Origin of the sequence: Bradyrhizobium sp. WSM471, from assembly GCF_000244915.1 — a bacterium.
Classification (GTDB): domain Bacteria; phylum Pseudomonadota; class Alphaproteobacteria; order Rhizobiales; family Xanthobacteraceae; genus Bradyrhizobium.
Genome location: NZ_CM001442.1, coordinates 1 through 112,257, shown reverse-complemented (window position 1 = coordinate 112,257; position 112,257 = coordinate 1). Strand labels below are relative to the sequence as shown.

100 protein-coding genes, 1 pseudogene and 2 riboswitches (1 of these 103 only partly in view) are annotated in these 112,257 nt (G+C 62.6%); of the genes and pseudogenes, 27 read left to right on the top strand and 74 right to left on the bottom strand.

Going from position 1 to position 112,257, the window contains the following annotated elements:
* Together fabB and fabI are read left to right on the top strand one after the other, a co-directional pair.
* Positions 1-1,024: the 3' portion of a beta-ketoacyl-ACP synthase I gene (gene fabB / locus BRA471DRAFT_RS00495; RefSeq protein ID WP_007603913.1), read on the top strand. The gene continues 200 nt to the left of window position 1, outside the view; 1,024 of the gene's 1,224 nt are visible here — the last part of the coding sequence; its start codon lies beyond the left edge, outside the window; its stop codon occupies positions 1,022-1,024.
* A 138-nt stretch (positions 1,025-1,162) separates the two neighbouring features.
* Positions 1,163-1,963 (top strand): enoyl-ACP reductase FabI, encoded by an 801-nt coding sequence (gene fabI, locus BRA471DRAFT_RS00490; RefSeq protein WP_035973468.1) that lies wholly within the window; start codon positions 1,163-1,165, stop codon positions 1,961-1,963.
* A gap of 53 nt (positions 1,964-2,016) precedes the next feature.
* Here fabI and BRA471DRAFT_RS00485 read toward each other — a convergent pair whose 3' ends face one another.
* Genes BRA471DRAFT_RS00485 through BRA471DRAFT_RS00475 form a run of 3 tightly spaced genes read right to left on the bottom strand, consistent with a single transcriptional unit; the run spans position 2,017 to position 4,008 of the window.
* Entirely contained in the window at positions 2,017-2,613 is a 597-nt protein-coding gene (locus BRA471DRAFT_RS00485) for a glutathione S-transferase family protein (RefSeq protein ID WP_007603911.1), read from the bottom strand.
* Positions 2,610-3,074, bottom strand: a complete 465-nt coding sequence (locus tag BRA471DRAFT_RS00480) for a GNAT family N-acetyltransferase (RefSeq protein WP_007603910.1) — start codon at positions 3,072-3,074, stop codon at positions 2,610-2,612. The genes BRA471DRAFT_RS00485 and BRA471DRAFT_RS00480 overlap by 4 nt, the downstream gene beginning before the upstream one ends.
* Positions 3,075-3,081: 7 nt before the next feature.
* Positions 3,082-4,008 (bottom strand): hydrogen peroxide-inducible genes activator, encoded by a 927-nt coding sequence (locus tag BRA471DRAFT_RS00475; RefSeq protein WP_007603909.1) that lies wholly within the window; start codon positions 4,006-4,008, stop codon positions 3,082-3,084.
* Between the two features lie 114 nt (positions 4,009-4,122).
* On the opposite strand from BRA471DRAFT_RS00475, the gene katG reads away from it, so the two are divergent.
* Positions 4,123-6,291 carry a catalase/peroxidase HPI gene (gene katG, locus BRA471DRAFT_RS00470; RefSeq protein WP_007603908.1) on the top strand — a complete coding sequence of 723 codons (2,169 nt, stop codon included), beginning with the start codon at positions 4,123-4,125 and terminating at the stop codon, positions 6,289-6,291.
* 76 nt (positions 6,292-6,367) lie between these two features.
* On the opposite strand, the gene pnp is transcribed toward katG, so the two are convergent.
* The 8 genes from pnp to rimP form a co-directional block, all read right to left on the bottom strand.
* A complete protein-coding gene (gene pnp, locus BRA471DRAFT_RS00465; protein ID WP_007603907.1) occupies positions 6,368-8,521 on the bottom strand; it encodes a polyribonucleotide nucleotidyltransferase in 2,154 nt (717 codons plus the stop codon).
* 376 nt (positions 8,522-8,897) lie between these two features.
* Entirely contained in the window at positions 8,898-9,167 is a 270-nt protein-coding gene (rpsO, locus tag BRA471DRAFT_RS00460) for a 30S ribosomal protein S15 (protein ID WP_007598346.1), read from the bottom strand.
* A gap of 3 nt (positions 9,168-9,170) precedes the next feature.
* Positions 9,171-10,289 carry a tRNA pseudouridine(55) synthase TruB gene (truB, locus tag BRA471DRAFT_RS00455; protein ID WP_007603906.1) on the bottom strand — a complete coding sequence of 373 codons (1,119 nt, stop codon included), beginning with the start codon at positions 10,287-10,289 and terminating at the stop codon, positions 9,171-9,173.
* Positions 10,286-10,729, bottom strand: coding sequence for a 30S ribosome-binding factor RbfA (rbfA, locus tag BRA471DRAFT_RS00450; RefSeq protein ID WP_007603905.1), 444 nt, complete (start codon positions 10,727-10,729; stop codon positions 10,286-10,288). Before rbfA ends, truB begins: the two co-directional genes overlap by 4 nt.
* Positions 10,730-10,884: 155 nt before the next feature.
* On the bottom strand, positions 10,885-13,590 hold the full coding sequence (gene infB / locus BRA471DRAFT_RS00445) for a translation initiation factor IF-2 (RefSeq protein ID WP_007603902.1): 2,706 nt from the start codon (positions 13,588-13,590) through the stop codon (positions 10,885-10,887).
* A gap of 70 nt (positions 13,591-13,660) precedes the next feature.
* The gene (locus tag BRA471DRAFT_RS00440; RefSeq protein ID WP_007603901.1) at positions 13,661-14,344 is read right to left on the bottom strand and encodes an RNA-binding protein; all 684 of its coding nucleotides are present in this window, start codon (positions 14,342-14,344) and stop codon (positions 13,661-13,663) included.
* Positions 14,345-14,366: 22 nt separating this feature from the next.
* Complete coding sequence (gene nusA / locus BRA471DRAFT_RS00435) at positions 14,367-15,977, bottom strand: transcription termination factor NusA (RefSeq protein ID WP_007603900.1); 1,611 nt, start codon at positions 15,975-15,977, stop codon at positions 14,367-14,369.
* A gap of 2 nt (positions 15,978-15,979) precedes the next feature.
* Entirely contained in the window at positions 15,980-16,759 is a 780-nt protein-coding gene (rimP, locus tag BRA471DRAFT_RS00430; RefSeq protein ID WP_035973467.1) for a ribosome maturation factor RimP, read from the bottom strand.
* A 358-nt stretch (positions 16,760-17,117) separates the two neighbouring features.
* Between rimP and BRA471DRAFT_RS00425 the strand changes: the two genes are divergently transcribed.
* Entirely contained in the window at positions 17,118-18,200 is a 1,083-nt protein-coding gene (locus BRA471DRAFT_RS00425) for a DUF2336 domain-containing protein (RefSeq protein ID WP_007603898.1), read from the top strand.
* Here BRA471DRAFT_RS00425 and BRA471DRAFT_RS00420 read toward each other — a convergent pair.
* The 16 genes from BRA471DRAFT_RS00420 to murJ form a co-directional block, all read right to left on the bottom strand.
* A complete protein-coding gene (locus BRA471DRAFT_RS00420) occupies positions 18,197-18,907 on the bottom strand; it encodes a tRNA (guanine(46)-N(7))-methyltransferase TrmB (RefSeq protein ID WP_007603897.1) in 711 nt (236 codons plus the stop codon). The genes BRA471DRAFT_RS00425 and BRA471DRAFT_RS00420 overlap by 4 nt on opposite strands.
* Entirely contained in the window at positions 18,904-20,061 is a 1,158-nt protein-coding gene (locus tag BRA471DRAFT_RS00415; RefSeq protein ID WP_007603896.1) for a M20 family metallopeptidase, read from the bottom strand. The genes BRA471DRAFT_RS00420 and BRA471DRAFT_RS00415 overlap by 4 nt, the downstream gene beginning before the upstream one ends.
* An 85-nt stretch (positions 20,062-20,146) precedes the next feature.
* Positions 20,147-20,560 carry a helix-turn-helix domain-containing protein gene (locus BRA471DRAFT_RS00410; RefSeq protein WP_007603895.1) on the bottom strand — a complete coding sequence of 138 codons (414 nt, stop codon included), beginning with the start codon at positions 20,558-20,560 and terminating at the stop codon, positions 20,147-20,149.
* A gap of 209 nt (positions 20,561-20,769) precedes the next feature.
* Positions 20,770-22,383 (bottom strand): apolipoprotein N-acyltransferase, encoded by a 1,614-nt coding sequence (gene lnt / locus BRA471DRAFT_RS00405; protein ID WP_007603893.1) that lies wholly within the window; start codon positions 22,381-22,383, stop codon positions 20,770-20,772.
* Complete coding sequence (locus BRA471DRAFT_RS00400) at positions 22,380-23,498, bottom strand: hemolysin family protein (protein ID WP_007603892.1); 1,119 nt, start codon at positions 23,496-23,498, stop codon at positions 22,380-22,382. Before BRA471DRAFT_RS00400 ends, lnt begins: the two co-directional genes overlap by 4 nt.
* 1 nt (position 23,499) lies before the next feature.
* Positions 23,500-24,009, bottom strand: a complete 510-nt coding sequence (gene ybeY, locus BRA471DRAFT_RS00395) for an rRNA maturation RNase YbeY (RefSeq protein WP_007603891.1) — start codon at positions 24,007-24,009, stop codon at positions 23,500-23,502.
* A gap of 61 nt (positions 24,010-24,070) precedes the next feature.
* Positions 24,071-25,129, bottom strand: a complete 1,059-nt coding sequence (locus tag BRA471DRAFT_RS00390) for a PhoH family protein (RefSeq protein ID WP_083843113.1) — start codon at positions 25,127-25,129, stop codon at positions 24,071-24,073.
* A gap of 4 nt (positions 25,130-25,133) precedes the next feature.
* Complete coding sequence (gene miaB, locus BRA471DRAFT_RS00385; RefSeq protein ID WP_007603889.1) at positions 25,134-26,522, bottom strand: tRNA (N6-isopentenyl adenosine(37)-C2)-methylthiotransferase MiaB; 1,389 nt, start codon at positions 26,520-26,522, stop codon at positions 25,134-25,136.
* A gap of 191 nt (positions 26,523-26,713) precedes the next feature.
* Entirely contained in the window at positions 26,714-27,394 is a 681-nt protein-coding gene (locus BRA471DRAFT_RS00380) for an HAD family hydrolase (RefSeq protein ID WP_007603888.1), read from the bottom strand.
* Positions 27,395-27,850, bottom strand: a complete 456-nt coding sequence (locus tag BRA471DRAFT_RS00375) for a Fur family transcriptional regulator (protein ID WP_007598312.1) — start codon at positions 27,848-27,850, stop codon at positions 27,395-27,397.
* 38 nt (positions 27,851-27,888) lie between these two features.
* Positions 27,889-28,374, bottom strand: coding sequence for a ribosomal protein S18-alanine N-acetyltransferase (rimI, locus tag BRA471DRAFT_RS00370; protein ID WP_007603887.1), 486 nt, complete (start codon positions 28,372-28,374; stop codon positions 27,889-27,891).
* Positions 28,371-29,066, bottom strand: coding sequence for a tRNA (adenosine(37)-N6)-threonylcarbamoyltransferase complex dimerization subunit type 1 TsaB (tsaB, locus tag BRA471DRAFT_RS00365; protein ID WP_007603886.1), 696 nt, complete (start codon positions 29,064-29,066; stop codon positions 28,371-28,373). Before tsaB ends, rimI begins: the two co-directional genes overlap by 4 nt.
* Positions 29,067-29,151: 85 nt before the next feature.
* Positions 29,152-29,721, bottom strand: coding sequence for a NifU family protein (locus BRA471DRAFT_RS00360; RefSeq protein ID WP_007603885.1), 570 nt, complete (start codon positions 29,719-29,721; stop codon positions 29,152-29,154).
* Between the two features lie 172 nt (positions 29,722-29,893).
* On the bottom strand, positions 29,894-30,388 hold the full coding sequence (locus BRA471DRAFT_RS00355; RefSeq protein ID WP_007603884.1) for a universal stress protein: 495 nt from the start codon (positions 30,386-30,388) through the stop codon (positions 29,894-29,896).
* 106 nt (positions 30,389-30,494) lie between these two features.
* A complete protein-coding gene (trpS, locus tag BRA471DRAFT_RS00350) occupies positions 30,495-31,547 on the bottom strand; it encodes a tryptophan--tRNA ligase (RefSeq protein ID WP_007603883.1) in 1,053 nt (350 codons plus the stop codon).
* Positions 31,548-31,620: 73 nt separating this feature from the next.
* The gene (gene murJ / locus BRA471DRAFT_RS00345) at positions 31,621-33,171 is read right to left on the bottom strand and encodes a murein biosynthesis integral membrane protein MurJ (RefSeq protein WP_007603882.1); all 1,551 of its coding nucleotides are present in this window, start codon (positions 33,169-33,171) and stop codon (positions 31,621-31,623) included.
* 125 nt (positions 33,172-33,296) lie between these two features.
* On the opposite strand from murJ, the gene BRA471DRAFT_RS00340 reads away from it, so the two are divergent.
* Complete coding sequence (locus BRA471DRAFT_RS00340; protein WP_007603881.1) at positions 33,297-34,298, top strand: adenosine kinase; 1,002 nt, start codon at positions 33,297-33,299, stop codon at positions 34,296-34,298.
* A gap of 115 nt (positions 34,299-34,413) precedes the next feature.
* Here the strand turns inward: BRA471DRAFT_RS00340 and BRA471DRAFT_RS00335 are convergent, their stop codons facing one another.
* Positions 34,414-36,108 carry an AMP-binding protein gene (locus BRA471DRAFT_RS00335; protein WP_007603880.1) on the bottom strand — a complete coding sequence of 565 codons (1,695 nt, stop codon included), beginning with the start codon at positions 36,106-36,108 and terminating at the stop codon, positions 34,414-34,416.
* A 78-nt stretch (positions 36,109-36,186) separates the two neighbouring features.
* Positions 36,187-37,380, bottom strand: a complete 1,194-nt coding sequence (locus BRA471DRAFT_RS00330; RefSeq protein WP_007603878.1) for a serine hydrolase — start codon at positions 37,378-37,380, stop codon at positions 36,187-36,189.
* A 347-nt stretch (positions 37,381-37,727) separates the two neighbouring features.
* Here BRA471DRAFT_RS00330 and BRA471DRAFT_RS00325 point away from each other — a divergent pair, with 347 nt between their 5' ends.
* A complete protein-coding gene (locus BRA471DRAFT_RS00325; protein ID WP_007603877.1) occupies positions 37,728-38,048 on the top strand; it encodes a hypothetical protein in 321 nt (106 codons plus the stop codon).
* A gap of 123 nt (positions 38,049-38,171) precedes the next feature.
* Entirely contained in the window at positions 38,172-39,665 is a 1,494-nt protein-coding gene (locus BRA471DRAFT_RS00320) for an NAD-dependent succinate-semialdehyde dehydrogenase (protein WP_007603876.1), read from the top strand.
* Positions 39,666-39,878: 213 nt separating this feature from the next.
* Here the strand turns inward: BRA471DRAFT_RS00320 and BRA471DRAFT_RS00315 are convergent, their stop codons facing one another.
* The 3 genes from BRA471DRAFT_RS00315 to BRA471DRAFT_RS00305 all read right to left on the bottom strand — a co-directional run bounded on the left by BRA471DRAFT_RS00315 (position 39,879) and on the right by BRA471DRAFT_RS00305 (position 44,402).
* On the bottom strand, positions 39,879-42,095 hold the full coding sequence (locus tag BRA471DRAFT_RS00315) for an SLC26A/SulP transporter family protein (RefSeq protein WP_035974561.1): 2,217 nt from the start codon (positions 42,093-42,095) through the stop codon (positions 39,879-39,881).
* 397 nt (positions 42,096-42,492) lie between these two features.
* Positions 42,493-43,407, bottom strand: a complete 915-nt coding sequence (locus BRA471DRAFT_RS00310) for a phosphoribosylaminoimidazolesuccinocarboxamide synthase (RefSeq protein WP_007603874.1) — start codon at positions 43,405-43,407, stop codon at positions 42,493-42,495.
* 77 nt (positions 43,408-43,484) lie between these two features.
* A complete protein-coding gene (locus BRA471DRAFT_RS00305) occupies positions 43,485-44,402 on the bottom strand; it encodes a pirin family protein (RefSeq protein ID WP_007603873.1) in 918 nt (305 codons plus the stop codon).
* 274 nt (positions 44,403-44,676) lie between these two features.
* Here BRA471DRAFT_RS00305 and BRA471DRAFT_RS00300 point away from each other — a divergent pair, with 274 nt between their 5' ends.
* From BRA471DRAFT_RS00300 to BRA471DRAFT_RS00275, 5 genes are all read left to right on the top strand, one after another.
* Positions 44,677-45,738: a helix-turn-helix domain-containing protein gene (locus BRA471DRAFT_RS00300; protein WP_007603872.1), complete on the top strand. Its 1,062-nt coding sequence runs from the start codon at positions 44,677-44,679 to the stop codon at positions 45,736-45,738.
* A gap of 145 nt (positions 45,739-45,883) precedes the next feature.
* Complete coding sequence (locus BRA471DRAFT_RS00295; protein ID WP_007603871.1) at positions 45,884-47,311, top strand: serine hydrolase; 1,428 nt, start codon at positions 45,884-45,886, stop codon at positions 47,309-47,311.
* A gap of 255 nt (positions 47,312-47,566) precedes the next feature.
* Positions 47,567-48,232, top strand: a complete 666-nt coding sequence (locus BRA471DRAFT_RS35995) for a DUF4145 domain-containing protein (protein WP_007603870.1) — start codon at positions 47,567-47,569, stop codon at positions 48,230-48,232.
* Between the two features lie 337 nt (positions 48,233-48,569).
* On the top strand, positions 48,570-48,851 hold the full coding sequence (locus BRA471DRAFT_RS00280; RefSeq protein WP_007603869.1) for a hypothetical protein: 282 nt from the start codon (positions 48,570-48,572) through the stop codon (positions 48,849-48,851).
* A 204-nt stretch (positions 48,852-49,055) separates the two neighbouring features.
* Positions 49,056-50,072 (top strand): PIN domain-containing protein, encoded by a 1,017-nt coding sequence (locus BRA471DRAFT_RS00275; RefSeq protein ID WP_035973463.1) that lies wholly within the window; start codon positions 49,056-49,058, stop codon positions 50,070-50,072.
* Between the two features lie 95 nt (positions 50,073-50,167).
* Here BRA471DRAFT_RS00275 and BRA471DRAFT_RS38625 read toward each other — a convergent pair whose 3' ends face one another.
* Positions 50,168-50,383, bottom strand: a complete 216-nt coding sequence (locus tag BRA471DRAFT_RS38625) for a hypothetical protein (protein ID WP_198287850.1) — start codon at positions 50,381-50,383, stop codon at positions 50,168-50,170.
* Between the two features lie 668 nt (positions 50,384-51,051).
* Between BRA471DRAFT_RS38625 and BRA471DRAFT_RS38620 the strand changes: the two genes are divergently transcribed.
* The gene (locus BRA471DRAFT_RS38620) at positions 51,052-51,210 is read left to right on the top strand and encodes a hypothetical protein (protein ID WP_007603866.1); all 159 of its coding nucleotides are present in this window, start codon (positions 51,052-51,054) and stop codon (positions 51,208-51,210) included.
* Between the two features lie 88 nt (positions 51,211-51,298).
* Positions 51,299-52,516: an MBL fold metallo-hydrolase gene (locus tag BRA471DRAFT_RS00265; RefSeq protein ID WP_007603865.1), complete on the top strand. Its 1,218-nt coding sequence runs from the start codon at positions 51,299-51,301 to the stop codon at positions 52,514-52,516.
* A 309-nt stretch (positions 52,517-52,825) separates the two neighbouring features.
* Here the strand turns inward: BRA471DRAFT_RS00265 and BRA471DRAFT_RS39255 are convergent, their stop codons facing one another.
* The 4 genes from BRA471DRAFT_RS39255 to BRA471DRAFT_RS00250 all read right to left on the bottom strand — a co-directional run bounded on the left by BRA471DRAFT_RS39255 (position 52,826) and on the right by BRA471DRAFT_RS00250 (position 55,273).
* A complete protein-coding gene (locus tag BRA471DRAFT_RS39255) occupies positions 52,826-53,089 on the bottom strand; it encodes a hypothetical protein (protein ID WP_007603864.1) in 264 nt (87 codons plus the stop codon).
* A gap of 186 nt (positions 53,090-53,275) precedes the next feature.
* On the bottom strand, positions 53,276-53,986 hold the full coding sequence (locus BRA471DRAFT_RS00260) for an ion channel (RefSeq protein ID WP_007603863.1): 711 nt from the start codon (positions 53,984-53,986) through the stop codon (positions 53,276-53,278).
* A 110-nt stretch (positions 53,987-54,096) separates the two neighbouring features.
* Entirely contained in the window at positions 54,097-54,477 is a 381-nt protein-coding gene (locus BRA471DRAFT_RS00255) for a response regulator transcription factor (protein WP_007603862.1), read from the bottom strand.
* A 157-nt stretch (positions 54,478-54,634) separates the two neighbouring features.
* Positions 54,635-55,273 (bottom strand): response regulator transcription factor, encoded by a 639-nt coding sequence (locus BRA471DRAFT_RS00250; protein WP_007603861.1) that lies wholly within the window; start codon positions 55,271-55,273, stop codon positions 54,635-54,637.
* Between the two features lie 532 nt (positions 55,274-55,805).
* On the opposite strand from BRA471DRAFT_RS00250, the gene BRA471DRAFT_RS00245 reads away from it, so the two are divergent.
* A complete protein-coding gene (locus tag BRA471DRAFT_RS00245) occupies positions 55,806-57,683 on the top strand; it encodes a HAMP domain-containing sensor histidine kinase (RefSeq protein ID WP_007603860.1) in 1,878 nt (625 codons plus the stop codon).
* A gap of 143 nt (positions 57,684-57,826) precedes the next feature.
* Here the strand turns inward: BRA471DRAFT_RS00245 and BRA471DRAFT_RS39250 are convergent.
* Together BRA471DRAFT_RS39250 and BRA471DRAFT_RS39245 are read right to left on the bottom strand one after the other, a co-directional pair.
* Positions 57,827-57,916, bottom strand: a pseudogene (locus tag BRA471DRAFT_RS39250) (DUF3606 domain-containing protein); the annotation flags it as partial.
* A gap of 125 nt (positions 57,917-58,041) precedes the next feature.
* Positions 58,042-58,296: a hypothetical protein gene (locus BRA471DRAFT_RS39245; protein WP_007603859.1), complete on the bottom strand. Its 255-nt coding sequence runs from the start codon at positions 58,294-58,296 to the stop codon at positions 58,042-58,044.
* A 198-nt stretch (positions 58,297-58,494) separates the two neighbouring features.
* On the opposite strand from BRA471DRAFT_RS39245, the gene BRA471DRAFT_RS00240 reads away from it, so the two are divergent.
* Both BRA471DRAFT_RS00240 and BRA471DRAFT_RS38615 read left to right on the top strand, forming a co-directional pair.
* Positions 58,495-58,683 (top strand): hypothetical protein, encoded by a 189-nt coding sequence (locus BRA471DRAFT_RS00240; RefSeq protein ID WP_007603858.1) that lies wholly within the window; start codon positions 58,495-58,497, stop codon positions 58,681-58,683.
* A 698-nt stretch (positions 58,684-59,381) separates the two neighbouring features.
* On the top strand, positions 59,382-59,543 hold the full coding sequence (locus BRA471DRAFT_RS38615; RefSeq protein ID WP_007603857.1) for a hypothetical protein: 162 nt from the start codon (positions 59,382-59,384) through the stop codon (positions 59,541-59,543).
* 631 nt (positions 59,544-60,174) lie between these two features.
* Here BRA471DRAFT_RS38615 and BRA471DRAFT_RS00230 read toward each other — a convergent pair.
* Positions 60,175-60,357 carry a hypothetical protein gene (locus BRA471DRAFT_RS00230; RefSeq protein ID WP_035973459.1) on the bottom strand — a complete coding sequence of 61 codons (183 nt, stop codon included), beginning with the start codon at positions 60,355-60,357 and terminating at the stop codon, positions 60,175-60,177.
* Between the two features lie 244 nt (positions 60,358-60,601).
* Here BRA471DRAFT_RS00230 and BRA471DRAFT_RS39240 point away from each other — a divergent pair, with 244 nt between their 5' ends.
* Entirely contained in the window at positions 60,602-61,042 is a 441-nt protein-coding gene (locus BRA471DRAFT_RS39240) for a hypothetical protein (protein WP_083843110.1), read from the top strand.
* Between the two features lie 200 nt (positions 61,043-61,242).
* Here BRA471DRAFT_RS39240 and ligD read toward each other — a convergent pair whose 3' ends face one another.
* A complete protein-coding gene (ligD, locus tag BRA471DRAFT_RS00225) occupies positions 61,243-62,121 on the bottom strand; it encodes a non-homologous end-joining DNA ligase (RefSeq protein ID WP_063826333.1) in 879 nt (292 codons plus the stop codon).
* A gap of 492 nt (positions 62,122-62,613) precedes the next feature.
* Complete coding sequence (locus BRA471DRAFT_RS00215; protein WP_007603852.1) at positions 62,614-62,865, bottom strand: hypothetical protein; 252 nt, start codon at positions 62,863-62,865, stop codon at positions 62,614-62,616.
* Positions 62,866-63,021: 156 nt separating this feature from the next.
* Between BRA471DRAFT_RS00215 and BRA471DRAFT_RS00210 the strand changes: the two genes are divergently transcribed.
* Positions 63,022-63,366: a response regulator gene (locus BRA471DRAFT_RS00210; RefSeq protein ID WP_035973458.1), complete on the top strand. Its 345-nt coding sequence runs from the start codon at positions 63,022-63,024 to the stop codon at positions 63,364-63,366.
* Here BRA471DRAFT_RS00210 and BRA471DRAFT_RS00205 read toward each other — a convergent pair.
* Positions 63,363-63,707 (bottom strand): response regulator, encoded by a 345-nt coding sequence (locus tag BRA471DRAFT_RS00205; protein WP_007603851.1) that lies wholly within the window; start codon positions 63,705-63,707, stop codon positions 63,363-63,365. The two genes, BRA471DRAFT_RS00210 and BRA471DRAFT_RS00205, sit on opposite strands and share 4 nt — an antisense overlap.
* Positions 63,708-63,856: 149 nt before the next feature.
* Between BRA471DRAFT_RS00205 and BRA471DRAFT_RS00200 the strand changes: the two genes are divergently transcribed.
* Positions 63,857-64,138, top strand: coding sequence for a hypothetical protein (locus BRA471DRAFT_RS00200; protein WP_007603850.1), 282 nt, complete (start codon positions 63,857-63,859; stop codon positions 64,136-64,138).
* A gap of 126 nt (positions 64,139-64,264) precedes the next feature.
* Here BRA471DRAFT_RS00200 and BRA471DRAFT_RS38605 read toward each other — a convergent pair whose 3' ends face one another.
* Positions 64,265-64,390, bottom strand: coding sequence for a hypothetical protein (locus tag BRA471DRAFT_RS38605; RefSeq protein WP_231171125.1), 126 nt, complete (start codon positions 64,388-64,390; stop codon positions 64,265-64,267).
* A gap of 237 nt (positions 64,391-64,627) precedes the next feature.
* On the opposite strand from BRA471DRAFT_RS38605, the gene BRA471DRAFT_RS00190 reads away from it, so the two are divergent.
* Positions 64,628-64,852: a hypothetical protein gene (locus BRA471DRAFT_RS00190; RefSeq protein ID WP_007603848.1), complete on the top strand. Its 225-nt coding sequence runs from the start codon at positions 64,628-64,630 to the stop codon at positions 64,850-64,852.
* A 1,085-nt stretch (positions 64,853-65,937) separates the two neighbouring features.
* Here BRA471DRAFT_RS00190 and BRA471DRAFT_RS35960 read toward each other — a convergent pair.
* The 5 genes from BRA471DRAFT_RS35960 to BRA471DRAFT_RS00165 form a co-directional block, all read right to left on the bottom strand.
* Positions 65,938-66,333: a hypothetical protein gene (locus BRA471DRAFT_RS35960; RefSeq protein WP_007603847.1), complete on the bottom strand. Its 396-nt coding sequence runs from the start codon at positions 66,331-66,333 to the stop codon at positions 65,938-65,940.
* Between the two features lie 378 nt (positions 66,334-66,711).
* Positions 66,712-69,048, bottom strand: coding sequence for a TonB-dependent siderophore receptor (locus BRA471DRAFT_RS00180; protein WP_231171011.1), 2,337 nt, complete (start codon positions 69,046-69,048; stop codon positions 66,712-66,714).
* Between the two features lie 266 nt (positions 69,049-69,314).
* Positions 69,315-69,520, bottom strand: a riboswitch (cobalamin riboswitch).
* A gap of 281 nt (positions 69,521-69,801) precedes the next feature.
* A complete protein-coding gene (locus tag BRA471DRAFT_RS00175) occupies positions 69,802-71,763 on the bottom strand; it encodes a PAS domain-containing sensor histidine kinase (protein ID WP_007603845.1) in 1,962 nt (653 codons plus the stop codon).
* A 364-nt stretch (positions 71,764-72,127) separates the two neighbouring features.
* Positions 72,128-73,798 carry a PAS domain-containing methyl-accepting chemotaxis protein gene (locus BRA471DRAFT_RS00170; RefSeq protein WP_007603843.1) on the bottom strand — a complete coding sequence of 557 codons (1,671 nt, stop codon included), beginning with the start codon at positions 73,796-73,798 and terminating at the stop codon, positions 72,128-72,130.
* 168 nt (positions 73,799-73,966) lie between these two features.
* Complete coding sequence (locus tag BRA471DRAFT_RS00165; protein WP_007603841.1) at positions 73,967-75,865, bottom strand: diguanylate cyclase; 1,899 nt, start codon at positions 75,863-75,865, stop codon at positions 73,967-73,969.
* Between the two features lie 841 nt (positions 75,866-76,706).
* On the opposite strand from BRA471DRAFT_RS00165, the gene BRA471DRAFT_RS00160 reads away from it, so the two are divergent.
* On the top strand, positions 76,707-77,672 hold the full coding sequence (locus BRA471DRAFT_RS00160; RefSeq protein ID WP_007603840.1) for a LysR family transcriptional regulator: 966 nt from the start codon (positions 76,707-76,709) through the stop codon (positions 77,670-77,672).
* 194 nt (positions 77,673-77,866) lie between these two features.
* On the opposite strand, the gene BRA471DRAFT_RS00155 is transcribed toward BRA471DRAFT_RS00160, so the two are convergent.
* Positions 77,867-78,841 (bottom strand): MBL fold metallo-hydrolase, encoded by a 975-nt coding sequence (locus BRA471DRAFT_RS00155; protein WP_007603838.1) that lies wholly within the window; start codon positions 78,839-78,841, stop codon positions 77,867-77,869.
* A gap of 354 nt (positions 78,842-79,195) precedes the next feature.
* Here BRA471DRAFT_RS00155 and BRA471DRAFT_RS00150 point away from each other — a divergent pair, with 354 nt between their 5' ends.
* Positions 79,196-79,933, top strand: a complete 738-nt coding sequence (locus tag BRA471DRAFT_RS00150) for an aminoglycoside phosphotransferase family protein (RefSeq protein ID WP_231171124.1) — start codon at positions 79,196-79,198, stop codon at positions 79,931-79,933.
* A gap of 455 nt (positions 79,934-80,388) precedes the next feature.
* Positions 80,389-80,535 carry a hypothetical protein gene (locus tag BRA471DRAFT_RS39235; protein ID WP_231171010.1) on the top strand — a complete coding sequence of 49 codons (147 nt, stop codon included), beginning with the start codon at positions 80,389-80,391 and terminating at the stop codon, positions 80,533-80,535.
* A gap of 397 nt (positions 80,536-80,932) precedes the next feature.
* On the opposite strand, the gene BRA471DRAFT_RS00140 is transcribed toward BRA471DRAFT_RS39235, so the two are convergent.
* Positions 80,933-81,757, bottom strand: a complete 825-nt coding sequence (locus tag BRA471DRAFT_RS00140; protein ID WP_007603833.1) for an alpha/beta fold hydrolase — start codon at positions 81,755-81,757, stop codon at positions 80,933-80,935.
* A 254-nt stretch (positions 81,758-82,011) separates the two neighbouring features.
* Positions 82,012-82,521, bottom strand: a complete 510-nt coding sequence (locus BRA471DRAFT_RS40090; protein WP_007603831.1) for a septal ring lytic transglycosylase RlpA family protein — start codon at positions 82,519-82,521, stop codon at positions 82,012-82,014.
* A gap of 221 nt (positions 82,522-82,742) precedes the next feature.
* Positions 82,743-82,840, top strand: a riboswitch (SAM-I-IV-variant riboswitch).
* Positions 82,841-82,872: 32 nt separating this feature from the next.
* Here BRA471DRAFT_RS40090 and BRA471DRAFT_RS00130 point away from each other — a divergent pair.
* Positions 82,873-83,460 carry a hypothetical protein gene (locus tag BRA471DRAFT_RS00130; protein ID WP_007603829.1) on the top strand — a complete coding sequence of 196 codons (588 nt, stop codon included), beginning with the start codon at positions 82,873-82,875 and terminating at the stop codon, positions 83,458-83,460.
* Positions 83,461-83,538: 78 nt separating this feature from the next.
* Here the strand turns inward: BRA471DRAFT_RS00130 and BRA471DRAFT_RS00125 are convergent, their stop codons facing one another.
* On the bottom strand, positions 83,539-84,135 hold the full coding sequence (locus BRA471DRAFT_RS00125; protein ID WP_007603827.1) for a hypothetical protein: 597 nt from the start codon (positions 84,133-84,135) through the stop codon (positions 83,539-83,541).
* Between the two features lie 575 nt (positions 84,136-84,710).
* Here BRA471DRAFT_RS00125 and BRA471DRAFT_RS00120 point away from each other — a divergent pair.
* On the top strand, positions 84,711-85,259 hold the full coding sequence (locus BRA471DRAFT_RS00120; protein WP_007603825.1) for a recombinase family protein: 549 nt from the start codon (positions 84,711-84,713) through the stop codon (positions 85,257-85,259).
* Positions 85,260-86,608: 1,349 nt separating this feature from the next.
* Here the strand turns inward: BRA471DRAFT_RS00120 and BRA471DRAFT_RS00105 are convergent.
* From BRA471DRAFT_RS00105 to BRA471DRAFT_RS00070, 9 genes are all read right to left on the bottom strand, one after another.
* Positions 86,609-87,031, bottom strand: coding sequence for a hypothetical protein (locus tag BRA471DRAFT_RS00105; protein ID WP_007603821.1), 423 nt, complete (start codon positions 87,029-87,031; stop codon positions 86,609-86,611).
* Positions 87,028-88,533, bottom strand: a complete 1,506-nt coding sequence (locus BRA471DRAFT_RS00100) for a DEAD/DEAH box helicase family protein (protein ID WP_007603819.1) — start codon at positions 88,531-88,533, stop codon at positions 87,028-87,030. The genes BRA471DRAFT_RS00105 and BRA471DRAFT_RS00100 overlap by 4 nt, the downstream gene beginning before the upstream one ends.
* Entirely contained in the window at positions 88,530-89,366 is an 837-nt protein-coding gene (locus BRA471DRAFT_RS35575) for a bifunctional DNA primase/polymerase (protein WP_007603817.1), read from the bottom strand. The genes BRA471DRAFT_RS00100 and BRA471DRAFT_RS35575 overlap by 4 nt, the downstream gene beginning before the upstream one ends.
* The gene (locus tag BRA471DRAFT_RS00090; RefSeq protein WP_007603815.1) at positions 89,363-90,481 is read right to left on the bottom strand and encodes a DNA polymerase sliding clamp subunit; all 1,119 of its coding nucleotides are present in this window, start codon (positions 90,479-90,481) and stop codon (positions 89,363-89,365) included. The genes BRA471DRAFT_RS35575 and BRA471DRAFT_RS00090 overlap by 4 nt, the downstream gene beginning before the upstream one ends.
* Entirely contained in the window at positions 90,481-90,669 is a 189-nt protein-coding gene (locus BRA471DRAFT_RS00085) for a hypothetical protein (protein WP_007603814.1), read from the bottom strand. Before BRA471DRAFT_RS00085 ends, BRA471DRAFT_RS00090 begins: the two co-directional genes overlap by 1 nt.
* 57 nt (positions 90,670-90,726) lie before the next feature.
* The gene (locus BRA471DRAFT_RS39915; RefSeq protein ID WP_256379921.1) at positions 90,727-90,861 is read right to left on the bottom strand and encodes a hypothetical protein; all 135 of its coding nucleotides are present in this window, start codon (positions 90,859-90,861) and stop codon (positions 90,727-90,729) included.
* A gap of 318 nt (positions 90,862-91,179) precedes the next feature.
* A complete protein-coding gene (locus BRA471DRAFT_RS00080) occupies positions 91,180-91,440 on the bottom strand; it encodes a hypothetical protein (protein ID WP_007603812.1) in 261 nt (86 codons plus the stop codon).
* 182 nt (positions 91,441-91,622) lie between these two features.
* Positions 91,623-92,885 (bottom strand): hypothetical protein, encoded by a 1,263-nt coding sequence (locus tag BRA471DRAFT_RS00075; RefSeq protein ID WP_007603811.1) that lies wholly within the window; start codon positions 92,883-92,885, stop codon positions 91,623-91,625.
* 320 nt (positions 92,886-93,205) lie between these two features.
* Positions 93,206-94,573, bottom strand: a complete 1,368-nt coding sequence (locus BRA471DRAFT_RS00070; protein WP_007603810.1) for an MmgE/PrpD family protein — start codon at positions 94,571-94,573, stop codon at positions 93,206-93,208.
* A 122-nt stretch (positions 94,574-94,695) separates the two neighbouring features.
* Between BRA471DRAFT_RS00070 and BRA471DRAFT_RS00065 the strand changes: the two genes are divergently transcribed.
* Entirely contained in the window at positions 94,696-95,811 is a 1,116-nt protein-coding gene (locus BRA471DRAFT_RS00065; RefSeq protein WP_007603809.1) for an aromatic acid exporter family protein, read from the top strand.
* Position 95,812: 1 nt separating this feature from the next.
* Here the strand turns inward: BRA471DRAFT_RS00065 and BRA471DRAFT_RS00060 are convergent, their stop codons facing one another.
* From BRA471DRAFT_RS00060 to dnaA, 12 genes are all read right to left on the bottom strand, one after another.
* A complete protein-coding gene (locus tag BRA471DRAFT_RS00060; protein ID WP_007603807.1) occupies positions 95,813-96,463 on the bottom strand; it encodes a 2-hydroxychromene-2-carboxylate isomerase in 651 nt (216 codons plus the stop codon).
* The gene (locus tag BRA471DRAFT_RS00055) at positions 96,460-96,948 is read right to left on the bottom strand and encodes a DUF2867 domain-containing protein (RefSeq protein ID WP_007603806.1); all 489 of its coding nucleotides are present in this window, start codon (positions 96,946-96,948) and stop codon (positions 96,460-96,462) included. The genes BRA471DRAFT_RS00060 and BRA471DRAFT_RS00055 overlap by 4 nt, the downstream gene beginning before the upstream one ends.
* Complete coding sequence (locus tag BRA471DRAFT_RS00050; protein WP_007603805.1) at positions 96,945-98,339, bottom strand: MATE family efflux transporter; 1,395 nt, start codon at positions 98,337-98,339, stop codon at positions 96,945-96,947. The genes BRA471DRAFT_RS00055 and BRA471DRAFT_RS00050 overlap by 4 nt, the downstream gene beginning before the upstream one ends.
* 190 nt (positions 98,340-98,529) lie before the next feature.
* A complete protein-coding gene (gene murA, locus BRA471DRAFT_RS00045; RefSeq protein ID WP_007603804.1) occupies positions 98,530-99,825 on the bottom strand; it encodes a UDP-N-acetylglucosamine 1-carboxyvinyltransferase in 1,296 nt (431 codons plus the stop codon).
* Positions 99,826-99,938: 113 nt separating this feature from the next.
* Complete coding sequence (locus BRA471DRAFT_RS00040) at positions 99,939-100,406, bottom strand: hypothetical protein (RefSeq protein WP_007603803.1); 468 nt, start codon at positions 100,404-100,406, stop codon at positions 99,939-99,941.
* 257 nt (positions 100,407-100,663) lie between these two features.
* Positions 100,664-103,099, bottom strand: coding sequence for a DNA topoisomerase (ATP-hydrolyzing) subunit B (gene gyrB / locus BRA471DRAFT_RS00035; protein WP_007603802.1), 2,436 nt, complete (start codon positions 103,097-103,099; stop codon positions 100,664-100,666).
* A gap of 280 nt (positions 103,100-103,379) precedes the next feature.
* Entirely contained in the window at positions 103,380-105,548 is a 2,169-nt protein-coding gene (locus BRA471DRAFT_RS00030) for a hypothetical protein (protein ID WP_007603801.1), read from the bottom strand.
* 124 nt (positions 105,549-105,672) lie between these two features.
* Positions 105,673-106,416, bottom strand: a complete 744-nt coding sequence (locus BRA471DRAFT_RS00025) for a hypothetical protein (RefSeq protein ID WP_007603799.1) — start codon at positions 106,414-106,416, stop codon at positions 105,673-105,675.
* Positions 106,417-106,535: 119 nt separating this feature from the next.
* Positions 106,536-107,672: a DNA replication/repair protein RecF gene (gene recF / locus BRA471DRAFT_RS00020; protein ID WP_007603797.1), complete on the bottom strand. Its 1,137-nt coding sequence runs from the start codon at positions 107,670-107,672 to the stop codon at positions 106,536-106,538.
* Positions 107,673-107,762: 90 nt separating this feature from the next.
* Positions 107,763-108,128: an endonuclease domain-containing protein gene (locus tag BRA471DRAFT_RS00015; protein ID WP_007603795.1), complete on the bottom strand. Its 366-nt coding sequence runs from the start codon at positions 108,126-108,128 to the stop codon at positions 107,763-107,765.
* Positions 108,129-108,379: 251 nt separating this feature from the next.
* Entirely contained in the window at positions 108,380-109,498 is a 1,119-nt protein-coding gene (dnaN, locus tag BRA471DRAFT_RS00010; RefSeq protein ID WP_007603794.1) for a DNA polymerase III subunit beta, read from the bottom strand.
* A 299-nt stretch (positions 109,499-109,797) separates the two neighbouring features.
* Complete coding sequence (dnaA, locus tag BRA471DRAFT_RS00005; protein ID WP_035974542.1) at positions 109,798-111,210, bottom strand: chromosomal replication initiator protein DnaA; 1,413 nt, start codon at positions 111,208-111,210, stop codon at positions 109,798-109,800.
* Positions 111,211-112,257 lie beyond the last annotated feature (1,047 nt).

The window sequence follows — 112,257 nt, the reverse complement described above, 5'->3', positions numbered from 1 at the left end:
CCTCGGTCAGGGCGCGGCGTGGAATCACATCGCGATGGAACAGGCGATCCAGGATTCCGGTCTTTCGCCTGACGAAATTTCCAATATTCGCACCGGCATCATCATGGGCTCCGGCGGTCCGTCGGCGCGCACCATCGTCGAGGCCGCCGACATCACCCGCACCAAGGGACCAAAGCGCGTCGGCCCGTTTGCAGTGCCGAAGGCGATGTCCTCCACGGCCTCCGCAACGCTTGCGACCTGGTTCAAGATCAAAGGCGTGAACTATTCGATCTCATCGGCCTGCGCCACGTCGAACCATTGCGTCGGCAACGCCTATGAGACGATCCAGATCGGCAAGCAGGACGTCATCTTCGCCGGCGGCTGCGAGGAGCTGGACTGGTCGCTGTCGGTGCTGTTCGACGCCATGGGCGCGATGTCCTCGAAGTACAACGACACGCCTGCCACGGCCTCGCGTCCCTACGACGTCAACCGCGACGGCTTCGTGATTGCCGGCGGCGCCGGCGTGCTGGTGCTGGAAGAGCTCGAGCATGCCAAGGCGCGCGGCGCGCGGATTTATGGTGAGATCGTCGGCTATGGCGCGACGTCCGACGGCTACGACATGGTCGCACCATCAGGCGAGGGCGCCGAGCGCTGCATGCGCATGGCGATGTCGACCGTGAAGACCAAGGTCGACTACATCAATCCGCACGCGACATCGACGCCGGCCGGCGATCCGCCGGAGATCGACGCACTGCGCAGGGTGTTCGGAAGCGGCGAGAAGTGCCCGCCGATCTCGGCGACCAAGGCGTTGACCGGTCACTCACTCGGCGCAACCGGCGTGCAGGAAGCGATCTATTCGCTGCTGATGATGAACAATGGCTTCATCTGCGAGAGCGCCCACATCCAGGAACTCGACCCCGTGTTCGCGGACATGCCGATCGTGCGCAAGCGCATCGACAACGTCAAAATCGGCACCGTGCTGTCGAACTCCTTCGGCTTCGGCGGCACCAACGCCACGCTGGTGTTCAGCCGGCTGGACGCGTGACGTCCTTGCGGACGCGCTGGTAATTTTCTCGTCATGGCCGGGCTTGTCCCGGCCATCCACGTCTTGGCCTCCGGCTTCGAAGGGCGTGGATGCCCGGGACAAGCCCGGGCATGACGAAAGCGGAAAGCGATCGAAACGATGCAGGAATTAATGAAAGGCAAGCGCGGTCTGATCATGGGCATCGCCAATGATCATTCGATCGCCTGGGGCATGGCGAAGACGCTGCATGCCCACGGCGCCGAGCTCGCCTTCACCTTCCAGGGCGAGGCCCTGGGCAAGCGCGTCAAGCCGCTGGCCGAGCAGCTTGGCGTCGATATGGTGCTGCCCTGCGACGTCGAGGACATCGCCAGCGTCGACGCCACATTCACGGCCTTGCGCGAAGAGTGGGGCCGGCTGGACTTCGTGATCCACGCGATCGGCTTCGCCGACAAAAACGAGCTCAAGGGCCGTTACGCCGACACCAGCCGCGAGAATTTTTCGCGCACCATGGTGATCTCCTGCTTCTCCTTCACGGAAGTGGCAAAACGCGCTGCCGAACTGATGACGGAGGGCGGCAGCATGATCACGCTGACCTTCGGCGCCTCGGAACGCGCGATGCCGAACTACAATGTGATGGGCGTGGCCAAGGCGGCGCTGGAAGCCTCGGTGCGCTATCTTGCATCCGATTTCGGACCGCGCGGCATCCGCGTCAACGCGATCTCCGCCGGCCCCATCCGCACGCTCGCCGGCTCCGGCATCGGCGAGGCGCGCGCGATGTTCGCCTTCATGCAAAAGCATTCCCCGCTCCGCCGCGGCGTCACGCTCGACGAACTCGGCGGCTCGGCGCTGTATTTGTTGTCGGATCTCTCCGGCGGCGTGACCGGCGAGATCCACTATGTCGATTCCGGCTACAACATCGTCCTGATGCCGCGGCCGGACGATATGAAGACGGAAGACTGAAGTGTGAGCACGATCTGTTCGGAAAACCGCTTCGCACTTTTCCGGATCATGCTCTAACCGGCCGCGATCTTCTCCGCGCGCTGGAACGCCGGCCTCGCCATGCAGCGCGCGAGATAGGCATCGAAGGCCGGGCGCGACGGCACCATCTTGAACAGGCGCACCGCGAAGTTCAGGCCCGATCCGATCGTGATGTCGGCGGCCGAAAATTCCTCCCCGAGAATCCACGGCCCCTTCGCAAGCACGGCTTCCAGCACGTCGAAGACCTGCGTCGCGCTGCCCCAGGCCGCGGTCGATGTCGGGATCTCGATCTTGGTGAAGATCTGGATGATGGCGGGTTCGATGCAGCCCGGCGAGAAGAACAACCATTGCAGGTAACGCGCGCGGCGCGGATCGGCCACGGCTGGCGCCAGCCCGGTCTCGGGATAGCGATCGGCAATGTAGGCGCAGATGGCGGCGGCCTCGCCCAGCGCGGCATCGCCGTCGGTCAGCGCCGGAACCTTGCCCATCGGATTGACCTTGAGAAAATCCGGCGCCTTCTGTGCGCCGGTCGAGATGTCGGTCAGCACGCGCTCATAGGGCAGACCGCTTTCTTCCATCAGCCAGAGCGTCGTGAACGAGCGCGAGCGGGGCGACCAGTAGAGCTTGATCATCGAGATTTTCCGTCTTTCTTCCACCGATAATACTTCATCATGAACCCGTTCGACGGCTCGATCTCTTGCTTCTCGAACACAAAGCCCTCGCGCTCGTACCAGCGCCAGGCTTTTTCGTTCTCGCGGACGCAGCGCAGATACATCTCGTCCGGCATTTGCGTGCGCGTGAAGGCGAGCAATTGGCGGCCCAGCGATTGGCCCTGATAGGCGGGCGCGACGAACAGCATGTCGAGATAGAGTTTTGGCAAATGCAGCGCCAGCATTGCGGCGATAGTGCCGTTGTCGTCGGCGACGAACAGGCTCCAGCCGTCCCCGATCTCGCGCCGGATGCGCGCACGCAAGTTTGCCAGCAGGAAGTCGCTCGCCTCGCCGAGCCCGGTCGAGATCCAGCTCTCCATCCAGACACGGCCGATCTCGTCGTATTCGTCCGCGCGGGCCGGGCGGATGATGGGATGGGACATCGAGGCCTCAGGTCCGCGGGCTGCGCACGGATGGCCGTGCGCGCACCTTGCCCGCCGACAGGCACACCACCTCGGAGATTTGCAGGAGTTGCCGCGCCAGCGGACTGGTCTTGCGCCAGACCATGCCGATGGTGCGCGACGGCTGCGGGTCGCGGAAGCGCGCCAGCGAGACCGAGGCCGATCGCGTCTCCACCTGCACGGCCATCTCCGGGATCAAGGTGACGCCGATGCCGGCGCTGACCATCTGGACCAGCGTCGACAGCGAATTGGCATCCAGCATCTCGCGCGGCGGCGCCGATTGCATGTTGCAGAATGACAGCGCCTGATCGCGGAAGCAGTGCCCCTCTTCGAGCAACAGCAGCCGCATCTCGCGCATCATCTCCCGGGATGGTGCCGGCGTTCCCTCATCCGCGCTCGGCCGCACCAGCAGGAATTTTTCCTCGAACAGGGCGACCTCGGTGAGCGAGGGCTCGGACACCGGCAACGCAACGATGGCGGTATCGAGCCGGCCTTCCACCAGTTCCTGGATCAGCCGCGGCGTCATCGTCTCGCGCACGCGGATGTCGAGCTCCGGATGCATGCGCATCAGGTTCTTGGTGATCGTCGGCAGCAGATAGGGCGCGATCGTCGGAATCATGCCGATGCGCAGCCGTCCGGAGAACCGGTCCTGCGAGGCGCGGGCGAAATCGCCGAGCTCGTCGACCGAGCGCAAAATGTCGCGGACGCGCTGCGCGAGCTCCTCGCCAAATCGGGTCAGCGCCACCTGCCGGGCGCTGCGCTCCAGCAGCAGGCCGCCGAGCGCCTCCTCCAGTTCCTTGATCTGCATCGACAGGGCTGGCTGCGAGATCGAGCAAGACTCAGCCGCGCGCCCGAAATGACTGTGACGCGCCAGGGCGTCGAAATACCGGAGCTGGCGCAGAGTGAGGTTTAGCATCAGAAAATCTTATCGCTGCGATCATTAAAGTCAACTTCCCCTGATCGAACGCGAAGCTTAGAGTGCTTCTACCTGGTCAAAGGCGCGAGTTCGACGCCACCAGAGGAGGTATTCATGGACGACACTTCAAAGTGCCCGTTTTCGGGTGGAAAACGTGTGCCGGCGAACCGCGATTGGTGGCCGACCCAGCTCAGCATCGAGATGCTGCACAAGAATTCGGCCAAGTCCGACCCGATGGACAAGGACTTCGACTACGCCAAGGAGTTCAAGTCGCTCGACCTGAACGCGGTCATCAAGGACCTGACCGCTCTGATGACTGAATCGCAGGAATGGTGGCCCGCCGACTTCGGTCATTACGGCGGCCTCATGATCCGCATGGCCTGGCACAGCGCGGGGACCTACCGCACCACCGACGGTCGCGGTGGCGCCGGCGCCGGACAGCAGCGTTTCGCGCCGCTCAACAGCTGGCCCGACAACGCCAATCTCGACAAGGCACGCCGTCTGCTCTGGCCGATCAAGCAGAAATACGGCCGCAAGATTTCCTGGGCCGATCTGATGGTGCTGGCCGGCAACGTCGCTTTGGAGTCGATGGGCTTCAAGACGTTTGGCTTTGCCGGCGGCCGCGTCGACGTCTGGGAGCCGGAAGAGCTGTATTGGGGTCCGGAAGGCACGTGGCTGGGCGATGAGCGCTACAGCGGCGAACGCCAGCTCGCCGAGCCGCTCGGCGCGGTGCAGATGGGCCTGATCTACGTCAATCCGGAAGGCCCAAACGGCAAGCCGGATCCGGTCGCCGCGGCCAAGGACATCCGCGAGACCTTCGCCCGCATGGCGATGAACGACGAAGAGACCGTCGCGCTGATCGCCGGCGGCCACACCTTCGGCAAGACCCATGGCGCTGGCGATCCGTCGCTGGTCGGACCGGAGCCGGAAGCGGGCGCGCTCGAGGATCAGGGCCTCGGCTGGAAGAGCAAGCACGCTTCGGGCATTGGCGGCGATTCCATCACCAGCGGTCTCGAGGTGACCTGGACGACGACGCCGACGAAGTGGAGCAACAACTTCTTCGAGAACCTGTTCAAGTACGAATGGGAGCTGACGAAGAGCCCGGGCGGTGCGCAGCAGTGGACGGCCAAGGGCGCCGAGGCCATCATTCCCGATGCCTTCGACAAGTCGAAGAAGCATCGGCCGACGATGCTCACGACGGATCTCTCGCTGCGTATGGATCCGGCCTATGAGAAGATCTCGCGCCGCTTCCTCGAGAATCCCGATCAGTTCGCGGACGCCTTTGCCCGCGCCTGGTTCAAGCTCACCCATCGCGACATGGGTCCAATCCAGCGCTATCTCGGCCCGCTGGTGCCGAAGGAAACGCTGATCTGGCAGGATCCGATCCCGGCCGTGAATCACGAGCTGGCCAGCGAGCAGGATATCGCCTCTCTGAAGACCAAGATCCTGGCTTCGGGTCTGTCGGTCTCGGAGCTGGTCTCGACCGCATGGGCGTCGGCCTCGACGTTCCGCGGCTCGGACAAGCGTGGCGGCGCCAACGGCGCGCGCATCCGCCTCGCCCCGCAGAAGGATTGGGAGGTGAACGAGCCGGCTCAGCTCTCGAAGGTCCTGGGCAAGCTCGAAGCGATCCAGAAGGACTTCAACGCGTCATCCGGTGCGAAGAAGGTCTCGCTGGCGGACCTCATCGTGCTCGGCGGCACCGCCGCGGTCGAGAAGGCCGCGAAGGATGCCGGCGTCGACGTCAACGTCGGCTTTACGCCGGGCCGCATGGATGCCTCGCAGGAGCAGACCGACGCCGCTTCGTTTGCTCCGCTGGAGCCGCGGGCCGATGGCTTCCGCAACTTCATCGGCAAGCGGCAGCAGTTCATGATGCCCGAGGAGGCTCTGGTCGATCGTGCGCAGCTGCTCCGGCTTACCGGCCCGGAGATGACGGCGCTCATCGGCGGTCTGCGCGTGCTCGGTGCCAATGCGAACGGTTCGAAGAACGGCGTCCTCACCTCGAAGGTGGGAACGCTGAGCAACGACTTCTTCGTCAACCTGCTCGACATGAGCACGCAGTGGACGCCGGCCGGCACCGACGGCACCTATGAGGCCCGCGACCGCAAGACCAATGCGGTCAAGTGGACCGGCACGCGTGTCGACCTGATCTTCGGCGCGCACTCGCAGCTTCGCGCCTACGCCGAGGTCTATGCCACGTCGGATTCCAAGGAGCAGTTCGTCAAGGACTTCGCCAAGGCCTGGGCCAAGGTGATGAACCTCGACCGGTACGACATCGCGGCCTGATTCCAAGGCCCAGCAAGCGACAAATAAAAAGGGCGGCCGCGAGGCCGCCCTTCGTGTTTCTGGCGGGTAGCGAGATTTACTCGCCGGCCGCTTCGCGCGCGGGCTGCTGGCTCTCGCCCTTGCCCTCGAGGTCTTCGCCGGTCTCCTGGTCGACCACCTTCATCGACAGGCGGGTCTTGCCGCGGTCGTCGAAGCCGAGCAGCTTGACCTTGACCTTGTCGCCTTCCTTGACGACGTCGGAGGTCTTCTGCACGCGCGCCGAGGCGAGCTGGCTGATGTGCACGAGGCCGTCCTTGGAGCCGAAGAAGTTCACGAAAGCGCCGAACTCCATCACCTTGACGACGGTGCCGTCATAGATCTGGCCGACCTCCGGATCGGAGGCGATCGACTTGATCCACTTGATCGCGGCCTTCATCGCCTCGCCATCGCTGGAAGCAACCTTCACGGTGCCGTCGTCCTCGATGTTGACCTTGGCGCCGGTCTTCTCGACGATCTCGCGGATCACCTTGCCGCCGGTGCCGATCACTTCGCGGATCTTGTCGGTGGCGATCTTGAAGGTCTCGATGCGCGGCGCGTATTCGCCGAGCTCGGCACGGGCGTTGGTGAGCGCCTTCGACATCTCGCCGAGGATGTAGATACGCCCATCCTTGGCCTGGCCGAGCGCGACCTTCATGATCTCCTCGGTGATGCCCTCGATCTTGATGTCCATCTGGAGCGAGGTGATGCCCTGCTCGGTACCGGCGACCTTGAAGTCCATGTCGCCGAGATGGTCCTCGTCACCGAGAATGTCCGAGAGAACCGCGAAGCGCTTGTCTTCGAGGATCAGGCCCATCGCGATGCCCGCGGTCGGCCGCTTCAACGGCACGCCGGCGTCCATCAGCGCGAGCGAGGCGCCGCAGACCGATGCCATCGACGAGGAGCCGTTGGATTCGGTGATCTCCGACACCACGCGCGTGGTGTAGGGGAATTCGTGGTGCGGCGGCAGCACCGGGTGGATCGCGCGCCAGGCGAGCTTGCCGTGGCCGATCTCGCGGCGCTTGGTGCCGCCGAGGCGGCCGGTCTCACCGACCGAGTAGGGAGGGAAGTTGTAGTGCAGCAGGAACGTCTCTTTGTACGTTCCCGACAGCGCGTCGATGTACTGCTCGTCCTCGCCGGTGCCGAGCGTGGTCACGACCAGAGCCTGGGTCTCGCCGCGGGTGAACAGCGCCGAGCCGTGGGCGCGGGGCAGCACGCCGACTTCCGCGACGATGTTGCGCACGGTCTTGGAATCGCGGCCGTCGATGCGCTTGCCGGTGTCGAGAATGTTCCAGCGAACGATCTTGGCTTCGAGCTCCTTGAACACGCCGCCGATGCGCAGCTTGTCGTATTTCGGCTCCTGGCCTTCCGGGAAGTAGTGCGCGATCACCTTTTCCTTGACCTTGCCGACCGCGGCGTAGCGATCCTGCTTGACCGGAATGGCGTAGGCGGCGCGCAGTTCCTGCTCGACCATGCCGAGCATTTCCTTTTCGAGCGCCGAATTGTCGATCGTGGTGACCTCGCGCGGCTCCTTCGCGGCCTTTTCGGCCAGCTCGATGATTGCGTTGATCACCGGCTGGAAGTGGCGGTGACCGAACATCACGGCGCCGAGCATGATCTCTTCGTTCAGCTCCTTGGCTTCCGATTCCACCATCAGCACGGCGTCCGCGGTGCCGGCTACGACGAGGTCGAGCTGGGTGTCGACCATCTCGTCGAGCGTCGGGTTGAGGATGAACTCGTCATTGGCGAAGCCGACGCGCGCGGCGCCGATCGGGCCCTTGAAGGGAGCGCCCGACAGGGTCAGCGCAGCCGACGAGGCCACCAGCGCGACGATATCCGGATCGTTCTCCATGTCGTGCGAGAGCACGGTCACGATCACCTGGGTCTCGTTGCGCCAGCCGTCGACGAACAGCGGACGGATCGGACGGTCGATCAGGCGGGAGACCAGCGTTTCCTTCTCGGTCGGACGACCCTCGCGCTTGAAATAGCCGCCGGGAATGCGGCCGGCTGCGTAGGTCTTCTCCTGGTAGTCGACGGTCAGCGGCAGGAAGTCGACGCCTTCGCGGGGCGACTTCGCGGCAACGACGGTGGCGAGCACCACGGTCTCGCCGTAGGTCGCGACGACGGCGCCGTCAGCCTGGCGGGCGATCTTGCCGGTTTCGAGCTTGAGAGGGCGTCCACCCCAGTCGATCTCGACTGAATGCTTATTGAACATAGAGGTCTTCTTTCATGGGTTCTCGAAAGAAGGACGGGTCGAAAAACAAAAACCATGCGCAAGATTGCGGGACGTTGATCGAAGCGGGCGATCAGCGTCCTGCGATCCTGCCATGGTTTTTGGATTTCGGATGGCGTCCATCCCTTCGGGTCATACGGGCGCCTTGCCCGTTGTGCCCAGCCGCCGGATTGCTGCTGGACTGTCAGTCGGCACGAACGCGAACACCGAAGCGCGGTGTTCGCCCATCATGCCCGGATGCTCGCCGTCAACGGCTCGCATCCGACGCGCACGCAGCCTCGACGAAAAACCTTTAAACAAACGCTTTCGTTCGAAATCACGCGCGAAAACGCGCGCCGGTTGGCGCGCGCAAGAACTCTTAACGACGAATGTTGTGCTTCTCGAGCAGCGCCTTGTAGCGCGCCTCGTCCTTCTTCTTCACATAGTCGAGGAGCGAGCGGCGGGTCGAGACCAGCTTCAAGAGGCCGCGACGCGAATGGTTGTCCTTCACGTGGGTCTTGAAATGGTTCGTGAGGTTGGCGATGCGTTCCGACAGGATCGCGACCTGAACCTCTGGCGAACCGGTATCGCCGGCCTTGTTGGCATTCGTCTTGATGACTTCCGCTTTGCGTTCTGCGGCAATCGACATCGGTCAATTTCTCTCGTTGCGATCGGCGCTGGCAGTCAGGCCGGTCAGGTTGAACACACGCTTGGGGATGATTTCGCCATTGCCGACTTCGGCAAGCGCGAGAAGCCGGCCTGCCACCGTGACATAGACTGTGCCGCTACAAGTGGGCGCATCCCGTCCGCGCAACAAAACGGCTTGGCCCCGATGGAGCCTTGCCGCATCAGCCCGAGTGACGGCCAGTGCCGGGATGTCGTCCAGCGCGGTCTCAACGGGCATAAGCGCGTCGGCGAGGCTACCCTCGCCGGACGCGGCTCTATCGCACAAAGCCTCCAGTTGATCCAGCGGAATCATGTCGTTCTCGCCAAATGGGCCGACCAGGGTCCGCCGGAGCGCGCAGATATGGCCGTAAGTGCCGAGAATCCGGCCCATATCGCGGGCCAGCGCGCGGACATAGGTGCCCTTGCCGCACTCGGCCTCGAATACGGCATGGCCGCTATCCGGTTGATCTACAAGGCTTAAACGGTGAATTTCGACCGGACGGGGGGCCAGTTCCACGATCTCGCCGTCGCGGGCGAGGTCGTAGGCGCGCTCGCCCTGGACCTTGATGGCGGAGTAGCGCGGCGGGATCTGCTGGATCACCCCGGTGAAACGGGGCAGCAGGGCCTCGATGGCCTCCCGGGTCGGGCGCCGGTCCGAGGTCGCGGTCGCGCGGCCCTCGATGTCGTCGGTGTCGCGCTCCTCGCCCCAGCATACCGTGAACCGGTAGCGTTTGCGGCCGTCCATGACGAAGGGGACGGTCTTGGTGGCCTCGCCAAGCGCGATCGGCAGGCCGCCGGAGGCCAGCGGATCGAGCGTGCCGGCATGGCCGGCGCGTTTGGCGTTGAACAGGCGCTTGAGCACGGCAACGGCCTGCGTCGAGGTCATGCCGATCGGCTTGTCGAGCACGACCCAGCCGTGGACGTCGCGGCGGTCGCGGCGCGGCTGGTTGCCCTTCTGCTTGTTGGCGCGCGGATCGTTGTTGACGCGGCGCGGCTCCTGATGCGGCTGAGAATTGCCGCTCATGTCCGCAGAATTATTTTTCTGCACGTCGAGCTGATCGGCCTCTTCGCCGCCGATCGTGCCGTGAGCCGGGTCCATCGTCATCGTTCTTCTTCCCGATCCGTATCCGGATCCTGTTCCAAGTCCTGTTCGAGGTCCTTCTGCACCGCGGGTGTTCGCAAAAGCTTCTCGATCCGTTCCGCTTCATCGAATCGTTCGTCGACGCGGAAGCGAAGGTCAGGTGCAAATTTCAGGTTAACGCGCCGCGCGACCTCGCCGCGCAGGAATTTCTTGTTACGCTCGAGCGCAGCGAGGACGATCTCGGTGTCGCGGCCACCGAGCGGCATCACATAGACTGTTGCGAGCTTCAGGTCGGGCGACATCCGCACCTCCGGCACGGTGATGATGTGGCCTTCGAGGTCAGCATCATGCACGCTGCCTTGCGCCAGAATCTCGGCTATCGCATGGCGAACCTGCTCGCCGACCCGCAACTGACGTTGCGAGCCGCCGGACGCGGAACTCTTTTTCTGATGATGGCGGGGCATGGTCTGAAAATCACCTCGTCATGCCCGCTTTTGGGACACGGGCATTGTCATTTGTCTTGCTGAAACGAAGAGGGGTGGATGGCCGGAAAAATCCGGCCATCGCACTCCCGCAATTCAGTTCAAAAAAGATCCAGGCGCTTCGGTAAGATTTGGACTTACAGGGAGCGCTGGATCGTCTCCACGCGGTAACACTCGATGACGTCACCGGCGCGCATGTCGTGATAGTTCTCGAAAGCCATGCCGCATTCCTGACCGGACTGGACTTCCTTCACTTCGTCCTTGAAGCGCTTCAGCGTCGACAGCTTGCCTTCGTGCACGACGACGTTGTCGCGGATCAGGCGCACGTTGGCGCCGCGTTCCACGGTGCCGTCGGTGACGCGGCAGCCGGCGACCTTGCCGACCTTGGAGATGTTGAAGATCTCCAGGATCGCGGCATTGCCGAGCATGGTTTCCCGCAGGGTCGGCGCGAGCAGGCCGCTCATGGCCTTCTTCACGTCGTCCACGAGGTCGTAGATGATGTTGTAGTAACGGATCTCGATGCCGTTGCGCTTGGCGGCCGCAGCGGCCTCCTTGTTCGCACGAACCGAGAAGCCGATGATCGCGGCGTTGAAGCCTTCCGCGAGCGTCACGTCCGATTCCGAGATGCCGCCGACACCCGCATGCAGGATACGCGCGGCGACTTCGTCGGTGCCGAGCTTCTCCAGCGAGCCGAGGATCGCTTCCAGCGAGCCCTGCACGTCGGCCTTGATGATCAGCGGGAATTCCTTGCGGCCCGCCGTCTTCAATTGCGACATCATCTGCTCGAGCGAGCCGCGCATGCCGGAGATCGAGGCAGCCGCGTTCTCGCGCTTCTGGTGCGCGCGGTAGCTGGTGACCTGACGGGCGCGGGCTTCGTTCTCGACCACGGCGAGACGATCGCCGGCTTCCGGCGGACCGTTGAAGCCGAGCACCTCGACCGGCACTGACGGACCTGCCTCCTGCACCGTCTCGCCCTGATCCGAGATCAGTGCGCGGACGCGGCCCATTTCGGCGCCGGCGACGATGATGTCACCGACACGGAGCGTGCCGCGCTGGACCAGAACGGTCGCGACCGGACCGCGGCCACGATCGAGCTTGGCTTCGATCACGGTGCCTTCGGCCGGACGATCGGAATTGGTCTTGAGGTCGAGGATGTCGGCCTGGAGCGCGATCATCTCGAGCAGCTTGTCGAGATTGGTCTTGTTCTTGGCCGACACTTCGACGTCGACGACTTCGCCGCCGAAAGATTCCACCTGCACCTCGTGCTGGAGCAGCTCGGTGCGCACGCGCTCGGGCTTGGCGTCGGGCTTGTCGATCTTGTTGATGGCAACAATGATCGGCACTCGCGCCGCCTTGGCGTGGTTGATGGCTTCGATCGTCTGCGGCATCACGCCGTCGTCGGCTGCAACCACCAGCACGACGATGTCGGTCACCTTGGCGCCGCGGGCGCGCATCGCGGTGAACGCGGCGTGGCCGGGCGTGTCGATGAAGGTGATCTTCTTGCCGCTTTCGGGCGACAGCACCTGATAGGCGCCGATATGCTGGGTGATGCCGCCGGCTTCGCCGGAGACCACGTTGGCATGACGGAGCGCGTCGAGCAGCGAGGTCTTGCCGTGGTCGACGTGACCCATCACGGTCACCACCGGCGAGCGCGGCTCGGTATCGGTGGAATCGTCGATGGCGTCGAACAGGCCTTCTTCAACGTCGGACGCGGCAACGCGCTTGACGGTGTGACCAAGCTCCTCGGCGATCAGCTGCGCGGTGTCGGCATCGATCACGTCGGTGATCTTGTGGATCGCGCCCTGCTTCATCAGCATGCGGATGATCTCCACCGCGCGCTCCGACATGCGGTTGGCGAGCTCCTGGATGGTGATCGCTTCCGGAATGACCACCTCGCGGATGAGCTTTTCCTTCGGCTCGTTCGCGGCATGGCCCTTCAGGCGCTGGGTGCGGCGGCGGAACGAGGCGATCGAGCGCTCGCGGACGTCGTCGGCATTGAAGGCGGTGACGACCGTCAGGCGGCCGCGCTCCTTCTGCGGGCCGGGCTTGTGGGTGGGCTTGGGAGCGACCACAGGCCGCGCAGCGCCGCCGGGGCCGCGACGGATCTGGCGCGGACCCTCGTCCTCGTCCGGTCCGGCTGCGACAGCAGGGGCGCGGCCCACCGGGCCTCCCGGCCGCTGCGTGGTCGTTCCGGGCCGCGCGGTCGTTGTTCCCGGGCGTGCCGTGGTGGTTGTGCCGGGGCGCGCCATCGGCGCTCCGGGGCGTGCTGCAGGAGCGGCCGAGGTCGCGGTTGCAGGGCGCACCGCGGATTGCGGCTGCTCGCCTTCGCCAAAACGCTTCTTGGCCTCGGTTTCGGCCTTCCGCTTGGCTTCCTCTTCGTGACGGTGACGCTCCTCCTCGGCCTTGCGGCGGGCCTCGGCGGCCTCGCGATCGGCACGCTCGGCGCTTTCGCGGACCGCGCGGCGCTGGGCCTCTTCCTCGGCATGGCGGCGCTCTTCGACTTCGCGCACCTTGGCATCGGCCAGCGCGCTGGCGCGGGCGGAACGTTCGTCCTCGGTCAGCGTGCGCAGCACCACGCCGGAGCCGGCGTTGCGCGGCGGCGCGGGGCGGGCCGGAGCAGGCTTGGGCGCGGCGGCGGCCGGCGCGGGCTTCGCCACCTCGGCCACCTGCGGCTCGGGGCTGCCGTCGACACGGCGCTTGCCACGCTTCTCGACCACGACCTGCTTGCTACGGCCATGACTGAAGCTCTGGCGCACGGTGCCCGTTTCGACGCGCGGCTTGAGCGATAGCGTCTTGCTCGGAACGCTCAGCTTCTTGTCGCCAGGGGTCTTGGTATCAACCATTAAGCAGTCCTAATCCTGATCTTGTTGTCTTGTGCGTTGCCGCACCGTGCTATCGGGTGGTCGTTGTCTCTCAGAAATCCTGGCCGGGCTTTTCGGCAGTCCTGTCAGCGTCCGCCATCCGGTATCGGACCAGCATCTGGCTACGTGACAGGAATGACTTGCTCGCCGGGCCCGCGAGCAGGGCAGCATGTATCACATTTGACCGGGTAAGTGCCAAATCCAATTCTGTCGATTTTAGTGCGGTGACGACGGGAATCTGCGGCTTGGCGCCGCGATTTCCCTCATTTTGACGCGCCAGCGTGTCTAATTTGCGGATTCCGTCCGCGGCCCCGTCGCTGGCATGGATCAGGACCTCGACCGCACCTTCCCGAAGCGCGCTTTCGACCTTGCCGAAACCGGCCACGATCTGGCGCGCCTTGGCGGCAATCCCAAGGGCTTCGACCACGCTCCGGACCAGGAGCGCCTCGAGGTCGGCGGGAAGCGTCTGAGGGATGCGCAGCTCGCGCTTGAAGGCTTTGGTAAAATGGTGACGCCGAACGGCTTCCGCAACCACCTCGCGCGAGGCGGTGACCCACATGCCGCGTCCGGGCAGCTTGCGCTTGAGATCGGGAACTATGTGCCCTTGGGGCGAGACGACGAAGCGGATCAGCTCGTCGATCGGCCGGACCTCGCGGCTGACCGCACACATCCGCACGGTCGCGGACCTTTCGGTCCGCGGTCCATGGTCGAGTTCGGGGTCAGTATCGGCGAGCATCCGGGTGACATCCTCCTTCGCCTTAAGCCGGCTGATCTTCGGTCGCCTCGGCCTCTTCGGCGGGCTTGGCGAGATCGGCCTCGGTGATCCAGCCGGCCTTGACGCGGGCCTGCATGATCATCGCTTCAGCATCGTCACGGGAAATTTCCAGGCCATCGAGCGCGCCCGGATATTTGGTCTGCTCGCCGCCTTCCTTGCGCTCGGTCCAGCCGACCAGATCGTCCGTGGCGCAACCGGCGAGGTCGTCGACCGTCTTGATGTCGTTCTCGCCGAACTTCACCAGCATCTTCGAGGTGACGCCGGGCACGTCCTTCACGGCGTCCTCGACGCCGAGCTCCTTGCGCCTGGCCTCGAGCTCGGCTTCCAGCTGTTCGAGATATTCACGGGCGCGGTTCTGGAGTTCCTGCGCGGTCTCCTCGTCGAAACCTTCAATGCCGGCGAGTTCCTTGACGTCCACCATCGCGAGTTCCTCGACCGAGGTGAAGCCTTCGGACGCCAGCAATTGGCCGACCACTTCGTCGACATTGAGCGATTCCATGAAGACGCGGGTGGAGTTCTCGAAATCGGCCTGGCGGCGTTCCGATTCCTCCTGCTCGGTCAGGATGTCGATGTCCCAGCCGGTGAGCTGCGAGGCCAGACGCACATTCTGGCCGCGGCGGCCGATCGCCAGCGAGAGCTGGTTGTTGGTGTCGGGCACGACGACCTCGATGCGCTCGCGGTCTTCGTCGATGACGACCTTGGAGACCTCGGCCGGCGCCAGCGCGTTGACCACGAAGGTCGCGATATCGGGCGACCAGGGGATGATGTCGATCTTCTCGCCCTGCAATTCGTTCACCACCGCCTGCACGCGCGAACCGCGCATACCGACGCAGGCGCCGACCGGATCGACCGAGGAATCACGGGAAATCACGCCGATTTTTGCGCGCGAGCCGGGATCGCGGGCGACCGCCTTGATCTCGACGATGCCGTCATAGATCTCGGGCACTTCCTGCGCGAACAGCTTTGCCATGAACTGCGGATGGGTGCGGGAGAGGAAGATCTGCGGGCCGCGGGTCTCGCGGCGGACGTCGAAGATATAGGCCCGGACGCGGTCGCCGTTGCGGAACACTTCGCGCGGCAGCATCTCGTCGCGACGGATGATGGCCTCGCCGCGGCCGAGATCGACGATCACGCTGCCATATTCGACGCGCTTGACGACGCCGTTGACGATGTCGCCGATGCGGTCCTTGAATTCCATATATTGCCGGTCGCGCTCGGCTTCGCGCACCTTTTGCACGATCACCTGCTTGGCCGACTGCGCGGCGATGCGGCCATATTCCAGCGGCGGCAGGGTGTCGGCGATGGTGTCGCCGACCTGGGCACCGGGATTGGCGCGCTGCGCATCCACCAGCGAGATCTGGTTGGAATGGTTTTCGACCGTTTCGACGACCAGCATGTGGCGCGACAGCCGGAGCTCGCCCTTCTTCGGGTCGATCTCCGCGTGGACGTCGGTCTCGCTGCCGTAACGGGCCCGCGCCGCCTTGGCGATGGCATCCTCCATCGCCGCGATGACGATGCCGCGGTCGATCGATTTCTCGCGCGCAACGGCGTCGGCGATCTGAAGCAATTCAAGTCGATTGGCGCTGACTGCCATGGCTAGTCTCCTTCGTCAGGATCGATTTCGCCCCGTCGCGCGCGTTCGGCGGCCAGGCGATGTTTCTTGGTGTTGGTCGGGGCCGGCTTCTTCGTAGGGGCCGGCGCCGGCTTCTTAGTCGGCTTGGTGTTCTTGGTCGTTTTTTCGCTGATGCTGGCGTGCGGTGCCGCCGGCGGCTCCAGGCCGAGATTGCGGCGCATCTCGCGTGCCTGGGCCTTGCCGCGGCGCATGGATTCCGCGATCAGCTCGTCGGTCAGCACCAGTCGCGCCTCGGCGATATCTTCCATCGTCAGGAGCACCTCGGCAGCCTCGCCCGCCTTGACGTCGTCGCGATGCAGATGCACGCGGTCGCCTTCGACGGGGCCGATCGTGCCGCGGAACCGCTTTCGGCCCTCATGGGCGACCGCCATCTCGACCTTCACCAGATGGCCGGCATAACGCTCGAAATCGGAGCGGCGCACCAGCGGGCGGTCGATCCCCGGTGAGGAGATTTCCAGCCGATAGGCGCGATCTACGGGGTCGGCGACGTCGAGCACGGGCGACAGCGCCCGCGAGATCGCCTCGCAATCCTCGATCTGCATGGAGCCGTCCGGCCGCTCGGCCATAACCTGCACGGTGCAGCCTGATTCCCCGGAAATGCGGATCCGCACCAGGCGGTAGCCCATGCCTTCGAGCACCGGCCCCGCCACCGCGGACACCCGTGCCGCGACGCCCGGCTCGACCACGAGCCTCGGCTCGGCCAGCAATTCGGCATCCGTGGAACCAGGGTTCGGTTCGGTCATGTCAGAGGTCAAGGCGCTCGATATGGTTAAGGCTTGGTTTAAGATCTCAAAGCTCGCTTCGGAACTCTCCCGACAGATCACCGGGCCGCACATCTTCTTCCACCAAGCCGCGTTCAGGTAATAAAAAAGAGCGGGTCCTTTCGGGCCCACTCTCACTACGCGGATCGTATGAGAAGATGAATTGGCGGTGATATAGCGCCTTCCGCCCTCTCGGACAAGGCCCATTGCGGGGCGCGCGAGGCTTTTTGCCGCCCGCCGGAGCAACGCTTCCTTCACCTCCAAGGCCTAGATTCCCTGATTGTGGGGCGGCTTGGACCAGGGCGCACCCGCGGCGTGCCTCGTACGAGTTTGCGTTTTCATGACCGTTGCCACGTCGCTCATTCCCGGACTGGACGATATCGTCAAACGCGGCGACCCGCGGCGTCGCGGCGAGATCGCGCACGCCATCTCCCAATTGTTTTTTCAGGACGCCGCGAACCTCCGTCCCGATGTCGTCGATCTCTTCGACAATCTGCTGATCAATCTCGTCCCGCATGCCGAGCTCGCCTCGCGCGTCGATCTCGCCGAACGCTTCTCGCGCCTGAACAACGCGCCGCGGCATCTCGTGAGTCAGCTCGCGCGCGAAAACGAAATCGCGGTGGCAGGCCCCGTGCTGCGCCATTCCCCCGTGCTCGACGACGACGCTCTCGTCGAGATCGCGCGACTGAAAGGCCAGGGCCATCTGCTGGCGATGAGCGAGCGACCCACGCTGTCGGCTGTCATCACCGACGTGCTGGTCGAGCGTGGCGATCGCGACGTGGTACGCCGCGCCGCGGGCAATGCCGGCGCGGAGTTCTCGCCTGGCAGCTATTCCGAGCTGATCAAGCGTGCCGCGCAGGATGGTGTGCTGACGCTCAGGATCGGCCAGCGTAGCGATCTTTCGGGTGAGAACCTGAAACAGCTTCTCGACGGTACGCTCGACGTCATCCGCCGCCGCCTCTCGAGCGTGGTCAATCCCGTGCGTCAGGTCGAGATCAAGCGCGCCATGGAGGCCATCGAGGAAGCCACGCTGCCGCCGGGCCCGCGTCGCGATTTCTCGGGAGCGCAACGTACGGTGCTGGCCTTGCATCGTGGGGGCCATCTTGGCGAGAGCGCGCTGTTTGGCTTCGCGAAGGCCTACAAATACGAGGAGGCGATCGCTTCGCTCTCGGCGATGTCCGGCGTCCGCCTCTCGGTCCTCGACCGCCTGATCACGGGTGACCGCTACGATCCAATCCTGGTTCTGGGGCGTGTGCTGAATGTCAGCTGGCCGACGGTGCGGGCGCTGATCCTGATGTGGTACGGCCCGAATCGCACGCCAGCCGATGCCGATCTTGAGCAGGCGCGCGCGAACTTCACGCGGCTGATGCCGACGACCGCCGAGCGCGTCGTGAATTTCTGGCGCAACCGGCAGACGATCTAGACCCGCCTGAATCGCAGATACGCGGCCTTGCGGCCTTCGCGGGTGGCTTTTCGGCCGTAGCGCGTCATCGTGTATCCGTCCCACGGCAGGCGAAAATCATCGGCGCGCTCCGCGAGCCAGACAAAGTCCTGCGAGCGCGACAGATGCGACAGCGTCCAGGCGCAGTAATCGTCGATGTCGCAGACGAAACGAAATTCGCCGCCGGCTTTCAACACGCGCGCCATCGCGGCGATGGTCCGGTCCTGGACGAAGCGCCGCTTCCAGTGCCGCCGCTTCGGCCAGGGATCGGGATGGATCAGGTCGATCCGCGACAGCGAAGCCTTCGGCAGCCAGGCCAGGAGCTCGGCGGCATCGCCCGCGAACAGGCGGATGTTGCCGATCTCGGCGGCCTCGATCTGCGCGAGGATCTTCGCCATGCCGTTGACGTAAGGCTCGCAGCCGATGAAGCCAGTCGTGGCGAAGGTCTGCGCTTCCGCCGCAAGATGCTCGCCGCCGCCGAAGCCGATCTCAAGCCGCAAATCGTCGACGGCGGGGCCGAAGATCTCGCGGGCATCCGCCGGTGCTGCGCGGTCGATGGCGAGCGCAAGACGCGGCAGCAATTGATCGATCAGCTCGGCCTGGTGCTGCCTGAGCTTGTGGCCCTTGCGGCGTCCGAAGAAGGCGCGCTCGCTGTCCTCGCGATCGGGATCTGATTTGCGCTCACTCATCGTAGTGTTTGATACAGGCGATGGAGCAGCCGCGCGCGCGGTTCGAGTGACGAGACATAGAGCTGCTCATAATGGGTGTGCGCGCCCTTGCCGTCGACGCCGAGCCCGTCGAGCGTCGCGGTGTGGGCGGCGGTGAAATTACCGTCCGAGCCGCCGCCGGTGTGAACGTCGACCAGCTCGAAGCCGATCTCCGTGGCGACGGTCTTTGCATGTTCGTACAGCGAGGCGCCTGCATTGCTCTTCTCGTAAGGCGGACGATTGAGCCCGCCCGTGACCTTGACGGTGACGCCATCCGTCTTCGATGTCAGGGCGAGGATCTTGCCGACGAATTCATCCGCGTCCTTGAGGCTCAGCACGCGCAGATCGATTTCGGCATGGGCTTCTTCCGGCGTCACGTTGGGCCGCGTGCCGCCGCGCACCACGCCGACATTGACGGTGACGCCGCGCGCCAGATCGTTCATCGCTTCCAGCGCCAGGATGACGTTGGCGAGCTCGCGGATCGCGCTGCGGCCATCCTGGGGCCGCGTGCCGGCATGCGCCGGCACGCCCTTGATGAAGACTTCGAATCGCCCGACGCCCTTGCGGCCGGTGACGATCTTGCCGCCGTCGCGCGCCGGCTCCGTCACCAGCACGTATTTGGCCTTGCGCCCTTCGGTCTCGATGAGTGCGCGAGAGGTCGGGCTGCCGATCTCCTCGTCGGAGGTGAACAGATGGGTGATGCCGAGCGGCGAGCGATCGGCCGTGGCACAAAGCGCGCGAAAGGCGTGGTGGGCGATGTAGGCGCCGCCCTTCATGTCGTAGATGCCGGGACCGAACGCGCTGTCGCCTTCGACCTTGAACGGCAGGCGCTCGATGAATCCCATGGGATGAACGGTATCGAGGTGGCTCAGCACCAGGATGCCGGGCCGGTCCTGGCCCCAGGTCGAGCGCGCCACGAGATGATCGCCGCAGCCATCGACGCCGGCGACGCGCTCGAGCGTAACGGGGAGATCGCGGTATTGCTCCGCGACCATCGAGACCAGCTTGTTGACCTGTTCAGGCGCATCCGTTGGCGTCTCGACCTCCACCCAGCGACGGATGCCATCGAGAATAGTTTGAGAATCGAACCAATTGGAGCTGACCATGAGCGCATCTGTGCCTTTGAATCGCATCATCAGGGAGGACGCGCGTCAAAACGCGGCCACAAATGACGACATAGGCCAGATTTGACGCAGTCTCAAATCGGATTGAGAGGGCGCGTCAGCGCTTGTCGGGGCCTTCGCGGGCCGCGATCTGCTCGACGAGATCGACGATCGAGCGGCGCATCTTCGAATCGGTGATCCGGGTGAACGCCTTGGTCAAGGCGAGTCCTTCGGAAGTCGCGAGGAAATCCGAGACGTAAGACGGCGATGCGCCTTCGCTGAAGCCATCCGGCCCCGGTACGCCGCTCGGACCGCCCTCGAACAGGAACGACACCGGCACCTGGAGAATTTCGGCAATTTGCTGGATGCGGCTCGCGCCGACCCGGTTTGTGCCCTTCTCGTATTTCTGAACTTGTTGGAAAGTCAGGCCCAAAGCTTCACCGAGCTTTTCCTGGCTCATGCCCAACATGATGCGGCGCATCCGCACGCGACTGCCGACATATTTGTCAACAGGGTTGGGCGCTTTCGACATTCCTCAGCCCTCCAAACATCACCTTCGGCGCAATCAGGAATGCCTCAGGTGTAAGCAACGTCAAAATCAGACCCTGTTATTGGGAAACATTGCGGAGAAATTTAGCAATACCCACTGTCTTTTGCAGCCGGTGCAGAATGAGGAGGCCGCGTGCAGTCTGTCAACCGTGGGACTACGGTTGTCAAAAGTTATCGGCCGCGGCTGCGTGATCAGGGATGCCGTTTGGCAACACGTCGGCGGACCGCCCAAAACACGGCGAGCGCGACAAGCATGGCCGCGGGTACATCGCCCACGCGCGCATAGACAGTCGGCGGGATCGCGGCGGGCAGATTTGCATCCAAAATGCCTTCGATCCCGAGACCGAGACTGGCGACGATGCGTCCCACCGGATCGATCACGGCGGAAACGCCGGTATTGGCGGAGCGAACCAGCGGCAATCCGAGCTCGATCGCGCGCATCCGCGCCTGTTCGAGGTGTTGGTAGGGGCCGGTCGAGATTCCGAACCAGCCGTCATTGGTGAGATTCACGATCCAGCCCGGACGTTCATTGCGTCCAGCCACCTCGCCGGGAAAGATTGCCTCGTAGCAGATCAGCGGCAACGCGGACGGCGCGCCGGGGACCGGCAGCGCATGCCGCACGGTGCCGGCAATGAAGCCGCCGCGCACACGCGTGAGTTGCTCGAAACCGAGCTTCTCCATCAACCCCTGATAGGGAAGAAATTCGCCGAACGGCACCAAATGCAGCTTGTCGTACACAGAGAGCACGCTGCCGTCGTGGTCGATCACGTAGATCGAATTATAGGCGCGGGTGATCGGCGTGCCCCGCGGCAGGTCGGGCGCGCGGACCGAGCCCGTGATCAGCACCGTGCCCTTGGGCAGAAGCTCCGCGATCTGCGCCATCGCATCGGCTTCGCGAGCGAGGAAGAACGGAAAGGCGGATTCCGGCCAGATCAGGATGGTGGCATCGCGCACGCCGGTCGATTGCGGTCCGGAGGCGCGGTCCGACAAGGCCAGATATTTCTTCATCACCTCCGCCTTGGCGGCGTAGTTGAATTTCGCGTCCTGCTGGAGATCGGGCTGCATCAGGCGCAATTTGGTGCCGGCGACCATCGTGGTCGGATGCAGCGACAGGCGGATCGCGCCGAAGATGCTCATCACAAGCAGGAGCGCCAGGGCCGCGGCCGGTGCGCGCCACGCCAGGCGGCGATCGGGCGTGCGGTCGATCAGCGCCGCCGGGCTCGCGAAGATCGCGACCGTCAGGAACGTCATGCCCCACAGGCCGATCAGCGACGCCGTTTGTGCCAGCGGCAGCGGCTCGGACAGCGCATAGCCGAACGCATTCCAGGGAAAGCCGGTCAGCGCATGACCGCGCAGCCATTCGGTGATGGTGAGGCTTGCCGCGAGCGCAAGCACGCGCGTCGCGTTCTTGGTCCAGAGCAGGCGGGCGAGCGCAAAGCCCATTGCCGTGAAGATCGACAGATAGGCCGGCAGGCCCAGCACGGCGAACGGCGTCAGCCAGGCGAATACATCGGCGTCGACGAAGAAGGCGTAGCCGATCCAGTAGAGGCCGGGCACGAAATAGCCGAGGCCGAACCAGTAGCCGGTCAGCGCCGCGGCGGGGACGCCGCGATATCGGCCGGCGCCGGCGCCGTCAATCAGCCAGACCAGCACCGGGAAGGTGATGAACAGTACGGGGAAGGCGTTGAACGGCGCCAGCGCCAGCACCGAGAGCGCACCGGCAGCCATCGCGACGAGCGCGCGCTTCCATCCCCAGGTCAGGATGATGGCAAGCGCGATCTGGCGAAATCGCTGGAACGGGCTCACTGCGGACCGGTCCCGTCGCTTGGCGGCGGGGTGGGCGTGTCGCTGGCTGCCTGCTGGCTGCCGTCCGGCGCAGCCTCGCGGCGCCGGCTCTCGCGCTGGGTGCGCGGCGCGGGCCGCTCCTTTCGCGTCGAGATCCGCAGTCGCTTGACCCGGCGCGGATCGGCATCGAGCACCTCGATCTCGTAATGGCCGGGGCCCGAGATGACCTCGCCGCGCACCGGCAGGCGCCCGACAAAGCTGACGAGATAGCCGCCCAGCGTCTCTACTTCCTCGCCGGCCTCCCCGGTGACGAAGTCCTCGCCGATCACGGTGCGGACGTCGTCGAGACTGGCGCGGGCGTCGGCGATGAAGGCGTTGTCGGGCAGCCGCACGATCGAGGGCGGCTCGTCGCTGTCATGCTCGTCGTCGATCTCGCCGACGATCTGCTCGACGATGTCCTCGAGCGAGACCAGCCCGTCGCTGCCGCCATATTCGTCGACCACCAACGCCAGATGGATGCGGGTGGCCTGCATCTGCGCGAGCAGGTCGATCGCCCGCATCGACGGCGGCACGTAGAGCAGCTTGCGGATGATGCGCGCTTCCTCGAGCGGCAGCGCGAGATCGACCGTACGCAGATCGAGCCCGGCCGGCAGCGGTTTCTTGCGCTTGGTTTTCATGACCCCCGACACGCGCGCACGCGCGGTCATGAAGGCGAGCAGATCGCGGATATGGACGATGCCGACGGGATCGTCGAGCGTCTCGTTGTAGACCACAAGGCGCGAATGGCCGGCGCTCTCGAAGCGGTCCATCAACTCGCCGAGCGGGATGTCGCGCTTCACCGCGATGATGTCGGCGCGATGCACCATGACGTCGGCGATGCGACGCTCGTGCAGGCCGAGGATGTTGCGCAGCATTGTGCGCTCGACCGTCGAGAAGCCGGTGTCGTCGGGCGTCGTGGCGTCGAGCACGACCTGGAGGTCGTCGCGTACCGAACCCGCCTTCCAGCCGAACAGGCTGCGAATGGCACGCAGCAGCCAGCCTTCCGCGGTCGGGCGCATCACCTCGCCTGAGGTCACCACGACCGGTAAATTGGCCGTGTTGCGCGGATTGTCCTGAATCGGGTCCGAATCCGGCATCTCAATGCGTCCCCGGGCGGTCGGCATAGGGGTCAGGAATGCCGAGATGAGCCAGGATCTCTCGTTCGAGCGCTTCCATTTCCTCGGCGTCGTCTTCGTTTTCGTGGTCGTAGCCGACCAGATGCAGGAAACCGTGCACGGCGAGATGGCTCAAATGATGATCGAACGGCTTTTGTTCCTCGTCCGCCTCACGCCGCATGGTCTCGTAGGCGATCGCGATGTCGCCGAGCATGCGCGGCGCATCGCCCGGCTTCCAGTCGCCTTCCGGCTGCAGCGCGGGAAACGACAGCACGTTGGTCGGCTTGTCGATGCCGCGCCAGTTGCTGTTCAGGGTACGGATGCCGGCATCATCGGTCAGCATCACCGCCACTTCCGCCTCCGCAACGTCTTCGTCGACATTCTCGGCGGCGGCCGCCACGGCGCGCTGGATCACTGTCTCGGAATCGGGCTCCCGCTGCCAGCAATCGGCGACGACGAGGACCTCGGTGATGGGAAGGTTGGGGTGTGACATTGTCCTTGTTCCGAACGAAGGGGCGCCGTGTCCGCGCCCATATGGTCCGGTTGCTGCCTCGTCAGGATTTACCGGCGGCCGGCCGCTGCGGCGCCCCTTCGTAGGCGGAGACGATCCGCGCCACCAGTTCGTGACGGATCACGTCTTCGGCCTTGAAATGAACTTGCGCAATACCTTCGACGCCGCTCAGCAGGCGCGTCGCCTCGGCGAGGCCCGAGGTCTGGCCGTTCGGTAAGTCGATCTGCGAGGGATCGCCGGTGACGATCATGCGGCTGTTCTCGCCGAGGCGGGTCAAAAACATCTTCATCTGCATCGACGTTGTGTTCTGCGCCTCGTCCAGGATAATGGCCGCGTTGGTCAGCGTGCGACCGCGCATGAAGGCGAGCGGGGCGATCTCGATCTCGCCGGTCTGCAGCGCGCGCTCGACAATGCGCGCGTCCATCAGGTCATAGAGCGCGTCGTAGATCGGGCGAAGATAGGGATCGACCTTCTCGCGGAGATCGCCGGGCAAAAAGCCGAGCCGCTCGCCGGCTTCCACCGCCGGGCGGGACAGGATGATCTTGTCGACTTCCTTGCGCTCGAACAGTTGCGCGGCATGCGCGACCGCGAGCCAGGTCTTGCCGGTGCCGGCGGGGCCGATGCCGAACACCAGCTCGTGCCGCTTCAGCGCGCGGATGTAGGAATCCTGCGCCGCCGTGCGCGCACGCACTGGGCGCTTGCGCAAATTGATGCTGTCGAAGGTGGATTTGGCCGACTTGGCGTCGAACTCGAACAGCGAGCCCTGCGCGATCACAGCCCGGATCGCGCCCTCGACTTCGCCCTGGTCGAGATCCTGTCCCTTCACGGCCTGGGCGTAGAGCGCCTCCAGCACGCGGCGCGCGGCATCGCAGCCGTCGCGCGAGCCGCCGATGGTGATGTGGTTGCCCTTGGAATCGACGACGACGCCGAGCCGCCGTTCGATCTGTGCCAGATGCTGGCCGTAAGGGCCGACCAGCGCCGACGCGGCGCGGTTGTCGTCGAAGTCGATGACGACCTGGGTCTCGGGCGGAACCTGCATGTCGCGGTCAAATTTGCGGCTGGGAGCGATGGAAGAAGACGAATCCGATGCGCTTTTTGGCAAGGGTTCAGGCTCCAGTGGCGATGGGCGATAAAGCGGGCACGCGCGCCATGGCGAGCTCGCCGAGGAAGCTGTAGCGTTCGAGACTGTCGATCCGGACCGGCAGGATCTGTCCGATGATGTCGGGCGAGGCCATCACATGCGCGGGCTGGAGGAAGGCGGTGCGGCCGACGATCTGGCCGTCCTTGCGGGCCGGACGCTCGAAGAGCACATCGACCGTTGAGCCAATCGCAGCCTTGTTGAAGGCCGATTGCTGGCTGTCGATCAGTTCCTGGAGCCGCTCCAATCGTTGGTCCATCTCGGAGGGGGACACCGTCTCCTGCATGTCCGCGGCCGGCGTTCCCGGCCGGGCGGAGTATTTGAACGAATATGCCGCAGCGTAGCCGATTTGCGTGACAAGCGCGAGGGTGGCGAGAAAATCTTGCTCGCTCTCGCCGGGGAAGCCGACGATAAAATCTGATGAGAAAGCAATGTCTTGGCGTGCGGACCGGAAACGGTCGACGACCCGCCGATAATCATCGGCGGTATGTTTCCGGTTCATGGCGGCCAAAATCCGGTCCGAGCCCGACTGCACCGGCAGGTGCACGAACGGCATCAAGGCATCGAGATCGCGATGGGCTGCAATCAGACTGTCATCGACATCGCGGGGATGGCTGGTCGAATAACGCAGCCGCGCGACCCCCGGGAGCGCCGCGAGGTGCTCCAGCAGTCTGCCGAGCGGCCAGCTTTTTCCGTCCGGTCCCTCGCCGTGATAGGCGTTGACGTTCTGTCCGATCAGCGTGAGCTCGCGCACCCCGTTCTCGGTGAGCCGCTTCACGTCGTCGACGATCTTTGCCACCGGCCGCGAGACTTCCGAACCGCGCGTGTAAGGCACGACGCAGAAGGTGCAGAACTTGTCGCAGCCTTCCTGCACCGTCACGAAAGCGGAAATGCCGCGGGCGCGGATCGCGCCGGGCTTGGGCTGGGCGAGGAAGCCAAACTTGTCCTGAGCCGGGAATTCGGTCTCGATGGCGCGGCCTTCATGGCCGGCGCGCTTCAACAGCTGCGGCAAATGATGATAGCTCTGCGGTCCCACGACGACGTCGACCGCGGGTGCACGGCGCACGATCTCCTCGCCCTCGGCCTGTGCCACGCAGCCCGCGACCGCGATCTGCATGGTGCGCCCGTCGCGTGCGGCTGCGTCCTTGGCGACGCGCAGGCGTCCGAGCTCCGAATAGACCTTTTCCGAGGCCTTCTCGCGGATATGGCAGGTATTGAGGATGACGAGGTCGGCGTCATCAGCGCTGGCCGTCTCCACGAATCCTTCCGGGGCCAGCGTGTCCACCATGCGCTGGGCATCGTAGACGTTCATCTGGCAGCCATATGATTTGATGTGCAGCTTGCGCGGCGGCGTCATGGAATCCGGAATTGAGGTGGGAGGACCGCCCTCAGATATAGGCTGGGGAGGCGAAAATCCAGCGATTGGGGGGCTTTTCGGTCGTCATTCCGGGCGCGACGCAGTCGCGAACCCGGAATCCAGAGGTTTTGGCATGAGATTCCGGGGCCGATGCTGGCGCATCGCCCCGGAATGACGCCGAGAGGAGGGATTCAGCCCGCCAGAGTGTCCGCCGCGACCTGCCGGACCAGCTCCGGCAATTGCCGCATATCGTCGAACGTCAATCCGGCCCCGGCGGCCAGTAGTCTTTCAGCGTGGCCTGGCGGGCAATGGCTGCCACCGTGAAAGCCCAGCACGGTCATCCCGGCGGCATGCGCGCCGGTCACCCCGGGGACGCTGTCCTCGATTACGAGGCACCGCTCCGGCGCGACATTCATCTGCGCGGCGGCGAACAGAAAGAGATCGGGCGCGGGCTTGCCGCGTGCGACCTGGCTCGCGGAAAAGATGTTTGGAGCGAGCAGATCGTAGAGGCCGGCGCAGGTCAGGCCATGGTGGATCTTCTCCGGCGTGCCACTCGACGCAACGCATTTGGGCAAATCGATTGCGCCAATCGCTGCGGCCACATGGGTGATCGGCTGCAAATCGCTGGCATAAAATCGCAGCGTCGCCGCATTCACCTGGCTCTCGAGATCGTCGGGAAGGTTGCGGCCGATCTCCTGTTCGACCATTCGCCGTGCATCTTTCTCGGATACGCCGAGAAAGCGGACCAGCACCTGCTCCGATGTGATCGGATAGCCGTGTCTGGACAGCACATCCGCATGCGCGCGACAGGAGATCACCTCGCTGTCCACGAGCACGCCGTCGCAATCGAAGATGATGAGATCGAGAGGCACTTAGCTTGTGGGTTTGTCGTCGTCGAGCGGGACGCAATAGAGTTCGAGCCGATGATCGACCAGCTTGTAGCCGAGCTTGCGGGCGATCTCCGCCTGGAGCTTCTCGATCTCCTCGGAGGTGAACTCGATCACCTTGCCGTCGCGCAGATTGATGAGGTGGTCGTGATGGCTGTCGCGCATCTGTTCGTAGCGCGCGCGGCCCTCGCGGAAATCATGGCGCTCGATGATGCCCGCATCCTCGAACAGTTTGACGGTACGATACACCGTCGAGATCGAGATCTTGTCGTCGACGGCGACACAGCGGCGGTACAGTTCCTCGACATCGGGATGATCGACCGCTTCCGCGAGAACGCGGGCGATGACACGGCGCTGCTCGGTCATGCGCATGCCGGTGGCGGCACAGCGCGCCTCGATGCCGGACGCCTTGGAAGCGGGGGAAGGTTTAAGACCAGTCATGTGATGTCCGCCTGACGGGGCGCTTTCTGCCATCAATGTTACGACAAGTCACGTCGCATCAGAAGTGCGTTCAATTGTTCCCCGTTCGGCTGCTTATAGTAGCGTTCGCGGCGTCCGACCACCATGAACCCGGCTCGGTCGTACAGCCGCCGCGCCGGCTGGTTATTTTCCTCGACCTCGAGAAATATCGTGCGCACGCCGCGTCCTGCCAGGTGGCCGAGATGGGTCATCAGCAGCGTGCGAGAGAGGCCGCGGCCGCGATGGGCCTGGTCGACCGCGATCGAGAGGATCTCCGCTTCGTCCGCGCCGATCCGCGACACCGCGAAGCCCACTGTCTTGCGGCCGAGGCGCAACCGGTGCACCAGCGTGTTGCGCTCGCTGAGCATGCTCTCGAACTCGCCTTCGCCCCAACCGCGCGCGAAGGAGGCGCCGTGGAGCTGCGCGAGCCGTGCGACGTCGCGCGCGACAGCCGGCTCGACGACGGCCGTGCCGCCGCGCCACCATTCCGAGAACCGTCTCATCATGAGCTTGCGGCTTGTGCTGCAAGCGGCAGTTGTGTGGACGGCTTTGCGTCGGGCGCTCGCAGGTAGAACGGCCGCGCCGGATTAGTCGCGGGATCGGCCGCGGCACCAAGCCATGCGACCCAGCCGATGTCGGGCGCGGGCTGCGCGTCCACCGCGACCGGCTGTGGCATGTCTTTCGGCCAGCGCTCGGCGAGGATCTTCGCGGCATTGCCGACCAGATGCGGCGCGCCGAATTGCGAAGCCGCGATCGCCTCGTCGGTGGGAGCGACGCCCGGCCGCACCAGCTGACTGCCGTCACCGGCCACGATCTGGAAATAGACGTGGTCGTGCCGCGCGTCGATCGCCGAGATCACCGGTGCCGCTCCGCTCTGGCCGACGACGGCGGCGGCATAGGCCGACAAGGTGGTCACGCCGACGGCAGGCCGCTTCGCAGCAAGCGCAAGGCCGCGGGCCGCCGAAATGCCGACACGCAGGCCAGTGAAACTTCCGGGGCCCATGGTGACCGCGATGCGGTCGAGCGCGGTGAAGGCGAGATTGGCTGACTGCATCACGCGCGCGATCATCGGCATCAGCGCCTCGGCGTGGCCGCGCTTCATCAGAAGCTGCTCCTGCGCGAGGAGCTGGCCGGAATCGGTGTCGAGAACGGCGACCGCGCACGCTTCCAGCGCGGTATCGATGGCAAGGATCAGCATGGAGCGATCGTAGCACCATCCGTCATGGAATGCTCGCCATCATGGCCGGGCTTGTCCCGGCCATCCACGCCTTTGCGGCCCCAGCCTACATCGGCCGGACTTCGACCACGTCGGGGACGAAGTGCTTGAGCAGGTTCTGGATGCCGTGCTGGAGCGTCGCGGTCGATGACGGGCAGCCGGCGCACGAGCCCTTCATGTTGAGATAGACGATACCGTCCTTGAAGCCGCGGAAAGTGATGTCGCCGCCGTCATTGGCGACCGCCGGGCGCACGCGGGTCTCGATCAGATCCTTGATCATGTCGACCGTCTCGGCATCGGCCTCGTCGAAGAACTCGTCCTCGTCATCGAGATCGACATCGCTCGCGGTAGCACCATCGGCGAGCAGCGGCGCGCCCGACATGTAGTGCTCCATGATGGCGCCGAGGATCGCGGGCTTGAGCTGTTGCCATTCACCGTTCGCCTTGGTCACGGTGATGAAGTCCGATCCGTAGAACACGCCGGTGACGCCTGGGACCTCGAACAGCTTTTCGGCGAGCGGCGAGCGTGCGGCCGATTCGCGGTTGGAAAATTCCATCGGTCCGCCGTCGACCACGACGCGGCCGGGAATGAACTTCAGCGTGGCGGGATTGGGAGTGGCTTCGGTTTGAATGAACATGGTTTTCTCCAGACGTCGCCGGTTCAAGGCCGGCGCGTGCTCTATCCACTAGCAGATAGCGACGGCGAACGCACGGTCAAGGGGTAAGCTGGCCGTTCACCTGTTATATCAGCGGGTTAAGGTGCCCGCTTCTCCTCTGCCGGCCAACGAGGCGAGGCGAAAGAGCGGCAGTCTAGGACAGCGAATCCACGCTTCGGTCGCTCAGCGCGCCGGAAATGACCGTCACCGGTACCGGGAACGTGCCAAGCGCGTGCGCGAGCAGCGATACCAATGGCCCCGGGCCTTCAGCGCCCGGGTTCGCGGCGAGCACCAGCATGGCGATGTCAGGGTCCTCGTCGATCACCGCCAGCAGCTGTTCCATGGCGGCGCCCGCTCGGATCACCCGTTCCGGCGTGATCGCAGCGATGCCGTTGGCCCGGCCGGCGGCGCGGTCGAGCGCGGCTTCTGCCGCCTCCTGCGCCTCGGCGCGCATGATGTCGGCGACCCCCAGCCATTCCTGGCTCTGCTGTTCGGGCTCAATGATGCGGAGCATCACCACGCCGCCGCCGGCGCGGATCGCCCAGCGGCTGGCGTAATAGACCGCGCGATCCCATTCGGCGGTGTCGTCGACGATGACGAGGCATTTGGGCTTGTGACCCGGCTCGAAGCAAAGTCGCTTGCTGGTCATGCATGTCCCGGAATGTCCACGGCTGACATGCTGCCACACTCCGTCGCGCTTGGGGAGAGCGGAAGCGGCCGGCGCCGTGGCGCAGGCCGTGTCCTGAATGCGGAAATCAACGCCGGCGGATGAAGCCGACGATGTCCTTCGAGAGCTTCATGGTCTCGTCGGCGATCGCGCGCGCCCGGTCGGCGCCGTCGTTCAGGATCGTGTCGATATGGCCGGGGTCGGCGACGAGGCGCTTCATCTCGCCGGCGATCGGCGCGAGTTTGGTAACGCACAAATCCACCAGCGCGTTCTTGAAGCTGGAGAACTGTCCGCCGCCGAAATCCCTGAGCACGTCGGCCTTGGAGCGGCCGGAGAGTGCGGCGAAGATACCGACGAGATTGTCGGCCTCGGGGCGCGCTTCCAGACCCTTCTCCTCGGTCGGCAGCGGCTCCGGATCGGTCTTGGCCTTGCGCACCTTCTGCGCGATGGTGTCGGCGTCGTCGGTCAGATTGATGCGCGAATTATCCGACGCGTCCGACTTCGACATCTTCTTGGTGCCGTCGCGCAAGCTCATCACGCGCGTCGCCGGACCCGTGATCAAGGGTTCCGGCAGCGGGAAGAACAGGCCGTCATTGGCGCCCTGGCTGCGGATCGAGTCAGCGAAGTCGTTGTTGAACTTCTGCGCAATGTCGCGCGACAGCTCGAGATGCTGCTTCTGGTCCTCGCCGACCGGCACGTGGGTGGCGCGGTAGAGCAGAATGTCGGCCGCCATCAGCACGGGATAGTCGAACAGCCCGACGGACGCGTTCTCGCGGTCCTTGCCGGCCTTCTCTTTGAACTGGGTCATGCGGCCCAGCCAGCCCATGCGCGCGACGCAGTTGAAGATCCAGGCGAGCTCGGCGTGGCCCGAGACCTGGCTCTGGTTGAACACGATGTGCTTGCTCGGATCGATGCCGCTGGCGATGAACGCTGCGGTCACCTCGCGGGTGTTGCGCGCGAGCTCGACCGGTCCACCCCAGACGTCCACGCCCTGCGTGATCGCATGCATGTCGACGACGCAATAGATGCAGTTGTGGGTTTCCTGCATCTTCACGAAGTTGACGATCGCGCCGAGGTAATTGCCGAGGTGCAGATTGCCCGTCGGCTGGACGCCCGAAAAAACCCGTTCAACGAATGGCATGGCAGCTTTCCTGCGAGATACGGGGCGTCGTTTCCAACAGCGGCGCTGCCCCGTCAAGGGTATTTCGCTAACCTCAGGCGCCGGGATCGGGCTGGGCGGGGCGCTTCAAGGCACCGGCCGCCTCGCGCCAGGACGCGACGCGGAGGATTTGCAGGAGCAAGCCATAGACGACGATTCCGGCGGCGATCTGTAATCCCAGCGCCATGAAGCGGATGAGCCCATGGGCCTCCGAACGCAAGAGGCCCGTGGTCAGCCACAGCAGGCCGCCCATGGCGAGCGCGGCGAGCACGATTCGCGGCAGCCGGTCGCGGGCGGCGGCATCGACCGAGAAGCCGAATTCACGCGTGCCTTTCCGGAGCAGCGAGATCGCACTGCTCCAGGCGCCGGCGGCAATGCTGGCGGCGATCCCACTCGCGCCGAAGAAATGACCGAGCAGGATCGCGAGCGCGACCGCGACCACGAACCCTTTGGCAGTCGCCAGCAGCGGCGTCATCGTGTCGCTGCGGGCAAAATAGGCCGGGGACAGCGCCTTGATCAGCACATGAGCCGGCAGTCCCAGCGCCAGCCACATCAGGGCGCGCGCCGTGGCCGCGCTGTCCTCCGCGCCAAAGGCGCCATGTTCGAACAGCATCCGCACGATCGGCTCCGCCAGCACGATCAGGCCGAGCGTCGCCGGCAGTGCCAGCCCGGTCGCGAGTTCCAGCGCGCGCGATTCCGCATGCGCAACCGCATCACGATCGCCGCTCCTCACCGCGCGCGTCAGCTCCGGGACCAGCACCGTGCCCATGGCGACGCCGACAATGCCAAGCGGCAGCTCGATCAGGCGGTTGGCGAAATAGAGCCAGGAGACCGCGGCAGGCGTGCCGGAGGCGATGATCGCGCCGGCCACCATCAGCCATTGCGGGCCGGAGCTTGCGATCATGCCCGGGATCGCCTTGGCAAAGAAGCCGCGCATGTCCTTGTCGAAGCTCACGCGCAGCGGTGTCGCCAGACGCGCACTTCGCTGCGACAGCAGCATCAGGAGCTGCAGCAGGCCGGCGATGCCGACGGTGGCCGCCAGCATCCACGCGGCGACGGTTGCATCGGCGTGCCACAGCAGGAGTGCTGCGATCGCGGCGATCAAGGCGATGTTGAACAGCAGCGGCGAGAACGCGGTAAGTGCAAAGCGCCCCTGCGCGTTGAGCAGGCCCATCAGCACCGTGACGGGTCCCGCGAAGGCGAGATAAGGCAGCATCAGCCGCGCATTCTGGACGGCGAGATCGAGCGATGCGCTGCCGACGAAGCCCGGCGCGATGATCATGATGATCAGCGGCATCAGAAGTGCAATCACGATCGAGATTGCGATCAGGCCCGCGCTGACGGTGCCGAGCACGCGTCCCGCGAACGCCGCCGCAGCCGCCTCGCCATCGCGGTCACGAACGCGCAGCCAGGCCGGGATCAACGCCGCATTCAGGGCGCCCTCGCTGAGTAGACGCCGGACCACATTGACGAGCTGAAATGCCGCCAGAAACGCGTCCGCCACGGCGCCGGTACCGAGCAGCGCCGCCATCAGGGAATCGCGTGCAAAGCCCAGCAGCCGTGAAGCAAGTGTCCCCGTCGAGACGGTCAGGAAGGAGCGGATCATCGGAACTGCATAATACCGTTGCTTGCCCGCGAAGGGCCGGTCGTGATAGGCCGCGAGCCAGATTTCAGACCGACAGGAAGCGGATTTTCGCGGGTATCGCAATCCGCCAAACAGGATCAAGGTGAATGGCTGACGTGAAATATGACGTTCTCGGCATCGGCAACGCGCTGTTCGACGTGCTGGTCAAGACCGATGAAGCCTTCCTGGGCAAGCACGGCATGACCAAGGGCAGCATGTCCCTGATCGACGAGGCGCGGGCCGCCGCCATCTACGAGGACATGGGCCCGGCGACGGAAGTTTCCGGCGGTTCGGCTGCCAACACCATCGTCGGCATCGGCAGCCTCGGGGCGCGCGCAGCCTATGTCGGCAAGGTCAAGGACGACCAGATCGGGAAGCTCTACGTCCATGACATCCGCGCTGCCGGTGTCGCCTTCAACACGCCCGCGGCGAAGGACGGTCCTGCGACCGGCTGCTCCTATATCCTGGTGACCGACGACGGCGAGCGCACCATGAACACCTATCTCGGCGCCGCGCAGGATTTGTCGCCCGCCGACATCGACCCGGCCGAGATCGCCGCGGCCGGCATCGTCTACCTCGAGGGCTATCTCTGGGATCCCAAGAACGCCAAGGACGCCTTCGTCAAGGCGGCCAAGATCGCCCATGATGCCAAGCGCAAGGTGGCGCTGACGTTGTCGGATTCCTTCTGCGTCGATCGGTATCGCGACGAGTTCCTGGGGCTGATGCGCAACGGCACCGTCGATATCGTGTTCGCGAACGAGTCCGAGCTGCATTCGCTCTACCAGACCTCGGATTTCGACACCGCGCTCAAGCAGTTGCGCAACGACGTCAATCTCGGGGTGGTCACCCGCAGCGAAAAGGGCTGCATGGTGGTGTCAGTGGAAGACGCCGTCGCCGCGCCTGCATTCCCCATTGCCCGGCTGGTCGACACCACCGGCGCCGGTGATCTCTTCGCGGCCGGCTTTCTCTATGGTCTGGCGCGCAACCTGCCGTACAAGCAGTGCGGCGAGCTCGGCGCGCTCGCAGCCGCCGAAGTGATCCAGCACATCGGCGCGCGTCCGCTTGTGTCGCTGAAGGAGCTGGCTGAGCAGCGCGGGTTGACGGTGTAACGCTCGTCTCTCTCCCGTCATTGCGAGGAGCGCAGCGACGAAGCAATCCAGACTGCCTCTGCGGAAAGAGTCTGGATTGCTTCGCTGCGCTCGCAATGACGATTGGGTTGGCAACCTACGCCGTCTTCGCGGCTTTCAGCCCCAGCCGCTGCTCGACCTCATCGCGCATCAGGAATTTCTGGATCTTTCCGGTCACGGTCATCGGAAACGCGTCGACGAATTCCACGTAACGCGGGATCTTATTGTGGGCGATCTGGCCGTCGCAGAACGCGCGCACCTCTTCCATCGTCAGCGTCTCGCCGGACCTGACGCGGATCCAGGCGCAGAGCTCCTCGCCGTAGCGGGTATCCGCAACGCCGAAGATCTGCACGTCCTGGATCTTGGGATGCCGGTAGAGAAATTCCTCGATCTCACGGGGATAGAGGTTCTCGCCGCCGCGGATCACCATGTCCTTGATGCGGCCGACGATGTTGCAATAGCCCTGGTCGTCGATGATGGCGATGTCGCCGGTATGCATCCAGCCGTTGGCGTCGAGCACATCCGCGGTTTTCTCCGCCTCCTCCCAATAGCCCAGCATCACGCTGTAGCCGCGGGTGCAGAGCTCGCCCCGTTCGCCGCGCTTGACGATCTTGCCGTCGAGATCGACGACCTTGACCTCGACATGTGGATGGATTCGTCCGACCGTCGAGACGCGGCGATCGAGCGGATCGTCGACGGCGCTCTGGAAGCTGACCGGGCTTGTCTCGGTCATGCCATAGGCGATCGTGACCTCGCCCATGTTCATCTCGCTATTGACGCGCTTCATCACTTCGATCGGGCAGGGTGCACCGGCCATGATGCCGGTGCGCAGCGATGTCAGATCGAAGTTCGAGAATTCGCCGTGGTCGAGTTCGGCGATGAACATCGTCGGCACGCCGTACAGCGCGGTGCATTTTTCCTGCTCGATCGTCCGCAGCGTCGCGAGCGGATCAAACCCCTCGCCGGGATAGACCATCGTTGCGCCAAGCGTGACGGAGGCGAGGTTGCCCATGACCATGCCGAAGCAATGATAGAGCGGCACCGGAATGCAGATGCGGTCCTGTTCGGTCAGGCGCATGGCGCGGCCGACGAAATAGCCGTTGTTGAGAATGTTGTGATGGGTCAGCGTCACGCCCTTGGGCGATCCCGTCGTTCCGCTGGTGAACTGAATGTTGACGGCATCGTCGAATTGCAGGGAGGCACCGAGCGGGGCGAGCTGCTCGCGATGCAGGGTCCCGCCCATGCCGGCGACCTCCTCGAACGGGATCGTGCCCGGGCAGGCGGGGCCGCCGATCTGGATCACGATGCGCAAGGCCGGTAGCCGCGCGGCGCGCAATTGCCCGGGCTTGGCGCTCGCAAGCTCCGGCAACAGCGTGTTGAGCATGTCCATGTAGTTGCTGGTCTTGAACGCCGTCGCGGTGACGATGGCGCTGCATCCGACCTTGTGCAGCGCGAATTCCAGCTCGCTCAGCCGGTAGGCCGGATTGATCGTCACCAGGATGAGACCGGCCTTGGCGGCGGCGAACTGGGTCAGCGTCCATTCCGGCCGGTTCAGCGACCAGATGCCGATCCGTTCGCCGCGTTCGAGGCCGAGTGCGACAAATCCGGCGGCGAGCGCGTCGACCCGCGCGGCAAGCTCGTTCCATGTCCATCTCACGCCGTGGCTGGGCGAGACCAGCGCCTCGCGATCGCCCCAGCGTCGCGCGGCCTGATCGAGGCTGCGCCCGATCGTGTCGCCGAGCAGCGGCGTGTCGGAGATGCCGCAAACGTAACTGTCGGCTTTGTCTGCCAAGATCATGTCCTCCAGCCAGCTGCGTGACGGACGGGACAACAAGCCCGGCCGTCACGTGTCGTGAGAGTTAGGCGCGCGTTACGCCGCCTTCTGCCCGCTGCCGGCATCGAGCCCGGCATAGACGCCGCGCTCGAAGCCGGCAAAAGCCTCGAGACACTTTGCGTCGGCGAATGGCAGCAACTGCATCAGGATCACGCCGGTGACGTCGCGCGCCGGGTCGATCCAGTAATAGGTGTTGGCGAGGCCCGCCCAGGCGAGGCTGCCCGCGCTGCGCCCCTCGGCGGTCTTCGCGGTGTTGATCATGAAGCTGAGGCCCCACTTCTTCACCTGCTCGGGGTAGAGATCGACGTCGTTGGTGTACATCGGCGCCGCCGTGGTCATCTTGCCCATGGCGAGGTCGCCGATGTGGTTCTGCCCCATCGTCGTCACGGTCTCGGCCTTCAGCACCTGATTGCCGTTGCCGCGGCCCTTGTTCAGGATCATCTGGGTAAACCTGATATAGTCGGCCGCGGTCGAATAAAGCCCGCCGCCACCCATGTGGAATTCCGGCTCCTGCTCGAGTTCGAACGGGATCGCGGCGAGCTGGCCATCCTCGCCGCGCGCATGCATGCCGACCAGACGCTTGCGCATGTCGTCGGTGATCTTGAAGGCAGTGTCGCTCATGCCGAGCGGTGCGAACAGATTGTCGCGCAGATAGGCATCAAGGCGCTTGCCGCTGACGGCTTCCACCGCCTTGCCGACGAAATCGATATTGGTGCCGTATTCCCAGCGCGTGCCGGGGTCGGTCATGATCGGCGTCTTCAAGGCCGCGTTCTGGCACGTAGTGATGGCGGGGATGCCGTTCTTGTCCAGATAGATCGCGAGATCGCCATTCCACATGTTGTAGCAGAAGCCTGCGGTGTGGGTCATGAGCTGGCGCAGCGTGATCGGCCCCTTGGCTGGACGCAGCTTGGCCTCGCCCTTGGCATCGAAACCTTCGAGCACCTGCGGCTTGGCGAGATCGGGCAGCACCTCGCCGATCGGCGCATCCAGCGACAGCTTGCCTTGCTCGACAAGCTGCATCGCGCCCGCTGATGTCACCGCCTTCGTCATCGATGCGATCCAGAACACGCTGTCGGCGGTCATCGCATCCGGCTTGGACAGGTCGCGCTTGCCGAACGCGCCCTGATACAGCACGTCGGTACCGCTGGCGGCGATAGCGACGACGCCCGGAATCTCCCTGGCTTCGCTCTTCTGGCGCAGAATCTGATCGATCTCAGCTTTGCCTTGCATACGCGTTTCCTCCGGTTTGATTATTGTTGGAAGCGATCGATTGTCCTCCCGCGTGCGCCGCGCGGCAAGCACATCCACATACCTGCCGCGGTCGCGATGTCGTGACTTGACGGTCGGCTCCCTGCGCCCGACGACAAGGCGGCTGAACTACAACACTCCGTCACAATCTGCGGTGGATGGCCGCAGCCAGCGGTGACCGTGGATGGCTCCTGGCGATATGTTTCGACTGTTTGAAGCACTTGAAACATTTTGTGAGCTGCGGCGTTCAGTTCTCGGCCGATCAACGGCCAACGTTAAGACTTGATGCAATTTTGGCGGCCGCCCACCGGCCGCGATGGGGACCTCAGATGATTTCGACCTGGAGCGAATGGAAGCGCTATCCCCGTCCCGGACGGGGCGAGAACCTGGAAGCGCCGATCGCGCCTGGAATCTATGAAGTCCGCATCGCCGGCACCGGTGCGCTCTATTCGTTCGGCGCGGTCGACAATCTGGCGCAGGCGCTTGCATTGCTGCCGGTCGGTTCAAAGTCCTGGTTCGGCCGCCGCAACGCCTCCGACGTCCCCGATCTCGAATACCGGACCTGCGCGACATCCTCGAAGGCCGACGCCAAGGCCGCCGCCGAGCGTATGATCGGCCGGCGCGAGACCTATCTGAGCGGCGCGGCGTAAGGACGCGCCGCTCCCAGCCTGGCTCCCAGCAGATGTGCGTTGCGGGACGGTGCATTGCTCGCCGCTTCTCCCTATATTCCGGCCGAACCGGAACAGCCCGCAAAAGCCTTTGGGAGTAACGCCATGACCCCGACCGCCACCGCTCGTGCCCAGCACGCCACGTCCAATCTGCGCGACCGGTTGAAGGACCCGTCGCTTCTGAAGGAGGCCTGCTACATCGACGGCGCCTGGGTCGGATCGCCGGTCTTCGCCGTCAACAATCCCGCGACCGGCGTCGAGCTCGCAAAGGTTCCGCAGCTTTCGGCCGATGACGCCACCAGGGCGGTCGAGGCCGCCGAGCGCGCCTTCCCGGCCTGGGCCAAGCACACCGCCAAGCAGCGCTCCAACATCTTGCGCAAATGGTTCGAGCTGATTGTCGCCAATCGCGAGGACCTCGCGCTGATCCTCACCTCCGAACAGGGCAAGCCGCTCACCGAAGCCCTCGGCGAGGTCGACATCGGCGCCGCCTATATCGAGTTTTTCGCCGAGGAGGCCCGCCGCGTCTACGGCGAGACCATCCCGACCCAGCGGCCGGATGCGCGCCTGCTCGCGATCAAGCAGCCGATCGGCGTCTGCGGCGCCATCACACCGTGGAATTTCCCGAACTCGATGATCACCCGAAAGGTCTCGCCGGCGCTGGCTGCGGGCTGCACCGTGGTGCTTAAGCCCGCCAACGAGACGCCACTCTCGGCCCTGGCGCTGGCCGTGCTTGCCGAGAAGGCCGGCATCCCCAAGGGCGTGCTCAACATCATTACCGGCGATGCAGCGCCGATCGGCAAGGTGCTGTGCGAGCATCCGGCCGTGCGTTTCGTCGGCTTCACCGGCTCGACGGCGGTCGGCAAGATTCTCTACCGGCAGGCCTCCGTCGGCGTGAAGCGGCTCGGCCTCGAGCTCGGCGGCAACGCGCCGTTCGTGGTGTTCGACGACGCCGATATCGATGCGGCGGTCGAGGGCGCGATCGTCTCGAAGTATCGCAACATGGGCCAGACCTGCGTCTGCGCCAACCGCCTCTACGCCCAGGACAAGATCTACGACGAGTTCGTGCAGAAGCTGTCGAAGAAGGTCGCGGCGATGAAGATCGGCGACGGCACGGAAACCGGCGTCACGCAGGGCCCGCTGATCAATCTGAAAGCGGTCGACAAGGTCGAGCGCCACATTGCGGACGCCGTGAAGCGCGGCGCCAAGGTCGTCACCGGCGGTAAGCGCAGCGAGCTCGGACGCTCGTTCTTCGAGCCGACCGTCCTTGCCGACGTCAAGCCGGACTCGCTGGTGGCGCAGGAAGAGACCTTCGGCCCGCTCGCGCCGGTGATCCGCTTCAAGGACGAGGCCGACGTCATCGCGATGTGCAACGCCTCGCCGTTCGGGCTCGCCTCCTACTTCTACTCCCGCGATCTCGGCCGCGTCTGGCGTGTCGCCGAGGCACTGGAATCCGGCATGGTCGGCGTCAATACCGGCCTGATCACCACCGAAGTCGCGCCCTTCGGCGGCGTCAAGGAAAGCGGCCTCGGCCGCGAAGGCTCGCATCACGGCGTGGAAGAATATGTCGAGATCAAATACGTGATGATGGCGGGGGTGTAAGGGCTCGCCATCATTCGCGGATGTGATGAACGCAATGCCCCCTCCAGGGTCGTCCTGGCGAAAGCCAGGACCCATTACCCCAGCGAGGCGATTGGCGAAGATTGGTGGTCCGGTACTTCCACCGCCTGCGATAGATAGATTCCGCGGTATGGGTCCTGGCTTTCGCCAGGACGACATCCAATGTGTGGTGCGCTCGTTGCCCTACGGCGTTCGCTAGCGCCGCAACACCGCGATCGTCCGGTTCGCAAACGTCAGCCGCTCCGCCATGACCGACACGAAATAGGTCAGCAGCTTGTGGCTAAGCTCCGGATCCTCGGTCTTGATGGCGTCGAACTGGTGCGTATTCAGCACGTAGAGCACGCTGTCGACTTCGGCCTGGATCGTCGCGCTGCGCGGTGTCTGTGACACCAGCCCCATCTCCCCGATCGTGGTGTAACGGCCGAGGCTGCGCACGCGCGTGGTGCGGTCGTCGTCGGCCGGAATCATGATGCCGACGCGGCCGTCGAGGATGAAATGCATGGAATCGGCGGGGTCGCCGGCCTGCACGATGACCTCGCCGGCTTCGACCTCGATGCGCTGGCAGCGGCGGATCAGTTCGTCGGCGCCGTCCTCGCTGCCGAGCATGCGCGTGAACCAGTCGCGTAGGCTGGCTTCTTCCTGCGCCAGCTCCTGATGCTGCGAGATGAGCTCGTTCTCGCACCATTCCAGCGCGCGATCGAGTTCGGGGATGATGGTGACGCCGTCGCCGACGAAGTCGCTGGAGCGCAGCACCTTCTCGGCCGCAGCCGACAGATGCACCAGGATCAGCTCGACGCCGAGTTCGCCAGCGCTGCGCTTGATCTGGGCAAAGCTATAGGCAGCCGATGAATCCACGCCGGTGACGAGCTTGAAGTCGAACAGCAGATAGCGGCATTCGGGGCGCTCCTGAAGCAATCGCTTGACGTGCTGGTAGAGCCGGTTGGCGGAGCCGAAGAACAGATAGCTCTGGAGATTGAGGCCCTGGATCTTGCCGCCATGGGCCAGCAGCACGTCCTGGTCGTCGCGCGAGCGGTCGAGCGAGGAGCGGTACTCCGCGCCGTCGAAACTGTATTTGATCGATTCGACCCGCGCGGCGCTGAACGCAAACGTTGCGCAGCCGATGATGACGCCGATCAGGATGCCCGGCACGAAACCCCAGGCGACGATGATCGCGATGATGGCGATCAGCGACAGATATTCGAGCTTCGACAGACGCTTGCGCGACTCGATGATCCATTTGTGCAACTGGTCGGCGCCGAGATAGAGCAACAGGCCGCCGAGCACGAATTTGGGGATGAAGCCGAGCAACTCGGGTGCGACGGCGAGCACCAGCAGGGACAGCGCTGCGGCCGTGAGGCCGGACAGGCGCCCGCGGCCGCCGCTGGAGAAATTAAGCATCGAGCGGCTGGTCGAGCTGCAGCCGGCGTAGCCGCCCAGCAGGCCGGTCAGGATATTGGCGGCGCCGGTGACGTTCAGCTCACACTCCAGATTGGCTTCGCGATGCGTGGCCACCTCGATGCCGGTGGTGTTGAACAGCGTGCTCGAGGCCGTGACGAAGATGACGGCAACGACATTGCCAAGCAGGTCCGGGATGGCAAACCAGGGATAGCGGACGAGATCGTCGGTGTGCCAGGGCAGCATGAAGACCGCTTGCGGCGGGGCCTGAAAGGTCCAGCCCAGCGTGCGCGCCTCATCGAAGGAAACGCCGGTGAGCCAGAACGCCAGATGCGCGGTGAGCACGCCGCCGACCAGGATGATGGGCAGTCCGAACGGGCTGCGCGAGCGGTGCCAGGTGAGATACAGCACCAGCGCCATGGCGCAGGCGGCACCGAGCTCCAGCACGATGGTGCGGTTGGCGAAGTGCGACAGCGTCGCGAATTGCAGCGGATGGTCGGTGATCACCCGGACCGCACCCATGACAATGAGAAGTCCGGTTGCGCCGAGGAAGCCGCCGACCACCGGATAAGGCACGTAGCGGATGGCGCGGCCAAGCCGCGTCAAGCCGAGGCCACACAGCACCAATCCCGTCAGCATCGTCGACAGGCCGAGCGTGATCAGGATCGGTGACAGCAACGGCGTCGACAGGTTCGCGATCTCGATACGTTCGACCACCGAGGCGGCCAGGATACCCGTCACCGCGGCAGTCGAGCTGTCGGGGGCTGCAATCGCGAAGGGCAGGGAGCTGCCGAGCGCGACGACGGCCGCAAGTACCGCGGAGCTGACGAAAGTTGCCGTGATGCCGTAGGACAGATAGGGCGACAGCGGCCCCGCGAAGATCAGCAGCGAATAGGACAGCCCGAACGTGACGGTCAGGACGCTGGCGGCGCTGCCGCCCAATATATCGTTCAGCGCGCGCTTGAGCGCCGGATTAAGCCCGGTCGACGGAGTGAAGCCAATTGCGGGATCGGTCACGCCGTGACACTCGCTCATGAAAATTCCTGTTCGAGACGTAGACGACTGCGAGCCTAGCGCAACAGGATTCTTGCAAGTATGAGCTATCCGACAGGTCTGGCGGCGCTTATTGCTTCAACCATCAGCAGGTTCCGCTCCGAGCGGACGCGATCTATCGTGTGTGAACGGCCAATCATACACGGAAGATGGAAGAAACTGGAGCGCCCGTCATTCGGCGTCGTCCTGGCGAAAGCCAGGATCCATTACCCCAGGGAGCAGTTTGGCGATGATTGTGCCTTCGGGATTTGCACCGAACGCACGGGATAGACCTCACGGTATGGGTCCTGGCTTTCGCCAGGACGACGCCGGGGAGGCATCGAGCCGGCGGGCAATGACGGCGCGGGACGAAACAGCCGAGCTAAAGCTTTAGCTCACTTCCCGTCACGCGGCGATACGCTTCCAGATACCGCTTGCTGGTCGCGTCCACCACGCTTGCCGGCAAAGGCGGCGGCGGGGCGTCGCCGTTCCAGCGGCCGGCGCGGCGTTCGACGTCGAGATAGTCGCGCAGCGGCTGCTTGTCGAAGCTCGCCTGCGGCTGGCCGGGCTTGTAAGCGTCGACGGCCCAGAATCGCGAGGAATCAGGTGTCATCACCTCGTCGATCAGGATGATGCGGCCGTCCTTGTCGCGGCCGAATTCGAACTTGGTGTCGGCGATGATGATGCCCTGCTCGCGGGCGAGCTCCTCGCCGAGCGTGTAGATCGCGCGCGTCATGCTCTCGAGCGTATAGGCCGTCTCGTCGCCGACGACCTCGCGCATCTTCGCGATGGTGATGTTCTCGTCATGGCCGGTCTCGGCCTTGGTCGCCGGGCTGAAGATCGAAGGCTCCAGCTTCTCGCTCTCGACCAGTCCCGCTTTCAGCTTTTCGCCGGCCAGCGTGCCGCTTGCCGCATATTCCTTCCAGGCCGAGCCCGAGAGATAACCGCGGATCACGCATTCGATCGGAAATACCGTGGTGCGGCGGCACAGCATGGCGCGGCCGAGAATCTCGGCGCGATGCGGTCTCAAGGCCGGCACGGCGGCGACGATCTCGTTGGTGTCGGCGCTGATCATGTGATGCGGCACCACGCCTTCGAGCTCGTTGAACCAGAACGCGCTGATTTGCGTCAGGACCGCGCCCTTCATCGGGATGGTCTCGCCCATCACGACGTCGAAGGCGCTGATGCGGTCGGTGGTGACGAGCAGCAGGCGGTCGTCGTCGACGGCGTAGATATCACGTACCTTGCCGCGCCCGATCTTGGGCAGCGGCAGGTCGCTGGAGAGCATGGTGGTCATCGGCAGAACTTTCGGAGCAAGGCCTTGCGACAGGACATCCGGCCGCGCCTGATCGCGCGACCGGAAACCGGGATAGCCTATTCCGGCAGCGGAATGAACTCATGTTCCTGCGGAACCGCCGCGAAGCGGCCGGTTTTCCAGTCCTGCTTGGCCTGCTCGATCCGCTCCTTGCTGGAGGAGACGAAATTCCACCAGATGTGGCGCGGGCCTTCCAGGGCGTCGCCGCCCAGAAACATCATCCGTGTGGCTTTGAGCACCTTCACCGTGATGCGGTCGCCCGGACGGAAGATCAGCAGTCGCGGCCCCTCGTAGCGCTCGTTCGCGATCTCGACCTCGCCGTCGACGACGTAGATGGCGCGCTCCTCGTGATCAGGATCGAGCGGCACGATCGCGCCCGCGACCGCCGTGACCTCGGTATAGAACCAGGGCGACACCATCGAAACAGGTGAGGTGACGCCGAAGGCCGAGCCCGCGATCACTTTCGCGGTGAAGTCGCGCTCGGAGACCATCGGCAAGTCACCAGCGCCGTAGTGCTGGAACGACGGCGCGATCTCTTCCGATCCGGCCGGCAGCGCGATCCAGCTTTGTAGGCCGAGCATCTTCTGCCCCGAGGCGCGTTGTACATCCGGGGTGCGCTCGGAATGCGCGATGCCGCGGCCGGCCGTCATCAAATTCATCGCGCCGGGCTGGATCTCCTGGATGTTGCCCTCACTGTCGCGATGCATGATAGCGCCGTCGAACAGATAGGTGACGGTGGCAAGCCCGATATGCGGATGCGGCCGAACATCCATGCCCTTGCCGGAGACGAATTGCACCGGCCCGAAATGGTCGAAGAAGATGAAGGGACCGACCATCTGGCGCTTGCCGTGCGGCAATGCGCGCCGGACCGCGAAGCCATCGCCGAGATCGCGCGTGCGCGGCACGATGACGAGATCGAGCGCATCGCAGGACATGGGATCGCCGAGCACGGGATCGTTCGAGGGTTGCCAGCTCATGTGGACTCCTTTTGGCTTTTTCGAGCTAAATCCTAGCAGGATTTCGTGCGGCCGTCGCGGCTGAGCCCGGACCACATACTCCGCCGTCATCGCCCGCGAAAGCGGGCGATCCAGTACGCCGCGGCCTACCTGTTCGATCATGACCGTCCCGGAATACTGGATCGTCCGGTCAAGCCGGACGATGACAGAGTGCAAGGCGCGCGATGGTCCTTGAAAAAATAGGCGCAACGAAGGATGTTCGGCTGATGTCAACCGCGACCCATCGCAGCACCCGATGACCCTTGCCGCAACCGAGCTCGCGTTTCGTGCTGCCAGCGTCGCGCTGCTGCTGGTGCTAGCAGCGTCATTGCTCTCGGATTTCCGCAATGTTCTGGCAGCCCGGCTCGGTGCGGCCTTTGCGCTCGGCTCGGCAGCGCATGCCGCGAGCTATTCCGTCGGCGTATCGTCGCTGGTCCCGGCATGGCATGCGCCGCTGATCGCGGTGTCGACCGGCAATATCGTGGTGTTCTGGCTGTTCACGCGCGCGCTGTTCGACGACGAGTTTCGCCTGCACCGGTGGCACGGATTGACCTGGGGGCTGGTGACAGCCTTCAGCTTCGTCAGCTGTCTCTGGATCGCACCCGGCGGACATGTCCGGTCCGCCGTCACTGCGGTGAACATGATCGTGCTCGGCTTCATTGCGCTCGCGATCATGCAGACGATCGCCTCATGGTCGGCCGATCTGGTCGAGCGCCGCCGCCGTGTTCGCGTCTTCATCGTCTGTGCTGCCGCGCTCTATGGCGGATTGAACGCGGTGCTCCAGATCCTCGTCGTCGGCAGCGACGTCGGCGACGTCGCCAACACCGTCAACGCCGGCGTGCTTGCCAGCATCGTTGCGGCTATCGCCTATGCGATGATGCGCGTCGATGGCGCCGACCTGTTTCCAGCTGCCGCGGAGGCTGCGCCGGCGATCGCGGCGAGCCAGCCTGTGGGCGAGGACGCCGCCGACCAGAAGCTCATCGACGCCCTGATGCGGCTGATGGCGGACGAACGGATCTATCGGCAGGAGAACATCAGCATCGGCGTGCTGGCGGGCCGGCTGAAAATTCCCGAATACCGGCTGCGCCGGCTGATCAACCAGGGGCTTGGCTACCGCAATTTCAATGTGTTCCTGAACAACCACCGGATCGAGGAGGCCAAAGCCGCGCTGGCCGATCCCGCCCAGGCCGAAGTCCCCGTCATCACCATCGCGATGGATTCCGGCTTCCAGTCGCTCGGCCCCTTCAACCGCGCCTTCAAGGCCGTGACCGGCGTGACGCCGACGGAATACCGGCGGCTCAAGGTGAATGCTGTCTAAGCTTTAGGGCACTGAAATATCGCGGCTATTTCAGAATCGGCGAGCGTCTCGCGGTTTTCGGCTACGCCGTTTTCCAAATCCGGCGAGCGGGCATCGCGTGAATGCCGCTTCGTCTTCGGCACACGCCTCAAGCCGGAGCAAGCCCGTGACCCGCCGCCGCAAGATCGTCCTACTCGCCGCCACCACCGCCATTGCGGGCCTCGCGCTCGGCGCGGTTCGCGCCCATGACGTGCCCAAGGTCGCCACCGGCTTCATCGCCGACGTGCTCTGTTCCGAGACGTTTGTCTCGGGCCTCGATATCAGGCGTAATTTGTCCGAGACCATTGATGCGATGCCGGGCGCCGGTCTGCTCACCTGGGCGATGGATTATCAGGTCGATCGCGCACGCAAGGAGGTCACGGTGACCCTGTTCGGCATTGGCCGCAGCCATGCCGTCTATCGCGAGGGTCTCGGCTGCACGCTCGAGCACGGTGCGGAGATTGCCGACGTCAGGCTGCCGCCGGATGACAGGCAGCCGGCGTTGCTGCCCGAGATTGCCGGCCCCGCAATCGTGTCGCCGCAAAGCCCGGAGCTGTCAGCCGCGCTCGATCATGCCTTCGCCGAACCTGCGCAGCCGCCATACCGCCGCACCCGCGCAATCGTCATCATGAAGTCGGGCCGCATCATTGCGGAGCGCTATGCGGACGGCATCGGACCGGAGACGCCGCTGCTCGGCTTCTCCATGACCAAGTCCGTGATTTCGGCTCTCACCGGGATCCTCGTGCGCCAGGGCCAACTGAAGCTCGACGGGCCCGCACCGGTCGCCGCCTGGACAAATCCGGACGATCCCCGTCACGCCATCACCGTCGATCAATTGCTGCGCCACACCGCGGGTCTGGCGCTCGGCAGCTCGCTGCAGGCCTCGCTCGGCTCCGCCTTCGAGCCGGTCAATCGCATGAAATTCACCGAAGACGACATGGCAGCATATGCCGCGAGCATGCCGCTTGCGACCGCGCCGGGCACCGTGTGGAATTATCACGATGGCAACACCATCCTGCTCGCGCATCTGATCCGCAACGCGGCCGGCGGCAATCCCGCGGATGCGCTTGCCTTCGCGCGCCGCGAATTGTTCGCGCCGCTCGGCATGCGCCATGTCACGCTCCAGCTCGACGGCGCCGGCACGATCAAGGGGTCGAGCGAGATGCTCGCATCCGCGCGCGACTGGGCGCGCTTCGGCCAGCTCTATCTCAACGACGGCGTCGCCGGCGGCAGGCGCATCCTGCCTGAGGGATGGGTGAATTACTCGGCGTCGGCGACGCCCAATGCCTGGGTCGGCATCGGCGCCGGCTTCTGGACCAACCAGGGCGACAGTTTTGGCGCGACCTTCCGCATCGATCACGGCTGGCCGCGCGATGCCTTCTTCGCCAAGGGCACGATCGGGCAGTACACGATCGTGATTCCGTCGGAACGCTTGGTGATCGTGCGGATGGGCCGCTCGCCGAACTGGCCCCCGGAAGCGGACGGTGTGTTCGATCTGGTGCGCGATGTGGTTGCGGCAACGCGCGAGAAGGGGAAGGTGGCGAGGGGGAATTGAGAAGATAGTGAGGAGTGCGCTGCCTTCCTCCCTTCTCCCCTTGTGGGAGAGCGGTGAGACCTAAAACCCTAATATTATCAACGCATCCGCGCGGCGGTGTCCAGCGGGTGTAAAAATCAGAATAATTTTTGACACCACCAGCGCAGGGCTAGCGACAGCCTAGCACCTGCTATTGTTTTGAGGGAATCATCCCCGTTCTGGAATAACATCTCCGCCCGCGGCCTCGGAGGCGGAGGCATCGGCTGGGGGTGGAAAATGGATTGGTGGGATCTCGGGGAATGGTCAGGTTATCCCGGCCACAAATTAGCGACGCATCAGATTCCCTGTGCATTTTGTGGTGCGGAAGGCAACTTTGAAACTATTCAGCACCTTGAGCGAAAGAAGCCGGGTAGCACTCGCAAGGCGCTCAACTATGACACGCTGAAATGCGGCAACTGCGGAAATTTTATGTTTGCGTTCTGGTCTGCTGGCCAACACAGCCATGGCTCTGGAGCGTCGCACGACTACCAAGTCCTACCTTGGCATCGGAGCACGACAACTTACCCAAAGCATTGGCCCGATGATGCCGGTCGCTACTGGGTCGAAGCGCGACGATCAATTGAGGGACAGAACTGGACGGCCGCTGCGTTGATGGCGCGCTCTGCTGTTCAACTCGTCGCACGATCTCACGGAGCCAGGGGCAGTAATCTCAAGCAGGAAATTGACGACCTTGCTGACAAGGGTCTTATCCTTCCCATTATGAAAGACTGGTCGCACGAAGTCCGGGAGCTTGCGAATGAAGGCACCCATCCGCAGCCGGGATCGAGTGGCACAAGCGAGAAAGACGCAAAAGATGTCGTTGAGTTCCTGACATTCTTGATGCGCGTCATGCACGAGCTCCCGAAGCAGATCGAGGATTTTCGCAAGCGAAGAACGTCGTAATCGAGCGAACGGCCAATGACGACCACCCCGCAAAAGATCACATTCGGCGAGATGCGCGCATCCGGCGTGCTGATCGCTCTGCTGACGCTCACGATTCTGACCTCCACCGCCCCGGCGCAACAGCGCGCACGATGTACGACTCGCACGGCAACGTCGTCGGCCGGTCGGCGACCGATAGCCAAGGCACGACGACGACCTACGATAGCCGTGGCCGTGGCCGTGTGATCAGCCGAGAGTCCACCAGCGGAAATCCGATGACGATCTATGACGCACGCGGGCGCAATGTGGGCAGGGTCACAACGAACCGTCAATGAGGCCGGGCGCTTGGGGGACGGACATGGGTGAGATCATCGTGAAGAAAGACACGCCCTCAATGTGTTTTGCCCGGCTGCCACTAGAGAATGGTGATCAGATCATGATCGGGGTGGCACAATCGGGGGTGAAGGTGTCCAAAATGAAATGGGGAATCTTCCCGGTACACTTTGGGCGTCTAGCAGCACGGTTGAGATCGCGAAAAAGTTCTTTGATGAGCAGGAGCCTTTTCTGCACCCCCCGATTCGATGATTACAAACTGATCGATTGCCGCAGCGCCGCCGACATGGTGGTGAGGCTCATGTGAACCACTGCCAGAGCAGCGTCACAAGAAGAGCAGCATGTTCGACTTGATGATCTCGTGCCAACCGGCGGACGCTGCCCGCCGCATGAACAAGGCGAGTAGCACAGTTCCTTTAGAAACAGGAATGCCGCTGAGAGGTAATGCCACCCAGTGAATGAACCAGCGCCGGAAAGTGAGATTAAGCGTCCGCATCTTCGAACACGGTTCGTGTTTGTCGATACGCAGGCCTTGCGAAAAGCTCGTTTCGACTGGAACGGGCGTGCTTTGTCCAAGCTTGCCGAGTTCGCGAAGGCGGGCCAGCTTCGGCTCCTTGTCACGGATATAACCATTGGAGAGGTTAAGTCCCAGCTTCGAGAACTTTTCGTCGAAGCAAGCTCCTCAGTTATGAAGCACAGCGGCATTTTGGAGCAACTCGGCGCTTCGCTGGCTGTTGAACGTGTGAGGGATCAAACAACCGCAATCAGCACATTGGAGGCAGCGTTCGACGGATTTCTGAAACATGCCAAGGCCGTTAAGGTCCCATTGATTTCAGATGTGAACGCCATCCTTGACGACTACTTCGCTCGGCGGCCTCCATTCAGCGCCAAGAAGAAGGCCGAGTTTCCCGATGCGATCTCAGTCGCGTCTATTCGTAGGTGGTGCCAGCAGAATAGCTCAACAGCCTACGTCGTGTCCGACGACCCGGACTTGCGAGGTTGCTGCTCTGAAGCTGGTCCATTGTTTCATTCAGAATCGATTGCGGAAATTATATCTCAAGCAACTGTTTCACAGGAAGTACACGATGCGCTCGAAAAGGCTCTTGGCGCGAGCGAATATCTCAGTGACAGTATAATTGACGAAATCAAGGGCTTTGACGTTGAGTACAGTCGCTACAACCGAGCTGAGGAAGTGAACATCATAGCGGCCCGGGTAGAGGACGTTTATTCGGTGAACGTCCTGTCGCTAAACGTCTTAGAACAGGAGGGACAGACCTTTACCTGTGAGCCCGAAATCGAGGTGGAAGTATCGCTCGGTATCGAGGTTGAGGTTCAGGGGCGCTACGATGAATACGAACCCAGCCGCCACCATTGGATATCCCAAACTCGCACAGAATATTTTTACCCGGAAGTCGTCCTTCGCTTTGACCAATTAACAGGAAATCTTGAGTTCGACTCAATCTCTTTGGCGGGGCAGACCGTGCAGGTTAGCATCAACGAGATTAACTCGCGCTCTTTCCGATGGTGATGCACTGACGTTCCACGGCTTCGATGCTGTCGCACTCACGCGCCGGGTCAGGACGCCACCTACTGAATCCGCACCGTCGCATTCGCAGCGCCAGCTCAGCGCTCTCGCGCTTCGCACCGGCATCGCCATAGGGGCTGATCAAGCGCGCTCATGTTGGGATAGCAGGGTGGGCTCATCCACGGCATCAGGCCGAGCGCTTCGATCTCGTCGTCGCCGGTGATCTCTGTTTCGACGACGCTGCCATCGCCAAATGCCTTGATCACGCAGTGACGAAGAAGGGCGACACCACCGTCGCCGACCGTCACGGGCAAGGTCTACAACCACTCCAAGCGCATGAAGGAGAAGCGCGCAGTGTTGGAGGGCGTCGCAGCGGAGCTGCGGCGGATTGTCGGAGCGCCTGTCACCAAGGCCTTGGAGCATGAAGGGCAACGGCTCGTCGCCTGACTGAGCCATTGCGATCAACCCTGAGCACATCATAGCCTTCGCAGGCCAGGCTTCCCCCTGCGCATGAAATGTTCACACGAAAAAACCTTTAGAAAACGATGCGATAAGTCTTGGGTGTCGTCATTTGTGACGCGATCCGCCGGGCGATCGATAGCTGTGCATAAATTGCGACGGACGGCCCTGCATCGGTTGCTTACACCCGGGCTTCGCCCTGCGCTTTGGTTGCGTTTCGGCGCAATTTCTGTGGCAGGGACGCGCGCTGGTGCATCCCCGTGCGGACTATAGCCGAATGCGTCGAAGAGCCCAGACGCGCACCACGGGCGTCCCCTGCTGATCGTGTGACGCGATCGAGCGTGTGTCGTGACCCTGTCACGGTCGTGAGACGCGATAAGCGCGGAGGCGTGTGATGCGATCTTACCGCTGGCGTTTACGCTGCGAAGAAACCTCATTAATCGACCGACGCAATCGTCCTGAAACAATGGAAGGAGCACCCTTAACCTGCGAAGTGCGAGCACTTCTAACGCAGGAGAGAGAAATGACTGCATTGGCGGCACGGTTCTTTCCCAACGCACCAACCCAAGCAATTGCGGAAATCGAGACGTTTGTATCGGTGGCGTTGTTTTGCGGCGTGGGTCTCCTGTTATCCGTGAGCGTTCTGCTGCTCGACAGATACATTCCGGGCGATTGGTTCTAGACAATTCACGTCATTTGAACGCAGGCGGAACGCATTGATCCACTGAATTCGCGAGAGCCTGTTCTCATGAAGCTGTCTGGGGGAATAAATGAGCAATCCGATTGGACACGCGGTTCGACAAGCTCTTACGCGCCGTGGCTTCATCGCGGGGAGCGCCATCAGCCTATTTGCGCCCATGATAAGCTCCGCCGTCGCAGGCGACGGCAGCGTCGATACACGAATTCAGCTCGCACAAATATCGGGAGATGTCAGCAATTCGCGGTCACGGCTCATCCTGCTGGGCACCTCAGGCGGTCCGACATGGTACCCGAATTCGGACCAAAGCGGCATTTCGTCGGTCGTGGCGGTTGGTGACGCCTACTATATCGTGGACTGCGGCGAGGGTGCCGGGAAACGCCTCCAGCAGGCGATATCGCCAGCAAGTAGCCGCTTCATGGACGACAGAGTGAGAGCGCTCTTCCTAACCCACCTCCACTCCGATCATACAGTCGACTATGCTAATCTGTTGTTCATCGGATTGTTCGTTGGGCTCGACCGCCGATCCACCCCCTTCAAGGTCTTTGGCCCGGGTCGGCGAGGTCAAATGGCGCCTGTCTTTTCACTGCCCGGCACTTCGGCTCCGACTGTGCCAATCATCAACCCCGAAAACCCCACGCCCGGCATCAAGGATATGACGGGCTACCTGTATCAAGCTTTTGCGACGGATTTGAATGACCGAATGCGCGACAACGGGAAGCCGAACCTCGAAGCGGTGGTCGAGGTGCACGACATTGATATTCCGGCAATCGCCGGTTTCAAATCGCCCAATGAAACGCCTTCTCCCCCGATGGAGCCATTCAAAATCTTCGAGGATGATCGCGTACGCGTTTCCGCTACCTTGGTGGATCACGCTCCCGTCTGGCCCGCATTTGCCTATCGCTTCGACACTGACGATGGCTCCATTGTGTTCTCCGGCGATACGGGGCGGTGCGAGAACTTGATCAAACTTGCAAAAGGCGCAGACGTACTCGTTCACGAGGTTATCGTGACGAGTGCTATCTATCGCGCTTTTCCTACGCCGCGTTCCGTTGCGAACGAAGGTTTAGTGCAGCATCTGCTAAATGCCCATACGCAGGTCGAAGAGGTTGGAGCAGTAGCGGAAGCCGCAGGCGTGAAGAAACTTGTCCTCAGCCACATTGTGCCCGGCAACGCAACGCGAGAACAACTGCTACCCGCAGGCAAGGGCTTCTCCGGTGAACTGGTGATTGGCCGAGACCTGATGCAGATTGGCATTGGTCAGACAGCGGCGTCACCTCAAAAAGGTTGAAAATCGGAAAGATGTCCGCTCCCGGCCTGCGCCGCCTGCCGCCGGACGCACTATCAAGAGATGTCGGCGCTGGGGTCCTCTGAGAGAGGGAAACAAATGGGGGGACCGCGCGACGGCACCCACTCAACCGGATGCTTTCCGGGTTGCGTTGGGGATTTAGTGCTGAAGTCTGAGGCCGGTTGAGCCGTGCGATTGCGTTCTCACGGTCTCCCTGGGCCTGCGCTGAGGCGTGCGCGGGAACAAAAAAGCCGCCTCCGGGACGAAGCGACGACGGTTTTTTTCTTGATCGCGATCCGCCGAAAAAACTCCTTACCGCCGAGCTCCAACGCGGTTGACACCACCATTGGCATTGCCACCGGCGTTATGGCGTACCGCAGCGCGGGCTACCGGACGCGCACCCAGCACCACGCCGGGCCGAGCAACGCAACCCGCCGGATAGGCAGTGTATTGGCAATACACGATGGCATTGGCTGGGCCTGGATTGAGCGTGAGACCAGCAAGGCCCAACAGGGCGCTAGCAGCGATCCCGCTAATAGTCGCGGACTTAATCGAAAGACGCTTCTTGGGATGCATGGTGCGGGTCTCCCTTTTGTGCCTGCGCAACAGACGCACGGACGCCGTCTCAGGTGCGGCTGCACGCAGCGTGTCCGCTAAAGGATCGCCCGCTTTGACATAGATCAACCGAGAGTTTGCCTTGCGACGGGCGAAACCCCACAGGACGCGAGTGCAGCGCACGCGTGTCGGTGCAGCTCCTGCGGCTCAGGTGGTAGGGGTGGGTTTACGCGCTGAGCTGGCACTGCTGAGCTCGAGGGTAACGAGCCTCGCCAGAAGGGTCGCCGGATAAAGCTGGCCGATTACGCTTTCGATGTTGCAGAGACTTCGCGCCAACGGATGTACCGGAACGATGTCTCCATATCCGGTCGATGTAAGCGTGACGAAGCTTATGTAAAAAAGCGATGCGGCGACTGAATGATCGTCCTCGAAAGCTATCCCCTTGATTGCGTCGGGAGCCGCCAGCCCTACAAACAGAAACAGGGTTGCAAAGGCCACCGCAATCAACAAGTACAGAAGGATCGCTCCGATAATTCGGTGATACGTAACGAGACCTCGCCTGAAGACGGCCTGTACCACGACAACGCCTAACGTGCAGGCGATGACCAGCCATGCACCGGCCAAAATATGAAGGTGGTACGGTACTGGGTAATAAATGCGCAGGAAGAAGACGGCGACGTTGAAAACGAGCGCGAGCGACATCAGAACCAGAGCGGTTGGGTTGTTCGAGATGATCACCATGCTGACGATGATCGCTACCAGTAGACCATCCGCAAACAGATGGAAGGCGGTAATGCCCATTGCTTGTAGCGGGGCGAAGACAAAAATCAGTAATGCCAGCACCCCGGTGAGCACCGAAAGCAGCCAGTCAATGCGTTCTCCGCGCAAACGGCGCAGCTCGCGTACGGGCGTCTTCATCGATGTTCCTAAGGCCTGGCTGACCGCAGCGCTGCACCTTTGTACAATTCCGGACGAAAGTTCAGCCTCCTTGACCTAGATCAAGGGAACGGGAGCAATCCTAAGCGCGCTCAGTGAAGGAGTTCGCCGCCTGCCGCCTGTTTGATCGATTCGATCAGCTCGTGCGCTGAGAACGGCTTCGTTAGAAATGCGACGCATCCGGACAGCAGTGCGGCCTCGCGAACGGAAGGGGTCTCATTGCCGGTGATGAAAATGACGGGGACCAAAACGCCTCGCGCTTTGAGTTGATGTCGGAGTTCGATCCCGGATCGCAGGTTGAGCTTGATGTCCAAGATGATGCAGAGTGCGTTGACGACGTCGGGGTGCTGCTCCAGCTCTTCGGCAGACGAGAAGAGGATGGATTCATAGCCATGCCGACGTAGCAGCCGATCGACGGCCCGCAGCATTCCAGGATCGTCATCGACGACCAAAACAGGGTCGCTTCTACCCATTTGGATTGCGCTCCGATGACAAGCGGGAGCGCACCGGCTCTCTCAGTCACCCATGTTTGCCGCTGGCGACTCGGTGCTGATGAGAATCAATAGGTATGTCGGGAATCTGACACAAGTGTCCCATAGGCCAATAAATTGAAAACGGTCGAGAACTGGCCTAGGCCATAGGTCCGTTATTGGGCTTATCGCCAATGACACCGACCCGTTCAGCAACCGCGACAAGTTCAGCCAAGGTCCGAACCTGCATTTTCTCCATCACCGCGTGGCGATGGGCCTTGATCGTCCGCTCGCTCGTTCCCAAGATGCTGCCGATCTGCTTGTTGGTCTTGCCACCAACTATCAGTTCAAATACTTGCCGCTCCCTCGGCGTCAATTTGGCGATGAGGGCGCGAACAACATCGAGCTTAGTCTGTTGCTCCCGGAAGGCGCGGTGGCGTGCGAAAGCTCGTTCAATTGCCGAAAGAAGGTTATCGGACGTCACCGGCTTTGTTAGGAAATCATCCGCGCCCGCCTTTAAGGCGCGCACCGTGACGGGTATGTTGACATGACCGCTGACGAATATAATTGGCACTGTCGAGCCGAGTTCGTTCAACCGCGCTTGCAGTGCCGGACCATCTAGGTCGGGTATCCGTACATCGAGGAGGATGCAGCTCGGGACGCTGGTGCCCGGCAATCGGTCCAGCAACGCCTGCGCTGAGGCATAGACGGCGACCTCGTAACCCGCATGCTTCAAATGACGCTCCATAGCCGTCAGAAAGGACGGATCATCGTCAACAATATGCACAAGCCCCTGCACCGGTCCTCTTTCCGTTGCAAAGAGGGTACCTCGCAATTCAAGGTGAGCGAGTATCGTTTAGCGCTCTTTTGCGGCATGGCTGATCTGTCGGTTCGAAGGCGACTATGCAGTTTGTGCCACCGCCACTGCCACTGCCGCGCTGCCTGCCATCGTGACGATGAGGCGGTGATGGTGCGAGTCGTTGCCCTTCCCGCGGCTGCCCGCTGCTGCCGGGCGCGAGCGCTGACGATGGTGACCCGGTGAACAGCGGGTTGCCGTTCTGGAGACGGTCAAGGGTTTTGCGTTCGCATGGCTTGCTCCGGTTGAAGCTCGGGCGCCCCCCTAGCCTAAACGCTCAGCCACTGCTGGCGCGTGCAGTAAAACCAAACTTTCGGCCGGAATTTTATTGTCCCTCGGCATCGTTGCAGTCCGCTGCGCTGGGTAGCTGGGTCCAGACCTGATCGCCGCTCCCAGGCAAGCCGTCACAGCCGTTTTTCGGCCTGTTAAACATTCTGCCGTGCCGTTAGGCTAGGAGCCGGGGACTAGGATGGCAATGCGGTTTTGGCTGTTCGCACTATCATGGCGATCCTTTTGCAGGCGGACCTTCGCCGCTCCGCTGGTAATCGCATTATTGCTGGTAACGCTCGGGCAAAGTCGGGCGGCTGATCCAGAGCCTAAGCGCGTTCTGATGCTGCAATCGTTCGGTCTCCGCTTCAAGCCATGGACCGATTTCGCAGAATACCTTCGGTCTGAAATGATCAAGCAATCGAACGTCCCAATCGACTTTCAGGACCACTCGCTTTTGACCGCTCGAGTGGACGATGACAAGGCGCTCGCACCATTTGTCGGGTACCTCCAAGCATTGTATGGGGCCAAGCCTCCCGACCTCATTGTGGCCCTCGGCGCGCCAGCCGCCGAATTCGTGCAGCGCTATCGTGCTCAGCTTTTCCCGACGACACCAATGATGTTTACTTCCGTCGAGGCGCGACGGGTCAGATACGACAAGCTGACTGAGTATGACACCGTGGCCGCTGCGGCTCACAATTTTCCAGCCGCCATCGACACGATCTTGAAAACGTTGCCCGATACAAAAGTGATCGCGGTGGTCAATGGGGCGTCACCCAATGAAACATATTGGCAAGGTGTATTCGAGCGAGAACTCGCACCGTTCAGCGGGCGCGTTGAACTGCGATGGTACAACAAGCTGTCGTTTGAAGACATCCTGAAAGACGCGGCACATCTTCCACCTCACAGCGCCATCTTCTGGCATCTGATGAGCGTTGACGCGGCAGGCGTTACACATGAGGGCACTGCCGCATTGCACAGGCTCTCTGCTGCAGCCAATGCTCCCATCTTTTCCTACCTTGACGGATTTTTTGATGGCTCGATTGTCGGCGGCTCCATGCATTCGATTGAGAAAGGCATGGCCATCGCAGCCGCAGCGACCATCCGTATTCTAAACGGTGAAAAAGCTGGTGACGTAAAGGTCGCACCCAGCCAATTCGAGCTGCCAAGGTTCGACTGGCGGCAAATGCAGCGGTTTGGGATCAGCGACAGCCACCTGCCGCCCGGCAGCACGGTCTACTTCCGCGAGCCATCCGTGTGGGAACAGTATTCATGGCTGATCGCATCCGTTGTGGCCGCTCTTCTGATACAGGCGGGGCTTATCTTGGTCCTGCTGCACGAGCATCGGCAACGTCAGTTCGCCGAAGTGCAGTCGCGGCAGCGAATGTCGGAACTGGCTCACGTCAATCGCTTCTCGACGGCAGGCGAATTGACTGCCTCAATTGCGCATGAAATCAACCAGCCGCTCGGCGCTATTCTCACTAATACCGAGACGGCACAGGCGATCTTGAAGTCCGCCAACCCAGATATCAACGAAGTAAGCGAGATCTTGGGCGATATTCTAAATGACGACCGGCGCGCCACCGAAGTGATCCGACGGATGCGCAGCCTGCTGAAAAAGGCTCCTTTCGAACTGAAACAATTCGATCTCAATGAAGTCGTGCAAGAAACGATCCAGTTTATTTCGGCACTGGCCGTTGGCCGGAAATTCGAAATGACTAACGTGCGCACACCGGATTCGCTTCCGGTCCTCGGCGACCGCATCCAGCTTCAGCAGGTCATTCTGAACATTGTCGTGAACGGGATGGACGCGATGAAGGACACGTCGAGCGAAAATCGGATCAGCATTCGAACTTCGCGTGCCGGAAAGTTTGCGCAGGTGTCGGTGTCGGATCGCGGCTCTGGCATTCCCGAAGACAAATTAAAAGAGGTCTTTGAGCCATTCTACACCAGCAAGGTGGAGGGCATGGGCATGGGGCTGTCCATCGCACGCACCATTATCGAGGCGCACAACGGGGTCATCTCGGCCAGAAATCGCGATCACGGCGGGGCATCGTTCCGGATCAGGCTTCCTTTGGTCGGTTGACGCAAAACGGCAGCCATACACCGAACGCGGTGGTTTCGGCAGACCCAAGCCTAAGTCAAAGCAGATGGGACAGTTGGAGTAGTCATGGCGTAAAAAACGCGCGGGCCTTGCTCCAAAGATCGCAAGCATACCGCGCGCCTCGGTTACGCCGCCAATTCTTTGCGAACCGCGGCGGCCGACTTGCCTACATTGTCGATGGCCTTCTGTAGCTCGTCCTTGGAAACACCAAGAGCCAATTTCTGCAATCGGAGATATCTGATCAGTTCGTCGTCGGCTTTCGCGAAAGCGTGTTGCACGTCAGACGCGGAGCTTAGGCTTGTAGCACAAAGGCGCCCGGATGCGGAGCAAGCGCCCTGCCTTACCGCCGCACCCCGACGCGATTGACGCCACCATTCATATTGCCGCCAGCGTTGTGACGGACGGCAGCGCGCGCGACCGGGCGAGGCCTGAGCACGACCCCGGCCCGGGCAACACACCCCCCGGGATACCCAACGTAGGTGCAGTACACGATCGCGTTGGCCGGCGTTGGAGTGAGCGCGAGACAGGCAAACCCAAACACGACGCTGGCGGCGACCCCGGCAAGTGTTGCTGACTTGATCGAAAGACTCTTCATGGCGAACCTCCTCTGGCACCGCCGAAAACGCGCAAGTCGCTTCAGCGGCAGTTGAACACTGCTGAGCTGCGCGGGATCGCTGACCTTGACCTAGATCAAGGGAGGGCCTTTAGGCCAAAGGCTTATGCGGCGTCAGGGCAGCCTTGTGCCAGGGATGCACCCCTGCGACAGTTCAATGATCGGCTGGAGGCCTTCAAGATGTTCGACGTGTATCTGAATGACAGGCGCGATCTCTTAGTTGTGCGCAATGGTCTGCCGATTCCTTTTCATGAGGTGCCAGGCAAATGGCGGAAGAAGAAAAAAGTAACGGCTGTGAGCCTGGACATTAGGCTAGTAGTTGAGAGACAGGGCTACTACATGCGCAAGCTGACAGACTTCAAGCGATAGTCCGTAAAGCGGGAATCGGGGCAAATTCGAGCCGATGCACTCGCCATCGATCACAAAGGCGCGCGTTACTATTGCGCAACGCCGCCTCGACGATCCGGGATAGCGGCTGGTCCAGGCGTGGCCGTTGAGGACGGGCATGGCCGCATTCAAGCAGAGCCAATTTTTCGTAATAACTGCTGCGGTTTGTGGCTCTTCATCAGACATGCGGTTGCTAGTCCGGACAACGGGCCGCCGACCTGCGCAATCGCCCGCTAAGCTTCGAGCGGTCCTTTCCAATCGGTAAAGTCGTATACGCCCCACCAACGATGGAGTGTTTGCCTGCACTCCTTACAATCAAAGCGGCCGTTTCCAACGACCGGTCGCTTTATCTGAATCGCGCTATGAAGCGCACCACAAAACAAGCAACCGAAATAGACGCGCATAGGTGGTTGGTTGGTCATCAAACCTCGGTCGGCCGCTGTTGCCAGCTGCAAGGCGTTAATACAAACGCCGATTTCTATCTCGGCAATTTACGCCAAAAGTTTGTGATCTTGCGCCAAACATAGCCGTGATCATGATGCGCGGCGAGCGTTAGCGCAAAGTTTAAAGGCTTTCTTTACCTTCACTTAGGTTCCGGCCTGACTGGTATAGCCAGGCGAGGGCTTTCGCGCTGATAGTAGTCAGACTGCCGCTGCTGGGGGCCAAACGGAGTTGTCCGAATGGGTGTCGCAGGCTGGCGCTTCGCGCGGGTGAAGAGAACTGTTATTGGACGGCCAGCACTCATCGCTGTGCTGCAAAAACTGCCACTTGTCTGCCCGCTGGTGCTTGCAACTGTCTCGCTGCTTATGATCGGGATCGCACTCTACCGCGATTTGCAGTGAGGGGCTTGCTGGCCTGGCTCATCGGGCAGAACAGTTTCTTGAGTTGCTCGGCCAACTTGGCCTCGGCGGGGGTGTCGGCCGGCTTTGCCGTGCCGCCGTTGCTGGCGCTCCTAGCGTTGCCGGAGCTTGAGGCCGAGTTGCTCGACGGAATCGTACTTCAATGCCCACCGGACCAAGGTGCGCATGTGTCTGTGCAGGAGCGAGCTGGCTGAATCTCGGTAAAATCATGAGCGGTAGAACTGGGAACGAGCGCGTGGAGGAAGGCTTGGGGTCTTGCTGGCTCACTTGACCGGGGGCCAGCGGAGCGGCCCACCTTTTCCAGTCGCCTGAAGCCGGCGCCCTGTCTCCGCTAGAAGGGCGTCCGGGCGCGCACTGATGCGGCTTAGCCCTTCTTTCGAAACAGCTGCGCACGCTTCCGAAAGATCGAGATTCCAACCATTGGAATGTGCATCTCGGCACCCTTGAGCTAACTGCGGCTCAATATGCGGAGCGCAATCGCCTAGTCTGTTGCGCGCTGAGCGCGATCCAACAGTTCCTGGGTTTCCGTGCTGAATTGTTTTGGCATAAAGGCGCGTGCCCTTAAGGAGCAATGACGAGAGGCTTCTATAGAGCCCGTCCTGCCCGGATCGTTTTACTTCGCAGCGACCGCTTCTACCGCATTGCGTTTCGCCAGAGCCTCTTCGGTCAGCGCCAGCTTTAGCCACTCGTCCGCAAACACCAGCCACTGCGCCTTTGATGCCGCCACGTCAGTCTTGGCGGCCTGCTCGCGGCACATCTCGTACTCACGACGAAAGTCGACTGCATGCTTAGACATGGTTTTTGAAAGGCCGCTGAATTCACGGCTTAGGCTGGCAGAAACGCTATCGTGTAGCGGGTAAGTCTCTCAAAGGCTGCCGAGTTCCGGGCTTCAACCGGACGAGACGATTTTTTTGCAACCATACTCGTGATGTCTCTGGCGGACTGGGCTCAGCAGGTCTCGTTGATTTAAGTCAACTTGCTGCAGTGGACCGGCTGCAGCTTTTCAAAACCCGGGGCGCTTCAAAGGGAGATAATGAACCATGCTTCGTTGTATTCTCGTTGCTCTCGCAGCTCTCGTATTGTTGACCGCAACCTTGATCCCCGATGACGCCTATGCTCGCCGTGGAGGTGGCGGCGGATTCCGTGGCGGCGGCGGCGGATTTCATGGAGGTGGATTCCGTGGCGGTGGCATGCATGCCGGTCGCGTCCATGGCGGTGCAGGACGGTACCATGGCGGCGGCCGCTATGCTGGACGAGTTCGTCCCTCGCATCCGATAGCAGGTCGTCCGGGCCGTCCCGGCTACCCCGTCGCGGGCCGCCCAGGTTATCGCCCGGGCGTAGGCTATGCAGGTCGATACCCCTATCGCGGATACGGGGCAGCTGCGGTTGGAGCCGCTGCGCTCGGCGCAGCCGCATACGGCAGCTACAACAACTGCTACGACGCTTATGGCAATTATATCTGCAACCAGTATCCCTACTGATCCCGCGCGCGAGGGAGGCCAGCCGCTCGGAGAAGCTGCGCCTCCAAGTGCGCGATCCGCCCCGGCAACCTTAGTCAGGTGCGCGTGAGCAGGAGTAGTCCTGCTCTTTGAGCAGAGATCGTTCGCGCGTCAACGCCATCGCATCTTCATCGCTTACAAAGAGGCATCATTAGGCCGCACAGGGGTCGAATGTACATGAGCTATTTCTTGGCTAGCCCTTTGAACGAACTGGCACGAAGCAGGCCTTCAGAGGTGATGTCCCGGTATTCGATTTCGGCGTAGAACTTTGGCTCGACCCATGTGGCCTTCGGTTTCCTGACAGGCTTGGTGAGCTTCTGCTTCGGGCTGACGACGGTATCGAGAGCCTTGCGGATCTCCGCCGACTTGTTCCGGCTCCAACCCGTCCCTACCTTGCCCATATAGCACAGCTCCTTTCCATCCTGTTTGCCGAGGTAGAGCGCGGCGACGCCAGACGGGTCCTTCACGAAACCAACTACAGGGAATTTCTCGCGCTGCACTGTCTTGATCTTCTGCCAGGCCTCAACCCGGTCCGACCGGTACGGTGCGTCAACCCGCTTGGAGACGATGCCTTCGTAGTTCAGCTTGCTGGCCGCCTCGAACAGCGCCTGCCCGTCACCTTCGTGGTGCTCACTGTAGAAGATGGGAGCTTCCAGCCCGTTCTCATTCATTAGCTGCTTCAGCAGCTCCTTGCGGGCGAGCTGCGCATGTTTGCGGAGGTCTACGCCGTCCAGCCACAGGAGATCGAAAGCGAAGTAAACGAGGCGGTCCTGGTCGCCTCTGCCGAGGTCCGCTTGAAGTTCGGAGAAGTTGGTGCGCTCCTCATGGATGACGACCACCTCCCCGTCCACGATGGCTTGGCCCGGGATGTTGAAGGCCCCGGCAATGAGCGAGAACCGGTTGACCCAGTTGTGGCCGTTACGGGTAAAGGCCTTTCTGTCGTCACCGTCGATGTGGAGCTGTATGCGGTAGCCGTCGTATTTGACTTCGTGAATCCATTGCGCGCCCGAAGGAGCCTTCATCTTCAGGGTCGCAAGCTGGGGGCTGATAAAGCCGGGCATGGAAGCAAGCTTCTTGGCCGGAGCTCGGGTACGCTTTGCCACTAACGCAACTCACAAAAAGCCCGCCGTCGGTGGGGGAGCCGACGGCGGGGCAGTCTACCTACCTTAGTCACGACTCTCCAACCGCGAAGCCAAACCGGCGTTCCCACGCGTTCTTCATACAACCGCAATCGCGATTCCAGGTTGTATTTTCAACGTCAACGAGAACGGCCGCCGAACGGTTAGGGAACGCGATGTGATAGAGCGTTCACCCAGAGGAATGCCCTCAATATTGGGGCCTCTTCAGAAGCTCCGGCAGCCGCGAGATCGCCTTGGCGATCCGTCTCGCCTCGTCACGGGTTAGGAATTGCTCGGCGTATTGGTACGGCCGCCGGTGAAGGTCTTCGCGGTGCGGGACAGAGCAGACTGAGAAGCCGTTTGCGTCCTTCACGCGGAAACATTGCTCCTCCTCCACCATCACCCAAGGCGCCGGAAACCGCCGAAGGTTATCCATCACATCCTTCGGTTTGCCGGAGTGCCCCTTATCGGCTTGCCGGACACATAGGTCGGGCATTCCTTTGCCCGCACCTGCCGGTCTCGCTCAGAGCAGAGGTCGTCTACCTTGCCTAGCATCCGCTGAAGCAGGGTCTCAGCTGAGGCGGTAGACAACCCGGCGCGCTGAAGCTGCAGCATTTCCTTGCGCTGGCGATTGACCTGCGAGCGCATGCGTTCGATTTCCGAGCGGAGATATTCGAGTGTGGGCATTAGCGAACCTGGATTTTGTCCAATAGAACAAAACAGGAACTTGAAGTCAAGGACGTTGCAATGTGGAGCAAGCTTCGGGAGCGTCGGCTGAGCCCGCACGATGGCTCTCAGGGAACCTCAGCCATTCGCATATGTTAACTCGCGAAGGCCATTTGCATGACTCACACAGTTCTTGTCGTCGATGATGACGCCGCCGTACTCGACGTGATCGCGAGCATGCTCGAAGACATTGGCTGCGAGGTGGTATGCGCACATAGCGGCGATGAAGCTCTCGAAAAACTGTCGCGGCAGCAGAACATTTCGATCTTGATCACCGACATCAACATGCCAGGCATGGACGGTCATGAACTCGCCGAGCGAGCCACGCGCATTCGTCCGACGCTCAAGGTTCTTCAGCTATCTGGCCGCGAGCGGAGGCGTGATGGCTTCCCGATGCTCAGGAAGCCGTTCTCTGAAGAAGACCTCGCACGCGTGATGCAGCAGACGACCGGCGTTTGTTAGCGCAAAAGGGAGGCGAGACAGCGCTCAAGCTCTTCGATTGGGAACGGCTTTTCAAGGACCGGATACTTGCTGAATCCTTCAGGCACGCCGCCCGCCCCATACCCGCTCGCAAAGGCAAACGGAACGCCGTTGCTTTGCAGCGTTTCTGCGATGCGCTCAGAACTATGTGCCCCAAGCTGTATGTCGAGAATGGCGGCATCAATGCCCGGCATGGAGGCGAGCGAAAGCCCGCTTTGCAAATCGTTGGCTTCACCAGCGACGCTATGACCTAGCTCGGCCAGCATGTCCGCAATCATCATGCGGATAAGGGATTCATCCTCGATCAGAAGCACAGAAGCCATAACCCTACCCCGCCCGTATTTTACCCGGCTACTAATCCAAAGCTATGTTGCCTTAGGATGGCTCTGGGCTTCAGTCTGGTCGTTGCGCCTAAAATAATTTGTGGGACCGTGTTTGGTCAACGGTTGTTCGATACCGAAAGTGAGTTTCAGTGACCGTTTTATCGGGCTCCGTATTCGCGATGGACGTTGACGGCAAAGCTACGTTCGCCTTCGAAGCGAAGAATTTCCCTGAGGCATTCGAGTTGTGCAAAGAGGATTGGGTTCGTGAGGACCTGATCGCCCTGACATCGAATGGCGTGCCGCTTTGCTCCTCGACCGCGAAGCTGGCAATCCGCAGAGCTGACCAAGCCGAGATTGCTATTTATCGAGACGCCGCTCTCAAAGCACAGACCGAAGACTTGATCCTAGCATATCTTGTCGATTTAGATTGAGCGTAGCCCGCAATGGGTCACAACCGCCGTAGCCAGCAGAAGAGCAGCTATGGCTACGCCCTTGATCATGGGAAGTACGGTACGCCTATCCGGAAAAAGAGTCGCCTAACCGAAGACAGCCTCGGCTCACTTTCGCTTCTGAGTGACGAGTCGGAGTGGAATGTTGTGTACATGCGCGCGCCCTCGCACGGCTGCTTCTGTCCTGCCGAGCGCGCTGGCGATCTCGTCTGGTCGGCGGCCCGCCGCCGCCATCGCCAGCAGTCGTTGATGCTCTTCCGGCGTCCAGCGTCTCAGCAACGGATAACGTGACTGCTGCATCGTTCTGATGTCCCCACCCCTGTGAATCCTCGCCCGGCAATCTCTCAGACAGGCTTCGGCGATTCGCGCCTTAACAAATGAGGTCAGAACCCGTGTACCGGATCACTCGGTGCGGATGCACTCGACCTGATCGGGAACCGGCCAGTCATCCGACGTGTTCGGGACTGGGCGATGCCCGACCACTCTGTCGTTCTCTTTCCTGGAATGATCAAGCCGCTGCGACTGGGCCGCGTCTACGGCTACCTGATCCAGCGCGCAGATGGCCTGTATCACCCCGGTGGCAGTCAGCCGGTATGCTCGATGGCTCTGGCGCGGAAGATGGTCGAAGGTGGCTGGCTGGAACAGCACGGCCAGCGTTATGAGCCGACGGCGCGAGGTCTGCGAGCGGTGGAATGAGCAATCCAGGAACGAACGGGCGAACCCGCAATTGGGCTTGCTCGTGCCGATTCCTCCAGCCCGGCGCGAGGACCATCCTAAGCCCCGGCCTCCTCGTCCCTCCTAGGCCGGGGCTACGCCTGCGGTCGCTCGAACAGCGCTAGCGGATTTGAACTCGCGGGGGGCAATTAGCTTATGCAAATGGCTGCTGTGTCGGATGGATCCATGGTGAAGCATGTCTGATTCCATTTTTGCTCGCGCAGACGAAGCCCTGAAACAAGCTCAAGATGTACGGCATCAACGCAGCCTGCTCTTAGGTTGTCGCGAGGAGGCGATCCGAGAGCTGAGGCGTTCGATCTTAGAGAGCGCTTCCGCCCGTGCCGAGATCAGGGCTCAGCGAGAGAACCGGACAAAAGACTAAAAAGAAGATCCGCCGGCTGGCCTCGCGCCTTTACCTTGACCCTAACCCATGAGGCACGTGGCCGGCCACAGCTGGTAAACGCGGCCGAATTGGCCATGGAACGTCCACTTTTGGACCGTGTCGGCCGCGCTTTCTAACCTATGTTAATAGAGCAGGAGGGTCAAAATCGGCCATGCTCACACACAAGCCATTCGAGACGGATCCGCAGCCTCAATTCGAGACTAAGCAAATGTCGGCGGAAATGCTCCGCCGGTCTCGGGAACAGATTGCAGCATCGGTGGCGCTGCTCCAGAGCCAGGCGCTCAGGTACATGGCGACAAGAGCGACCTGGACAATCTCGAGGCAAGAAGTCTCGCACCTCCCGCGAGGCCCTGATCCGCAAGCGCCAAGCTGAAAAGGCCCCGCAATAGCGAGTGGCTGGCATCGCCCGGGCCTGCAACCGCCTAACTTAGGACCAGTCGCAACGACGCCCGGCCCGACTGCTCGCCGGTCGCCATTAGTAGGCACGCTCAGCGATGAGCCGCTTTTTCAGCGTCTCGATTCACATGGATTATGGCGGGAACATCTGGCAACGGCGACGCTGCCTTACCGGGGCTGGTCAAAGATTTCATTTCGATCCAATTGCACACCCGGCAGGGCCGCTGCTCAAAACAGCGGCCCTTCTGCTGCCTGCGCTCCGATGCCCTCAGGCAGATGACTCTGAGCCTCGATGTCTGCGCCTTTTTATGCGGCGGCGCTTACGGTGCTCCAAGGATCTTGTCGGCGCGGTTCGCAAGCGAGAGACGCCTTCGGAAATGGTCGCCTCTGCTGAATGAGATGAATTGCCTGACGCTGGCCGCTCAAGTGCTTCAAGGACGGCGCGGCCTTCGTCGGTAATGACCCAATCGCCAGCATCTCGCACCACAAGCCTTTGCGCGAAAATGTCCAGCTGCGGAGCCCGCTCAGCAAGCGACTTCATCCGTGCAGTCCATTCCGGCCCGCTCGTATAGAATACCGCCAGATGCTGCTTGATCAGCGCAAGACTGCCACGGCCATCGGGCTGGCCGGCAAGGATTTTCAATGTAGACAACTGAAAACTCAACGCGATGCACCGAACGCAAACCGGACGGGTTTTGTGCGATGGTACCCGAGTCGGCCGGCGCTTCGGCCGGCTTCCCGCTAAAAACCTTTATAGGTAAGCCTAACGCACATACGTGCTCAACAGAGCCGACAAAACTGGCCAAAGGGGGGGCCGCCCCAGCGTTTGGGAAACTGGGGCGGCATTGGGGGGGCTGGGTTGTTGTCACGGCGCTTGGGGGGCGCCGTAGACGGGATAATAAAACTTCAATTCGGCTTTCGAACCTATTGTCCTGAGGTACAGGATCAGGATTGCTTGGAATGTTGAAAACGAGGATAGGCTCGGCTCCGCCTCCGCCTTGCAGGTCAGCTACGGGCCAACCGCCGGCGCATGCTGCACCTGCTACCACTTGAATGAAGCCGCCACCTCGTAGCTCCGCGGTGCGCCCAGGATTATCTGGTCGATGTAGCCGGGGTCGCCCCAAGCCGCGTAGAGCTTGTTGGTCAAATTCCTTACGCGGAAGCTCAGGCGGGTCCGGTCGATACTCGGGAAGTACGCCTTGGGAATATCGACGAACGCAAACGCATCGAACGTGGTGTAAGCGTTCATAGTGACGAGATTGTCTTGGAAGTTGAAGCGGTCACCGACGTGACGCATCAGGCCGCCGATTTCGACCGGCAGTGTCGTTTCAAAGCGATAAGACGCGCCGGCATTGGCAACGAAGCTAGGCACGTTGGGCGGTGTCTTGCCCGAATAGGACTGAAACACGCCGTTACCATCGACATAGCTGAAATCGATGAAGCGCGACTGCACGAAGGCGACATTGCCCCACAGTTTCAGGCCGGCGACCGGGTTGATCGCCGCGGCGATCTCGATGCCCTTTGCTTCGATCTTGCCGGCGACGTTGAACACGATGCCGCTCTCGGCAACGTAGACGTTTTTGCGCTCGATGTCGAAGGCCGAGAAGGTGGCCTCCGCGCGCTTGTCGGCCGATTGCAGTTTCACCCCGGTCTCATAGGTCCGCGATGTCGTCAGGAGCAGCGGCACCGACGGCGCCAGGATGAAAATGTTGGCCACCGTCGGGTCTGCCGCAGTCGCGTACTGGCTGTACAGCATCACGCCAGGGGCGACGTCCCAGGTGTAGCCGATGCGGCCGGTGACGGGATTGAACGTCGTCGAGAAGGGATAGCCCTTAGCGGATTCAAGCACTCCACCGGGATCAAACCGCGTGCGGTCCAGCTTGATGTCCTCGAACCGGATGCCACCGATCAGGGCGAAGGTCGATGTCAGCTTGAGCCGGTCCTCGAACGACAGCGAGGTCGTGTCGAGGTGGGTGTAGATCTTCTCGTCGCTGCGCGGACCATAAAGGCCGCGGTCCGGATTGAGGAGATCGACGTAGTCCGAAGAGAACAGCGTGTCCTGCGAGACGTTGAATTGCGAGCTGCTCGCCGCGACGGTGGCGACGAAACGGTTGTCCATGCCGGCCAGATTGGAATTGACGGTAAGGTCTGTGATGTTGCCGTAGAGCCGCTGCGCATGATCGAGCGCCAGGCGCTCGCGATAGATGCTCTGCGCGCCCGCGAAATTGCCTACGGTCTGATCAAATGAGGTGATCTCGTTATTGAACCAGTGCCGGTGGGCGTCATAGCCGTAGACCTGGCTCTTGAGGGAGATGTTGTTGGTGATGTCCCATTGAAAGCCGCTGCGCAGCCACAGCTCGTTCGCCCCGCTGTGGTTGTCGAGCACGTTGTAGTTTGTCGTCAGCGTGCGCGCATCGACGGTGACCGGGACCGGCGTGCCGCCGCCGAGGTAGTAGTTGCTCCACTGGCCCGAAACGACGCCTGATGTCGGCACGATGCCCGGCGCATTCGCCGGCACCAGCGGCGTGCCCCAATAGAAGCGGTCCTTATCCTGCCTGTACTCGGCCGCGCCCCAGACCTTCAGGCTGTTGTTGACGCGATAGTTCAGCTGGCCCGAGACATTGCTGAGCTTCGAATAGGTGTCGTCGATAAATCCCTTGTTGTTGAAGTGACTGATGTCGAAGCGGTAGTCGAGCCCGTCGATCAGTGTGCTGCCGCCCGAACCATAGCCGGCGCGATAACCGTTGAAGGAATCGTAGAAGGTGAAGGCGTCATTGACAACAGGCCCGGTGTGCGGCGCCTTCGTGACGAAATTGATTGCGCCGCCGGTCGCCCCTAAGCCGGCTACGAGTGAATCCGGCCCCTTGATGATCTCCACCTGCTGCAATCCGGCGACATCCATGGGGCGGCCGGTCATGGTCGATGGCCCGATCTGGATGCCGTTGTAGAGAGTGCTGATCTGGTCCCCGGAAAAGCCGCGCATCGAGAAGATGGCGGGTGCACCCGGAGCATCGCCGCCGGTCACGCCGGCCGCCGCTTTGGCGACGTCGGTGGTCGTCCGGATGCCAAGTTCCTGCATAACGCGCTGGTCGATGACCTCGACGGTCGCGGGCATTTCCCGTGCCGTGATTCCAAGCCGGGAGCCAACGCCAGTAACGGCGGCCGTGTTCAGCGGCGTCTGAATCGGGCCGCTCAATGGCTGGGTTGCCGGGACGGCGACCACCGAAGCGGACAGATTGCGCCCCGGGGCGCGGCGGGCCGTCCGCGGCTTCTGAGCGCCCGCGCTGACGGCGGGAGCCCGTCGCGCGGCAGGTGGCGAGACGATCACGGGCTCCACCTCTCGGGAGGTGTCCCGGGCGGCGGTCTGCGCCGTTGCCATGGGGCACACCGAGGTAGAGAGCAGCAAGATGAGCAGGCCAGACCGAGTGCCAGGCATGCGGCCGGTCACGCCCTGAGAGATGCCACTGCGGTTAAGCGAAAATGCCGGCGCAATGCCGCTGCCGAAATGAAGATGTTGCACAAGAACGCTCTGCGGCGACGCAAACAAACCGTCACCGCGGTTGCCTTAGTCACCTGCCTTCGCCCCAAGCGGCAGATGCACCGGCTACTTGTCCGACATCGAGGCACCCCGCCCAATGCGTTCGCGCGTGACTTATGGCTGGCAGCAGGTTTCCTGGCTCGCGGGTTATCGCCTTCGACCACCTTCCCAGAGACCGATTGGCTCCAGTGGTTTTGCTGGTCGTCGGCTATCCGCTTACAGTTGCGGGGGCAGCCGCGGAATGGTCCGCCGAGACGGACGCACCGCATTCCCTTGATGAGTCCTTGCGGACACTACCGATCACGAAAGTGGCATCTGGTGATCGTCCCGTCAACAACCGGGAGGGATTTTAAACCAGCTCGCCCAGCGATGGTCGCAGGGTGTCGCTGCTGCGCCCGCCAGTCTCCCGGGACTTGACGTCAGCCTGCGGGGTCAAAGACCCCCGGCGCGGCAAATTCAGCCACGCGCCCGTTTTACCAGAGACAGCGGACATCAAGACGCCTGAGGCGCTCTTCGCCTAAGGATCACGAGCGGGCGTTGGAAGAGTGGTAGTCGCCGGCGCCGGCGGTCGCAGGATGCTACCGCTGTCTGACCTTAGGTCAGCTGGTCGAGAATCTCTCGCACCTTCAGCGCTAGTTTCGCTTGCGAGATCGGCTTCTCCAGCAGGTTTACGCCTTCATCAAGCCTCCCCTGATGGACGACGGCATTGCGCGAGTACCCGGTCATGTACAGTATCTTCAGTCGCGGTCTAATTTGAAGCGCGCGCCGGCCGAGTTCGCGACCATTGATCCCGGGCATGACCACGTCCGTGAGAAGAAGATCGACCTTCGACTGGTCCTGCAGGAGAATGGTCAGGGCGGCTTGGGCGGTGCGGGCCGAGAGAACGCGGTAGTTGAGATCGCGCAGGACGTCAGAAATATAGACGCGCAGATCTTCATCATCCTCGACGACGAGAATGGTCTCGAATATCTCACCCTCAGCGAGCTCCTCAGGTGCCACTTCCTCGTGTCGGGCACTGCCGGTGAAGCGCGGGAAATACAGCTTGATCGTCGTGCCTTGCCCCACCTCGCTGTAGATTTTTGCGTGCCCTCCGGATTGTTTGACGAAGCCATAGACCTGGCTCAAGCCAAGGCCGGTGCCGTGACCCGGCTCCTTGGTGGTAAAGAACGGCTCGAAGGCGTGACTGAGAACATCGCGCGACATCCCGCCACCGGTGTCAGTCACGCAAATGGCGACGTACTGACCGGGCGCCAGTTCAGGATTGAGCCGGCAGTAGTCATCGTCGGCGGAGATGTTGGCAGCTTCCACTGTCAGCTTTCCGCCGTCGGGCATGGAATCACGAGCGTTAATTGCCAGGTTGACGATGGCTGACTCTAGATGATTGGCGTCAGCTTCAATTTGCCATAGCCCCGCACTTCCGACCGTTTGGACTTCGATGCTCTCTCCGAGCGTACGCTGGAGGAATTCCTGCAGACCGTTGACGTAGTTGTTCACGTTGATCGGCTTGGGATCGAGCGCCTGCCGGCGCGAAAATGCCAACAAGCGGCTGGTCAAAGCCGCGGCTCTCTGCGCGCCTCGTTTCGCGTTTGCGAGCGCCCGGTTCAGATTGGCTCCGGGCGCCTTCACGTGTCGTTCAGCTGTTTCGAGATTGCCAAGGACAATCATGAGCAGATTATTGAAGTCGTGCGCGATTCCGCCGCTGAGTTGCCCCACCGCCTCCAGCTTTTGGGATGCGGCGAGTTGCTCCTGGACGTGTTTGAGCTCGTCCTCGGCGCGCTTCCGGTCCGTAACATCGCGCGTGACTTTGGCAAACCCGACGATGTTGCCAGCCTCGTCCGTGATGCGATCGATGATGGCCGAAGCCCAAAAGCGGGAGCCATCTTTTCGCAGGCGCCAGCCTTCCGCTTCAAAGCGCCCATGCTCCGCCGCCTCTAAAAGCGCACGCTTGGGCACACCGAGTTCGATATCTTCAGGCGTGTAAAACGCACTGAAATGCCGGCCGATGATCTCTGGAGGCGCGTAGCCCTTGATTCGCTCCGCTCCGGGATTCCAGGTTGCCACGTTGCCGAGCGGATCAAGCTGAAAGATCGCGTAGTCGACCACGGCCTCGATCAGCTGGCGGTACCGCCGCTCGCTATTGAGAAGCTCTTCATGGGCTTGCTGACGCTCGGTTACGTCTCGCGTGACCTTGGCGAAGCCGATCAGCTCACCAGATTCGTTGCGGACGGCATCGATGATGACCGATGCCCAGAAACGGCTTCCGTCCTTGCGGACTCTCCATCCCTCGGCACTGAAGCGGCCTGCTTGCGCTGCGACGCTCAAGGCGCGCTCCGGGAGCCCTTTGGTGCGATCGTCGGGCGTATAGAAGGATGCGAACGACTTGCCGATGATTTCGTCCGGCGTGTAGCCCTTCAGCCGCTGCGCGCCGGAGTTCCAGCTGCGGACGGTGCCGTCTATGTCGATCATGTAAATGGCGTAATCAACGATCGCATCGATGAGCAGTTGAAGTCGCGCAGTATCGTCGATCCCGTCAAGTTTTGACTGATGGGTTTGCAAACAGCGTGCTCCTGTGGGGAAGAATGAACAACCCTGCGGACAAAATATGGTTCCGTGCTGCTATCGCGCTTTCATGTTGTAAGGCTCGGTGCGGCGACCGTCGACCCAGATTGACCTCCGCCTTAGGTCAAACTTGAGGCGAGTGCAGCGCAGCGTGTGGTTGATCAGCGACAGCGATATCACAAGGCGCGCGGCGGTCCAAAATCGAAGGAATCCCGATCGGCCTCACGATAAGACTCAGGCGAGCTTAAAGCTGTAACCTGTCTCGGCGCGAGCAGCCATCCAGAACGGGCCGACAAGCAGGAAGGAGCAGCGTCGGATCAAGCGCCTGCGCCCTCCAATAGAACGCTGCTAGCCGGTGTGATCAGGCGGCCAACTCGGCGGATGCACGCTGCATGTTGGAAGCCATGTCGGATGTGACAATGCTCTGTTCTTCGACAGCTGCTGCCGTCGAAGCTATAAACTCGTTGACACTTTCTATCGCGGCCTTGATGGCTGTGAGTGAACCCGAAACATCGCCCGCGATGCTGTTCAGCGAAGCGATTTCGCGCGAGATGGTGTCGGTTGCGGTTTTGGCTTGATTGGCAAGGTTCTTAACCTCAGACGCAACTACTGCGAAGCCGCGTCCGGCTTCCCCTGCGCGAGCCGACTCGATGGTCGCATTGAGTGCCAGCATGTTGATCTGGCCGGTGATATTGCCGATCATCTCGACGATGCCACTCATTGCCTGAGCAGCCTCGTTGAGTCGCTCCGCCTGCTGATCGGCTGCCTCTACCCTGGAGGTCGCCATGCCTGCCGTCTTGCGCGACTTGCTCATGGTCTCAGAAATCTCTCGAATTGAGGCGCTCATCTCTTCGCTACCGGCGGCGACCGCATCGATCAGACCGCGCGCGGCCTCCGCCTTCTTGCGCCCGATTGCCTGCGCGGTGATGTCGGTAGCGTATTTGACGACCTTAAATGGCTTGCCGTTGAGATCGAGAATCGGGTTGTAAGACGCTTGGATCCAGATTTCGCGGCCGCCCTTCCCGATGCGCTTGTATTCGGCTGCCTGGAATTGGCCCCGGTTGAGGTTCTGCCAGAATTCACGGTAAGCCGTCGCCTCCCGCTCCTTCGGCTCAACAAACATCGAATGATGCTGCCCCTTGATCTCGTGTAGCGTGTAACCCATTGCGTCGAGGAAATTCTGATTGGCAGTATGGATGGTGCCATCCATATTGAATTCGATCACGGCTTGCGACTTCGTGATCGCCGCCATTTGGCCGCTACCGTCGGCAGCCTTTAGCTTCTGCTCGGTGATGTCTGTTGCGAATTTGACCACCTTGAATGGTTTGCCGGCCTCGTCAAAAATGGGATTGTAGGTGGCAAGTATCCAGACTTCGCGACCGTCCTTGGTGAGGCGCTTGTATTCGCCTGCTGCGTATTGCCCTCGATTGAGACGCGACCAGAAATCGGCATATGCCGCGCTCTCACGATCGGAGGGTGTCACGAAAATGCTGTGGTGCTTGCCGGCAATCTGGTCGAGCGAGTAGCCCATGGCCTTAAGGAAATTTTGGTTGGCAGTGACGATGGTGCCGTCCATTTTGAACTCGATCACTGCCTGGGCACGGCTGATCGCGTCAATCTTGCCCGCGTCTTCAAGAGACTTGATCTTCTGCTTGGTGACGTCGGTGGCCAATTTGATTACGCCAACCGTCCTGCCGGTCGCATCGATGATCGGGTTGTAAGATGCCTGAATCCAAATCTCCTTACCGCCCTTCCCAATGCGCTTGTACTGAGCTGCCTGGAATTCGCCACGGCTAAGCTTGGTCCAGAACTCTCGATAGGCGGCGCTCTCGCGTTCGGCGGTCTCGACGAAGATGCTGTGGTGCTTGCCTTCGATCTCGCCGAGCGAGTAACCCATTGCATCCAAAAAGTTGCGGTTCGCTGTGACGATCGTGCCGTCCCGCTTGAACTCGATCACCGCTTGGGACCGGTTGATGGCCGCCGCCAGCGCCAACGCGCGGTCGACCTGCTTCTTACGGGGCGAGCTGAACATGCATTCCCTCCGCGCAATTCTTGTCATGCAAAATTATCTTTGTTTCGACGAATGGTTGCACTCCCGTGCTTAGAAACGGTTAAGCATACGGGGCGTGAAACTACGGGGCGCTACTGGCCCGGCCACCGCGTTGCAGTGCAACAACTCCGCCTATCGGATCGGTCTGGCCTAACCGACAGGCCTTACTAACGTTACGCTCGGTGTTTCGGCTGCAGCGCAGACCCGATTGCGCCCGTGTTCCTTGGCCACATACAGCGCGCCGTCCGCGGCAGCTAACAGCGAAGCCGGCGACGTTCTCGCATCGCACTTGCCACCTGCTATCCCTAAGCTGATCGTGATTCTCCCGAGAGGACTTCCTTGATGCGCGATGGAAAGGTCGTGAACCGATGCCCGGATCTTCTCGGCGACAATTTCGGCATTGCCGGATGACGTCTCGGGGAGCAAAACAGCGAATTCCTCACCCCCGTAACGCGCGACCAGATCGGCCGGCCTTTTCAGGCAAGATGCGATGGTCTCTGCAACCTGCCGGATGCAGCCGTCGCCCGCGGAATGGCCGCAGGTGTCGTTGAAAGACTTGAACTTGTCTATGTCAATAAACAACACGGAAATGCGCGAATTGGAACGTTGGCACCGCTTGAACTCGAGCTCTAACATTCGGTCGAAACGTCGCCGGTTCGCGATCCCGGTGAGCGGGTCCGTTTCGGAGAGGGCCTTGAGCTGCTCGTTTGCTGAGATCAGTTGCTCCTCCGCAGCCTTGCGCTTGGAGATGTCGCGGATCACGCCAACGATCTCTGGGCCGGGCTCTTCCGGATCGTCGACATAGTTCATCTGAGTTTCCACCCAGACGTACTTGCCGTCGCTGCAGCGCGTCAGATACTCGACGTTCCCCGTGAGTCTCTCGGGTCCTAGCTCCTCTATCAAACCCTTTACGAGATCCCGATGGGCCGGATGGATATTGGAAAAGGCGGGCTGCTCCAGAAGCTCTGAGGGGCTCCACCCGAAAAGCTTCTCGACCGAGGGCGAGATGTACAACCGGTGACCGGTCCTGTCGAAACGGGTGACGACATCCTCTACGTTCTCGGCCAGCAAACGGTAGCCGCGCTCCCGTTCACGCAGCATTCTGGCCATGGCCGAGCGCTTGCGGATCTGGACGGCCAGTACAATTCCCAACCCGATCAGGATCGTTGACACAGTGCCACCCAGTAGCACATCGAAGTTCCGGTCCCTGCGCCAGCCATCGAGGATCGCGTCCTCCGGGACTGCGACGGTGACGACGATGGGAAAATCCGACGCCGCTTCATAGGCGATTTGCTTGGTGCGGCCATCGAACGGCGACACGATAGAATACAGGCCCGCTCCAGAATCCTTCAGGTGGTCCATAAACGAGCTTCGCGCTATGTCCTTGCCGACCTGGTCGTCTCGGCGATGGACTAGAACTTTGCCGCTCGTCGTCATGAGAGTAACGGTGCGGTCCTGCTCGGCTTCAAAGCCTTGGTAGAACGACCTGAAATAGGCAAGATCGATCGCCGCGAACACGACGCCTCCGAACGAGCCGTCGGGATTCGGCAGTCGTTGAGTCATGAGCAGAGTCGGTCTTCCGGTGACGCGGGAAATGAGAGGCTCGCTGATGCGGGGCGTAGCGTCTTCAGGATGTGATTGGTGGTAGAGGAAATACTCGCGATCCCCGTTGTTGACCGCTGGCACCGTTTCAAACGACGAAAACATCCAGTCGCCACTCTCCCCCAGCACCCCAAGTTCGCGAGCTTGAGGAATGTTCTTCGCATATTGGGCGAGCAGGTCGTTGATCTCCGCAGACGCCCGCGCGGACTTGTCGGAGTGTCGGATGTACTGGCCCGTCCCGAACAAGGCGAGCGACACTGCGTTGAAGCTTTTGGACGCGTGTTGCGCGAGGGAATGGGTGAGCCCCTGGGTCTCGGATCCCGCTTTGGCGAACGCGAGCGCTCGTTCCTGCACGCCCTTCCAGGCGATCAGAGCCCAAAAGCTTGCGAGTGTGAAGCCGAGCAGCACGAGGATGATCGTTAAGGGAGACTTTACCAACTTAGGCACGGTGCAATGTCCTGTTCGCAAAACAGGATGGACCCGCTTGCTGAAATCGAAGTTTCTGCCGCCATTCGTTGACGATGATTCCCATTCGCATCGTTAATGCGAAGGGAATGCCAAACCTTAGATCTGCCTGGGGTAGCAGTGTTCAGGTCCCACTCAGGCGCTCCGCATGCGATCGCGGATCGCAGTGCATACGCGGCGCTGTTTGCGCCTCAATTTCGCCGTCCGACTCAAGCTGTGGTTGTATTCGTTGCCGGCGTCTCGTCTGTGACGGTTCTCGATCCCGAACCGCCGCGCGACGAAGCGGGGCCAAAGGCCCGGAGAGAACCCCATCAAACCGGGCCTTTGCGCTGTCCGTTGAGCAAAGCGCACGGCGCACTACGTATGTCATCACCGGATCGCTCCGAAAACGTCTGCACTGAACCAGCGGCGGCGGTGAACTTAGGGGCTCGGCGTCCGGTTTGCCTCTGACAGTCGACGTGACACGTCTCCACCCGCACTTCGGCTAGCGTTACTTTGATCCCTTGCGCCTGCGTGGCGACCGGGAGAAGGGCGCTGATAAATAATGCAGTAGCAATCACTCTGCAGCAAATGGTGGCGATCATGATGACCAGTCCTGCTTGGTTTGGAATCCAACTTCGAGTCACACCCCTCATTTGAGGCGTTGGTCACGCATGGTGGGCCTCTACTCCGCCGAACCTTCGACAGGTCCGGCGTTCAGCCAACAGCCATCCAGCAAGCCGCAAGCGTGTTCGCCGGTGCAATGCGGACTATGCGCCATAGAGACATACGTATCAAATTATGATATGTGATCGTTACATAACTGTTTTGATAGGTCCGTGCCATGAAGTGGGTCGATCGCGTCGGACGTCATCTCAAGTTGCGAGACCTGCATATTCTGCTCGCGGTGGTGCGGCTGGGTAGCATGGCAAAGGCTGCGGCCGAACTCGCGATATCGCAGCCCGCAGTGTCGAAAGCGATTGCGGACATGGAGCACATGTTCGGGCTTCGACTGCTCGACCGTAGCCGCAGCGGCATAGAGCCGACGGCCTATGGACGCGCCCTCGTTACGCGCGGCCATGCCATTTTTGACGAACTCAAACACGGTGTTGAAGAACTCGCTTTTCTCTCCGATCCGACCGTAGGAGATCTGCGCATTGGCAGCACCGAGAGCGTCGCGGCTGGATTTTTGCCTGCTGTCATCAAGCGGTTCTCGCTCGAGCAGCCCCGCGTTCGACTCGACGTCGCGCAAGCTGTCATGAGCACTTTGCATTATCGCGAGTTGCGCGAGCGCAGCATCGATCTGCTGATCGGCCGTATTCCGGTGCCGTTCGACGAGGACGACCTCGAAGCGGCTGTTGTGTACAATGATGACACCGTGGTGATCGCAGGCCGCCAGAGCAAATGGGCGAAGTCGCGCAAGCTCATGCTCACCGACCTGGCCGGCGAACGCTGGATACTGCCGCCGCCCGATACAATGCAAGGTTCGCTCGCGCCCAAGCTGTTTCGCGATAGCGGCTCCGAAATGCCACACGCGCCCATCACAACCCTTTCAATTCATTTATGCCTCCGGCTAGTCGCAGGCGGACAATTTGTGACGATGCTTCCAGCCTCGGTGCTGGGTTTCGGCAACAGAGACGAATCACTCAAAGTACTTCCAATCAACATTCCCGTGCGGCGGCGGCCTGTCGCAATCGTAACCCTCAAGAATCGCACACGCAGCCCCGCAGCAAAGCTTTTCATTGAATGCGTCCACAGAACGGCGAGAGAGGACGCGAAGGCGCCGCGGAGCGCACGCAGCGAGAAGTAGGCCAATCAAAGCGGGAGGTGCTGAGGAGGAATGTCGCCTTTGGGTCACAAGCGGTCCTCACCGCCGGCGCCCGGCGGGTCAGCTATGGGCCAGAACAGGACTCTCGAAGCGCTGCCATCTGCGCACTTGTCTGAGCAGCTTTGGACGGCACACCAAGACGCCGTCAACAATTGACGGCTTGGCGCTGGGGTGCTTCAGCGACCAGCCTTACGTTCACTATCGAGCCGCACTTCGGCTCCGCTGCGCAGCGAGGCAATCTGTTTGAGCAACGCGTCTGGATCGACCAACGGATTGAGCTCGCCCGGCTTGCGTGCCGACAGCCTGTCACGAGCTTCCATCAATCCGTTAGAAAACCCATGGGTTGTAAGATGAACCGTGACCGGCCGGTTTTGCTGCTTGAGCAGTCCGTTGAGTCGGTCAAGGCTTGCAATGAAAACTTCGACCTGTTTTGAATTCTTGATGGCATTAAGACCTAAACCACCGATGCTGACGGCTCGGTAGGTGCTGGCACCGTCCTTGACGTCGAAGGTATAGGATGCGGTACCGGCCGTGTGGCCGGGGGTTTCAAACACAGCGAAGTTGTTGCCGCCAAACTGGATGACGTCGCCGTCCTTCACTGCGATATCTTGTGGGATCATCGACCAGCGCAGGGGCGTCGATTCCGATGCCCGCGCCGATTCCATTGCTTCGTCCCAACCAGTTTGCGTCATCACGAATTTTGCATTGGTCAGGAGCGGCTTGAGCTTGGCAGCACCGCCGACATGGTCGAAATGGCCATGCGTCATCAGCACATATTTGATGTCGGCGAGATCGATACCTACCTTGCCGAGATTTGCGACCAACTGATCGACATGAGGCTCATGCAACGTGTCGATCAGCACCACGCCATCGCTGGTCTGGATTGCCCAGGCCGACACCCAGCACGCGCCGACGTAATGGACGTTGTCGAATGCCTTCCAGGGTTCGATGTATTGCGCCTTGGGATCGCGCACAAAGCTGCGCCAAGCAGGCGGCGGCGGCTTTCCGGCAAGCCCGAAATCATTCCAGGCCGCCAGAATTTCCTCGGACGGGCAGCCGTTGAATGGCTGGGCGGTTAGTGGATTGGCCTGAATGATTAGGACGGCGCAGGCAAGCGACCAGATGAGATCGCGTAAACCAAGACGACGCATGTGACCTCCATTTTGTTCGATGCCGGCGCGGTATGAAGCCGCGCGGCGGCATTGGCCTCACCCCAACCGAAGGTCCCATAGATGGAACTTAGGTTCTTTTCTCCCTTTCGCGCAATAGGCGTGCGTCCGTAGATGTCCGTTCCGGGTCAAAGCCGGACTTAGCACCATTTAGCGGAGTGGACGCAGGTCTCTGCAGGTTGAAAGGCGAGGCGGCGGCCGCGACGCAGGGGTTCCTTTTTCCTCGCCGCCGGTGTTTCCTCTGCACGGCGGAGAACGGGCATGCAGGGATCGCTGGGGGAAAAGATCGGTGAAGGCGCCTTTTCCGAAGCCTACGCCTGGGCGCCAGGGCAAGTCGTGAAGTTGTTCAAGGCCGGCGTCTCTCATCTGCTCGGGCGGCACGAGGTACGCATGATCCACGCGGTGTGGGCCGCCGGCGTCCCGGCGCCGGAGGTGTTCGGTGAGGTGACGCTGGACGGGCGCTTCGGCATTTTGCTGGAGCGCCTCGACGGACCGACCCTTTGGCATCTCTCGCGAACCGGCGTGGTGACGTTCGAAGAGGCGGGCGCGATCGTCGCGACATTGGCCATGTCTCTTCACAAGACGTCCCCGCCACCGCACGTCACTTCCCTACGCGAGTATATGGAGACCGAGTTGCGGCACGACGATGGGAAGGTTCCCAAGCACATCGCCACGGATGTCCTCGCCCTGATCGATCGCCTGCCGCCCGGCGACGGGGTCTGCCATTGCGACCTTAGTCCCGGCAACGTGATCATGACGGCGGAAGGCCCAAGGCTCGTCGATTGGACTTTCGCGATGCGGGCGCCCGCCGCCGTCGACTTAGCATTCTTGCATGTCATCCTTTCCGAACTCGCCCCGGAAATAGCCGACAATCCGGAGCGTCCGCGCGCGACCAATGCCGCGGCGCAATCGGAATACGCGCAGCTGGCCGGCATGTCGCTCGCGGAGCTGACGGCGGCCGTAAAGCCGTATTTGCCGATCGTCCGCACCTTCGTCGTCCTTGGTGACGTGGTACCTTCCTTGCGGGAGCAGCTGATCCAGCGCATCGAAGCGGCACTGCGCTCGGGAGACTGAACCATCTTGGTCGCACGCGCGAGCCGAAGAGGCCTGTCGAAGTGAGGCATCAGTGTCTCCTTTGGGTCACAAGCGGCAGTAGGCGCCCACCTGGATCGACTCCGGTTAAGCCCTGACAGCGAACAAGACCCGTCTTCAGCGACCATCAGCGGAGGGCCAATAGGCGCCGGTTCGGCGCAGCGCAGTAAACTTCCAGTCTAATTCGAAAGAGCAGACGCCCTCGGCTTCGGGCGGCGAATCCATCAGACGGACCAAGCCTAGACAAACGCGGTAAGTAACGGCTAGTCAGTCGCATGGGTTGGTTTCCAAATTGGCTGCGACCGTCAGATTTCGGGCTGCGGCCCCGGGCCGGCGCTCAGGTCGACTTACAACCGCTGTCGGAGCGCGGCGGCCGATGGCTGAAGGCGAACTTGTATCGCTTCCCGGGCGCGGTGTGGTCGCGGAAGCGAGGCTGTGTGGAGCTGTCAGAGGGTGACGTGATCGCGCTGCATCTTGTTGTCGAGCGGATCACGGAAGCCGGGCTGAAGGTGCGGCTGTCGGGCCGCCTACGCGGCTGGGACGGTGCGTCGCCTGTTTGGACTTTGCTGGTGCGCAACCGTTAGCGGATTGGGCCCTCCTGAAACGCACGACGTGACAGGTTGGGGTCAGAAGGGCCGGTCTGGCAGCGCGCGCGATGTCTAATCTTCATTGCGAAGCCGCATTAAACCGAACATCGTAGGCACGTCAGATACGGTCAATCGCGTCGGTTTGGCGTAAAGTGCGGACATCCACCCGGCTTCACAAACAGACATCGGTGGATCATCCCATTGTCCAGCGGACTCGCGATCATCGTCCGCCCGAGAAGTGATCGTCCATCATCGCAGCTATTTCGGCCGCCGTATGCCGGACGAAGCAGGCCTCATGGTCTCTTGGTGCTTGCATTTTAGTGATCCATTTGGCTGTCGGCTTTGATCGAAGCCAAGGACTCGTCGGCAACGTCGCGATCCAGCACTCGGCTCACTAGGACTGTATGAAGGAAAGCAGGTCGGTATTGATGAGCTCTGCATGCGTCGTTGGCATCCCATGGGGTAGTCCGGGATAGGACTTCAGCGTCCCATGCTGGAGGAGCTTCACTGACCTTGCGCCGGTCGTCGGGAACGGACAAATCTGGTCGTCCTCGCCGTGCATCACGAGCACAGGGACCTCGATTACCTTCAAGTCGTCGAAGAATTCCGTCTCGGATAGCACCCTAATACATTCGTACTGGGCTATCGCGGCCCCCATCATTCCCTGTCGCCACCAGTTATCGCGAATTCCTTGCGAAACGACCGCGCCCGGCCGGTTGAACCCATAAAACGGGATCGTAATGTCCTGATAGAATTGCGAGCGGTGATTTGCCGTCCCATTGCGAATTCCGTCGACGACCTCTTTAGGCACACCGTCGGGATTTCTCTCGGATTTCATGAAGGTTGGTGGAATAGCACTGATCAGGACGGCCTTTGCAACGTTGTGCTGCTTGCCATATTTTGCGACATAGCGGGTAACTTCGCCGCCGCCAGTTGAGTGTCCGATATGGATGGCTCCCTCGAGATTAAGGCTTCTCACAATCGCGGCGACGTCGGCCGCGTAGGTGTCCATGTCGTGCCCCCGGGCCGTTTGGGTCGAGCGGCCATGGCCACGGCGGTCGTGAGCGATCACGCGGTAACCGCGCGCCAGAAAGAACATCATCTGGCTATCCCAGTCATCGGCGCTCAGAGGCCAGCCGTGGTGAAAGAAGAGCGGTCGACCGTTGCCCCAATCCTTGAAGAAAATTTCGGTGCCGTCCTCGGTTTTGATAAGGCCCATGGGTCTAGATCCTGCTGTTGGTCGCCGACGTCTTCACGACCATCAAGCTTAGTAACCAGCCAGCGTCTTCTCAGATCGCACGTTTGTGGCCGTTGAGTCGAACGGTCCGCTCGACGCGTGAAACGCATTCGCGAATGCGGCCTTCCACTTTTGATCGCATCGGTTTGCCGGAAAGAAACGGAGTTCCAATCGCATCGGTCCCGCAGACTGAGCGTAGCTACAACAGGAGACGATGCGCCCTGAGCGGCTCCGGCCTAATGGCGACGGTGATGGCGCGGCGCAGGAGCCATCGCCATCGAGGACCCGAACGCTCCCAACGGACTCATGCCGTCCTGCATCGGTTGGAAGAACCCCGGCATGGCCGCCGCAGCGACGGGACGTTGGCGGCCTCGGCTCGCGACCAAAGTCCCACCGGATCCCATTTGGACAATCGTCGCGGTCACGTTGCGATGGGTGCAGCGACAGCCGAGCGCACTCGCGGCCGCAGGCGATAGATCAAGGAACGCGCCGGTGAATGGACCGCGATCGTTCACCGTGACCCGGATCGACCGACCGCCGCTCTGAACCATCAGGACCGTGCCGAAGGGCAGCGTCCGGTGGGCGGCGGTCATTGCAGCACAGTTGAGCACGCCCCCGGAGGCTGTGCGGCGACCGCACAGACGGTCACTTCCGCCGTAATAGGTCGCGCTTCCGGAGAGACGATGCGCCTCGGCTACGGAAGAGAGCGAGAGAAGGACGATGCCGGCCACGACCATGCGTTTCATGCTGGATCCCTCGGTATGAAAGAGGCGCTGCGACAGTGTCGCCTCACCGCTAAGTCCAATCGGAGGTCCTACGGAGGGCTCGGCGCAGAACAAACCGCCAGCCCATAGGCAGCTTCATCTCTGTTGATCGGCAAAGGTGCCGGAAATGGGGCATGCTGGGGCGGGTTTGACCTCGAGACCGCCCTAAAGCCGTTGACAGCGGGTATCGGTGCGATATGTCTGTGCTGCATCCTGAGAGGACCTGACGGTCCCGCCAACCAGCCTTGACCGGCAACGGTGGTACGACGATGTGGCCCGCAGGGCAACAATAGGTCGCCAGTCCTCCAGATGCGCATGACCTCGGAGGGCCCTATGTTTTCACGACGTGGATTTCTGATCGGAACGGGCGGCTTGCTGACGATGGCGTTCGTCGGTGACGCGCGGGCATTCATACGGCGGAAGGAGGCACCGCTGCTGGCTGTCCCGCCGCGCACTGCACACACGCTCTACTGGGATTGGCCGGATGGTTTGGACGAACCGCAATTGTTTCTCGATGGCGAGCCTGAAGTCATTGCCCCTGAGCCTCCGACCTGGCGCGTGTTTCTGAATAGCCTGGACGCAAAGGACTACACCGCTGGTGAAATCAAAGAGCGGCTCGAACAGATGAGCTTCGACCCAAGCCACCTAGACCAGCAAATGGACGGCGCCTGGTGGGAACTGCACTATGACCGCGTGTCCGGTCCCTCTGCGAAGGCCTATCGCCTCCTTAAAGGGATCGATCTTGGTCCTGACCTCGACCCCAGTGTTGATGGCCCGCACCTCGATTTTGTGGAGGGTGGCGGCAATCAATTCGACTACTCGCTTCATGTGCATCCAAGCGACCTGCTCGCTCTTTCTCTCCTACAGGCGCGTCTGATCGATCTGCGACTGCCAATCAAAGTCGAGAGATGGGATTCTTAGAGCCGCGCCCCGTAAACGGCGTTGAAGGCATTGCTTGTCCATCTGCCGCCGCGCGCCAAGACAGAAGCCGCAACATAGCTAGGCAAATGTTGCTTTGTAGCCGGGCTTGAACCATTTCAATTCAGTTCCGGCGGGCGCGTCCCTATCCCAAACAAACCAGGCATATGCGGTTGTGCCACTGCCCTTGGGATCAACGCCGCTCGGGTAGAACGTAATGCGCTCGCTGAAGACCCACACGCGGGCGGGTGGGGTAAGAGAAAAGATTGTGTTCGCTCTGTTCACGCCTTCTAAGAACGCTAGACGCAGCAGCAGCGCAAATTTCCGGTTTGCAAGCTTGAGGCCGTTGGCCACAAAGCCTTCGGCACAGTTGTAGGGAGGATTGGTCACGATATTGTCGGCACGCTGGGCCGCCTCGAGGAAGTTGACGCCAGTTTCCCCATAGCCGCGATCGTACAGATCAGAGCTCCGAACGGGCTGCCCAGTCTGCTTCAGAACGCGGCACATGGCACCATCGCCGCACGCGCACTCCCAAATATCGCCGCTGAACTTCTCGTTGTCGATCAACGCGAACGTTGCCCAGGGTGGGGTTGGGAAAAAGTCAGGCCCGCTGAGATCGGCGAACCGTTTCATTGCAGGTTTGAACCCGCCGTTGAGATTGTACGTCGTGTCCACCATGTCAGCTCCTTGCTCGCATATAATAGCAGGGCCATTGGCTCAACAGGGTTGGTGAGACAGTTTGACTCACCCCTTCCACTCTCGCCTTTGGGACATATGCGGGGCAACGGCAAACTCAGCATCCATCATCGGTAAGTTCGACGTGCGAAAATTTTGTCGCGGCGGGTTGCGGCCGGCGGCCCCACGACGACCGGGGGGTGCCAGGGGGCGGCTCAGGTCTCGATGTTGAAGCGCCGCGATCAGCCGCCGTGTCCAGGATCATCCCGGCGCCGTCGCACAAGGCCCTTCTAAGGCCTCGGCAGAGTCCTTCGGGGCATATCCCGGGGGCTTGCGCTCCTGCATTCGCGGCACGCCGAACCATGGCGCGCAGCCGCATCACGAACTGCTCTGCAAGCTAGGCTAGTCATCAACACAACGGCGCCCATTGGAGGTGATGAGCGCAGTTGCCTTGCCAGGGTGCGGCACACGATCTGCCTCTAACTTTCAAAAACTCTACTTTGTGAAAGACAAAAATCGGCCTTGCATGATCTCACTTTTTGGATTCCAAAAGTGTCTCTTTCAAATTGGGGGCAGAAATGAAAATTGGATACGCGCGAGTGAGCTCGGGCACGCAGGATCACGCCGCACAGATCGAGGCCCTGAAGGCCGTCGGATGCGAACGAATTTTCCAGGAGAAAGTTTCTGGCAGCTCGATTAACGGGCGGCCAGAGTTCGCCAGGCTGAGGAAGACCATCACGCAAGGCGACGTGCTGGTCGTCTCGAAACTAGATCGCCTGGCACGCTCAAGCCGCGATCTGCAAAACATTCTGCATGAGCTCCAGGAGGTAGGCTGCGGCTTTGTCTCGCTCGGCGAGAGCTGGTGCGACACCACGACCGATGTGGGTCGGCTCGTCATGACGATCATGGGCGGCATTGCCGAATTCGAGCGCAGCCTGATCCGCAAGCGGTGTGAAGAAGGTATTCAGCGGGCCCGGCGTAAGGGCACGAAGTTCGGGCGGCCGACTGCTCTTGATCACAGTCAGCGCCGACGACTGGCTGAGCGGTACGCTGCCGGCGAAACGATGGCGGAGCTGGCCCGTGAGTATGAGTGCGGCGAAACCACAATTTGGCGGGCGCTTCAATAAGACCTCTTGGAGTGATAGCCTCTCCGCGCCCCTGCGACGGTCAAGGAGCGCCTGTTTCTACACTGGTCTTGGGGACTCGAAGCCACCAAGAGCGCATCAGCGGCCCGCGTGGAGTCGTGGCGAGCCATTCCGGCCGTGATCAAAGCCTGAGGCGATTAGTCCACGATCCCGGCGGCGATTAGCCGCCGATAAAGTTCATTGTAGACCCCGCCCCGTTCTCGAGACGGAGCCGCATGGTCCGCTAACACCTCCAAAACGCTTTTCACGAACCTCCGCGCGGCACTGGCTTCTTGTTGGTTCAGGGCATCCAGCCACGCTTCAACTGCAAACCACTCGATGCCGCAAGCCTCCAACTCACAGATTCCTTGCCGATCCAGCTCATTCGTCCACTGGGTCGTTGCTATCTTCGCCTTCAATTGCCTTCGGGCGCGTCCAATCCGATCGGTTCTGTCTCGGCTCCGCTTCACCGCAGCGGCTTGCCAAAGCCTCGGCTGGACTACCTGTACAAAGCGCCCACGCTCATCCCTGATAATCGACCGCACGGGTTGCCTCCATGGTCCGGCTACGCAGCCGCGTGAGTTTGGCGCTCAAGTCCTCCTCACTGATGAGTCCGCGCGACCTCCTAGCCCATAGCCATCGGAGGGCGTCCGAGAACGCCGGGAGGTCATCGTCCAGGAGCGGGAGCTCGAAGCCTTGCTGCATCGCCCATGCTCGGCAGATCTCCTCATCGTCGGGCGTCAGAATGATTGTTTTGCCAGGTTGGTGTGGGTCATGACGCCAGAGCATACACAAGCGATTGCGCTCTAATCGCATCTCGGCCCGCTGAATACGGGTCAAATCTCCTGACAGGTATGCGGCAGCCAGCCGCGTCTGTTTTACTTTGGAGCTTCCGCCATGACGGAAGCAAGTTGAACGACCGCGCATCCTCGCTGCCTTGCAGGGTTCACCAGACCTGGTCACCGCCGTACAAGTGGGCATACGTCGATTTGGGCCATCGCAGCATTGAGCACGACCGATCATGAAGTTGTGGCGCTGTGTTTCGGATTGAAATCCGAAGACGCGGCCTGTTCTTGGATCTCGCCGACCTCGCATTGCACTCATGACGCGGCCTCGTTCAGAGCTTAGCGAGCCAATTGTAGCATAATCCAGCATGTCTGGACGTAGCGAAGTTGAAGATGTTGGCACAAGCGATGCTTTAGCTCGTCCGCCAAAATATTCGCCACATAGTCGCATGGGCGGGACTAACAGTCCTTGTGGTGAGACTATGCGGTCCCTGTGGTGAGACTGTAGATTTCCTACAGTCCCTGTGGTGAGACAGGCTACAGTCCCTGTGATGATACAGTCTATAGCTATCCATCTGCCCCCCTCTCTGCACTCTCTCCCACACCACGGAGAGGGAGGATGTCTGCGGTGATCCAGGACTCAAAGTCCCGGCTGGCCGGCTGGTCCGTGAGGTCGCACTTGAACTCTGTGAGCCGCCATCGGGTGGCATGGCGCTTGCGGACGAAACGTCCTTTGGTGGTGGCGACAATGAATCCCCGATCTTGGAGACGGCTCATCGCGCGGGCGGCAGTATCCTTCGCAACATGGATGGCCTCTGCCGCTTGCCGTACCGAGAGGCCGATCTCGCCGTTATTGTTGCCGTTGTAGAGCATGGCCAGCACGACATAGATGGCACGCTCGTTGCCACCGAGACTTCGCCAGGCCTCGCTCTGCATCATGCCGTAGGTGAGCCGGACAAAACGTTCCACGGCGACGCGCTTCCTCGTCATGCGGAGTTCCTCCGCTTGGCATGGGCGATAATCCGCGACTTCACCCAGCGCCTGACCTCGACCGATGGCTCGAGCGGCACCGGCGCCACCCCATAAGGCGGCCATTCGCCAAACCGGGTAAGGTACTGGTGCGCAACCCATCCCGGCTTGTAGCCCCGTTCAGTGGCGATTGCGGCGAACTCGCCGTGCCATTTCTCGCGAGTGCGGAGGTCGTCAAGATTGGGCTGTGCTTTACGGCTGGTACCAACGAGGCCAAGATCGCCATCGATCACGTCAACAGCGCGGGGCGATGGTGCCGGCAAATAGCCGCAGCTGAGGCACGCCATTCCGCCGACGCGGGCAGCGCCACACTCTGGGCATTCGACGATCTTCGGCCCGCCCGGATGATCGCCGTCTCGGACCGCATGGGCCGGATTTTCTGTCTTCAGGTCGGGATCGAGCGTCCACTCGATGAAGTCTTCGGCGAACCCGAGCCGGTAGGTGGCACCCGAGTGGTCGATGACGATGCAATCAACCTTGTCCGGCGCTGGCCGGAGCCCGCGTCCGACCATCTGCCTGTACAGGCCCAGCTGCTTGGTCGGTCGCGCCAGGATCAGACATCCAAGCGCCGGCATATCCCAACCTTCAGTCAACACCATGCAGTTGGTGACAAGCTCGATTTCGCCGGAGGCGAGCCTTGCCAGCGTTGCATCCCGCTCGGCCATTGGCGTCGAGCCGTCAATGTGTTCGGCGCGAACGCCGGTGAGAACGAACTCGTCTCGGATGTGGATTGAATGACGGACGGAGGTGGCAAAGCAGACCGTCTTGCGCCGCTTACCGAATTTGAACCAGTTAGTGACGATATCGCCGACCAATTTCGGTCGGTCCAAGCGGTCGGCGAGCTCCCTTTCCACGTAATCGCCACGATGGACGTGGACGCCGTGCAGGTCAGGATCCACCGGCGCGTAGACGCGGGTCGGCACCAGAAAGCCCTGCTCGACAAGCTCGCCGACTTGTGGGCACTGGATCATGGTCTGGAAGACCTTACCGAGGCCGCGGCCGTCGCCACGGCACGGCGTGGCAGTGAGCCCAAGCAGAATGGCTTCCGGGTAGCGCTCGATGATCGATTTGTAGCTCTGCGCCACGACATGATGGCATTCATCGACGACGACGAGCCCCGCCTCGGGTAGCTCCATCGTCGAAGCTTTGATGGCACGGCGATGCAACGTCTGTACGCTCGCCACCTGCACCATCTCAAGGGGACGCGGTTGAATTCCGGGGCGGATAATGCCGTGGGGGATTCCGCGCAGCTTGTTGCTGGTCTGGGTAATGATTTCTCGACGGTGGGCGAGAAACAGCGACCCGCAGCCTTTCTGGCGGGCCTGTTCCACGATCGCGCGCGCGATCACGGTCTTGCCGGACGCGGTCGGCGCGACGAGAATGATCCTGCGTTGCTCCGCGTTGATGGCGCGCCAGAACTCGGCGATGACCTCGACCTGGTACGGGCGCAGCACCTCGGTCATGGCCCGCCTCGCGATCTCGGGCACCGCAAACCCGCGGCCCGCCCGCTAAGAATCGTTGCGTGCACGTTCCGCCGGCCATCGTCGGCCACAAGCCCGTTCGTGATGCAGGCCTGGTGAAGCTCGGCGATCACCTCATCCTCGGCGAGCTCTCCGCCGGCAACCAATCGAAAAAGGTTAAAAGCCGCACGGTTAAGCGCGTCGTTGCGTCGCCCGGGCAGAGTGGCAGCAAGCGCCGCAGTTTCGGCTTGCAGGGCAGCGTGACCATAGGCGCCCACACGGCACGGTCCCTGGTTCGTGGCCATGGCGCGCTCGGTGATCCGCAATCCGGGTTTGGTGCGAACGGCATTGATCAGCCATGCCGGTGCGGCCGCGATACGCGCCCACGGATCGCCGAGGAAGACGTAGCGGTGGCCTGTTTCATGGACGGAGGGCGGGACGATGACGTAGCCGTCGTCTCCGCGGGTGTCGATGCCGGCACCGACCCTCCCGACTGTGGTGGGGATCGGACCCGGGTATGCAAACCATGCATGTGCGCCCCTGGCCGTGAGCACGGTGCGGGTGTCCGGCAGCGCTCCGTGTTTCTTTACCAGCGCGCGCAAAGTTGCAGCGCCTTTCTCGCCATCGATGTCGAGCACCCAGAAACCCGAACTCGCGCCGGTCGGGACAGCAATGTTGCGCTCGGGATCGGTCCAATAGCGGCGAATGGTTGCGGGGTTTGTAGTGGCGGCTCGAAAGCCGCGTGCAACCGCGGGTGTCTTCCCCCGCGGAGTGCAGGGAAACACCCGCAACCCGCGGGCAGCGTAGTCGAGCGCGGCGGCGAGCAGATTGCTCATGACGACCTCGGCCGGATGGGCATCAGTCCCGCGGCAAAGCTCTCATCGTCCGGGTCGGTGATGAGGATGATGCTGCTGGGCTGCCGCGCGTTGATGGTGACGTTGTCGCCCCGCAATGCGCCGACGATTTCAGCGAAACACCGGGTCTGAACCGCCGTTTCGCTCTCGCCCACAACGTCGGCCTCAAGGTGGTCATGGCTACCATCGGCGCACAAATGCAAACCGCCGGCGTCCCAGGACACTTTGACGACAGGCAGTGAAGTCTGAGGGGCAGCCACTGCCGTGAAGCGTGCGAGCGCCTCGGCGAGCCCGGCGCGGTGGGTGGTGATGAAGTTCGGCCCTGGCAGCTGGCAGAATCTCTCATAAGCGGGATAGGTCGCATCAATCCTTCTGCTAACGACCGCAAATCGCATGCGCTCGCATGCGCCCTCGACTGCAAACAAGCGTTCCGATCGACGCAGGGTCGCGTTACCGATCGCCTTGCGCAGCAAGCGGCTGATGGAGTTCACCACCCCGTTCGCGATGATCAGCGAGCGATCCGGCGAGAGTGTCGTCGCCGCCGGTGTGGTGACACGGCAGTACCGAACCCCGTCGGCCGCGACCGCGACAAGACTCTCGGTTGTGCTGTGCAGGAGGATGCCATTAAGGTATCCACGAGACGCATCGTGGGCAGCAGCGAACGCGGGCCGAGCAAAAAGACCAAGCGTCGTCTTGGCATCGAGTTCGACGCGACCAGTCTCCACACCCATAAGAAGCGGCTCCCGCAGGTTCGCGATCGGAACCACCGGGAGCTTGAAGCTTGATTGACCTACGGTTAGCATCGCGGCGTGGTCGTCCGCGGTAATCGCAATCTCTGTGTTGGGTGGGAAATGCCGCAGCAGGGCCGCGAGCGGCTCCAGCGGCAAAGCCAGCTCGCCCTCGGCCGCGGCCTCAGCCCAAATCGTAATAGTGCATTCGAAGGTAGTTGTTGTGATGGCAAGACTCTCGCGATCGGCGGCGAGCCGGACTGCCTCCATCACAGGAACGCGCGGGGTCTGCCGTTCGCCGACTGGCAGTGTGGCGAGACCGAGGGCGGCAGCCAGTGAGCCGCTTCGCGCCTTGACGCGGCCCGCCATCACTGGTTCTCGATAGCGAGCAGAACGACATGGCAGCCGGCGCAAATGGCGCGAACATCGCCATGGTCGAGCAACTCAAGATCCTGAGCGCGCAGCTCAGTGCCGCACTTCGGGCAACGCACTCCGGCGACCAGGCGCACGGTGGCATTAAGGTGAAACGCGGTCCGGATACGAGGCTTGTTAGCCATTGAGGTGTCCTCTAAAAAGAAAGAGGGCACCATCAACGATGGTGCCCTTCCGGTTTGCTACGACGTGAGCTTGCTAATGAGATCGACCAGCTCGTCGAGGTCATGCGCTGCGATCTCGATCTCAAGCAAATGATCGGCAAGCGATTTCCGCCGATCATTGAGCTCGTGACCGAGATCGTAAGGCTCGAACACCTCCAACTCGCCTTGAGCCATAGTGCAGGCGACAAAGACCCGTTCGTTGATTTCCTCGGCGCGTCCGGTGACATCCTCAAGCGCTCCAGGATGTTGACAGCCGAGTCGGCGGGCGCTACCGCATACCGCGCGACAGCGGTTTTAGACGTGAGGTCCGGCACAAGCTGCCCTCATTTGTTAGACGACCGGGTGCATCGGGTTTGCTGCACGAGTGCACCTGGCCGTCGGCTCCGCTCTTTTCAGCCAATAGTTCGCCTCAGCCGTAGCGGCGGTAAGCCTCGGCATTTCAGATCAGAATATTTTAGCTGTGGACGCTGATTATTCGGCGGCGACCGCCCGCGCGTTCGGGGCAGTCTCACACTCGCGACGCCACGCTGCCGCGGCCTCAACGCTGATCAGGGTGCGCCCGCCGACCTTCATCGTCACCGGCCCGGAAGCCGCGCGCTTCATGCGAAAATAGGTGTCAACGCTGATGTTGTGCGCCTCGCAAAACTGCTTGATCGAGTAGGCTTTCGGCTCAACCGACGGTGAGTTGACACCGAGACGAGGGTTGCAGCCGATTTTCTCTCCCTTGGCCATCGCTCTGCTCCGTGATGCTTCTGATTGGCTGGAGCATGCGTCTGACTATCGATCTATGCAAAATAAAAACGATAAGAAGCTTTAGTGCGCAAAAGAGCGGGATGAAGACAAAAAAGCCAGCAGTTACTTTGCTAGCCTCCATGAAGTAAAACTTCGCTGCAACAAATGTTGATCGGCGATGATCAGCTCCCCAGCGCAACGATGTTGTCTGCCAGCGTCGGCACTGGCGCGTGGTGCAGGAGTGCGGCACGCGCGATGTCGTCGCTATGATCAGTGATGTGCTTGGAGTAGGTCCGCTCGATTTCGGCGCTCGACGTGTCGTGCGATGCGGCAACCAGTCTGATCGGCAGACCGCGCAGTAGGGCGCGGACAATGCTTGAATGGCGCAGGGCGTACAGCGTCACTTTTTCATCAAGGTTCAGATAGGTGACGATTCCGCCGACGGCCTCGCGATAGTCGTCCGAGCCTCCCCAAGGCAGGCCGTTGTTCTGCAACAGCATGGGAGCGTCTGCGGCGCGTCCCCGGGTCGCCTGCTTTAGCTTCGCCGCCAGCGAAAGCGTGATCGGCACGCTGATGCGCTCCTGCTTGCGTGCGGCGCGGTTCTTCGATCCACCCTTCGCCGAACGCGGCATAGTCAGGCGCGGCTTGACGCCGCCATGCAGATCATCGATCAGGAGCCGAGCTGCTTGCGACGGCCGAGCGCCGGTCACAGCGAGCACATCAACGAACAGGCCAAGGCTCGGGTCGCGGTCATAACTCGCGGCGACGAACCGGCTCACGTCGCCATCGCCAAGGATGACGTTGCGAGTAACGCTGGCATCAGGCAGCGTCTCCAGCCCGGCTTCCCATGCATCGCCGTTCTGGATACGCTTGTCGTGCGAGGCAGCGAGGTTGAGCGCGGCGCGCAGACTTTTGCAGTAACGCACAACGCTTGACGGTTGCAGGCCCTTGTCGAGCAGGCCGTCGCGCCACTTACGCAGTTCCTTTGCATCGAGCAATGCAACCGGCTTGGCAAGCAACTGAGAGCTAAGATGCCCGCGCGGTCCGCTGGCATTGTAGATGCTCCCACCCCGCGACTGCAAATCGCGCTGATACTCTTTTAGCGCCTGATCGATGGTCGCCGGGGAAAACCCGGCCACCGCTGTCCCGGTATCGGCTTGGGCCTCGCCACGTGCCAGCTTACGGGCCTGGAGCAGCGCCTGATCGTAATTGAAGACGCTCGTGTTGTTCGCGGGCTCGAGGTCGTCGGCAGTACCAAATTTTTTAAGCCAACCGCTCGCGCTGCCATCGGCGAAGCGGACGCTCCACGTTCCGAAACCGCTATGATTGCGCCTGTAGCCGAGCGCAATGTTCGGCGCGACGCGCACGAAGTAAGATGCCTTGCGCGGCGTTAGCTTGGCGCGCGCGGTTGGCGTCTCCAGGGCGATCTTCCGGGGCTTGGGCATGGGGACGGCGCTCGCGGTGTACGAAGGGTGTTAAAAACAGCGGAGGCACAGCGGCTGCTAGCCCTTGCACATCATCTGCTATTTATACCTTTGAGTTCAGTAGCTTAGATGAAAGTTATACACCTGCAGCAGCGATGCAGCAACTTGCATATTCTCCCCTTGGGGGAGAAGGTGGCGCGAAGCGCCGGATGAGGGGTATCTATCCACGCATCCAAATGAGAGGGGGACTCGCGGAGAGAACCCCTCAACCGGCTTCGCTTTCGCGAAGCCACCCTCTCCCACAAGGGGCGAGGGTGCAGCGTTCGTGGGGAGAGAGCCTGCTACCTCCCCAGCTCGGTCGCCTTCGCTACGCGGTCGAACCGCTCCAGCGTCATGATCGCGTCCGCGAATTTCTCCGCGCGCGCGTTCAGCACCGGGCGGGCCAGCGTCAAGAATTTCTGCTGCATGGCCTGGGCATCGGGGAAGGAGGTCGGCTCTCCCGAGGGATCGGCGTAGAGCCGCTCGTGCACGCCGTCGTCCGTCGTGATACTCACGCGCGCGCCAAAGGGATGGGTGCGGCCGATTTCGAGACGATCGTCCTGCACCACGTCGAACTTGTCGGCGAGCGCGTCGATGGTCGCGTCCCCAAGGCGGTTGTAGTCGTCCCAGCCAAACGAGCCCTGGTCGAGCGCGAGCGCGCCGGTGAAGAACATCGAGAACTGGCCGCCGACGATCGAGGTCGGGTGCCGCTTGGTCGCGGCGTCGCCGGTGAGCGTGATGCCGTTGCGATGCAGCCCGATCTCGACCCGCTTGACCTGATCGGGCGTCAGATTGTGCTCGCGCCGCATCGCGATCAGCGCGTCGATCGCGGCGTGGGTATAGCGGCAGCTTGGATACGGTTTCACGCCGATCTTCATGGTCTCGTAGGTCCTGCCGAGTTCGGCGACCGCCTTGTCGGGATGCGCATCGTCGGTGTAGCCGGCGAGCAGGCCGTGCTTGCCCTCGACCGATTCCGTCGCGCCGACGAAATCGTTGCGCGCCAGCGTCGCGGCGATCACGCCGTTCATCGCGGCGGCGCCGACCTGGTAGCGCTTGTTCCATGCGCCATTGACCAGGAATTGCAGCGAGCCCGCGGCCTGGCTGCCGGCGACGCCGAAGGCGGCGATGAGCTGTTGCTCGGAGAGGCCGAACAGCTTGCCGGCGGCCGCGGCTGCGCCATAGGTGCCGGCGGTGGCGGTCGGATGGAAGCCGCGCGCATAATGCGACGTCGGATCGAGCGCGTTGCCGAGCCGGCAGCAGACCTCATAGCCCGCAACGATCGCGGTCAGCACGTCGCGGCCCGACGCGCCGACCATCTCGCCGATGGCGAAGGCGGCCGGAACCACCGGCGCGCTCGGATGCAGCGAGGAGTCCGCATGGGTGTCGTCGAAGTCGAGCGAATGGCCGAGCGCGCCGTTGAGCAGCGCCGCGACCGCCGGGGTCCAGGTCTTGCTGTCGCCGAACACGGTGGATTCGCCCTTGGTGTCGAGCGCGAGCGCCTCCAGCATCTTCAGGATCGAGGGCGTCGATTCCGCTTCGCTGCGGGCCCGGATGGCGCTGCCGAGGAAGTCCAGCGTCAGCACTTTTGCCCGATCCTGCACTTCCGCCGGAATATCCTGGAATTTCAGGTTGGCGACATAGGCGGCGAGCGTTGCGGTTTCGTGAGCCATCGTGTTTCCTCGTTTTGGCGCGCAAGTTAGGCGGGCTGATTTGGCCTTTCAAGCGGCCCCGGGGCCGCGGGCATCAGCTATGCTTTGGCTGGCTTACGAGGGTTGGACCGGGATACGCGATCATGGCATTCGCAGGAGAGCTGTTCGACAGGGTCCGGTCGCGAAAGACCCAATTGGGGCTGGCGATCCGGGTCACGGTGGCGGCCACCGGCGCCTACGCGCTCGCCACCGCGCTGCATCTCTTGTTGCCGCTCTGGGCCGTCCTCACGTCCATCATCGTGACCCAGATGAGCGTCGGGCGCTCGCTCAAGGCGACACGCGACTACATGCTCGGCACCATCGGCGGCGCGATCTATGGCGGCGCCATCGCGATCCTGATCCCCTATTCGGGCGAACTGGGCCTGCTGGGTCTGCTGGTGCTGGCCGTGGCGCCGCTTGCCTTTGTCGCATCGATCTATCCGAATCTGAGCTCTGCAACGGTGACGGCCGTGATCGTGCTCGTGCTTCCGTCGATGCATCATGCCGATCCCATGGCCTCTGCGATTGATCGGGTCAGCGAAGTTTCGGTCGGCGCGGTGACGGGGCTGCTGGTCTCGTTCCTGGTGCTGCCATCGCGCGCGGTGCGGCAAATCCGCGCCAGCGCGGCGAAGCTGCTGGAATTGATCGCAGAGGCTTTCACCGAATTGCTCGCGGGGCTGACGCGCGGCCGGGACAATGACGCGCTGCATCGGATTCAGGACGGTATCGGCAACGCAATGGTCGGCATGAATACCATTGGCGCCGAAGCCGAGCGCGAGCGCTCTGCGCGATTGTCGAGCGGGCCGGACACCGGCCCGTTGTTGCGCACGATCTTGCGGCTGCGCCATGACGTCGTGATGATCGGCCGCTCGACCGTGGTGCCGCTGCCGGCCGAGGTGCAGACGCGGCTCGCCGCGCCGCTGACGGAAGTCTCGACCGTGATCGCGCGCTTCCTGCGTTCGGCCGCCGCCGCCTTGCGCGAAGGCGCCGGCGCTCCGCCGATCCATCCCGTGCATGTCGCGCTCCAGCATTATGCCGAGGCGGTCGCGGCTGTGCGCCAGGACGGCCTGATCCGGGGGCAGCCCAGCGATACCGCGGAGCGCTTCTTCGCGCTCGGCTTTTCGCTGGAGCAGATGCACCAGAATCTCTGCGATCTCGACCGCGTGGTCGGCGAATGGTCGGAGCCCGCGGCCGACAAGCCCGCGCGCGCGGCGGAGTGAGCTAACGCCTTTTCAGCCCCTTACCCTGCATGCGCCAGACCAGCAAATCGATGCGGTCCTGGCCGAAGAACGGCTCGTTGTCGAATACGAAGGTCGGCACGCCCCAATGGCCGGAGGCGGCGTGGTCCCTCTCGTTCTCCGTGATCACCTGCTCGTAGCGATCCGGGTCCGCGGTGATCGCGGCATCCATCGCGGCGAGATCGAAGCCGGCCTTGTCGGCGGCGCGCGCGAGATGATCGCCTTCGTTCCAGCCTGCCACCGAGCCGTCCCACAGCACGCGGGCGATGGCGTCGGTGAATGCGAGCGAGCGTCCCTCGAGCTGCGCCTTGGCACCAAGCCGGGTCAGGCGGTGGATATAGGGCTGCTCCGCCGCGACGTCGAACGTGACCTTGTCCTGCACGATCGGATCGGGCCTTGGAAAGCGGAACGGAATGCCTTCGTGCTGCGCCACGCGCGTGCTGTCGAGCACCACATACCGAATGAAGTTTGGGCTGGCCTTCTTGAAAAACCCGGGCACACGGACTGCGAGCGGATAGACCGGCCGCAAATTCACCGCCAGATCGTAGTCTTCGACGAGCTTCAGCGTCTTGGGCAGCGCCAAATAGCTGAACGGGCTGCGGAAGGAGTAGAAGAGGTCGACGGAGAGCGTCATCGAGCCAGCTCCGCGAGCCGCCCCATCATGCTGCGAGCCACAAGCTTGTGGAAGGGCGTGATGAACGCGAGGTAGGTGCGGCCCAGCAGATTGTTGGTCCGCACCAGCGTGGTCAGGGTGACGTGGCGCAGCACCGCTTCGCCGGCCACATCGACCACGATGCGGAAGTCGAGATGAGAATCGTCGAAGCCCGCCACCAGCTGCTCCGGCGTTTCACTTAGCACCGGAAACAGGCCGATCAGGCCGCCCGGCGCCGGCGTACCCTCGCCCGATGTCTTCAGGCCGAACGGCGTCACGAGGATGTTGCGCAGGCGTGTCAGTGCACCGATCCAGCGCGGTCCGTGCAACACCATCCTGGTGCAGGCCTCGCGGGCATTCACTGGTGCCGTACCGATCTCCACGCGAAAGGCGTCGATGAATTGCGCGCCGGCCAGCAGCGTGCCAGCATCGATATCGGGGGTGACTTCGCGGACGGTCCCGTTCATCCCGCCAGTTTGCGCGTCAGCATCCGGAAGCGCAAGATCAGAAGTCCGGCATAGACGAACGATCCGATCGACAGTCCGATCCAGACACCGACCGCGCCGAGATCGGCGTGAAAGGCGAGCCACCAGGCGATCGGAAAGCCCACGCACCAATAGCCGATCGCGGCGAATACCAATGTCATCCTGGTGTCATTGATGCCGCGCAGTGCGCCGCCCATGATGGTCTGGATCGCATCGGCGATGAAGAAGGTCGCGCCGACCAGCAGCAGCGTCGCGGTCAGCTCGACGGTCGCCCTGCTCGCCTCGCCGCCGCCGAAGAACAGCCGTCCGAGCTGATAGCGGCCGAAGATGATCGCGACGGTCAGGGCCGTGACGAACGCGATCCCGATCACGGCGGCGACGAGACCTGCGCGCTTCACCGCAAGCGGCTCACCGCGGCCGAAGGCGTGGCCGACCCGCACGGTGGCCGCCATGCCGATGCCGAGCGGGACCATGAACAGCACGGCGGTGACCTGGAGCGCGATCTGATGCGCCGCGAGCGCAGTGGTCGAGATCAATCCCATCAGCAGCGCCGCCGAAGAGAACAGGCCATATTCCAGCAGCAGCGAGAACGAGATCGGAGCGCCGATCGCGATCAGTTTGCGCATCAGGGGCCAGTCGATCCGCCAGAGATGGGCAAGCGGACGATAGTCTGCGAACGGCTTGCGCAGTCCCGCAATGGCGAGCGTGGCGACGAACGTGCCGAGATTGACCAGCGTGGTCGCAAGCCCCGCGCCGAACAGGCCGAGCTCCGGCAGGCCGAACAGGCCGTGGATCAGGACGTAGACCAGCGCGGCATTGACGGGGATCGCCGCGAGCGTGATCCACAGCGGGGCCTGCGGCCGGTTCACCGCACTCATCATGCTGCGCAGCGCGATGAAGCCGAGCGCCGGCGCGATGCCCCAGGCAAGGCCATTCAGATAGCGCTGGGCGAGCGCGGCCGAGTGCGGCGCCTGACCGAGCGCGACCAGGATGTGCTCGCCATAGAGCGGCGAGGCCATCATCGGCAGCGAGATCAGCAATGCGACCCACAGGCCGACGCGCAAGGAGCGGCGGATGCGCCTGACATCGCCGGCGCCGAACGCTTGCGCGACCAGCGGCGACACTGCCGCCATCAATCCGAGCCCGAACGTGAAGCTGACGAAATAGACCGTATGCGCGAGTGCTGCTGCCGCGACCGCGCTCTCGCCGAGCCGCCCGATCAGCGCGAGATCGGTCGTGATCATCGCGATCTGCCCGAGCTGCGTCAGCATCATCGGCACGGCCAGCCGCAGCGTCGCGACGAACTCGTCGGCGAGAGGATTTGGCGGCACGCCGGCTTGCGGCTGCGAACGAGGCTGAACGGTGTCGAGCATGATCACCCAATAGCATCACCGAGCGACGAAAACATGGCCCTCGTGTCCCGGACGCGCGAAGCGCGAGCCGGGATCCAGAAGTTGCGGGCACGGCTCCTGGCCACATGGACCCCGGCTCAGCAGCGCATCACTGACGTGCTGCGCTGCGTCCGGGGCACGAGACCATTTTCGGATTGGGAGCCGAAGCGTCTCACCCCTTCCGTTCGGGCACGCGTCGGATCTTCGCGCCGAGCGCATTCAGCCGTTCGTCGATGCGCTCGTAGCCGCGCTCGATCTGGTCGGCGTTGTTGATCGTGGAGGTGCCCTCGGCGCAGACGGCCGCGAGCAGCATGGCCATTCCGGCGCGAATGTCGGGTGAGGTCATCGTCGCGCCGTGCAGCCGGCTTGGACCGGCGATGATGGCGCGATGCGGGTCGCACAGCACGATGCGCGCGCCCATCGCGATCAGCTTGTCGACGAAGAACATCCGCGATTCGAACATCTTCTCGAACATCAGGATCACGCCCTCGCATTGCGTGGCGGTGACGATCGCGATCGACATCAGATCGGCGGGGAAGGCCGGCCAGGGCTGGTCTTCCAGCTTCGGCACGTGGCCGCCAAAATCGTCCTGGATCTTCAGCGTCTGGTTCGAGGGCACGATGAGATCGTCGCCCTCGATGCGGCAGACGATGCCGAGCCGCTCGAATCCCATGCGGATCGAGCGCAGATGCTGGACGCCGGCGCGCACGATGCGAAGCGGCGAACGCGTCACGGCGGCAAGCCCGATCAGCGAGCCGACCTCGATATGGTCGGGCTGGATCCGGTAGGTCGCACCGCCCAGCGTCGCCGGGCCATGCACGATCATGGTGTTGGTGCCGATGCCCTCGATCTCAGCGCCGAGCGCGACCAGGAAATTGGCGAGGTCCTGCACATGCGGCTCGGACGCGGCGTTGCGCAAATAGGTGGTGCCTTCGGCGGCGACGGCTGCGACCAGCGCGTTCTCGGTCGCGGTCACGCTGGGCTCGTCCAGGAACACGTCGGCGCCGGTCAGTTTGGAAGCGCGGAATTCGAGCCGGTCGGTGGCGGTGACCTTGGCTCCCAATTGCTCCAGCGCGAGCACATGCGTGTCGAGCCTTCGGCGGCCGATGACGTCGCCGCCGGGGGGCGGCAGCATCACTTCGCCGCAGCGGGCGAGCAGGGGGCCCGCGAGCAGGATCGAGGCGCGGATGCGCACGCATAGCTCAGGATCGAGATCGGCGGCGCGGATGCTCTTGGCGTGAATATGAAGCGTGTTGCGGGCGGTCCATTCCGCCGCCGCGCCGACCGAGCGGATCAGTTCGACCAGCGTCTCGGTGTCGCGGATCCGCGGCACGTTTTCCAGCGTCACCGGATGCTCGGTGAGCAAGGCTGCCGCGATGATCGGCAGCGCGGCATTCTTGTTGCCGGACGGCTCGATCGAGCCCGAGAGCCGGTGACCGCCCTCGACGATGTACTGGATGGGCGCCACGGGGTTCTCGCTGTCCTGTTGGGTGGGGCGGGCGGGTTTTCGAGCCGGAAACTACAGAGAATTGAGCGCGGTAGCAATTGCGCCGGCCGCGGCTCGAGCCTGTCCGGCGGGACTTAAAACAACCCGATGATATTCGCCACCACATAAAGGATCGCGATCAGGATCAGCGCGCCGATCACGACAAAGGAGATTTCGATCGCGACGGCGCCGGTGCCGAGCGTGGCCGCCACGGCGGCGAGGAGCCGTTCCTCCCGAAAAATGAGCGCAAGGACCGAGAGCAGGATCGCGAGCAGGCCGAGCGAGATCGCCGTGACCGAGGAGGCTTCGCTCCAGCTTCGTTCAGCCGATTTCTCGACCTTCGGAGCCTGATACTCCATACCCTTCACCCGCGCGATCACGCGGTCTTTGATGCGGTGTCCGGTGTCGACGATGACTTGGTCCGTCGGTGCCGGCGGAAACACGATCGGCACGATCCAATGCGGCAACACCGCCGCCATCAGCGCCAGCATGCCGACAATGCTGCCGATGATGCCCAAACGGCGAGATGGTACAGCGGAACTGGTTGCTACGGAGCTGGTCATGGCGTGGCGCTTCCGGGCCGGAACAGGCCTCGCGGGTTCATGCCACTTCGTCGCGATGGCGGGTGGTGAGGTTCAGAGGATGGCCCGAGCACAAGCTCCTGGCAGCTCGGCCTCGTGGTTCGAGACGCGCCGCAGGCGGCGCTCATCACCATGAGGGTTTAGAGTTTCGCCGCGAAACGAGACCTCATCCTGAGGAGCCCGCCAAAGCGGGCGTCTCGAAGGATGGCCCCAACAAGATCGCCGGCGCGCGAACGATCTCAAATATCGATCGTCGCGCTCAGCGAATGTTCCTGGATGAAGTCGCGGCGCGGCTCGACCACGTCGCCCATCAGCTTGGTGAAGATGTCGTCGGCCTCGTCGACCTCCTTGACCTTCACCTGGAGCAGTGATCGCGCATTGATATCCAGCGTCGTCTGCCAGAGCTGCTCCGGATTCATCTCGCCCAGCCCTTTGTAGCGCTGCAGCGAGACGCCCTTGCGGCCGGCGTCGGTGACGGCTTCGAACAGATCGACCGGGCCGTAAACCATGTGCTCGGTGTCCTTGCGCCGCAGCTTGCCCGGGCGGGCATAAACGTCCTGGAGCTTGACCGTGTACTCGTCGAGCTTGCGGGCTTCGACTGAGCCCAGGAACGCGTCGTCGATGAGAGCGACGTCCTTGACGCCGCGCACCGTGCGCTCGAACTGGAAACCATGGCCTTCGACGTATTGACCGATCCAGCCGCGCTCGACCTCGTCGGCGAGGGTGTCGAGGCGGGCGGCGATGTATTGCGCGGCCGCGGCGGCCTTCTCCGGATCGCCGTAGATCGCCTTGTTGAGCACGCCGGTGATGGCAGCCTGCTCGATCACCTTGCGATTGTAGCGGGTGTGCAGGCTGCGCAGGACGCCGCGGACGGCGCGGGCGTCGTCGACCAGCGAGCGCAGGTCGCGGCCGGTACGATCGCCGCCGGTGCCGGGAATGTAGACGCAGTCGTCGAGTCCGGTATCGATCAGATAATCTTCCAGCGCCCGCTCGTCCTTCAGATATTGCTCGGACTTGCCGCGGTTGACCTTATAGAGCGGCGGCTGGGCGATGTAGAGATAGCCGCCGTCGATGATCTCGCGCATCTGCCGGTAGAAGAACGTGAGCAGCAGCGTGCGGATGTGGGCGCCGTCGACGTCGGCGTCCGTCATCACGATGATCTTGTGATAGCGCAGCTTCTCGATCGAGAACTCGTCGCTGATGCCGGTGCCGAGCGCGGTGATCAGCGTGCCGATCTGCTCGCTGTGCAGCATCTTGTCGGGACGCACGCGTTCGACGTTGAGGATCTTGCCGCGCAGCGGCAGCACGGCCTGGAATTCGCGGTTGCGGCCCTGCTTGGCGCTGCCGCCTGCCGAGTCACCCTCGACGATGAAGAGTTCGGACTTGGCCGGATCCTTCTCCTGGCAGTCGGCGAGTTTGCCGGGCAGCGAAGAGACCGAGAGCGGGCTCTTGCGCGTCAGCTCGCGCGCCTTTCGCGCGGCTTCGCGGGCGGCGGCCGCCTGGATCACCTTGCCGACGATCATCTTGGCTTCGGAGGGATGCTCCTCAAACCAGGCCTGCAGCGCCTCGTTGAGCACGTTCTCGACCACGGGACGCACTTCCGAGGACACCAGCTTGTCCTTGGTCTGCGACGAGAATTTTGGGTCCGGCACCTTCACGGACAGCACGGCGGTGAGGCCTTCGCGGCAATCGTCACCGGTGAGCGCGATCTTTTCCTTTTTCGCGTTGGCCTCGGCATAGCCGTTGACCTGGCGCGTCAGCGCGCCGCGGAAACCGGCCAGATGCGTGCCGCCGTCGCGCTGCGGGATGTTGTTGGTGAAGCACAGCACGTTCTCGTGGTAGCTGTCGTTCCACCACAAGGCGGCCTCGACACCGATGCCGTTGGCTTCCGCGCGCACCATGATCGGCGCCGGCACGATCGCCTTCTTGTTGCGGTCGAGATATTTGACGAATTCCTCGACGCCGCCCGAATAATGCATCTCCTCGCGCTTCTCGACGGCGTGACGCATGTCGGAGAGAGCGATGTTGACGCCGGAGTTGAGGAAGGCGAGCTCGCGCAGCCGGTGCTCCAGCGTGGCGAAATCATACTCGATGTTCTTGAAGGTTTCGGTCGAGGCCTGGAACGTCACCTCGGTGCCGCGCCTGCCGGGCGCGTCGCCGACCACCTTGAGCGGCGCGACCGCATCGCCATGGGCGAATTCGATGTAGTGTTCCTTGTTGTCGCGCCAGATGCGCAAGCCGAGCTTGCTCGACAGCGCGTTGACGACGGAGACGCCGACGCCGTGCAGGCCGCCGGAAACCTTGTAGGAATTCTGGTCGAACTTACCGCCGGCATGAAGCTGGGTCATGATGACCTCGGCTGCCGAGATGCCTTCGCCCTTGTGGATGTCGACGGGAATGCCGCGGCCGTCGTCGCGCACGGTGACGGAATTGTCGGCATTGAGGATCACGTCCACGCGCGTGGCGTGGCCCGCGAGCGCCTCGTCGATCGCGTTGTCCACGACCTCGTACACCATGTGATGCAGGCCCGAGCCGTCATCGGTGTCGCCGATATACATGCCGGGGCGCTTGCGAACGGCGTCGAGACCCTTGAGCACGCGGATCGATTCCGCCCCGTAATCGCTCGGATTTGAGGGTTCGTTTTCGGCAGGCGTCTGCCGAGCAGGTTCAGTCATGAGAGGCCTTCGAGATGTCGCCCGAATCAGCGGCGCAAAAGGCGCTGATATGCGGGCTATTTGTGCCACGAAAGACGGATTGCGCCTAGCGCAAAGTATCCCCCGGCAAGTCCTTGATTACTTAGGATTTTTCGGCCGATTTTCAAGGCCTTCGAAGGCCGATTCGGCGGCTTGGAAAAAGCGCGGTTCGAGAAGCCGTTTCGGGCTCTCGAAGGCGTGGATTTTGCGGGGACGAGGGACGTTCCAAGGCATCTGGAACGCCCCGGAACGGCCTTGCAGCTCAATACATCTGAAGCGGCAGCACATCTCCGCTTGGTCCCACCAGGAGGCCCCAGGCATCGCCGGCGGCCACGGTGAGGGTCTCGGTGCGAGCGGGGCGTCCCGGCAGACGCAGCGCGTACTGGTACTTGCCGGGCGGCAGATCGAGCATCGGACCTTTCGGCGATTGCGGACCGCCGGCGCCGGCCGCGATCTTCACGGTCTGATTGTTGATCGTCAGCGATGCTTCCTTCGGCCCCATATTGCCGAGCATCAGCCTCGCCTGCCCCGCCTTCGGCATGATGTCGGCCTTGGCCGCGGCCTGCGGATTCCGCTGCACCAGGCTGACAATCGTCTCATCCCTGGCGCGGCCGAGCTTTAGCATGGCCGGCCCTGCCGGCGAGGTGAACGCGAGCTCCGCCCGCTCGGCCGTCACGGTCGCGCCGTCGGTCTTTTCCTGCCAGCCGCGTTTGGTCAGCTCCGCGCGATAGAAGGCGAGGACTTCGCCAAGCTCGGCGGGGATGCTGGCTTCGAGCTCGGTCCGGAACGACTGGTCGCTGCCGGGGAATTTCGTGGAGCTTAATCCGGTCGAGCTGCGCTGCGTCGGCACCGGCAGGGCGGAATCGGGATCGGGCGTGAGCGGCTCCTTCGATTTGGTCTGGACCGTCTTGGCTTGCGTCGATTTGGCCTCGACGGGCTTCGCCGCGGCGACGACCAGACCGGAGCCGTTGGCGCTAACGTTCACCTTCGGCCCCATCTGCATCACGGTCATCGATATCGATTTGCCGCTCTTTGCGAACTCCATCACCGCCATGTTCGGCTGATTGATGACGGAGGGCTGCTCTTTCCAGCCCGCCGGCTTGAGCGATGCGCGGTAGAACGCGGTGAGCGCCTTCACGCTCGATGTCGAGGAGAATTCGAGCCTGCCCTCGTCGCCCTCGAATTTCACGCCTTCGGCGTTTTCAGGCAGCGGCACCGGCGTCTTGCTGTCGGCGAGCGCATTCAGCGGCGCGTCGGACAATGCGGCTGCCTGCACCTTGCGTCTTGCTTCGTCGGCGGTGATGAGCTGCTTGGCCGCACCTAACGCGTCCCCAAGGAACTTGTCGTCGGCCTCCTTCTTCGCCTTGGCGCGGGCGGCAAGCGCGGATTCTTTCACCTGCGCGGTCAGGCTGACCATGGTGAAATCATATTTGCGGCCGAGCCGCAGCACGCCGGTTTCCTCCGCCGAAGAGATCCTGATCGCGACCTCGTCGCCGGGTGCGAGCGGCGCGCTGCCGTCCTCCTGCCAGCCGCGCGCGGCAAGCTCGCGGTGATAGAAGGCGAGCACGGCGGGCAGCTCGGCCATCGCGGCGGCCGACATTTCGCGCTTATTGTCGCTCGCGCCGCCGAGACCCCTGGCCGTCTTGGTCGGGCCCGGCCGCGGCAGGCCGGCCAGATCGCTATCGGCCTTGAGCTCGCCGGGCAGCGCGAAGGGCGCGACCCGGATATCGACATTGGTGCGGCCGTCGTCGCGGCGCGTCAGCGTCAGCATCACGGGCTTCTGCTGATAGAAGCCGGTCTCCTTGCTATCGGCATGCGCGTAGAACGCGCGCAGGCCGTTGGGAACGGTTTCATTCAGACTGGTCGTCCAGCGCGCGGCGGTTTCCGACGTGAGCTTCTGCCAGCCGATCGCAGCCATCTGGCTGGCATAGAAATCCGACGTTGCATCGAGCGGCGTCGGCGCGATGCAGCCGAGATAAGGCCGGGTCCCGTCGAACACGATCTCGCTTGCGCCTTCCGGAAACGGCACGTTCCCGTAGATCCGGTCGGTGGTGTAGTAAACCACGGACTGGTCCGGCCGGCCGGGGGCCTGTGTGAAATGCACGGAAAGGCCCTGTCGTCCTTTCCTGAACTTCAGCAGGCTGCTTTTCTCCTCAAGCGGCATCACATAGGGCACCCAGCCGTTGTCGCTCAGGAGCTTTTGGACCGCGGGCAGTGTCACGGCCTGCCGCATCGGTACGCGATATTCGACGCTATAGGAATCGGGGCGCGAGGTGTCTTCCATCGCACCTTCGAGCTGCGGCAGCGCATGGACGTCGACGATGCCCTCGTCGGCACCGGCCGCGATCGAGCAGCTCGCCATCAGGAAGATACCGCATGCAAGCAGCCGCCATCGTGCCGGGATTTGCATCCCGCGCGGGATCATCGCCATCGTTACGTCTCCAGGATGTCGCGCGGCGCTTGGCGCGCACGGTTGCAACGGCTGCAACACCGTCGGCGGGCCTCACACGAGAAGTCGCGGCAGGAACCGGGCAGGTTCAAAGCTCCCGGACTAGTCAATACAGCTGGAGCGGCGACCATGCCTCGCCGTCGCGCCCGACGGTGAGCTCCCAGGCGTCGCCGGCCGCGACGGTGAGCATGTTGGTGTAGGCCGGACGGCCGGGCACGTTCAGTTCGTAGGCATATTTGCCGGGCGCCAGATCCAGCGAGACGGCGTTAGCGCCAGCAGCGCGCTTGATGATCCGCCCGTTGATCCCGAGCACGGCTTCCGTCTCGGCGATGTTGCTGAGCACCAGCTTCGCCCGGCCCGGTTCGGGCATGACGTTCGCCCTGGTTGCAGTATCCGAGTTCTTCTGCACGAGATGGACCAAGGTGCTGCCGTCCTTGCGGCCGAGCTCCAGCTTGGCCGGCCCGAGCGGAGAGACGAACGCGATCTGGACGTGATCAGGGGAGACGACGACGTCATCGTGCTGCTCCTGCCAGCCGAGCTTTCCGAGTTCGCTGCGGTAGAAAGCGAGGACGTCGGCGAGCTCGGCGGGCACGGTGGCTTCGAGCTTGACGCGAAGTGGCGCTTCAACGCCCCGCATCAGGGTGGTGTGGATTCCTCGAAAGCTGTAGCGGGTCGGTGCGGGCAGCCTGGCATCGGGATCCGGTGTGAGATCGGCCGAAAGCAGCGACGCGAGATGCGGCATCCAGGCGCCGGCGCTTGCCGCGAGCATGCACGTCGCGAGCAAAACGAGGCCGCACGCAAACGCCCGCCATCGTGCCGGAGCTTGCGCCCCGGACCCTGCCGTCCGCATCTCACTCTCCAGGGGTTCGCGCGTGATGTCATTGCGCGATTGCAAAACGGCTGCGACGCCGTCGGCGCCGCCTCCGGCAACTAGTCGCGGCGGAAATGAGGCTGGTTCAACGGCGGCGACTAGCGCCGGGCCGTTACCTGTCCGCTTTCGACGTCAAAGATCTCGCCCCCGGCGCCGATCTCGGCGAAGGCGGCGGGGTCTGCGCCGGTCAGCCACACCTGCGCGCCGAGCTTGCGCAGCTCGTCGAACAGCGCCGCGCGCCTGCTCGGATCGAGATGCGCGACGACCTCGTCGAGCAGCAGCAGCGGCACGATGCCGGTCATCTCGGCGACCAGGCTCGCATGCGCCAGCACCAGCCCGATCAGCAGAGCCTTCTGCTCGCCGGTCGAGGCATCGCGCGCCGGCATGCTTTTCGGCGCGTAGATCACCTGGAGATCGGTGAGATGCGGACCATCCGTGGTGCGGCCGGCGATGGCGTCACGCGGACGGTTGTCGCGCAGGATCTGGCGGTAGCGGTCCTCGACCGAGGTCGCGGTCTCCGTCAGCAGCGCGTTCTCCATCCAGCCGTCGAGCGCGATCTGCGCCGAGGGAAAGGCGGAGGCCTGCGCGCGCACGTTCAGCATGCCGGTCAGTCGCGCCGCGGTCTGGCCGCGGGTTGCGGCGACCGCGACCGCAAGCTCCGCGGTCTCGCGCTCGATCGCGTCACACCAATGGTCGTCGTAATTACGCGTCTCGAGCAGGCGGTTGCGCGAGCGCAGCGAACGTTCGAGCGCGGAGATGCGGCTGGAATGGTCGCTGTCGATCGCAAGCACCAGGCGGTCGAAGAAACGCCGCCGCTCGGACGCCGCGCCCATGAACAGCCCGTCCATCGCCGGCGTCAGCCACACCATGCGGATGTGGTCGCCGAACGACGCCGCCGAATTGACCGGTTCGCGGTCGATGCGGCAGCGCCGGCTGACCGGGCTATCTGCGCGCGGCGGATCGATGCCGGTGCCGAGCGTGGCAAGGCCCAGCGCGCCCTCGACCTGCGCCGACACCGCCCAGGAGCCGTCGCCCTGGTTGTCGGCGACGTCGTCCAGCGTCGCGCGCCGCAGGCCGCGTCCCGGCGACAGGAACGAGATCGCCTCGATGCAATTGGTCTTGCCCGCTCCGTTCGGCCCGACCAGCGCCACCATGTCAGCCTTAGCCTCGAGCCCCGCCGCCCGGTAATTGCGAAAATGCGTCAGCGTCAGGCGATGAATGCGGGAGGGGGTCATCAGATCTTCGTCGTGGGCCGCGATTCTTCCCCTCTCCCCTTGTGGGAGAGGGTGGCGCCTCACGAAGTGAGGCGACGGGTGAGGGGTATGTTACCGCAGGGCGAGCTTTGCAAGAACGTCCTCCAATACAGAAGTGGGCTGCTGGAGCACGTCGTTGTTCCAGTAGCGCACTATCGAGAAACCCTCTACGGAGAGAGCCGCATCACGCGCTGCATCGCGTTGCGATTCCGCATGCTGACTGCCGTCGATCTCGATAACGAGGCGCTTCTCGAAGCAGACGAAGTCGAGAATGTAGTTCTCGATCGGAGCCTGTCGGCGAAATTTGTAGGCCGATAGCCGGCGATCCCTCAGTAAGCGCCACATCGCTGCTTCCGCATCCGTCGGCTCGTGCCGCATGTTCTTCGCGAACTGGCGAAGATGCCTGGCAGTCGGCCGATGGTGCGGGTCGCGCGGCATCGGCGCTCATTCTGAATGTTGTTGGGGCACGGTGCCCTTTCCCTCTCCCCTTGCGGGAGAGGGTGCCGCCGCGCAGCGGCCGCGGGTGAGGGGTTGTCTCCACATAGGAAGTGCCGCGAGAGGACCCCTCACCCAAGTGAGACCTTGGCCAACAGCGGAGCTGCCCTCTCCCGCAAGGGGAGAGGGCGCGATAATGTGCATCGCGCTTGATTCATGGGGGAATACTTGGCGTCCGCGAGGGCGCACGTCCCTCACACCCGCATCGGCATCAGCACGTAGAGCGCGCTCTTGTCGTCGCGGTCTTGCACCAAGGTCGGTGAGCCCGGGTCGGCGAGCCGGAGCGTTGCAACGTCGCCTTCGATCTGGGCGGCGATGTCGAGCAGGTAGCGGGAGTTGAAGCCGATATCGAGGGCGTCGGAAGCGTATTCGACTTCGAGCTCTTCGGTCGCGCTGCCGGAATCCGGATTGGTCACCGACAGCACCAGCTTGCCCGGCGACAGCGAGAGTTTCACGGCCCGTCCGCGCTCGCTGGAGATCGTCGAGACGCGGTCGACCGCGTTCTCGAAATCCTTCTTGTCGACGACCAGCTCCTTGTCGTTGCCCTGCGGGATCACGCGACCGTAGTCGGGGAAGGTGCCGTCGATCAGCTTCGAGGTCAGCACCACATTGCCGATGGTGAAGCGGATCTTGGCCTGCGACAGCTCGATCGTGACCTCGGCCTCGTTGTCCTCGATCAGGCGCTGCACCTCGCCGACGGTCTTGCGCGGCACGATCACGCCGGGCATGCCCTCGGCGCCCTTGGGCTGGACCAGGTCGAGCTGGGCGAGGCGGTGGCCGTCGGTGGCGACGCCGCGCAGGGTGGCGGCCTTGGCCGAGCCCGCGGCATGCAGATAGATGCCGTTGAGATAATAGCGGGTCTCCTCCGTGGAGATCGCGAACTGGGTGCGATCGATCAGTCGCTTGACGTCCTTGGCGGCGAGGCTGAACGAATGCGACATGTCGCCGGCGGCGAGATCCGGGAAATCGTTCTCCGGCAGGGTCTGCAGCGTGAAGCGGGAGCGGCCGGCGCGGATCGCCAGCACGGCGCGGTCGCCGTCGGCTTCGAGCACGATCTGCGAACCATCCGGCAGCTTGCGCACGATGTCGTAGAACATGTGCGCCGGCACGGTGGTGGAGCCCGCGGTCGCGGTTTCCGCCGCGAGCGTTTCGGTGACCTCGAGGTCGAGGTCGGTCGCCTTCAGCGACAATTTTGTATTCTCGGCCCTAACAAGCACGTTGCCGAGGATCGGAATCGTGTTGCGGCGCTCGACCACGCGGTGGACGTGGCCCAGCGACTTCAGGAGTTGCGCGCGTTCGACCGTAACCTTCATTGCACTACTCGCCCGATCCCCAAGGAAACACAAATCTGGAAAAGCCGGGCGGCGGGACGCGCGCCACGGCACCGAAGACCCCGGAAGGCCGGATCATCCAGCCGATATGACCAAAGCCGTCAGGGTCGCGCAAGGTGGCGCGTAAAGTCATCCGTTTCAAGGGATTGCGCGATGGTTCCCCACGATTTACCCGCAAAGACGGGGGCCGCCGAGGCAGAGGAAGGCCGCTGCCCAGGCAGACCAAGACCGCCGCCCAGGCAGGGCCGGGGCGGCGGGAGCGAAGGGAAAGGCCTAGGCTCTTATTCCTGAAGCTGGCGCTTGAGCGATTCGACCTCGTCCGACAGCGCCGTGTCCTTGGAAACCAGGGCCTCGATCTTGCGCACCGCGTGCAGCACCGTGGTGTGGTCGCGCCCGCCGAAGCGGCGGCCGATTTCCGGCAGCGATCGCAGGGTCAGCGTCTTGGCGAGATACATCGCCACCTGGCGCGGACGAACCACGTTGGCGGTCCGGCGCGAGGACAGGAGGTCGGAGCGGCTGACATTATACTGCCGTGCCACTACGCGCTGGATGTCCTCGATCTTGATCCGCTTCGGTTCCTGCGGCCGGATCAGGTCGCGCACCTCGTGCTCCGCCATCTCCAGCGTCACCGGCCGGTTGTTGAGCTTCGAGTGCGCCAGCAGGCGGTTGATCGCGCCTTCGAGATCGCGGCCGTTATGGGTGATGGCGCGGGCCAGATAGGTCAGCACCTCCTCCGGCACCTCGAAGGTGGCATGATGGGCGCGGGCCGCGGCGACGCGCGACTTGAGAATGCCGTGCCGCAGCTCCTCGCCGAGCGAGGCCATCTCGACCACGAGGCCGCCGGCCAGCCGCGAGCGCACGCGGTCGTCGAGGCTTTCGAGATCGGACGGCGGACGGTCGGCCGCGATCACGACCTGGCGGCCGGCATCGATCAGCGCGTTCAGCGTGTGGCAGAACTCGGCCTGGGTCGACTTGCCCTGCAGGAACTGGAGATCGTCGATCACGAGCACGTCGATGCCGCGCAGCGCTTCCTTGAAGGCGAGCGCCGTCTGCGTCTTCAGCGCGGCGACGAAGCCGTACATGAATTTCTCGGCGGTGAGATAAAGCACCTTGCGCTCATTGCCGGAATTGCCGGCCCAGGTCACTGCCTGCAAGAGATGCGTCTTGCCGAGCCCGACGCCCGCATGAATGTAGAGCGGATTGAACATGACGGCATCGCCGCGACGACCCTCGGCGACCTGACGCGCAGCTGCATGCGCCAGCGTGTTGGAACGGCCGACGACGAAGCTCGCAAACGTCAGGCGCGGATCGAGCGGCGAGCCGCCGAGCGCATCATGATTGGCCGAGACCGGCGCGGTCGCGGTCGAGCGCAGCTCCGGCGCAGGCGAGCGGCGCGTTTCGACCGGCGCGGGCGCTTCCTTCTGCTGAACCACGGGGCGCACGGCCGAGCGCACGGTGAGATCGATGCGATGCACTTCGGGCATCTCGGCCTGCCAGCACGACAGCACGCGCTCGGCATAATGGGCCTGGATCCAGCTCTTCAGGAAGCGGGTCGGCACCGACAGACGCACGCTCTCGTCCTGGACGCCTTCCAGATCCATGCGAGCAAACCAGCTCGTATAGACGTCCTCGCCAACGTTCGAGCGCAGCCGACTCTTCACGCGTGACCAGCGATCCTGTTCCGGGGTTGTCATCATTTGAGAACTTTTCTTGAGAGATAAGGTTGCGTGGTGAGCGCCATGCAGAGTTCCTGCCAGGGATACCTGTCCAGGGATGTTTGCAATGGCGCGACCTCAAGCGATTTCACCTGCAGGCATGGCTGGACCGTTCGGCGGAAACGCCGCGTCCGATCAGCAATGTCTAGAGATGGAGGGGTCGCGAGGTCAGCGCGTACTCGGCGCTCCGTGACACGCGGGAGGCTTGGTGTCCGACGAATCTAAAACGGCATCGCTGGAAGTCGAAATGCTGGAAGTCGAAATGTGTTTCAATACCGCGTTGAGTTCGTAAGACATGATACCTCCCCGTCCTGCCGTGATTGCTCGCGACAAGGTCCTGCGTGTCCAAACGACACCCGCGTCGTCATCGGATGCCTGCCCGTGTACTCGTCGTCCGCTCGGCTTCGCCATCATGCATGTCGGGGCAGCTTTCAAGACGTCTCTTAAGCGCGAGAGAAAGATCCCGCTTGGAGACATTCAGACAAAGAGCTACCGTTCCCACATTGCTGTGGGTTTTGAACCGACATCGCTTGTTGAAGCGCCGCCTACGTGCACACCGCCGCCGATTTGCACGCTCGCCCCGTTTCCGATACCGCGCTGGTCTCAAGATCGTGGGCGCCGCTGACGTCTTAAGGAATACACTATGCGGAAAGACTCGCAACGGAATTGATTCACACTTGAGGCATCAAAAATCTTGATCTGCGTTAACGCCACGCGGAGTTGTGCACAGGCCTTCAGAGCAAGGTTTTGGATTCGTGCACAGAATCGAAGGTGCCGCGTCTGATGTGACAATTCTCCGCCACCGCCAAAAATTTTTTACAAAAGCGTCACGCGCACGACGCGCAGGCGAATTTTCCAAATGCTTGCCCTCACTATGTCGATAAGTGATTAGCGAGACATCGTTTTTTGAGTCTTGTTTCACAGGGTAACTCCCTCGCGTCTCGCGATCCGGGGAAACTACGGTGTGCAGAACTCGCAGGGGCCGCGAATTCAACTTGAGCCCGCCTCGCAAGGACCTTTTGCACC

What these genes read in the sequence shown, in the direction of transcription:
- fabI (WP_035973468.1), top strand. Translation starts at nt 1,163, where the DNA reads ATGCAGGAATTAATGAAAGGCAAGCGCGGTCTGATCATGGGCATCGCC.
- BRA471DRAFT_RS00485 (WP_007603911.1), bottom strand. Translation starts at nt 2,613, where the DNA reads ATGATCAAGCTCTACTGGTCGCCCCGCTCGCGCTCGTTCACGACGCTC.
- BRA471DRAFT_RS00480 (WP_007603910.1), bottom strand. Translation starts at nt 3,074, where the DNA reads ATGTCCCATCCCATCATCCGCCCGGCCCGCGCGGACGAATACGACGAG.
- BRA471DRAFT_RS00475 (WP_007603909.1), bottom strand. Translation starts at nt 4,008, where the DNA reads ATGCTAAACCTCACTCTGCGCCAGCTCCGGTATTTCGACGCCCTGGCG.
- katG (WP_007603908.1), top strand. Translation starts at nt 4,123, where the DNA reads ATGGACGACACTTCAAAGTGCCCGTTTTCGGGTGGAAAACGTGTGCCG.
- pnp (WP_007603907.1), bottom strand. Translation starts at nt 8,521, where the DNA reads ATGTTCAATAAGCATTCAGTCGAGATCGACTGGGGTGGACGCCCTCTC.
- rpsO (WP_007598346.1), bottom strand. Translation starts at nt 9,167, where the DNA reads ATGTCGATTGCCGCAGAACGCAAAGCGGAAGTCATCAAGACGAATGCC.
- truB (WP_007603906.1), bottom strand. Translation starts at nt 10,289, where the DNA reads ATGACGATGGACCCGGCTCACGGCACGATCGGCGGCGAAGAGGCCGAT.
- rbfA (WP_007603905.1), bottom strand. Translation starts at nt 10,729, where the DNA reads ATGCCCCGCCATCATCAGAAAAAGAGTTCCGCGTCCGGCGGCTCGCAA.
- infB (WP_007603902.1), bottom strand. Translation starts at nt 13,590, where the DNA reads ATGGTTGATACCAAGACCCCTGGCGACAAGAAGCTGAGCGTTCCGAGC.
- BRA471DRAFT_RS00440 (WP_007603901.1), bottom strand. Translation starts at nt 14,344, where the DNA reads ATGCTCGCCGATACTGACCCCGAACTCGACCATGGACCGCGGACCGAA.
- nusA (WP_007603900.1), bottom strand. Translation starts at nt 15,977, where the DNA reads ATGGCAGTCAGCGCCAATCGACTTGAATTGCTTCAGATCGCCGACGCC.
- rimP (WP_035973467.1), bottom strand. Translation starts at nt 16,759, where the DNA reads ATGACCGAACCGAACCCTGGTTCCACGGATGCCGAATTGCTGGCCGAG.
- BRA471DRAFT_RS00425 (WP_007603898.1), top strand. Translation starts at nt 17,118, where the DNA reads ATGACCGTTGCCACGTCGCTCATTCCCGGACTGGACGATATCGTCAAA.
- BRA471DRAFT_RS00420 (WP_007603897.1), bottom strand. Translation starts at nt 18,907, where the DNA reads ATGAGTGAGCGCAAATCAGATCCCGATCGCGAGGACAGCGAGCGCGCC.
- BRA471DRAFT_RS00415 (WP_007603896.1), bottom strand. Translation starts at nt 20,061, where the DNA reads ATGATGCGATTCAAAGGCACAGATGCGCTCATGGTCAGCTCCAATTGG.
- BRA471DRAFT_RS00410 (WP_007603895.1), bottom strand. Translation starts at nt 20,560, where the DNA reads ATGTCGAAAGCGCCCAACCCTGTTGACAAATATGTCGGCAGTCGCGTG.
- BRA471DRAFT_RS00400 (WP_007603892.1), bottom strand. Translation starts at nt 23,498, where the DNA reads ATGCCGGATTCGGACCCGATTCAGGACAATCCGCGCAACACGGCCAAT.
- ybeY (WP_007603891.1), bottom strand. Translation starts at nt 24,009, where the DNA reads ATGTCACACCCCAACCTTCCCATCACCGAGGTCCTCGTCGTCGCCGAT.
- miaB (WP_007603889.1), bottom strand. Translation starts at nt 26,522, where the DNA reads ATGACGCCGCCGCGCAAGCTGCACATCAAATCATATGGCTGCCAGATG.
- BRA471DRAFT_RS00375 (WP_007598312.1), bottom strand. Translation starts at nt 27,850, where the DNA reads ATGACTGGTCTTAAACCTTCCCCCGCTTCCAAGGCGTCCGGCATCGAG.
- rimI (WP_007603887.1), bottom strand. Translation starts at nt 28,374, where the DNA reads ATGATGAGACGGTTCTCGGAATGGTGGCGCGGCGGCACGGCCGTCGTC.
- tsaB (WP_007603886.1), bottom strand. Translation starts at nt 29,066, where the DNA reads ATGCTGATCCTTGCCATCGATACCGCGCTGGAAGCGTGCGCGGTCGCC.
- BRA471DRAFT_RS00360 (WP_007603885.1), bottom strand. Translation starts at nt 29,721, where the DNA reads ATGTTCATTCAAACCGAAGCCACTCCCAATCCCGCCACGCTGAAGTTC.
- BRA471DRAFT_RS00355 (WP_007603884.1), bottom strand. Translation starts at nt 30,388, where the DNA reads ATGACCAGCAAGCGACTTTGCTTCGAGCCGGGTCACAAGCCCAAATGC.
- trpS (WP_007603883.1), bottom strand. Translation starts at nt 31,547, where the DNA reads ATGCCATTCGTTGAACGGGTTTTTTCGGGCGTCCAGCCGACGGGCAAT.
- murJ (WP_007603882.1), bottom strand. Translation starts at nt 33,171, where the DNA reads ATGATCCGCTCCTTCCTGACCGTCTCGACGGGGACACTTGCTTCACGG.
- BRA471DRAFT_RS00340 (WP_007603881.1), top strand. Translation starts at nt 33,297, where the DNA reads ATGGCTGACGTGAAATATGACGTTCTCGGCATCGGCAACGCGCTGTTC.
- BRA471DRAFT_RS00330 (WP_007603878.1), bottom strand. Translation starts at nt 37,380, where the DNA reads ATGCAAGGCAAAGCTGAGATCGATCAGATTCTGCGCCAGAAGAGCGAA.
- BRA471DRAFT_RS00325 (WP_007603877.1), top strand. Translation starts at nt 37,728, where the DNA reads ATGATTTCGACCTGGAGCGAATGGAAGCGCTATCCCCGTCCCGGACGG.
- BRA471DRAFT_RS00320 (WP_007603876.1), top strand. Translation starts at nt 38,172, where the DNA reads ATGACCCCGACCGCCACCGCTCGTGCCCAGCACGCCACGTCCAATCTG.
- BRA471DRAFT_RS00310 (WP_007603874.1), bottom strand. Translation starts at nt 43,407, where the DNA reads ATGACCACCATGCTCTCCAGCGACCTGCCGCTGCCCAAGATCGGGCGC.
- BRA471DRAFT_RS00305 (WP_007603873.1), bottom strand. Translation starts at nt 44,402, where the DNA reads ATGAGCTGGCAACCCTCGAACGATCCCGTGCTCGGCGATCCCATGTCC.
- BRA471DRAFT_RS00300 (WP_007603872.1), top strand. Translation starts at nt 44,677, where the DNA reads ATGACCCTTGCCGCAACCGAGCTCGCGTTTCGTGCTGCCAGCGTCGCG.
- BRA471DRAFT_RS35995 (WP_007603870.1), top strand. Translation starts at nt 47,567, where the DNA reads ATGGATTGGTGGGATCTCGGGGAATGGTCAGGTTATCCCGGCCACAAA.
- BRA471DRAFT_RS00280 (WP_007603869.1), top strand. Translation starts at nt 48,570, where the DNA reads ATGGGTGAGATCATCGTGAAGAAAGACACGCCCTCAATGTGTTTTGCC.
- BRA471DRAFT_RS38620 (WP_007603866.1), top strand. Translation starts at nt 51,052, where the DNA reads ATGACTGCATTGGCGGCACGGTTCTTTCCCAACGCACCAACCCAAGCA.
- BRA471DRAFT_RS00265 (WP_007603865.1), top strand. Translation starts at nt 51,299, where the DNA reads ATGAGCAATCCGATTGGACACGCGGTTCGACAAGCTCTTACGCGCCGT.
- BRA471DRAFT_RS39255 (WP_007603864.1), bottom strand. Translation starts at nt 53,089, where the DNA reads ATGCATCCCAAGAAGCGTCTTTCGATTAAGTCCGCGACTATTAGCGGG.
- BRA471DRAFT_RS00260 (WP_007603863.1), bottom strand. Translation starts at nt 53,986, where the DNA reads ATGAAGACGCCCGTACGCGAGCTGCGCCGTTTGCGCGGAGAACGCATT.
- BRA471DRAFT_RS00255 (WP_007603862.1), bottom strand. Translation starts at nt 54,477, where the DNA reads ATGGGTAGAAGCGACCCTGTTTTGGTCGTCGATGACGATCCTGGAATG.
- BRA471DRAFT_RS00245 (WP_007603860.1), top strand. Translation starts at nt 55,806, where the DNA reads ATGCGGTTTTGGCTGTTCGCACTATCATGGCGATCCTTTTGCAGGCGG.
- BRA471DRAFT_RS39245 (WP_007603859.1), bottom strand. Translation starts at nt 58,296, where the DNA reads ATGAAGAGTCTTTCGATCAAGTCAGCAACACTTGCCGGGGTCGCCGCC.
- BRA471DRAFT_RS00240 (WP_007603858.1), top strand. Translation starts at nt 58,495, where the DNA reads ATGTTCGACGTGTATCTGAATGACAGGCGCGATCTCTTAGTTGTGCGC.
- BRA471DRAFT_RS38615 (WP_007603857.1), top strand. Translation starts at nt 59,382, where the DNA reads ATGGGTGTCGCAGGCTGGCGCTTCGCGCGGGTGAAGAGAACTGTTATT.
- BRA471DRAFT_RS00230 (WP_035973459.1), bottom strand. Translation starts at nt 60,357, where the DNA reads ATGTCTAAGCATGCAGTCGACTTTCGTCGTGAGTACGAGATGTGCCGC.
- BRA471DRAFT_RS39240 (WP_083843110.1), top strand. Translation starts at nt 60,602, where the DNA reads ATGCTTCGTTGTATTCTCGTTGCTCTCGCAGCTCTCGTATTGTTGACC.
- ligD (WP_063826333.1), bottom strand. Translation starts at nt 62,121, where the DNA reads ATGCCCGGCTTTATCAGCCCCCAGCTTGCGACCCTGAAGATGAAGGCT.
- BRA471DRAFT_RS00215 (WP_007603852.1), bottom strand. Translation starts at nt 62,865, where the DNA reads ATGCCCACACTCGAATATCTCCGCTCGGAAATCGAACGCATGCGCTCG.
- BRA471DRAFT_RS00210 (WP_035973458.1), top strand. Translation starts at nt 63,022, where the DNA reads ATGACTCACACAGTTCTTGTCGTCGATGATGACGCCGCCGTACTCGAC.
- BRA471DRAFT_RS00205 (WP_007603851.1), bottom strand. Translation starts at nt 63,707, where the DNA reads ATGGCTTCTGTGCTTCTGATCGAGGATGAATCCCTTATCCGCATGATG.
- BRA471DRAFT_RS38605 (WP_231171125.1), bottom strand. Translation starts at nt 64,390, where the DNA reads ATGGCGGCGGCGGGCCGCCGACCAGACGAGATCGCCAGCGCGCTCGGC.
- BRA471DRAFT_RS00190 (WP_007603848.1), top strand. Translation starts at nt 64,628, where the DNA reads ATGCCCGACCACTCTGTCGTTCTCTTTCCTGGAATGATCAAGCCGCTG.
- BRA471DRAFT_RS00180 (WP_231171011.1), bottom strand. Translation starts at nt 69,048, where the DNA reads ATGGCAACGGCGCAGACCGCCGCCCGGGACACCTCCCGAGAGGTGGAG.
- BRA471DRAFT_RS00170 (WP_007603843.1), bottom strand. Translation starts at nt 73,798, where the DNA reads ATGTTCAGCTCGCCCCGTAAGAAGCAGGTCGACCGCGCGTTGGCGCTG.
- BRA471DRAFT_RS00160 (WP_007603840.1), top strand. Translation starts at nt 76,707, where the DNA reads ATGAAGTGGGTCGATCGCGTCGGACGTCATCTCAAGTTGCGAGACCTG.
- BRA471DRAFT_RS00155 (WP_007603838.1), bottom strand. Translation starts at nt 78,841, where the DNA reads ATGCGTCGTCTTGGTTTACGCGATCTCATCTGGTCGCTTGCCTGCGCC.
- BRA471DRAFT_RS00140 (WP_007603833.1), bottom strand. Translation starts at nt 81,757, where the DNA reads ATGGGCCTTATCAAAACCGAGGACGGCACCGAAATTTTCTTCAAGGAT.
- BRA471DRAFT_RS40090 (WP_007603831.1), bottom strand. Translation starts at nt 82,521, where the DNA reads ATGAAACGCATGGTCGTGGCCGGCATCGTCCTTCTCTCGCTCTCTTCC.
- BRA471DRAFT_RS00130 (WP_007603829.1), top strand. Translation starts at nt 82,873, where the DNA reads ATGTTTTCACGACGTGGATTTCTGATCGGAACGGGCGGCTTGCTGACG.
- BRA471DRAFT_RS00125 (WP_007603827.1), bottom strand. Translation starts at nt 84,135, where the DNA reads ATGGTGGACACGACGTACAATCTCAACGGCGGGTTCAAACCTGCAATG.
- BRA471DRAFT_RS00120 (WP_007603825.1), top strand. Translation starts at nt 84,711, where the DNA reads ATGAAAATTGGATACGCGCGAGTGAGCTCGGGCACGCAGGATCACGCC.
- BRA471DRAFT_RS00105 (WP_007603821.1), bottom strand. Translation starts at nt 87,031, where the DNA reads ATGACGAGGAAGCGCGTCGCCGTGGAACGTTTTGTCCGGCTCACCTAC.
- BRA471DRAFT_RS00100 (WP_007603819.1), bottom strand. Translation starts at nt 88,533, where the DNA reads ATGACCGAGGTGCTGCGCCCGTACCAGGTCGAGGTCATCGCCGAGTTC.
- BRA471DRAFT_RS35575 (WP_007603817.1), bottom strand. Translation starts at nt 89,366, where the DNA reads ATGAGCAATCTGCTCGCCGCCGCGCTCGACTACGCTGCCCGCGGGTTG.
- BRA471DRAFT_RS00090 (WP_007603815.1), bottom strand. Translation starts at nt 90,481, where the DNA reads ATGGCGGGCCGCGTCAAGGCGCGAAGCGGCTCACTGGCTGCCGCCCTC.
- BRA471DRAFT_RS00085 (WP_007603814.1), bottom strand. Translation starts at nt 90,669, where the DNA reads ATGGCTAACAAGCCTCGTATCCGGACCGCGTTTCACCTTAATGCCACC.
- BRA471DRAFT_RS00080 (WP_007603812.1), bottom strand. Translation starts at nt 91,440, where the DNA reads ATGGCCAAGGGAGAGAAAATCGGCTGCAACCCTCGTCTCGGTGTCAAC.
- BRA471DRAFT_RS00075 (WP_007603811.1), bottom strand. Translation starts at nt 92,885, where the DNA reads ATGCCCAAGCCCCGGAAGATCGCCCTGGAGACGCCAACCGCGCGCGCC.
- BRA471DRAFT_RS00070 (WP_007603810.1), bottom strand. Translation starts at nt 94,573, where the DNA reads ATGGCTCACGAAACCGCAACGCTCGCCGCCTATGTCGCCAACCTGAAA.
- BRA471DRAFT_RS00065 (WP_007603809.1), top strand. Translation starts at nt 94,696, where the DNA reads ATGGCATTCGCAGGAGAGCTGTTCGACAGGGTCCGGTCGCGAAAGACC.
- BRA471DRAFT_RS00060 (WP_007603807.1), bottom strand. Translation starts at nt 96,463, where the DNA reads ATGACGCTCTCCGTCGACCTCTTCTACTCCTTCCGCAGCCCGTTCAGC.
- BRA471DRAFT_RS00055 (WP_007603806.1), bottom strand. Translation starts at nt 96,948, where the DNA reads ATGAACGGGACCGTCCGCGAAGTCACCCCCGATATCGATGCTGGCACG.
- BRA471DRAFT_RS00050 (WP_007603805.1), bottom strand. Translation starts at nt 98,339, where the DNA reads ATGCTCGACACCGTTCAGCCTCGTTCGCAGCCGCAAGCCGGCGTGCCG.
- BRA471DRAFT_RS00040 (WP_007603803.1), bottom strand. Translation starts at nt 100,406, where the DNA reads ATGACCAGCTCCGTAGCAACCAGTTCCGCTGTACCATCTCGCCGTTTG.
- gyrB (WP_007603802.1), bottom strand. Translation starts at nt 103,099, where the DNA reads ATGACTGAACCTGCTCGGCAGACGCCTGCCGAAAACGAACCCTCAAAT.
- BRA471DRAFT_RS00030 (WP_007603801.1), bottom strand. Translation starts at nt 105,548, where the DNA reads ATGGCGATGATCCCGCGCGGGATGCAAATCCCGGCACGATGGCGGCTG.
- BRA471DRAFT_RS00025 (WP_007603799.1), bottom strand. Translation starts at nt 106,416, where the DNA reads ATGCGGACGGCAGGGTCCGGGGCGCAAGCTCCGGCACGATGGCGGGCG.
- recF (WP_007603797.1), bottom strand. Translation starts at nt 107,672, where the DNA reads ATGACCCCCTCCCGCATTCATCGCCTGACGCTGACGCATTTTCGCAAT.
- BRA471DRAFT_RS00015 (WP_007603795.1), bottom strand. Translation starts at nt 108,128, where the DNA reads ATGCCGCGCGACCCGCACCATCGGCCGACTGCCAGGCATCTTCGCCAG.
- dnaN (WP_007603794.1), bottom strand. Translation starts at nt 109,498, where the DNA reads ATGAAGGTTACGGTCGAACGCGCGCAACTCCTGAAGTCGCTGGGCCAC.
- dnaA (WP_035974542.1), bottom strand. Translation starts at nt 111,210, where the DNA reads ATGACAACCCCGGAACAGGATCGCTGGTCACGCGTGAAGAGTCGGCTG.